90 protein-coding genes, 1 tRNA gene and 1 pseudogene (1 of these 92 cut by a window edge) are annotated in these 108,267 nt (G+C 52.7%); 71 read left to right on the top strand and 21 right to left on the bottom strand.

Annotation, left to right across the window (positions count from 1 at the left end):
- From rsmH to nrdR, 21 genes and pseudogenes are all read left to right on the top strand, one after another.
- Window positions 1–367, top strand: the final stretch of a protein-coding gene (gene rsmH, locus HMPREF3164_RS05610) for a 16S rRNA (cytosine(1402)-N(4))-methyltransferase RsmH (RefSeq protein ID WP_256387502.1). Its footprint begins 713 nt before the window's first position; the window shows 367 of its 1,080 coding nt (coding positions 714–1,080); the start codon falls outside the window, past its left edge; the stop codon is at window positions 365–367.
- A gap of 83 nt (window positions 368–450) precedes the next feature.
- Entirely contained in the window at window positions 451–1,428 is a 978-nt protein-coding gene (locus HMPREF3164_RS05615; RefSeq protein WP_135007633.1) for a cell division protein FtsL, read from the top strand.
- Between the two features lie 50 nt (window positions 1,429–1,478).
- Entirely contained in the window at window positions 1,479–3,326 is a 1,848-nt protein-coding gene (locus tag HMPREF3164_RS05620; protein WP_070449479.1) for a peptidoglycan D,D-transpeptidase FtsI family protein, read from the top strand.
- 127 nt (window positions 3,327–3,453) lie between these two features.
- A complete protein-coding gene (locus HMPREF3164_RS05625) occupies window positions 3,454–5,172 on the top strand; it encodes a Mur ligase family protein (protein WP_070449481.1) in 1,719 nt (572 codons plus the stop codon).
- 9 nt (window positions 5,173–5,181) lie between these two features.
- Window positions 5,182–6,789: a UDP-N-acetylmuramoyl-tripeptide--D-alanyl-D-alanine ligase gene (gene murF, locus HMPREF3164_RS05630; protein WP_048751967.1), complete on the top strand. Its 1,608-nt coding sequence runs from the start codon at window positions 5,182–5,184 to the stop codon at window positions 6,787–6,789.
- Window positions 6,790–6,791: 2 nt separating this feature from the next.
- A complete protein-coding gene (mraY, locus tag HMPREF3164_RS05635) occupies window positions 6,792–7,997 on the top strand; it encodes a phospho-N-acetylmuramoyl-pentapeptide-transferase (RefSeq protein WP_048751965.1) in 1,206 nt (401 codons plus the stop codon).
- Window positions 7,997–9,598, top strand: a complete 1,602-nt coding sequence (murD, locus tag HMPREF3164_RS05640) for a UDP-N-acetylmuramoyl-L-alanine--D-glutamate ligase (protein WP_070449483.1) — start codon at window positions 7,997–7,999, stop codon at window positions 9,596–9,598. Before mraY ends, murD begins: the two co-directional genes overlap by 1 nt.
- 102 nt (window positions 9,599–9,700) lie before the next feature.
- Window positions 9,701–11,677, top strand: a complete 1,977-nt coding sequence (locus HMPREF3164_RS05645) for an FtsW/RodA/SpoVE family cell cycle protein (protein ID WP_070449486.1) — start codon at window positions 9,701–9,703, stop codon at window positions 11,675–11,677.
- A gap of 135 nt (window positions 11,678–11,812) precedes the next feature.
- Window positions 11,813–12,907, top strand: a complete 1,095-nt coding sequence (murG, locus tag HMPREF3164_RS05650; RefSeq protein ID WP_048751959.1) for an undecaprenyldiphospho-muramoylpentapeptide beta-N-acetylglucosaminyltransferase — start codon at window positions 11,813–11,815, stop codon at window positions 12,905–12,907.
- Complete coding sequence (murC, locus tag HMPREF3164_RS05655) at window positions 12,908–14,392, top strand: UDP-N-acetylmuramate--L-alanine ligase (RefSeq protein WP_070449488.1); 1,485 nt, start codon at window positions 12,908–12,910, stop codon at window positions 14,390–14,392.
- Window positions 14,393–14,394: 2 nt separating this feature from the next.
- On the top strand, window positions 14,395–15,615 hold the full coding sequence (locus HMPREF3164_RS05660; RefSeq protein ID WP_239664738.1) for a cell division protein FtsQ/DivIB: 1,221 nt from the start codon (window positions 14,395–14,397) through the stop codon (window positions 15,613–15,615).
- Window positions 15,616–15,824: 209 nt separating this feature from the next.
- On the top strand, window positions 15,825–17,036 hold the full coding sequence (ftsZ, locus tag HMPREF3164_RS05665) for a cell division protein FtsZ (protein WP_004004394.1): 1,212 nt from the start codon (window positions 15,825–15,827) through the stop codon (window positions 17,034–17,036).
- A 76-nt stretch (window positions 17,037–17,112) separates the two neighbouring features.
- Window positions 17,113–17,946, top strand: coding sequence for a purine nucleoside phosphorylase YfiH/LACC1 family protein (locus tag HMPREF3164_RS05670; protein ID WP_141744108.1), 834 nt, complete (start codon window positions 17,113–17,115; stop codon window positions 17,944–17,946).
- A 54-nt stretch (window positions 17,947–18,000) separates the two neighbouring features.
- Complete coding sequence (locus HMPREF3164_RS05675; protein ID WP_070449491.1) at window positions 18,001–18,822, top strand: YggS family pyridoxal phosphate-dependent enzyme; 822 nt, start codon at window positions 18,001–18,003, stop codon at window positions 18,820–18,822.
- An 812-nt stretch (window positions 18,823–19,634) separates the two neighbouring features.
- Window positions 19,635–19,946: pseudogene (locus HMPREF3164_RS11340) on the top strand (cell division protein SepF); the annotation flags it as partial.
- A 3-nt stretch (window positions 19,947–19,949) separates the two neighbouring features.
- Window positions 19,950–20,252 (top strand): YggT family protein, encoded by a 303-nt coding sequence (locus HMPREF3164_RS05685; protein WP_004004398.1) that lies wholly within the window; start codon window positions 19,950–19,952, stop codon window positions 20,250–20,252.
- A 274-nt stretch (window positions 20,253–20,526) separates the two neighbouring features.
- The gene (locus tag HMPREF3164_RS05690) at window positions 20,527–21,111 is read left to right on the top strand and encodes a DivIVA domain-containing protein (protein ID WP_013398846.1); all 585 of its coding nucleotides are present in this window, start codon (window positions 20,527–20,529) and stop codon (window positions 21,109–21,111) included.
- A gap of 170 nt (window positions 21,112–21,281) precedes the next feature.
- Window positions 21,282–21,905 carry a signal peptidase II gene (lspA, locus tag HMPREF3164_RS05695; protein WP_070449493.1) on the top strand — a complete coding sequence of 208 codons (624 nt, stop codon included), beginning with the start codon at window positions 21,282–21,284 and terminating at the stop codon, window positions 21,903–21,905.
- 66 nt (window positions 21,906–21,971) lie between these two features.
- Window positions 21,972–22,880, top strand: coding sequence for an RluA family pseudouridine synthase (locus HMPREF3164_RS05700; protein ID WP_239662029.1), 909 nt, complete (start codon window positions 21,972–21,974; stop codon window positions 22,878–22,880).
- Window positions 22,881–22,936: 56 nt separating this feature from the next.
- Window positions 22,937–26,479: a DNA polymerase III subunit alpha gene (gene dnaE / locus HMPREF3164_RS05705; protein WP_013398849.1), complete on the top strand. Its 3,543-nt coding sequence runs from the start codon at window positions 22,937–22,939 to the stop codon at window positions 26,477–26,479.
- Between the two features lie 250 nt (window positions 26,480–26,729).
- Window positions 26,730–27,341: a transcriptional regulator NrdR gene (nrdR, locus tag HMPREF3164_RS05710; protein WP_013398850.1), complete on the top strand. Its 612-nt coding sequence runs from the start codon at window positions 26,730–26,732 to the stop codon at window positions 27,339–27,341.
- A gap of 111 nt (window positions 27,342–27,452) precedes the next feature.
- Here the strand turns inward: nrdR and ppgK are convergent, their stop codons facing one another.
- Window positions 27,453–28,244, bottom strand: coding sequence for a polyphosphate--glucose phosphotransferase (ppgK, locus tag HMPREF3164_RS05715; protein WP_204371168.1), 792 nt, complete (start codon window positions 28,242–28,244; stop codon window positions 27,453–27,455).
- A gap of 123 nt (window positions 28,245–28,367) precedes the next feature.
- Complete coding sequence (map, locus tag HMPREF3164_RS05720) at window positions 28,368–29,264, bottom strand: type I methionyl aminopeptidase (protein ID WP_070449497.1); 897 nt, start codon at window positions 29,262–29,264, stop codon at window positions 28,368–28,370.
- Window positions 29,265–29,519: 255 nt separating this feature from the next.
- Between map and HMPREF3164_RS05725 the strand changes: the two genes are divergently transcribed.
- Complete coding sequence (locus HMPREF3164_RS05725) at window positions 29,520–29,714, top strand: hypothetical protein (protein WP_004004406.1); 195 nt, start codon at window positions 29,520–29,522, stop codon at window positions 29,712–29,714.
- 107 nt (window positions 29,715–29,821) lie between these two features.
- Here HMPREF3164_RS05725 and panB read toward each other — a convergent pair whose 3' ends face one another.
- Complete coding sequence (gene panB, locus HMPREF3164_RS05730) at window positions 29,822–30,745, bottom strand: 3-methyl-2-oxobutanoate hydroxymethyltransferase (RefSeq protein ID WP_070449499.1); 924 nt, start codon at window positions 30,743–30,745, stop codon at window positions 29,822–29,824.
- A 331-nt stretch (window positions 30,746–31,076) separates the two neighbouring features.
- Between panB and HMPREF3164_RS05735 the strand changes: the two genes are divergently transcribed.
- The 5 genes from HMPREF3164_RS05735 to HMPREF3164_RS05760 all read left to right on the top strand — a co-directional run bounded on the left by HMPREF3164_RS05735 (window position 31,077) and on the right by HMPREF3164_RS05760 (window position 37,765).
- Entirely contained in the window at window positions 31,077–32,417 is a 1,341-nt protein-coding gene (locus tag HMPREF3164_RS05735; RefSeq protein WP_004004410.1) for a glutamine synthetase family protein, read from the top strand.
- Between the two features lie 27 nt (window positions 32,418–32,444).
- Window positions 32,445–35,831: a bifunctional [glutamine synthetase] adenylyltransferase/[glutamine synthetase]-adenylyl-L-tyrosine phosphorylase gene (locus HMPREF3164_RS05740; RefSeq protein ID WP_070449501.1), complete on the top strand. Its 3,387-nt coding sequence runs from the start codon at window positions 32,445–32,447 to the stop codon at window positions 35,829–35,831.
- A 523-nt stretch (window positions 35,832–36,354) separates the two neighbouring features.
- Window positions 36,355–36,819, top strand: coding sequence for a hypothetical protein (locus HMPREF3164_RS11050; RefSeq protein ID WP_141744109.1), 465 nt, complete (start codon window positions 36,355–36,357; stop codon window positions 36,817–36,819).
- Between the two features lie 146 nt (window positions 36,820–36,965).
- Window positions 36,966–37,427 carry a hypothetical protein gene (locus HMPREF3164_RS05755; RefSeq protein WP_168160756.1) on the top strand — a complete coding sequence of 154 codons (462 nt, stop codon included), beginning with the start codon at window positions 36,966–36,968 and terminating at the stop codon, window positions 37,425–37,427.
- Between the two features lie 59 nt (window positions 37,428–37,486).
- On the top strand, window positions 37,487–37,765 hold the full coding sequence (locus tag HMPREF3164_RS05760; protein WP_070449509.1) for a type II toxin-antitoxin system Phd/YefM family antitoxin: 279 nt from the start codon (window positions 37,487–37,489) through the stop codon (window positions 37,763–37,765).
- A 53-nt stretch (window positions 37,766–37,818) separates the two neighbouring features.
- On the opposite strand, the gene HMPREF3164_RS05765 is transcribed toward HMPREF3164_RS05760, so the two are convergent.
- Entirely contained in the window at window positions 37,819–38,457 is a 639-nt protein-coding gene (locus tag HMPREF3164_RS05765) for a hypothetical protein (protein ID WP_070449511.1), read from the bottom strand.
- Between the two features lie 119 nt (window positions 38,458–38,576).
- The gene (locus tag HMPREF3164_RS05770) at window positions 38,577–39,206 is read right to left on the bottom strand and encodes a hypothetical protein (protein WP_070449601.1); all 630 of its coding nucleotides are present in this window, start codon (window positions 39,204–39,206) and stop codon (window positions 38,577–38,579) included.
- A 141-nt stretch (window positions 39,207–39,347) separates the two neighbouring features.
- On the opposite strand from HMPREF3164_RS05770, the gene HMPREF3164_RS05775 reads away from it, so the two are divergent.
- Both HMPREF3164_RS05775 and HMPREF3164_RS05780 read left to right on the top strand, forming a co-directional pair.
- Window positions 39,348–39,602 (top strand): type II toxin-antitoxin system Phd/YefM family antitoxin, encoded by a 255-nt coding sequence (locus HMPREF3164_RS05775; protein WP_013398863.1) that lies wholly within the window; start codon window positions 39,348–39,350, stop codon window positions 39,600–39,602.
- Window positions 39,603–39,604: 2 nt separating this feature from the next.
- On the top strand, window positions 39,605–39,865 hold the full coding sequence (locus HMPREF3164_RS05780; RefSeq protein ID WP_070449513.1) for a Txe/YoeB family addiction module toxin: 261 nt from the start codon (window positions 39,605–39,607) through the stop codon (window positions 39,863–39,865).
- Window positions 39,866–39,954: 89 nt separating this feature from the next.
- On the opposite strand, the gene hrpA is transcribed toward HMPREF3164_RS05780, so the two are convergent.
- Complete coding sequence (hrpA, locus tag HMPREF3164_RS05785) at window positions 39,955–44,394, bottom strand: ATP-dependent RNA helicase HrpA (protein ID WP_070449515.1); 4,440 nt, start codon at window positions 44,392–44,394, stop codon at window positions 39,955–39,957.
- Window positions 44,395–44,505: 111 nt separating this feature from the next.
- On the opposite strand from hrpA, the gene HMPREF3164_RS05790 reads away from it, so the two are divergent.
- A complete protein-coding gene (locus tag HMPREF3164_RS05790) occupies window positions 44,506–45,156 on the top strand; it encodes a GNAT family N-acetyltransferase (RefSeq protein ID WP_070449518.1) in 651 nt (216 codons plus the stop codon).
- A 36-nt stretch (window positions 45,157–45,192) separates the two neighbouring features.
- On the opposite strand, the gene HMPREF3164_RS05795 is transcribed toward HMPREF3164_RS05790, so the two are convergent.
- The 3 genes from HMPREF3164_RS05795 to HMPREF3164_RS05805 all read right to left on the bottom strand — a co-directional run bounded on the left by HMPREF3164_RS05795 (window position 45,193) and on the right by HMPREF3164_RS05805 (window position 47,078).
- The gene (locus HMPREF3164_RS05795; RefSeq protein WP_210398368.1) at window positions 45,193–46,137 is read right to left on the bottom strand and encodes an NADP-dependent oxidoreductase; all 945 of its coding nucleotides are present in this window, start codon (window positions 46,135–46,137) and stop codon (window positions 45,193–45,195) included.
- Window positions 46,138–46,359: 222 nt separating this feature from the next.
- Complete coding sequence (locus tag HMPREF3164_RS05800) at window positions 46,360–46,878, bottom strand: HXXEE domain-containing protein (RefSeq protein WP_070449519.1); 519 nt, start codon at window positions 46,876–46,878, stop codon at window positions 46,360–46,362.
- Window positions 46,879–47,005: 127 nt separating this feature from the next.
- Window positions 47,006–47,078 (bottom strand) — tRNA-Arg (locus tag HMPREF3164_RS05805).
- A 118-nt stretch (window positions 47,079–47,196) separates the two neighbouring features.
- On the opposite strand from HMPREF3164_RS05805, the gene argS reads away from it, so the two are divergent.
- The 9 genes from argS (at window position 47,197) to HMPREF3164_RS05850 (ending at window position 60,233) form a co-directional block, all read left to right on the top strand.
- The gene (gene argS / locus HMPREF3164_RS05810; RefSeq protein WP_210398369.1) at window positions 47,197–48,861 is read left to right on the top strand and encodes an arginine--tRNA ligase; all 1,665 of its coding nucleotides are present in this window, start codon (window positions 47,197–47,199) and stop codon (window positions 48,859–48,861) included.
- Window positions 48,862–49,044: 183 nt separating this feature from the next.
- On the top strand, window positions 49,045–50,559 hold the full coding sequence (lysA, locus tag HMPREF3164_RS05815; protein WP_048754819.1) for a diaminopimelate decarboxylase: 1,515 nt from the start codon (window positions 49,045–49,047) through the stop codon (window positions 50,557–50,559).
- 209 nt (window positions 50,560–50,768) lie between these two features.
- Entirely contained in the window at window positions 50,769–52,052 is a 1,284-nt protein-coding gene (locus HMPREF3164_RS05820) for a homoserine dehydrogenase (protein ID WP_070449523.1), read from the top strand.
- Window positions 52,053–52,131: 79 nt separating this feature from the next.
- On the top strand, window positions 52,132–53,232 hold the full coding sequence (gene thrC, locus HMPREF3164_RS05825; protein WP_013398873.1) for a threonine synthase: 1,101 nt from the start codon (window positions 52,132–52,134) through the stop codon (window positions 53,230–53,232).
- 195 nt (window positions 53,233–53,427) lie between these two features.
- On the top strand, window positions 53,428–54,408 hold the full coding sequence (gene thrB / locus HMPREF3164_RS05830; RefSeq protein ID WP_070449525.1) for a homoserine kinase: 981 nt from the start codon (window positions 53,428–53,430) through the stop codon (window positions 54,406–54,408).
- A 315-nt stretch (window positions 54,409–54,723) separates the two neighbouring features.
- The gene (gene rho / locus HMPREF3164_RS05835) at window positions 54,724–56,886 is read left to right on the top strand and encodes a transcription termination factor Rho (RefSeq protein WP_083297354.1); all 2,163 of its coding nucleotides are present in this window, start codon (window positions 54,724–54,726) and stop codon (window positions 56,884–56,886) included.
- A 163-nt stretch (window positions 56,887–57,049) separates the two neighbouring features.
- Window positions 57,050–58,132 carry a peptide chain release factor 1 gene (gene prfA / locus HMPREF3164_RS05840; RefSeq protein ID WP_048754816.1) on the top strand — a complete coding sequence of 361 codons (1,083 nt, stop codon included), beginning with the start codon at window positions 57,050–57,052 and terminating at the stop codon, window positions 58,130–58,132.
- Window positions 58,133–58,149: 17 nt separating this feature from the next.
- Entirely contained in the window at window positions 58,150–59,091 is a 942-nt protein-coding gene (gene prmC, locus HMPREF3164_RS05845; protein WP_070449530.1) for a peptide chain release factor N(5)-glutamine methyltransferase, read from the top strand.
- Window positions 59,092–59,183: 92 nt separating this feature from the next.
- The gene (locus HMPREF3164_RS05850) at window positions 59,184–60,233 is read left to right on the top strand and encodes an L-threonylcarbamoyladenylate synthase (protein WP_070449534.1); all 1,050 of its coding nucleotides are present in this window, start codon (window positions 59,184–59,186) and stop codon (window positions 60,231–60,233) included.
- Between the two features lie 122 nt (window positions 60,234–60,355).
- Here HMPREF3164_RS05850 and HMPREF3164_RS05855 read toward each other — a convergent pair whose 3' ends face one another.
- Window positions 60,356–61,366 carry an NAD-dependent epimerase/dehydratase family protein gene (locus HMPREF3164_RS05855; RefSeq protein WP_070449536.1) on the bottom strand — a complete coding sequence of 337 codons (1,011 nt, stop codon included), beginning with the start codon at window positions 61,364–61,366 and terminating at the stop codon, window positions 60,356–60,358.
- Between the two features lie 307 nt (window positions 61,367–61,673).
- Here HMPREF3164_RS05855 and HMPREF3164_RS05860 point away from each other — a divergent pair, with 307 nt between their 5' ends.
- The 13 genes from HMPREF3164_RS05860 to HMPREF3164_RS05920 all read left to right on the top strand — a co-directional run bounded on the left by HMPREF3164_RS05860 (window position 61,674) and on the right by HMPREF3164_RS05920 (window position 74,757).
- Entirely contained in the window at window positions 61,674–63,593 is a 1,920-nt protein-coding gene (locus HMPREF3164_RS05860) for a glycosyltransferase (RefSeq protein ID WP_246822619.1), read from the top strand.
- Window positions 63,594–65,504 carry a polysaccharide biosynthesis protein gene (locus tag HMPREF3164_RS05865; RefSeq protein WP_048754813.1) on the top strand — a complete coding sequence of 637 codons (1,911 nt, stop codon included), beginning with the start codon at window positions 63,594–63,596 and terminating at the stop codon, window positions 65,502–65,504.
- Between the two features lie 141 nt (window positions 65,505–65,645).
- On the top strand, window positions 65,646–66,752 hold the full coding sequence (locus tag HMPREF3164_RS05870) for an MraY family glycosyltransferase (RefSeq protein WP_048754812.1): 1,107 nt from the start codon (window positions 65,646–65,648) through the stop codon (window positions 66,750–66,752).
- A 134-nt stretch (window positions 66,753–66,886) separates the two neighbouring features.
- Window positions 66,887–67,240 carry a hypothetical protein gene (locus HMPREF3164_RS05875; RefSeq protein ID WP_239664734.1) on the top strand — a complete coding sequence of 118 codons (354 nt, stop codon included), beginning with the start codon at window positions 66,887–66,889 and terminating at the stop codon, window positions 67,238–67,240.
- A 39-nt stretch (window positions 67,241–67,279) separates the two neighbouring features.
- Complete coding sequence (locus HMPREF3164_RS05880) at window positions 67,280–67,534, top strand: DUF2339 domain-containing protein (RefSeq protein ID WP_048751857.1); 255 nt, start codon at window positions 67,280–67,282, stop codon at window positions 67,532–67,534.
- Between the two features lie 99 nt (window positions 67,535–67,633).
- Window positions 67,634–68,431, top strand: a complete 798-nt coding sequence (gene atpB / locus HMPREF3164_RS05885; protein ID WP_004004435.1) for a F0F1 ATP synthase subunit A — start codon at window positions 67,634–67,636, stop codon at window positions 68,429–68,431.
- 127 nt (window positions 68,432–68,558) lie between these two features.
- Window positions 68,559–68,750, top strand: coding sequence for an ATP synthase F0 subunit C (gene atpE, locus HMPREF3164_RS05890; RefSeq protein WP_004004436.1), 192 nt, complete (start codon window positions 68,559–68,561; stop codon window positions 68,748–68,750).
- A 50-nt stretch (window positions 68,751–68,800) separates the two neighbouring features.
- Complete coding sequence (locus tag HMPREF3164_RS05895; RefSeq protein WP_048754810.1) at window positions 68,801–69,358, top strand: F0F1 ATP synthase subunit B; 558 nt, start codon at window positions 68,801–68,803, stop codon at window positions 69,356–69,358.
- On the top strand, window positions 69,358–70,173 hold the full coding sequence (locus HMPREF3164_RS05900; protein WP_013398886.1) for a F0F1 ATP synthase subunit delta: 816 nt from the start codon (window positions 69,358–69,360) through the stop codon (window positions 70,171–70,173). The genes HMPREF3164_RS05895 and HMPREF3164_RS05900 overlap by 1 nt, the downstream gene beginning before the upstream one ends.
- Window positions 70,174–70,325: 152 nt before the next feature.
- Window positions 70,326–71,951, top strand: coding sequence for a F0F1 ATP synthase subunit alpha (gene atpA, locus HMPREF3164_RS05905; RefSeq protein WP_037230835.1), 1,626 nt, complete (start codon window positions 70,326–70,328; stop codon window positions 71,949–71,951).
- Between the two features lie 79 nt (window positions 71,952–72,030).
- Window positions 72,031–72,975: a F0F1 ATP synthase subunit gamma gene (locus HMPREF3164_RS05910; RefSeq protein WP_037230839.1), complete on the top strand. Its 945-nt coding sequence runs from the start codon at window positions 72,031–72,033 to the stop codon at window positions 72,973–72,975.
- Window positions 72,976–73,030: 55 nt separating this feature from the next.
- Window positions 73,031–74,473: a F0F1 ATP synthase subunit beta gene (gene atpD / locus HMPREF3164_RS05915; RefSeq protein ID WP_013398888.1), complete on the top strand. Its 1,443-nt coding sequence runs from the start codon at window positions 73,031–73,033 to the stop codon at window positions 74,471–74,473.
- A 2-nt stretch (window positions 74,474–74,475) separates the two neighbouring features.
- On the top strand, window positions 74,476–74,757 hold the full coding sequence (locus tag HMPREF3164_RS05920; protein WP_004004442.1) for a hypothetical protein: 282 nt from the start codon (window positions 74,476–74,478) through the stop codon (window positions 74,755–74,757).
- A gap of 113 nt (window positions 74,758–74,870) precedes the next feature.
- Here HMPREF3164_RS05920 and nucS read toward each other — a convergent pair whose 3' ends face one another.
- Window positions 74,871–75,584: an endonuclease NucS gene (nucS, locus tag HMPREF3164_RS05925; protein WP_037231476.1), complete on the bottom strand. Its 714-nt coding sequence runs from the start codon at window positions 75,582–75,584 to the stop codon at window positions 74,871–74,873.
- Window positions 75,585–75,696: 112 nt separating this feature from the next.
- On the opposite strand from nucS, the gene HMPREF3164_RS05930 reads away from it, so the two are divergent.
- A complete protein-coding gene (locus tag HMPREF3164_RS05930; protein ID WP_004004444.1) occupies window positions 75,697–76,023 on the top strand; it encodes a hypothetical protein in 327 nt (108 codons plus the stop codon).
- A 66-nt stretch (window positions 76,024–76,089) separates the two neighbouring features.
- The gene (locus HMPREF3164_RS05935) at window positions 76,090–76,908 is read left to right on the top strand and encodes an alpha/beta hydrolase (RefSeq protein WP_070449539.1); all 819 of its coding nucleotides are present in this window, start codon (window positions 76,090–76,092) and stop codon (window positions 76,906–76,908) included.
- A gap of 84 nt (window positions 76,909–76,992) precedes the next feature.
- Here HMPREF3164_RS05935 and HMPREF3164_RS05940 read toward each other — a convergent pair whose 3' ends face one another.
- Window positions 76,993–78,315, bottom strand: coding sequence for an AI-2E family transporter (locus HMPREF3164_RS05940; protein WP_210398370.1), 1,323 nt, complete (start codon window positions 78,313–78,315; stop codon window positions 76,993–76,995).
- 213 nt (window positions 78,316–78,528) lie between these two features.
- Here HMPREF3164_RS05940 and HMPREF3164_RS05945 point away from each other — a divergent pair, with 213 nt between their 5' ends.
- The 5 genes from HMPREF3164_RS05945 (at window position 78,529) to HMPREF3164_RS05965 (ending at window position 84,763) form a co-directional block, all read left to right on the top strand.
- Window positions 78,529–79,485, top strand: coding sequence for a co-chaperone YbbN (locus HMPREF3164_RS05945; RefSeq protein WP_070449545.1), 957 nt, complete (start codon window positions 78,529–78,531; stop codon window positions 79,483–79,485).
- A 299-nt stretch (window positions 79,486–79,784) separates the two neighbouring features.
- Window positions 79,785–80,633, top strand: a complete 849-nt coding sequence (locus tag HMPREF3164_RS05950) for an ABC transporter ATP-binding protein (protein ID WP_070449610.1) — start codon at window positions 79,785–79,787, stop codon at window positions 80,631–80,633.
- Complete coding sequence (locus HMPREF3164_RS05955; protein ID WP_070449549.1) at window positions 80,609–82,264, top strand: transporter; 1,656 nt, start codon at window positions 80,609–80,611, stop codon at window positions 82,262–82,264. The genes HMPREF3164_RS05950 and HMPREF3164_RS05955 overlap by 25 nt, the downstream gene beginning before the upstream one ends.
- Window positions 82,265–82,433: 169 nt before the next feature.
- A complete protein-coding gene (locus tag HMPREF3164_RS05960; RefSeq protein ID WP_004004450.1) occupies window positions 82,434–82,733 on the top strand; it encodes a DUF3039 domain-containing protein in 300 nt (99 codons plus the stop codon).
- Between the two features lie 239 nt (window positions 82,734–82,972).
- Window positions 82,973–84,763: a DEAD/DEAH box helicase gene (locus HMPREF3164_RS05965; RefSeq protein WP_070449552.1), complete on the top strand. Its 1,791-nt coding sequence runs from the start codon at window positions 82,973–82,975 to the stop codon at window positions 84,761–84,763.
- A gap of 17 nt (window positions 84,764–84,780) precedes the next feature.
- Here HMPREF3164_RS05965 and HMPREF3164_RS05970 read toward each other — a convergent pair whose 3' ends face one another.
- Together HMPREF3164_RS05970 and HMPREF3164_RS05975 are read right to left on the bottom strand one after the other, a co-directional pair.
- Window positions 84,781–85,407: an isochorismatase family protein gene (locus HMPREF3164_RS05970; RefSeq protein WP_070449555.1), complete on the bottom strand. Its 627-nt coding sequence runs from the start codon at window positions 85,405–85,407 to the stop codon at window positions 84,781–84,783.
- A gap of 41 nt (window positions 85,408–85,448) precedes the next feature.
- Window positions 85,449–86,756, bottom strand: a complete 1,308-nt coding sequence (locus HMPREF3164_RS05975; RefSeq protein ID WP_305793913.1) for a nicotinate phosphoribosyltransferase — start codon at window positions 86,754–86,756, stop codon at window positions 85,449–85,451.
- Between the two features lie 142 nt (window positions 86,757–86,898).
- On the opposite strand from HMPREF3164_RS05975, the gene clpS reads away from it, so the two are divergent.
- The 7 genes from clpS (at window position 86,899) to HMPREF3164_RS06010 (ending at window position 92,829) form a co-directional block, all read left to right on the top strand.
- Complete coding sequence (clpS, locus tag HMPREF3164_RS05980; RefSeq protein WP_048751847.1) at window positions 86,899–87,246, top strand: ATP-dependent Clp protease adapter ClpS; 348 nt, start codon at window positions 86,899–86,901, stop codon at window positions 87,244–87,246.
- Window positions 87,247–87,249: 3 nt separating this feature from the next.
- The gene (locus HMPREF3164_RS05985) at window positions 87,250–87,816 is read left to right on the top strand and encodes a DUF2017 domain-containing protein (protein ID WP_013398900.1); all 567 of its coding nucleotides are present in this window, start codon (window positions 87,250–87,252) and stop codon (window positions 87,814–87,816) included.
- 223 nt (window positions 87,817–88,039) lie between these two features.
- A complete protein-coding gene (gene murI / locus HMPREF3164_RS05990; protein ID WP_070449561.1) occupies window positions 88,040–89,080 on the top strand; it encodes a glutamate racemase in 1,041 nt (346 codons plus the stop codon).
- A gap of 12 nt (window positions 89,081–89,092) precedes the next feature.
- Window positions 89,093–89,980, top strand: coding sequence for an MBL fold metallo-hydrolase (locus HMPREF3164_RS05995; protein WP_070449564.1), 888 nt, complete (start codon window positions 89,093–89,095; stop codon window positions 89,978–89,980).
- 7 nt (window positions 89,981–89,987) lie between these two features.
- Entirely contained in the window at window positions 89,988–90,725 is a 738-nt protein-coding gene (rph, locus tag HMPREF3164_RS06000; protein ID WP_070449567.1) for a ribonuclease PH, read from the top strand.
- Between the two features lie 7 nt (window positions 90,726–90,732).
- The gene (locus HMPREF3164_RS06005; RefSeq protein WP_070449570.1) at window positions 90,733–91,395 is read left to right on the top strand and encodes a non-canonical purine NTP pyrophosphatase; all 663 of its coding nucleotides are present in this window, start codon (window positions 90,733–90,735) and stop codon (window positions 91,393–91,395) included.
- 204 nt (window positions 91,396–91,599) lie between these two features.
- Window positions 91,600–92,829: a peptidase E gene (locus tag HMPREF3164_RS06010; RefSeq protein WP_048754804.1), complete on the top strand. Its 1,230-nt coding sequence runs from the start codon at window positions 91,600–91,602 to the stop codon at window positions 92,827–92,829.
- Between the two features lie 88 nt (window positions 92,830–92,917).
- Here HMPREF3164_RS06010 and HMPREF3164_RS06015 read toward each other — a convergent pair whose 3' ends face one another.
- Window positions 92,918–93,130, bottom strand: coding sequence for a DUF7455 domain-containing protein (locus tag HMPREF3164_RS06015; RefSeq protein ID WP_048754803.1), 213 nt, complete (start codon window positions 93,128–93,130; stop codon window positions 92,918–92,920).
- Window positions 93,131–93,357: 227 nt separating this feature from the next.
- Here HMPREF3164_RS06015 and HMPREF3164_RS06020 point away from each other — a divergent pair, with 227 nt between their 5' ends.
- The 4 genes from HMPREF3164_RS06020 (at window position 93,358) to cydC (ending at window position 102,595) form a co-directional block, all read left to right on the top strand.
- On the top strand, window positions 93,358–95,460 hold the full coding sequence (locus tag HMPREF3164_RS06020; RefSeq protein WP_070449573.1) for a DNA gyrase/topoisomerase IV subunit B: 2,103 nt from the start codon (window positions 93,358–93,360) through the stop codon (window positions 95,458–95,460).
- A gap of 487 nt (window positions 95,461–95,947) precedes the next feature.
- Complete coding sequence (locus HMPREF3164_RS06025) at window positions 95,948–97,525, top strand: cytochrome ubiquinol oxidase subunit I (RefSeq protein ID WP_004004464.1); 1,578 nt, start codon at window positions 95,948–95,950, stop codon at window positions 97,523–97,525.
- 20 nt (window positions 97,526–97,545) lie between these two features.
- Complete coding sequence (gene cydB / locus HMPREF3164_RS06030) at window positions 97,546–98,619, top strand: cytochrome d ubiquinol oxidase subunit II (RefSeq protein ID WP_070449576.1); 1,074 nt, start codon at window positions 97,546–97,548, stop codon at window positions 98,617–98,619.
- A gap of 181 nt (window positions 98,620–98,800) precedes the next feature.
- Window positions 98,801–102,595 (top strand): thiol reductant ABC exporter subunit CydC, encoded by a 3,795-nt coding sequence (cydC, locus tag HMPREF3164_RS06035; protein WP_246822620.1) that lies wholly within the window; start codon window positions 98,801–98,803, stop codon window positions 102,593–102,595.
- A 113-nt stretch (window positions 102,596–102,708) separates the two neighbouring features.
- Here the strand turns inward: cydC and HMPREF3164_RS06040 are convergent, their stop codons facing one another.
- Window positions 102,709–103,179 carry a GNAT family N-acetyltransferase gene (locus HMPREF3164_RS06040; RefSeq protein WP_070449578.1) on the bottom strand — a complete coding sequence of 157 codons (471 nt, stop codon included), beginning with the start codon at window positions 103,177–103,179 and terminating at the stop codon, window positions 102,709–102,711.
- Window positions 103,180–103,239: 60 nt separating this feature from the next.
- On the opposite strand from HMPREF3164_RS06040, the gene HMPREF3164_RS06045 reads away from it, so the two are divergent.
- A complete protein-coding gene (locus HMPREF3164_RS06045) occupies window positions 103,240–103,617 on the top strand; it encodes a nuclear transport factor 2 family protein (protein WP_070449582.1) in 378 nt (125 codons plus the stop codon).
- A 62-nt stretch (window positions 103,618–103,679) separates the two neighbouring features.
- Here HMPREF3164_RS06045 and HMPREF3164_RS06050 read toward each other — a convergent pair whose 3' ends face one another.
- The 5 genes from HMPREF3164_RS06050 to HMPREF3164_RS11350 form a co-directional block, all read right to left on the bottom strand.
- On the bottom strand, window positions 103,680–104,279 hold the full coding sequence (locus HMPREF3164_RS06050) for a tetratricopeptide repeat protein (protein ID WP_070449586.1): 600 nt from the start codon (window positions 104,277–104,279) through the stop codon (window positions 103,680–103,682).
- Window positions 104,280–104,441: 162 nt separating this feature from the next.
- On the bottom strand, window positions 104,442–104,957 hold the full coding sequence (locus HMPREF3164_RS06055) for a GNAT family N-acetyltransferase (RefSeq protein ID WP_070449589.1): 516 nt from the start codon (window positions 104,955–104,957) through the stop codon (window positions 104,442–104,444).
- 6 nt (window positions 104,958–104,963) lie between these two features.
- Entirely contained in the window at window positions 104,964–106,322 is a 1,359-nt protein-coding gene (locus HMPREF3164_RS06060; protein WP_070449593.1) for a tetratricopeptide repeat protein, read from the bottom strand.
- 191 nt (window positions 106,323–106,513) lie between these two features.
- Window positions 106,514–107,326, bottom strand: coding sequence for a DUF2971 domain-containing protein (locus HMPREF3164_RS11345; protein WP_246822621.1), 813 nt, complete (start codon window positions 107,324–107,326; stop codon window positions 106,514–106,516).
- Window positions 107,304–108,267: tetratricopeptide repeat protein (locus HMPREF3164_RS11350; RefSeq protein WP_246822622.1), on the bottom strand; the 964-nt coding region annotated here is incomplete at its 5' end. The genes HMPREF3164_RS11350 and HMPREF3164_RS11345, both read right to left, overlap by 23 nt.

Genomic DNA, 108,267 nt, shown 5'->3' on the forward strand with positions numbered 1-108,267 from the left:
TGCAGCACAGCGCAAGGGCAGTCATCCGGCTAAGAGAACTTTCCAGGCTCTGCGCATCGAGGTTAATCATGAGCTAGAAGCTCTTGAACGGGCGGTTCCAGCGGCTTTGGATGCTCTGAGACTCGGCGGTCGTTTTGTCGCTATGAGCTATCACAGCCTTGAAGACAAAATCGTCAAACGTGCTTTGACCGAGGCTGCTACGTCGAAGGCCCCTAAAGGCTTTCCTGTGGAGCTCGACGAACATCAGCCGACGATAAGAGTTATCACCCGCGGTGCAGAGCCGCCTACAGAGGCTGAAATCGCCGAAAACCCGCGTGCAGCAAGCGCTAAACTGCGTGCCGGAGAAAAAATCAAAGTATCCAGCTGAATCTCTAAGACAGCTTAATTTAACTCTCCCGGCACATCTACCTAATTGGCATAACAACAGATACAGACTTGAAAGAGCAGGATATGACCCCTCCGCAACACTCTCCGAGCGTTACCACTCCCGAAGCGCCGACTGTAACCGGCGTAGAGGAGACGCCCCGCACTGCCAATCGGCGCAGGGGAACTCGGAACGCTAATTTGCGTATTATCCCTGAGCATAAACCTGCTCAAAAACACCCAACGCGCCGGGGTGTACCGGGGCGGAATAAACCTGCGTCAAATGTGAAAAGCCGTGTTTCTCAAATCCAGGTTCCACGTACTTCTGTAACTTCTGATACGCACGCTCGAATTGCTCATCGTGCGCAGAACCGGTTGTCGGAACATGTAACCGCATACGCTGGTCCGCGCACTGGCGGTGCTCAGCATCCGCGTACTATCGGATACCCGGCGAAATCTGCATACCCAGCTCGTTCGATTGCGGCTAAGAGCTCACGAGTAAAAGCTCAGGCTCGGGAGACTCGTCGTGTACCGCTTGCCCTGTCACTGGTACGTCCGCGAAGCTGGAGTCCTGTGGCGTTGGTGGGTGTATTTGTTGCTATCCCGTTGACCTTGGTCTTTATCTTGATGCTCAATATCTTGATCGCAACCCGTCAATACGACCTTGTGGACTTGCGTACCCAAGAGCAAACACTGACCCAAGAGAACCAAGCCCTGCAACAAGAAATTGGGTACCAACAGGCCCCGCAAAACTTGGCGAACCGTGCAAGCTCACTGGGTATGCATGCGACGGATATTCCGGCAACTTTGGATATCAACAGCGGGCAGATTAACGGCACGGCTACTCCTGTAGCGAAGCCTAAAGATGATGCCCCGGGCGCTCGCAACCTCGTGGATGCCCCCGCCGTTCCCAGTCAGGGGAGCCGCGCTTCGACATCTGCAACACCGAGTGCAGCACCGTCTGCATCGGCAGATAAACAGCAGCCGGCTTCGAGTGCGTCTGCTTCATCGTCAGCGTCTGCAAAACCCTCGGCATCCACTAACCCTTCAGCATCTCAACGATAGTATATTGGTGGAGACTGGAACGAACTGTTTAAGAGTTTGAAAGGACACCTTTGAGCTTTCATGAGAATGCGCCCGTGCCGCCCGAGCCTCAACAGCTTGGGCGTCGCGGGTTTGTAGTGGGTGCTTTGGCCACTGGCGGCTTGGCAGCCGTGGGTGCACGGCTTCTCTATCTACAGGGGTTTGATCCACAGCATACTGCCGAGAAATCGCGTGAGAAACGCATGCGCTCTCAGACTGTTCCAGCGGTTCGAGGTCAGATTCTCGATATTAACGGAGTGGTGCTTGCTCGAAGCGTGCAGCGGTACAACATCATTGCGGATCAGACTATTGTTGCTTCGTATAAGCGCTACGATAATGACCGCGATACTAAGAGTGAAATTACTCCAGAACAGTTGGTGTATGAGCTAACCGACATTCTGCATACCGTTGACCCTACGATTACAGACGAGTTTATCAAGTCTAAGCTTGACGGAGACTCAAAATATGCCGTCGTGAAATCAAATGTCACCCCTGAGATATTTCGCCGTATTGATGCTCTAGGAGCCCCGTTCCTTTATGGGGAAGCCATCTCTGAGCGCCTGTACCCAAACGGACCCGTGGGCGGCTCTGTTGTGGGCCGTTACCGCATTGTTGATGAGGCAACCGGTAACGAGAACGAGACGATCAAGAAGAATTTATCTGTAGGTATTGAGCGCGTCTTTGAAAAAGATCTTGCGGGCGTGGACGGTCAGCGTACCTACGAAATTAGTGCCGATGGTGTGCGTATTCCTGTTACTAAAGAAGAGGCGACCGATGTAGAAAATGGGAAGAACGTACGTTTGACCATTAACCAGGACATCCAGTATTTCGCGCAGCAGATTGTCAAAGCGCGTGTGGACGAGCTCAAAGTGGAATGGGGCACCGTTATCGTTATGGATGTGCGGGATGCCTCGATTTTGGCAATGGCCGATTCTACGATGATGGATCCCGGCGCTGAGAAAGTTAAGAACGAGCAGGATACAAGCCCACGCGCTATTTCCCAGGTTGTTGAGCCTGGCTCGACTGAGAAGATTCTGACTGCATCAGCTTTGATCGAAAGCGGCATTACGACCCCTACCTCGGCGTATGACGTTCCGGAACGTTTGGTGATCAACGGGCAAACATTCACGGACGCTTTTGACCACCCCGCACAGCGCCGAACTTTTTCCGGTATTATTACCGACTCGATGAATACCGGAACGGTACTTGTCGGGCAGAAACTCCCTAAGGAAGACCGCTATAACTGGCTCAAAAAATACGGTATGGGGGATTATACGGGTATTGAGCTGACTGGCGAACAGCAGGGGTTAGTAACTGATTGGCATGAGTGGGACGGTCGTCAGGAATACACAGTTTTCTTCGGGCAGGGTATTGCCCAGACCCCTCTACAAACCGCCATGATTTTTCAGGCACTCGGTAATAACGGTGTGAAACTTAAACCGCGCATCGTTGACGCTTTGATTGATGCCGATGGTACGGTGCATAAACGCGATGTGGAACCCGGCACCAGGATGGTGAGCGAAAAAACTGCTGAACAATGTCGAGAACTAATGGAGAATGTTGTACTTCAAAGCCATGCGAAAACGGCCACGGTCGAAGGGTACCGAGTCGGCGGTAAGACGGGTACAGCTGAAGCTCCCAGCGATAAAGGCGGATATGACGGATACACCACATCCTTTATAGGGCTTGCGCCTATAGACAACCCGCAGTTTCTCGTAAGCGTTACTCTGCAGCGCCCTCAGGGCGATGTGCGTAGTGTGGGAGCAACAAGCCAGTTCTCACAGATTATGGAGAAAGTACTGCACACGTATAATGTGCCTAAATCCACCACAGATCCAGTAAAAATTCCTATTTTTGCGGATGGAAAATCTAACGGGTAAGTCACATGCAGTCACCCGACTGTGCAGAACTTATTACAATAGGAACGTACCTTGGCGTTGATCGAGGACGATAACAATAAAAATCTCGGCGGCAAGAAATGCGTATGACCGTCAGGAAAGAAGGATAATGGACAGCGAAACGCGCTTGGCTCAAGACGCTCGTCGCACCCCGCACTTGGGCGGCGATGCGCAGAGTCTGCGACCTCAGAATTCACGAGGGAGCACGGTTACTGAGCTCGTGGAGCATCTAGAGGCCTTAGGCGCGCATCCTGTTCTAGAACATCAAGGCTCTGAAGAAGATGTGCGAGGGATCAGCATGGATTCTCGCGCGGTTCGTCCTGCAGACCTATATGTTGCTCTTCCAGGCGCGAAAGCTCATGGTGCACAATTCGCGCAAAAAGTGCTGGAGGCCCAGGCTCACGCTATCCTCACGGATACTGCAGGCGTTCGGATGATTCGGGAGGCAAATCTTTCTTTAGATAGGTGCTCCCTGCTGGTCTGTGACTCTTTACGTCCTGTTATAGGATCACTCGCCGCTTTGATCTATGGGTCACAAGATCACAAGGATCTGAATCGCTACGCTGTCACAGGAACCAATGGAAAAACGACGACTACCTACATGCTGGAGTCGGTATTCCGAACTGCTCTCAAGGCTAAGACCGGTCTTATCGGTACTATCCAAATTCTTGTTGATGGTGTGAGCGTTCCTTCAGCTCTAACCACCCCAGAGTCTGTTCACGTTCATTCGCTCCTTGCGATTATGGGGGAGTGCGGTGTGTCTCATGCAGCAATGGAAGTTTCCTCGCATGCTATCGACTATCACCGTGTGGATGGTGTAGTTTATAAGGTCTCTGGGTTTACAAACCTCACCCAGGATCATTTAGATTTGCACGGCACCATGCAGAATTATTTTGATTCTAAAGCACAGCTTTTTACGCCCGAGCGGACTGAGCGCGCTGTCATCACTGCCGATGACGAGTGGGGCGAGAAGATGCTTCGCCACGCCCAGATTCAGCTGGGGACCGGTAATGCTGTTCGGCTTGTTACTGAGCACGGCGTGGGTCTAGCCGAGGTCCCGGCTGAGTTCGGTCCGCTCGATTGGGCGGTAACCAACGTTGAACGTGATGGTTTAGGGCATCGTTTTACGTTGGCTAACGGCGCGGGAGACACTATTCCCTGTTGTACCCATCTTCCGGCAGATTTCAATGTCTCAAACGCCGCGCTCGCCGCGCTGATGGTATATATTGGTGCTTCTGAGGAAGAACGCATTATCCTACGACCTGCCCTAGCTGATGGCACGGCACTAACCCCTATAGTGCCCGGGCGTATGCAGCTGATTTCTCTGGCACCGCATACTATTGTCGATTTTGCCCACAACCCTGACGGGCTCACTCGGGCGCTTGAAGCCATGGACCGACCAGGTGGTGGGCGAGTCATTATTGTTTTCGGGGCAACAGGCGAACGCGATCATCTCAAACGTCCCCTAATGGGAGAAATTGCTGCACAGCACGCCGATATTGTGATTGTGACCGATGACGATCCGCACGGTGAAGATCCCGCCCCAATTCGTGAGGCTGTTGTTGCCGGGGCTGAACGAGCTAATGCCGAAGGTGCGCGAGCATCCCAAATCCTTAATCTTGCTCCGCGAGAAGTGGCGATTGCTCGGGCAATTGAACTCGCAGATGCGAGAGATGCTATTCTTATCGCCGGTCGTGGACATGAAACGGCACAGGATGTTGCCGGTACCGATGTGCAACTTGACGACCGCGTGGAGACCGCGAAAGCGCTTGTCTCCAACGACTTCGAAATTCTTCCGGATTATCGACGCATGCTTGAAGAAGCATAAGGAGCATAGATGATTAAGCTTTCCGCCGCCGAAATTATTACGGCAACAGGCGGCTCACCGCTCGGCTTAGCCGGGCGTGAGAGCGAGCTAGGTGCTACCTTCACGACCACCGATTCGCGTGAGGTTATACCAGGCACCCTATTTGTTGCTAAGCCAGGTGAGGTGACCGACGGACACAACTTCGTGTCGGGAGCCTTCGACAAAGGTGCTGTCTTAGCGCTTGTCGAACGCCCTGTTAAAGATGAGCGGGGTATTCTGTACCCCAGCATCCAGGTTGATGATGTGGTTCTCGCCATGGGTAAGATCGCACAGTACGCTGTTGAAAAGATGCGGTCTCTAGGCGATCTTACGGTTATTGGTATTACCGGTTCTGCGGGGAAGACCACCACAAAAGATTTATTAGCAGCGATCCTAAGTTCTCAGGGCGAAACTATAGCCCCTGTAGGTTCGTTCAACGGCGAAGTTGGCGTACCTTTGACTGTATTCCGTGCTGACGAAAGTACTCGCTACCTTGTGATTGAGATGGGTGCCGATCATGTGGGGAATATCGAATACCTGGCAAATATTGTGCACCCTGACCATGGTGTGATTCTTAAAGTTGGCACCGCACATGCTGGCGAGTTTGGCGGGGTCGACAACATCGAACGTACTAAAGGGGAGCTTGCCGAAGGTATTCGTACTGGCGGAACCTTGGTCCTCAATGCCGATGATGAGCGTGTTGCACGCATGTCAGCTCGTGCAAGTGGGCCGGTAACCTACTTTGGGGTGGGGGAGAAACCGCAGTACGAACGCTATACTGCCGCTTTGGGGCTGCATACTAATGATGCTGGTTGTCCGGAATTTACTCTTCGCCTTCCCGACGCCAGCGAATATGATATTTCCTCCAAACTCATTGGTGAGCATCATGTATGCAATATTCTGGCGGCTGCTACAGTAGCCTATAACGCTGGTGTTCCTGGAGACGCTATTGCGCATGCCCTCAATAACACCGGGGCGCTGTCTAAATGGAGGATGGCTCGCACAGACCGCGCAGACGGCGTGACTGTCATCAACGATGCGTATAATGCTAATCCCGAGTCAATGACAGCCGCTTTACGCACTTTGGCCCAACTGGGACGAGGCGCGAAGCCACGACGGACATGGGCAGTTTTGGGGGCCATGCTCGAACTGGGCGAGGCCTCTTTGGAGGAGCACGATCGACTCGGTCGTCTGGTGGTACGCATGAATATATCAAAGCTTATTGCGGTTGGGAATGAGGCGAAACCAGCCTACAACGCCGCGCATCTTGAAGGTTCATGGGGTAACGAAGCTACCTGGGTAGAGACACCGCAAGAAGCACTAAATATTTTGCGTGCAGAATTACGTTCTGGCGATATTGTGCTGTTTAAATCTTCAAATGGCGCTAAACTAGGTTCTTTGGGCGATGAGGTTGCCTTCTGCACCGAAACCTTTGGCGAGGCTCAAGAACAGGCTCCAGCTTGGCTGAGTGCTGGCGATTTTGTTGAGGTGACGGATTTAACGGGCGCCGCTCTGAGCACGGTATCAACTGGTAGTTCTGCAGCGCAAACCTCGACAACCGCCCTAGACCGTAGCCATCTTCACGAAGGAACACATTAACCATGATTACTGTGCTTATTGCTGGAATCCTAGGGTTTATTATCTCCTTCTCAGCAATACCGCTCTTCATCAAGCAGATGCAGAAGCTCAAGTTGGGGCAGCTGATTCGTGAAGAAGGCCCCGCCGCGCATCAGCATAAGGCGGGGACGCCCACGATGGCAGGTCTTATTTTTATCCCAGCCGCCGTTGTTGCCTACTTGCTTGCGTTGCTGATTAACGCTGCGGTTTTTGGAACCTCGCCGGTTCCTAGTGCGACGGCTTTATTGACCCTCGGGTTTACACTAGGAATGCTCGGAGTCGGTGCCGCCGACGATATTATGAAGTTCCGCAACCAGGGGAACGAAGGACTTACCGAGAACCAGAAGACTATTGGTCTGCTGGCGGTGACTCTTCCTTTTGCGTATTTGGTGTTTCAATTTCCTAATGCGGCGGGAGTGACCCCCGCCTCAACGGCGATTTCGTTTGTGCGTGATCTTCCGTTCGACTTCATGGCTGCAGGGGCTATAGGCGGTACTATCCTCATGATTTTGTGGATCACCCTGATTTCCCTTTCGGGCACTAACGCCGTGAATTTCACTGATGGTCTCGATGGTCTTGCGGGTGGTGCAACAATGACTATCTTTACCGGGTACCTTGCTATGACGGTCTGGCAATATGTTCATGCCTGCACTGGTGGGGCAGGCAACGCGTGCTACGATGTGCGAGATCCAGGCTCACTAGCGCTTATTGCTGCCGCAGTTGTTGGTTCCCTCGCTGGGTTCCTCTGGTGGAACGTATCTAAGGCGCAGATCTTTATGGGTGATTCTGGCTCTCTTGCCTTGGGGGGCGCGCTGGTTTCCTTCGCTATCTTCACCCGTACCGAGCTCCTGCTTCCCATTATCGCGCTTGTGCCGGTTCTGGAAGTGTTTTCGGTGATTGTGCAGAAAGTTGTCTTCAAAGTTAGCCGTAAACGTTCTGTATCTGTTGGCGATAAAATTCCTCATGCCTACCGTTTCTTCCGCATGACTCCTTTCCACCATCATCTTGAGAAAACCGGTGCAAACGGAAGATACTCCATAGATAAGAAGGGTCTTGTCCCCGGCTCTGTCAGCAGTGGTGAAGTGAACTCGGTATTCCGTCTGTGGATTGCAAATGCGCTTTGTGTGCTGGTTGCTCTTGCAATTTTCTTTGGAGATTGGTTCTCACAGACGTCTGGAGTGATTCACTAATGCCTGACGCTAAGAACTCGCAGCGGGCCTCCAAGTATCAGGCACAGCGTGCCCAATATGCAGATGCTATCGCCGTCAATCCAGTCGTCAATAATCCTCGGCTTGCTGAGCTCACTACCTGGGACGGGCCTTGGGCGGGGCTGAAGGTTGTCGTGATAGGCCTCGGTACCAGCGGCGATGCTGCAGTGGATGTGCTGGCCCAGAAGGGGGCCCACATTACCGCTATTGATGCGCAAGATACGCAGGAAAAGCGAGAGCGCATCCGAATTTACCAAGAAGCCTATGGAAACGTGGCGGGTTTATTTGGTGAGGAATACATGGAATGTGTGCCTCGTGTCGATGATCAAGACCCGGATGTTATCGTGACTTCGCCAGGAATCCGTCCAGATAGCCTGGTTATGCTTGATGCTTATGAACGGGGTATCCAAATTTGGAGTGAAATCGAACTGGCATGGCGTCTGAATCAACGTCAAGGTCGGGTTACTCCAAAGTGGCTGTGCCTGACGGGAACCAATGGGAAAACTACGACCGTGGGCATGGTCGATTCGATTCTTAAAGCAGCCGGTAAAAAATCTCTGCAGGTTGGGAACGTGGGCATGCCAGCAGTCTACGCTGTTGCCGACGATGAACCCTATGAATTTTTTGCGGTAGAGCTTTCGAGCTTTCAGCTGCATTGGACTTCTTCACTGTCGCCATACGCTTCCGTGGTGCTTAACGTAGCGGAAGATCACGTTGATTGGCACGGTTCCTTTGAGGCTTACAAGGCCGATAAAGCACGTGTGTACGAAAATACTCAGGCAGCGTGTATCTTCAATACCGATCATGCTGATACTTTGCGTATGGTTGAAGAAGCAGATGTTATAGAAGGTGCCCGTGCCATCGGTATTAGCTCAACCGATATCCCCTCAGTCTCCATGTTGGGCTTGGCGGAAAACATTATTGTTGACCGTGCGTTTTTGAAGAATCGATACAGCGAGGCACTTGAGCTTGGTGTTCTTGAAGATTTAGCGCCCGTTCCCGGTCAAGCTCCCGCACAGCACACCGTGGAGAATGCGCTAGCCGCTGCCGCATTATGTCGTGCTGCAAATATTGCTCCTGAGGCTGTGCGGGATGGACTGCGTTCTTATAAGCCTGGTGCGCATCGTAATCAGACGGTGCTGTACCGCGATGGAATCCAGTGGGTCAACGATTCTAAGGCTACTAACCCACACGCCGCTAACGCTTCAATGAGCGCTTATCCTTCGCTGATTTGGATTGCTGGAGGTCTTTCTAAAGGGGTGGAGTATGATGATCTTATAGCTCAGCATGCTTCACGTTTGAAAGCAGTATTAATCATTGGCACTGATACGGCGGGACTTAAAACATCTTTGGCGAAGTATGCAAGCCATGTTCCTACCTATAATATGACGGCTTCGGCGGATGATCCCTCTGACGGGGTTAATGTTATGGAAGCTGCCGTAGTCAAAGCAGAAGAGCTAGCCGCTGAGGGTGATACAGTACTCATGGCGCCTGCCGCTGCTTCGATGGACCAATTTAACAATTATGCCGTTCGTGGCAACGTTTTTGTGGATGCGGTCAAATCTCATATTGTCGGTAACTGAAGGCATATTGATTGCTCTGAAACGATAAACGCCGTGTAGACTTTTCTGCTGTAGGAAAAATCTATTGAGTTTGTCGTGTTAAGACACAGAAGAGGAGAGCGCATGAGTAATGCACCCGGTCAGACTCACTCGTCGGCCCGTGGAGGCGTAAGTCATGCACAGCGCCAGGGGAGGAACGGCTCAACGAGGCTCGGTTCTTTTCTGCATAACGCTATCTCGTCTCTTTATAAGCGTTCCGCATCGCGTGATTTAGCGGATGTGCCGCGACTGATTCTTTTAGTATGCGCTGGTCTCACAGTTTTTGGCGTGATCATGGTACTGTCTGCATCATCTGTGAGCATGATTTCACAGGGAATGTCCCCTTTCTCACAGGTAACCCGTCAGGTAATGTTTGCCGCTCTAGGCGCCGCTGCATTAGGGGCTATAGCAGTATTGAAAGTACAGCGGTACCGCAAAATGTGGGTCGTTAATATCCTCTTAACCCTGGCGATTCTTGCCCAGATTGCCGTTCTTGCTATTGGTACCGATATTAATGGCAACCGTAACTGGATTAGGTTCAGCGGCATTCAGATTCAGCCTTCGGAGTTTTCTAAACTTGCTATTGTGCTGTGGATGGCGATGGTCATGACTCGGCAGGGCAGTAAACTCAAAGAGAAGACATCTCGTGCAATTTTTCCCGCACTTTTTGGACTCTTGCCCTTGATGCTGCTTATTCTGGCCGGTAAAGATCTCGGTACCGTGATTGTCTATGCCTTTATCTTCTTGGGCATGGTATATATTGCGGGCGCAAACCGTAAGACTATGGTGTGGCTTTCGATTATTCTGATCGTGGGTGCCGTAGCGGGGTCAATTTCGAGTTCAAACCGTCGTGAACGACTGATGAGTGTTTTCGGCGTGTGCACCGGTTCTGTCTGTGATCAATCTCAGGCTGGCGGGGTCGCCTTGGCAACCGGTGGGTTCTGGGGCGTTGGGCTAGGACAATCCCGTCAGAAGTATAACTATTTACCCGAAGCACATAACGATTACATTTTCGCCATTATCGGCGAGGAACTGGGGCTTCTGGGTACGCTTACCGTGGTGCTTTTGTACCTGGGCCTGATCTATTGCGCATTACGCATTATCGCCCGAACAGCAGACCCGTTTATTCGTATTGCAACGGGCGGTATTATTGCATGGATTTCCACCCAAGCTATCGTGAATATGGCGATGGTCTCCGGTATTTTGCCTGTGATCGGTGTGCCGCTTCCCTTTATCTCATACGGCGGTTCATCGTTGATTTCATCGATGCTGGCTGCGGGGATGCTTTATGCTTTTGCACGTCAAACTCCACTTGTAGGCGGGCCTATACCGGCCGCCGATTTAACGAAGCAGACACCTCGCGAAGTGCGACGCGCTAATGAAGACTGGAAGCGACGACTGCCTCTTCAAGCTATCGTTGAAGATGAGCGGCTTCAACTGCAAGAAGCTGGTGGAGCCCTCGGTAAAGATTACTGGGGCGCTGGCTTACTGCGTAGAGTTAAGGAGCTGCCATCGTGGTTAGGCGTAACCCAGCGACAGCGTGAGCATACTCGCAAGACGTATGAGCAGCGCGCTCAAGCACGTGCCGATCGTGCTGCTGAGCGTCGCCGTAAGGCGGAGCATCAGGAAGCTCTCGCTCATGAAGAGCAGCGTATTCAGCGTGAACGGCAGCGACTTCGTGAGCAGCGGTTCCAAGAGGAACATCCAAATGGATTGCATACCCATGAACGGGTTCCCCAATTGCGCCGTAAGGGAGATGTGCAGCCTGCATCTCGTCCCTCGCAGGGCAGGCAACGGTCAACCCCTGCAGACCACGAAGATACAATTCCCCTGCAGAACCTGCAAAAGCGCACAAACGCCAATCGAGCGCGTCACCGCTCTTCGTCATCGGGACGTTTGCCAGCCGGGTTGCGACCTTTGCACCCTCAATCGGGCTCCCAAACATCTTCTTCAGGGCAGCCTTCTGCGGGAACCTCACGTCAGATACGTCGGCAGCAGCCTTCACAGAGTCAGCAGAACCCGCGAGGCCGTAAACCTGGCCAGGGTGGTTCACACTCATAGCCCCTGGAATAGGGAAAGGAGGAATACTAGACTCGGGACGTGGGTATATATCCGACTTATAATATTCTTTCAGTACGGGGTTGGCTCTGCTATGTCGTAAAATGAGGTGAATGTATTTGTTGGGAGTTATTATCTATGTCTAAGGCACCCTCTGTGGTCCTCGCTGGCGGCGGCACCGCTGGTCATATTAACCCGATGCTTGCTATAGCACGCGAAATCCGCCGGATCGAGCCGGAAGCTAATATTCTGACTCTTGGCACCGAGGATAAGATGGAAGCTCAATTAGTTCCTGAAGCTGGATTTGATATTGAGTTTATTCCGCGTGTAGCTTTCCCCCGAAGCCTATCGCTTAACGCATTAACCTTTTTACCAAGATTCGCAAAAGCGATTTCGCAAACCCGTAAAATTCTCAAAGATGCGAATGCAGATGTTGTAGTAGGCGTAGGCGGTTATGTGTGTCCGCCAGCATATCTTGCCGCTTTTTTCTCCCGCATTCCTGTTGTTATTCACGAGGCTAATGCAAAACCAGGTTTAGCAAATAAACTGGGTGGTCCTCTAGCGAAGTTTGTGGGTGTGGCTTTCTCCAACACCCCTTTCCCTCGCGCCAAACTTGTGGGTATGCCCATGAAAGATGAGATCGCGCATCTGAACCGTCGAGCGGCACGAGCACAGGCGAGGCATACTCTAGGTCTTGACCCCGATAAGCCCGTTCTGATCGTGACGGGCGGTTCCTTAGGCGCACAAAGCCTTAATAACGCCGTCGCTGAGAACATTACAAATTTTGAGGACTGGGGTTTTCAGGTTTTGCATATTACTGGTAAAGGCAAAGCTATTGTGGATGATTCAGGCGAGCCCGTTACAGCCCCAAATTATCGTCAGATTGAGTTTAGCCACGGCATGCAGGATGTTTATGCCGCCGCCGATCTTTTGATAGTCCGTGCTGGAGCCGCAACCGTAAGCGAAGTTGCTGCGGTGGGTGTACCCGCAATTTTTGTTCCGCTCCCGTTTGGTAATGGTGAACAAAGTCTCAATGCTCGTTCTCTGGTTATGGCAGAAGCTGCGCTTCTCATCGAAGATAAGAAAATGACCGGGGCGTGGTTTGCCCGTGAAATTCCATCGTTGATGGCTGATGCTCAGAAGTTAAAAGAAATGGGTCGTCGAGCATATAAATTGGGCATTCGTGATGCCGCACATGTTATGGCTGAGGCAACCCTGAAGGTGGTTAAATAAATGTCCGAACTGATGAACCTTAACATGGTGCTTCCTGAGCCCCTGAACCCGCCGTTTCCCGCGCGCGCATCCCTGCAGGAGTTGGGACGTGTGCATTTTGTAGGGATCGGCGGTGCCGGTATGAGTGCTATTGCAACGTTGATGCTGAAAGCTGGTATTCCCGTAAGCGGCTCTGACCGAGCAGAAACGGCGACTATTCAGGCTTTACGCGAAGCGGGTGCTCGTGTTTATACTCCCCAAGATGCTGCGAATATTCACGATATTGATACCGTTGTTATCTCAACGGCCATTCACGAAGATAACCCCGAACTGATTGCGGCTCGTGCTCAGAACCTTCGGGTATTGCACCGCTCTGAGGCTTTGGCTGCTGCTATGGGAGCATCACAGGTTGTAGCGGTTGCTGGCACGCATGGTAAGAGCACAACCAGTTCCATGATTGCCGTCATGCTGGATAAGTTAGGGTTTCACCCGTCTTTCGCGGTAGGAACAGTTATTGCGGGATACGGCAGCAACGCGCGATTGGGGGGCACTGGTGAAGGCTCTTGGTTTGTAGCAGAGGCAGACGAATCCGATGGCTCTTTTGTCCGCTATCGACCCGCAATCGCAGTGGTCACCAACGTCGAACCTGACCACTTGGATTTCTACGAAACTCCCGAACGCGTGTATGAGGCGTTTAACCGTTTTGTTGCCTCTATGACCCCCGGGGGCGTCTTGGTGACATGTTGGGATGATGAAGGCGCTCGTGCGCTTGCGGAACGTGCGCGCGATGCTGGGATTGAAGTGGTAACTTACGGTCAGTCTACTGAGGCTGATCTACGGGTTTCACGCATTACGAGCCACGGCTCGGAGTCTTCGGCAACACTGCGCTGGTCTTTCGAATGCGCGAGTAAGCATTACGAAGGCGAGCAGGATGCTCAGCTGCGTGTACCCGGTATTCACAATCAGTTGAACGCAGCGGCAGCTTTTATTACCGCTCTTCTCGCTGGAGCACAACCTGAGGACGCGGCCGCCGCGTTATACGGCTTCGTAGGAGCAGATCGACGTTTTACTCTGCGTGGTGACGTAGCGGGTATTAAAGTCTTTGACGATTATGCTCATCACCCAACAGAGGTATTCCGTGCGCTTGAGACCGGCCGCACGGTTGCCGATGGGCATAACCTCTATGTGGTTTTCCAGCCGCATCTGTTCTCACGTACCCAAGAATTTGCCGCCGATTTCGCGCAGGCTCTTTCGAAGGCTGATCGTTCGTATGTACTGGATATTTATCCTGCCCGGGAACTTCCGATTGAGGGAGTCACGAGTGAACTTATCACCGGTGCTGGATTCTCTGAGGTACATTATGCGTCGGATGCAGCTGCAGCCATTGAAGATATTGCTATGTGTGCTGTTCCAGGCGATATTATTATGACCGTTGGTGCAGGTGATGTTACCGCATTAGGAGAGCGTATTCTGCATGAGCTACATGCCCGTTACCCTAAGGAGTAATAGTGGCTAAAGGACGTCAAGAGCGAAAACCGGGCACGGAAGCGTTCGCGACTTCACCGGTACGTACTCCGAAGTTACCGGTTGTTCGCGGCAAAAAGAAAGCTAAACCTGCTGAAGATACGTCAAAATCTTCTGACGGTGCGAGCCCTCAGAATCAGACGAATCCTGTTGAGCAAGAAACTCATACCGAAAATAAGAGCCAGACGGGTTCTTCCCGTGCAACGTATTCTGAGTCTTCAGAGCCCAAGGACCGTGATATACGTCTGGATGCAGGGGAATCTGAATCGGATGAGCTGGATTCACAATCGGCGAAATCTACGTCTAGTACCTTTGGCCGATGGCGTCGTGAACGTGAGAAGGAACGCCAAACCGAGATAGCGCGGGAACAGGAGATCCGCGAAGAGCAGGGGCGTATCGCCCAATTACGCGATGACCCCGGGCTCGACGGGCTTTTGGCAGAAGACCAAAGTAAGAGTCAGACTTCGAAGCGCCGACGTCCGCTCACTCGATTGCGGAAACTCCTTTACGGCTTTGGTGCGTTCATGCTTGCTGTGCTTCTATATATCGGTTTGGTCTTTTATTCTCCGCTGCTCTCTGTTCAGACTATTCGAGTTGAAGGCGCTTCGCTATTGGATAGCGTGCAGGTTGAGCAGAAACTGGAACCACTCAAGGGCACGCCGCTGACTCGTATTAATGATCAGAAGGTGCGTGAACTTATCGACCAGGAGCATGTACTGCGCGGCGTGCAGATTGAGGCGCATCCTCCGCATGAACTAGTTGTAACCCTCAAAGAGCGTACCCCTGTTGCCGTCATTCATCAGGACGGGAAATATGTGGTTGTTGATAGTGAGGGAATCAAACTTCGTGAAGTTGAGAATGCTGATGGAATCAATGTTCCGCTTGTCGATGTTGGACAGGAAGTTCCCCAGGATTCTGCGGCCTTCCGCACGGTTGCAAATGTGCTCTCTGCTTTGCCCTCATCAATCCTGACGCAGGTGAAGGAGGCACGGGCAAGCTCAACCTCAAATATTAACTTAACCTTGAAGGATGGGGTTGTCGTGCAGTGGGGTACAGCTGAAGAGAGTGACCTTAAAGCTAAGGTTTTAACTAAGCTGATGGAGGCGGTACGTGAGGACCAGTCAAAAACCGCACAACAAGGACGAGCCGCTAATAAAGTAAACACTTATGATGTTTCTTCGCCGCGTGTTCCGGTTACTCGTTAGCCTTTAACCTTATGGTTAAGCATCGGGTAAAAAGATAGATTTTTTATAAAAATCTATAAATAATGCACGTCAAATACCTCAGGCAACTAGGAACCTGGTGAAACTGTTGGTATCCTTGCAGATAAAGTCACTATGAGGTTAGGAAGACTAAGGTTCTACTTGAACCCTTGGGTTTTTCTAGAGATTTACACGAAATAATCGAGGGATAAATGGACGCTGGAACTCCCCAGAACTACTTGGCAGTCATCAAAGTCGTCGGTATCGGTGGCGGTGGCGTCAATGCAGTCAACCGCATGATCGAGGTTGGCCTGCGAGGCGTAGAATTCATCGCTATTAACACAGATGCTCAGGCACTTTTGATGTCTGACGCTGACGTCAAACTTGATGTTGGTCGTGAACTAACTCGCGGTCTCGGAGCGGGCGCAAACCCCGAGGTCGGTCGTCAGGCTGCTGAAGACCACGCCCAGGAAATCGAAGAGGTTATCAAGGGCGCAGACATGGTCTTCGTGACTGCAGGTGAAGGCGGCGGCACCGGTACCGGCGGTGCTCCCGTTGTAGCACGTATTGCACGCTCTTTAGGTGCCCTCACGATCGGCGTGGTAACTCGTCCCTTTACCTTTGAAGGTCGTCGCCGTTCGAACCAGGCGGAAACCGGCATTGCTGCACTTCGTGATGAAGTAGATACCCTCATTGTGATTCCGAACGATCGTTTGCTCTCTATCTCTGATCGCAACGTTTCGATGCTTGACGCCTTCAAATCGGCAGATCAGGTTCTTCTCTCCGGTGTGCAGGGTATTACCGACCTGATTACTACTCCGGGTCTGATCAACCTTGACTTTGCAGACGTTAAGTCTGTTATGCAGGGGGCTGGTTCGGCTCTGATGGGCATTGGCTCTGCCGCTGGTGAAGACCGCGCTGTTAAAGCCGCCGAGCTTGCTATCGCATCCCCACTTTTGGAAGCATCCATTGATGGGGCACACGGTGTACTCCTCTCCATTCAGGGCGGTTCCGATCTCGGTCTATTTGAGATCAATGAGGCTGCCCGCCTGGTCCAGGAAGTCGCACATCCTGACGCAAATATTATCTTCGGTGCTGTGATTGATGACGCCTTGGGTGATGAAGCACGTGTGACCGTTATTGCCGCTGGATTTGACGCCGTCAACCCTGAGACTAACACCAACGCTAACAGTTCAGCTTCGGCAAATGCTCAGGCGCAGCGTACCCAGCAGGCATTCGGCGGCTCTGCGCAGGCCGCTCCTGCAGCTCCCGCATCAACCGGATATGGTTTCGGCGGTGCGCAGAATGGTACTCAGCAGAATGATGTTCCTGCCGCAGCTGGCTTTGATGTTGATCTACCGCCCGTCGTGGAAGAATCCCCGGCACGGCGCGATACCCTCGATGTGCCCGACTTCTTGAAGTAAGTCGCACACATCCTTTTTAGACATAAGGGAGCCAAGGACATATACGTCCTGGCTCCTTTGTGTATGCTTTGACCTTATGACAGCAGAAAGAACCATGAGTACCCTCAACCCGTTTTACTCCACAGGAACTTATACCAGCGGCCCATATACCGTGCATATCGGATTTACTTCACGGTCGGCCGGTAATTTGGGGCTTCATGTTAATGCGGGCGAGCCCCATACCGCAACGCTGAAAAACCGTGCTGATGTACAAAGTCTCTGTGGTTCAGCTCCTTTCCTCTACCTCAATCAAGTACATGGTGCAGATATTGTATGCGCCGATCATATTCTGACTACTCAGATTTCTCCGAATGACGAGTGTGGGGCATATACGTTGAAACGTGCCGATCAATTACGCGAGCAGGCTCCGCAAGCAGATGCTGCCTACAGTACAACGGGTCAGCCTCTAGCTATTATGGTTGCTGACTGCATTCCACTCGTGTTCGTGGGAGAGAAATCTACCCCACATGACGTGCCCATTATTGCTGTGGCGCATGCAGGGCGTCCTGGGCTACTTGCAGGAGTTATTCAACGCACAGTTGCGACGATGCGAGAGCAGGGCGCAACACAGATTCACGCGTGGTTAGGGCCTAGTATATGCGGAAGCTGCTATGAGGTACCCGAAGATATGCGCGAACATGCGACACAGCAGATTCCCGAAACATACGCTCAGACAAGCCAAGGAACACCAGCTTTAGATTTGCCAGCGGGAGCGATTGCTCTCTTGAATAAGCTGAAGATAGAGGTTTCTACCGACTTGGCAGCCTGCACTTATGAAAGCACCAGCCTCTTTTCGCATCGAGGATTTATGAATCGAGGTGAAGCACCCGGACGTATCGCTGGGCTCGTATGGGTGACGAAACCTTCCTAAGATCTTAAAATCGAAGAAAAGCTGAGTATGAGGGTATATCGGTAAAGGGGACTGATGATGAGCGAAGAACAGACATTGACGTACACCTCGGAACGTGCGCAGCAGCTTGCGGATAACTACGCACGGGTTATGGCGCGCGTCCGTGATGCTGAAGCCGATACCAGTGGTGTGCGCACCGAGCATAGCCCTACAGTTCACCTTGTCACCGTGACCAAGTTTTTCCCTGCCTCTGATGTAGCAGCGCTTTACACCCAGGGGGTACGTATTTTTGGTGAGAACCGTGATCAAGAGGCGGCTCCTAAAGCTCGTGCTCTTCGAGCCATCGAAAAACCTGACGACCCCGCTTACTGGGCGTTTATTGGGCAGTTGCAAACAAATAAGGCAAAGTCCGTCGTAAAATATGCCCATCAGGTACAGTCCGTAGATCGTGCGTCTCTGATTGATTCTTTAGCAAAAGCCTATCGCAACCAAGTAGCTCGCTATGAGGCGGGGGAGCAGGACGCCCCAGGGGCTCTATCCCAAGGAGCTCTAGAATGTCTGATTCAGGTTTCGCTTGAAGCGCAGGCAACGGCCGGGCATGCATCGGAAGGGGCGCGTGGTGGAACGGACCAAGACGAGATTTTAGAGCTTGCTGAGCGTATCGAAGCTCAAGAAGAATTACGCTGTGGGGGTATTATGGCGGTGGCGCCACTGGGTGCGAACCCTGACGAATCCTTTGAAAAACTCTGGGAATTGGCGCAGGGTCTGCGCGCCGAGTTCCCGCATGCAGATCAGATTTCGGCGGGCATGAGTGCAGATTTAGAAGCCGCTATTCGCTGGGGGTCTACGTGTGTGCGGGTAGGAAGCGACATCATGGGGAAGCGAGATTACGCCTAGATTTTTACCAGGTTTTGTTGTGCAAGGTATGCAGCAGATGAGAAATACGCTGATAGGATTTTCAAGCGCTGGTAGAATATACACCTGTGAGGGCTGGTTGACGTCGTCTTTAAGAATATGCATCATCGTCAATAAAGCCCGTGGGAATACCCCCAAAATTCTCTGTGAACATATATAATCGGTGTCGAACCGACAGCATGTGCGGTGCTATTTCCCACGTTAGAATCTCAGGTATCGGTGGAGCGAATCTCCCGCATATATGTGAATGTACGACTGCGAAACGAGAGTAAAGAATGGCGAAACAAGGCGGTGGCAAACTTGCCAATAGCCTCGGTTCTTTCTTCGGCGTGACTCGTTATGGGTCGGAAACTGAAGAATTATCGGAAGGTATGCAGGATGTCCATAGTCATGATTCGACGGATGAGGCATCTATTCCTTCCACTGAAACTCCCGCTCCATCACCTGGAATCCGGCTGAATGCATTACCCACACCAGCATCTGCTAACCCTGATACCGCAGCTATGCCACAGGCAACGGGCGCTGCGGAGCCACTATCTGTAGAATCAGAAGCGATTACGGCATCGTCTGCTTATCAAACTTCAGCTCAGCGGCAAGAAACCAACCAGTTTGCCGCGACTTACACGCCAATCCCACACCGGGAACAGAAAACTAACCGAGAGGAATACCAGGTGCAAAATCACTACGAGACCGACGAGTACCCCTACCCTTCCTCCGGCTACGATCAAGTTCATGAGCTTGATGTGAACTCTTACGGCATTGACGAGGGTCTTGGTGCCGGATACCCCTACGAGGAAGATGAGGACGAATTGCGCCGCATTACAACAATCCACCCCCGCTCATACAACGACGCCAAAATTATTGGTGAAGCGTTTCGTGAGAATATTCCCGTGATTATGAATGTCGCTGAAATGAGCGATTCGGATGCTAAACGTCTTGTGGACTTTGCCTCCGGACTCGCATTCGGGCTCTCAGGTCGCATTGAACGTGTGACCGGGCAGGTATTCTTGCTAACCCCCGAAAACCTAGAGGTACTGGGGGCTGACACGACTCCGGCACCGGGCGCTTTTGAGGCTGAGGGCCCGTTTCCTTTTGACCAGGGGTAATGCATGGGGTACATCTTCGCCATCATTACCATAGCCCTGCACATTCTGTACATTGGGTTGCTCTTGCGGATGCTTCTGGACTGGGTGCGTGTCTTTGTGCCGGGGTGGCGTCCGCGAGGGATTGCCCTGCTGTGCGCCTCTGGAGTATATGCTCTGACGGACTGGCCTATGAACCAGCTTCGCAAGGTTGTACCGCCACTGCGTATTGGTAATTTCGCCCTTGATACTGGGTTTCTGATTCTGATTTTAGGCGTGGGACTTTTATTGTCAGTGATGACCTCTTTGACACTAACTTTTTCACGCTAAATAACAGTTATATTTCCTGGTCAAAGCATAAATTTTTCTGATATGCATAAAGATGTATGAAGCAATAACGGCGAGGCAGACTTTCCGTCAGGAAATACATTTACTATGATGGTAAGAGGTTCTCTGCGCCGAATTCCTGGAAAATCGGGTCTTGAAGTGTAGAGAAGAGTAGAATAATGGGCGGTACCCTAGCCAGCACCGTAAGTTTATTTAATAAATTTATGGGCATCCCAAAACCTATTCACAGATAACTTTATTCCAAAGGAGATAAGCTGTGGCTATCACCCCCGAAGATCTGATTAACAAGAGCTTCAAAATTGTGAGAAACGAATCCGGGTACGACCGCGATGAGGTTGATAATTACCTTGATGAGCTTGTTGTTGAGCTCCGCGCGCTGTACACCGAAAACGAATCCCTCAAGCGTAAGCTTGCAGCCGCCCAGTCTGGTTCGGCAACTCCGGCGACCAACAATACGTCTTCTTCGTCCGCAACGGCTAAGTCCGCTGCACAGGATAAGACCAGCACCCCAGCACCCGTTGCTGCTGGCGGCGCTCAGGATGCAGCAGGTCTGCTTGCCATGGCCCAGAAACTCCATGACGAATACGTCTCTCAGGGTGAAAAAACCCGTGCAGAACTCGTTGCTAAGGGTGAGAAAGAAGCTAAAGATCTGGTGGCAGCTGCACGTTCTCAGCGTGATGAGGTTCTTTCCAAGCTCACCGATGAGCGTGACAGTTTGGAAATCACCGTGGAATCCCTGCGTGGTTTTGAGTCGCGTTACCGTTCGAAGTTGCAGGAACACCTCACCTCTCAGCTTGAAGAGCTGAAGACTCTTAAGTCTTTTGAAGCAGATGCTCGCTAAGCTCTAAGCTTCGATACTTTTTTATAAACACCGTCCGCATCCGTGGCAAGAAGAACTTTGCTACTGGCTTTGCGGGCGGTTGTTTATACCTGGCTTAAGATAAGCTAGAGGAGGGCGAATTCAGGTGCAACATCCGCCGCCCCGCTTATTGCCCTTCACTGAGGAGATACATGGAATCTGAAGAGACCACTGCGTCTGCCGCTGGTTCAACAGCATCGCATAAATCTGTTACGCGCATACTCTCATCACGCGGCGCATGGGTAGTCGGGATTCTAACAGCTCTTACTATTTTTTTCATTGACCAGGGCACAAAACTTCTGGTGGTTACCAAGATGCAGATTGGGGAGCGCATCCCCGTGATCGATGGTCTTCTGTGGTGGTATTCCATCAGGAATTCTGGCGCTGCCTTTTCTCTCGGCGAGAATGCAACCTGGATATTTACGGTTATTATGGCGTTTGCCGCGGCAACCGTCCTTTACCTCTTCCGAAGGACGCGGGCTCTGAACTGGACCCTTGCCCTTGGAGGGCTGCTGGGCGGTGTTCTCGGAAACCTTTTTGATCGTCTTTTCCGTGAGCCAGGATTCGGTATGGGACACGTGGTGGACTTTATTTCGGTGCCTAACTTTGCCATCTTTAATATTGCCGATTCGGCGATCTGCGTTTGTATGGCTTTAATCGTACTGCTTAACTTCCGTGGCATAACGCTGCTTGGTACACGTGCTAAATCCTCTGCGAAGAAGGCTTCCGCACTATCTACCCACGTGAAAACTCAGAAGATCTCCGAAGGGGAATAATTGACCGATAATGTTGCGCCAGCAGGCATAACCGCCGAGTTCGATGTTTCTGAGGCTTTAGTAGGTATGCGATTGGACGCTGCTCTCGCCGGTGCCCTTGAGATACCGCGTACCCGCGCATCCAGCTGGATTCGCGACGGGCATGTGCGTGTGGTTCAGCGTGGAAATGAGCTGAAAATCGGTAAGTCGCATAAACTGTCCGCGGGCGAGACTGTGTTTGTGAATGCGCCTGCTCCGCGTGACCTTGCCGATATTCAGCCCGAAAAGGTAGATGGCTTCGGCATAGTCTATTGCGATGACGATATTGTGGTGGTCGATAAACCTGCTGGTGTTGCCGCGCATCCTTCTCACGGGTGGCATGGGCCTACTGTTCTTTCGGCTCTTCTGGGAGAAGGCGTTACCGTGGCTACCTCCGGGGCGGCGGAGCGTCAGGGGATTGTGCACCGGCTGGACGTCGGCACTAGCGGGCTTATGGTGGTGGCGCGCAGCGAGCGGGCATATACCGAGCTTAAACGTGCCTTTAAGGATCGTACCGTTGAGAAGGTATATCATACCCTGGTACAAGGACTGCCGGATCCTCTCATGGGGACTATTGATGCTCCTATCGGCAGGCACCCCGGACATGAATGGAAATTCGCCGTTATTGAGGATGGACGTTCTTCTATTACCTACTATGAAACTTTGGAATCTTTCGGGTCTGCCTCTCTTGTTGAGGTGCATTTAGAAACGGGACGGACTCACCAGATCCGTGTGCATTTCTCTTCATTACGGCACCCCTGTTGCGGCGACCTCACTTATGGAGCCGACCCCCGGTTTAGCGCCGAACTTGGTCTGACCCGGCAGTGGTTGCATGCACATCGCCTAGGCTTTACCCACCCGGGAACTGGAGAGCACATTAAGTTTGAGAGTCCCTACCCGCAGGATTTAGACTATGCACTTGAGGCGCTTCGCACCGGGAACATTACTAGAGCATAACTAAAACTCAGTCAGCACACTAAGAGACCAACAACCACAGCTAACGAGGAGAAAACGTGGCTAAGAAGGGCTTCGCGCATCTGCACGTGCATACCGAATATTCCATGCTGGACGGCGCTGCCCGCCTAGGCGACCTCTTTCAATACGCACGGGAACTCGGAATGGACTCTATGGCCACCAGCGATCACGGGTTCCTTTTCGGCGCGTTCGACTTTTGGCGTCAAGCGAAGGCCAATGACATTAAACCCATTATCGGTGTGGAAGCGTACCTGACTCCCGGAACCCACCGTACCGACCGTTCACGTGTGCGCTGGGGCGATGGCTCTCGCGACGATGTTTCCGGTGGTGGTGCATACACCCATATGACTATGTGGGCGGAAACCACCGAGGGCATGCACAATCTTTTCCGCGCATCATCTGTCGCCTCACTGGAAGGTCAGCTGTACAAGCCGCGTATGGACCGCGAAGTACTGCAAACCTACTCTAAAGGGCTCATCGCCACGACCGGATGTCCTTCCGGAGAAATTCAGACTCGTCTGCGCTTGGGTCAGTACCAAGAGGCAGTCGCAGCGGCAGCAGAATTCCGTGACATCTTTGGCAAAGATAACTTCTATTGCGAGGTCATGGATCACGGGCTTGATATCGAGCGTAATGTGCAAGCAGATCTGCACCGTCTGGCCAAAGAGCTTAACCTGCCGTTTGTCGCGACGAACGATCTGCACTACACTCGCCAAGAAGATCACACCGCGCACGCTGCACTTCTGTGCGTGCAGTCCGGTTCGACCCTGACCGACCCTAAACGCTTTAAATTCGATGCTGACAACTTCTACCTGCGCTCGCCGGAAGAGATGTATCAGATATTCGGCGATGTTCCGGGTGCCTGCGAAAACACTCTTGAAATCGCCGAACGATGCAACGTCGAGTTCAATACCAAAGCGAACTATATGCCAAACTTCCCTGTACCCGAGGGAGAGAACGAAGAATCCTGGTTCGTGAAGGAAGTTGAACGAGGACTGCACTACCGATTCCCCAATGGCGTGCCCGATAAGGTACGTGAACAAGCGGAATATGAGGTAGGCGTTATTACCTCCATGGGATTCCCCGGATACTTCCTGGTGGTGGCTGACTTTATCAACTGGGCAAAGAACAACGGTATCCGTGTGGGCCCAGGGCGTGGCTCCGGTGCAGGCTCGATGGTCGCCTACGCCATGCGTATTACCGATCTGAACCCGCTCAATCACGATCTGATTTTTGAGCGCTTCCTCAATCCCGACCGCGTGTCAATGCCCGACTTCGACGTGGACTTTGACGATCGCCGCCGTGCCGAAGTGATCGACTATGTGACCGAGAAATATGGCGAAGACAAAGTCGCACAGATCGTCACCTTCGGAACCATTAAAGCGAAGCAGGCGCTCAAAGATGCTTCTCGCGTGATGGATCAGCCCTACTCGGTAGGTGAGCGCCTCACGAAGGCGATGCCGCCGGACGTTATGGGTAAGAACATTGCACTTGCCAATGTGTATAACCCCGAAGATAAGCGCTACTCCGAAGCGGGCGATCTGCGTGCACTTATCGAGGACCCGGTCGATAAGATTTACGGCGAAGTCTTCGAGACCGCAAAAGGTCTGGAAGGTCTGAAACGTCAGTGGGGCGTGCACGCCGCGGGCGTTATCATGTCGAGCAAAAACCTGACTGACGTGATTCCCGTGATGCGCCGCGAGGCTGATGGGCAGGTTATTACCCAGTTTGATTACCCCACCTGTGAAGGTCTGGGTCTTATCAAAATGGACTTCTTGGGTCTTCGCAATTTGACGATTATTTCTGACGCACTAGATAACGTCAAGATGAACCGCGGCATAGAGATAGACCTCGAAAACCTAGAGGTTGATGACAAAGAGTCCTACCGCCTACTGGCGCGTGGTGACACCTTAGGCGTATTCCAGCTTGATGGCGGTCCGATGCGCAGCCTACTCAAACTCATGGAGCCTGAAGAGTTCGAGCATATTTCCGCTGTGCTTGCCCTGTACCGTCCTGGACCTATGGGTGCGAACTCACACACGAACTATGCCCTTCGTAAGAACGGTAAGCAAGAGATTCAGCCGATTCACCCCGAGCTTGAAGAGCCTCTTGCCGAGATTCTTGATACTACCTATGGCCTGATTGTGTATCAGGAGCAGGTGATGGCGATCGCCCAGAAGGTTGCAAATTATACGCTGGGTGAAGCGGATCTGCTGCGTCGCGCGATGGGTAAGAAGAAGAAAGCTGAGCTGGATAAACAATATGAGGCTTTCCACGATGGCATGATTTCTAACGGGTACTCGGAGGGCGCAGTTAAGGCCCTGTGGGATATTCTGCTTCCGTTTTCCGATTACGCATTCAACAAAGCCCATACTGCGGCATACGGTTTGGTATCGTACTGGACCGCCTATTTGAAGGCGCATTATCCGCAGGAATATATGGCGGCTCTGCTAACGAGTGTGGGCGATAACAAGGATAAGCTGGCTCTATACCTCAACGAATGCCGTGCCATGGGTATTACCGTGCTGCCCCCGGATGTGAACGAATCCACCCTGACTTTTGCGCCTGTGGGGAAGGATATCCGTTTCGGCATGGGCGCTATTCGTAACGTGGGCGCAAACGTGGTCGACGGCATGATTGCAGCCCGCGAAGAGAAGGGACACTTTGAGTCTTTCAACGACTTCCTGAAGAAAGTTCCGCTGGTTGTGTGTAATAAACGCACCATAGAATCGCTGATTAAGGCGGGTGCTTTCGACGAGCTGAAACATACTCGCCGTTCGCTTTCGCTGGTACACGAGTCGGCAGTGGACGCGGCGGTCTCCGTAAAGCGCAAAGAAGCAGCAGGCCAGTTTGACCTCTTCGGTTCCCTGGGCATGGATGATGCGCTCGGTGACGATCTTTCGGTGACAGTTCCAGATATTCCCGACTGGGAACGCCGCGAGAAATTGAATTTCGAACGTGAAATGCTGGGCCTGTACGTTTCCGATCATCCGCTGCGCGGTCTGGAACGTGCGCTTTCGGACGCGGCAACCGCATCTGTGCACGATATTATCGACGAGGACTCGCATATTCGCGACGGCGAAGTGGTAACGATCGCGGGCATGCTCACGAGCGTTTCGCGGCGTATTGCCAAGTCGAGCGGTAATCAGTATGCGTCGGTAGAGCTTGAGGACTCATCGGGTGCTACCCTGACCGTCATGTTCTTCTCCCGTGCATATGAGACGATGGGCAATGCCCTGGCGGATGACCTGATTTGTTCTATTAAGGGCCGTATTCAGCGGCGTGATGACGGTAGCGTGAATATGAGCGCTCAGGAAATGCAGATTCTTGAGCTGAGCGATGATGGTCGCGGCGCCCCGATTACGATTTCGGTGCCCGAGTACCATGTGACGGAGGACCGTCTCAAGGAACTGAAGGACGTTCTGCGTGATCATCGCGGGAATGTGGATGTCCGGATGCTCCTGCGCACTCGTGATAAAGAGCAGCTGGTCCTTCTGGATTCGAGTGTGCGAGTTGATCCCAATCCCAGCCTCTTTGGTGAGATTAAGACGATTTTCGGTCCCAGCTGCATTCGCAGGTAGGGGAGAAGCCCTCAATATCTAGCGGTATAGGTAAGGCTTATTCAGGAGGGATAATTCCCCTGGATAATCCTTACCGAACCGTTAGGTCAGCTCTTCAGAGATCTACACAGCGGGCTAATGCTGGGTGTTAAACCATCGTGGGCGTGGCTGGATGAACACAAGCCTCTGACGGTTCTCTTGACGGCATCTGTAAAATAAGAATGATGATGCTCGACGCGGGTGCTGCACAGTGCCCACCTGAGGAGACACCATGTATTGCCCGTACTGCAAACACACAGACTCTCGCGTAGTAGATTCGCGAACTACCGACGACGGTGCGGCCATCCGCCGCCGTCGTCAATGTACCGCGTGCAGTCGGCGTTTTACAACCGTTGAAACAACCACTATTTCCGTTATTAAACGCTCCGGCGTGACCGAGCCATTCGACCGTTCTAAGATTGCTGCCGGTGTGCGTAAAGCCTGCCAGGGGCGTCCGGTGGGCGAAGACGATTTGGCAAAACTCGCCCAAGAAGTCGAAGAACTTATTCGGGCCCGCGGACTCGCCGAAATTAACGCGCACGAAGTGGGACTCACCATCCTTGAACCGCTCTCCAAACTGGATGCTGTAGCCTATCTGCGCTTTGCCAGCGTTTACCAAGCGTTCGAGAACCTTGAAGACTTTGAATCTGCGATCGCTCTTCTGCGTGAGGACCGCGTGGGAGATGCCGAGCCTCCCGAGGACGCGGTAGCCTCTTCGGATAAAACTTCCCAAGACAAACGAAATAAAGACGCGAAGCCCGCGAAGAAAAATACCGCCAAAACTACCAAGGCTCGCTCCGGGAAATCAAACGAGAGCAACCCGCTTCAGGGTACATTCCTCTAAAACTTCAACAGCTACTCCTCGCGAGCAGATAGTATTTTGACGAGCAGATAGCAATCGGCTATCTGCTCGTCAAAATACTATCTGCTCGCGCTTTATGAAGTTTTACAGGCTTTAGAGTTCGCCGCGCCGCTGACGTTCGGAAGGCATTCCGCCAGCCCAAAGCGCAGCGCCCACGATGCCTGCATTATTGCGCAGAGTCGCCATCACCATAGGGGTGCGAATCTCGTCCTCGAAGTAGGGCATAAATTTTTCGGGGTTCTTTGAGATGCCTCCACCAATAATGAAAAGGTCGGGGGAGAACAACGCTTCAACATGCTGGAAATACCGGCGCAGACGCTTTTTAGCGTACTTCTTCCACGAAAGATCATGAACTTCGCGTGCTCGCGCGGATGCGCGGGATTCCGCATCATACCCGTCAATTTCAAGGTGTCCGAGTTCGGTGTTCGGCACCAAAACCCCGTTGTTAATCAGGGCGGAACCAATACCGGTTCCTAAAGTGATAACGGCGATGAGCCCCGTCTTGTCTCGTCCTTGCCCGTAGGTGGCTTCGGCAAGACCTGCGGCATCAGCATCATTAATGCCGTAAACAGTCCTTGAATCCAGAGCGTCGCTGATGAGCTGCTCAAGGTCGGTGTTAATCCAGGCGGGATCAACATTTGCAGCTGAGAAAACCACACCATTCTTCACGACGGCGGGGAAATCGACGCCGATAGCAGAATAAGGCTCTGGCGCTATCTCACGTGATTGAAGCTCATCAACAATCTGGCGTGCCACCTGTGCGATAGCCTGTGGGGTTGCTGGCTGCGGGGTGGGAATGCGAAAACGCTCGGACACCAGATTGCCGGTTCGCAGATCGACGATACCGCCTTTCATACCGGTACCGCCAATATCAATACCGATCATCAGGTCTTTGGGGGTGGGCGCCGGAACATCGACGTATTCTACCGAGTTTTCGACCGGAGGAATTGCAGCAGTAGTCTCGTTCATAGGTCTCTCTTTCGTCGTGTCTGTGTTACTGGGAGGAAACTAAGGCAGGGTGAGAACATCCACGCCGTCTGCTGTGACAACCATGGTGTGCTCAAATTGGGCGGTACGTTTGCGATCGCGGGTGACCACAGTCCAATCATCATCCCACAGATCCCATTCGATCGTGCCGAGGGTCAGCATGGGCTCGATGGTGAAGATCATGCCCTCTTTGATCTCCATATCATAGGCGGGAGCTGCATCGTAGTGAGGAATAATAAGGCCCGAGTGGAATTCGCGCCCCACACCGTGCCCGGTATAGTCACGCACTACACCGTATCCAAAACGCGCCGCGTATTTTTCAATCACGCGACCGATAACGTTGATTTGACGCCCCGGTTTAACCGCCTTCATCGCGCGGTTGAGGGCTTCTTCAGTACGTTCTACCAGCAGACGGGATTCTTCATCGACATTGCCCACCAACAAGGTTTTATTGGTGTCGCCGTGCATTCCATCAAGGTATGCGGTGACGTCAAGGTTCAGAATGTCGCCGTCCTCAAGTACCGTGGAGTCTGGAATGCCGTGGCAAATAACCTCATTCAGTGATGTGCATACCGATTTCGGGTAGCCGCGGTAATCCAGGGTGGAGGGGTAGGCACCGTGATCGCAAATATATTCGTGGATCAGCACATCGATCTGATCGGTTGTCGTGCCCGGGACGGCAATCTTTGCCGCCTCCATAATAGCGCCTGCAGCAACCTTACCCGCTGCACGTACTCTCTCAACCTCTTCAGGGGTGTACATATTTGAATCGTTGCCTTCATTGGGGGTTTTCTTCCCCACGTATTCGGGGCGAACAATATCTGCCGGTACAGTGCGTATGGGTGTAACAACTCCGGGGGTCAGGCACCCTGTGGGCGCGGTACCCGGTTCTGCGGGAAGATTATGAGAAGTATCCATAAAATTATCTTACCGGCAGAACACAGGTGTATCGCTAGGTACCCCATACAAAACCCGAACCTTTTTCCATATACGCAGAATATTTTTCATCATGCGCGCACAAGCTCTAAAACGGCTATAGAGTAGTCCACGAAAAATAGTGAAACGGTACACGAGGATGTAAAAGATGTGTAAATACGTTACTGTAAAGGACATAGAAAACCCGCATAGTTTTCTGCCACCAAAGCGCAAGCGTGGGCATGCTGAAGGAGAATAATGAGCATTACCGAAGACATCACCCCCGGTCCGCACCCTGTGCAATACTGGTACAACACCTTTACTGGGCAGGTAGAAGAAGGGCAGCAGAGTAAGATTACCCACCTGTGGGGTCCTTATGCGACACGCGAAGAGGCCGAAAAGGCCATGGAAACAGCGCAGAAGCGTAATGAAGAATGGGACAATCAGGACTAGCCGATTTCCGCGCAAATCTTAAGAGCCAGACTCACCGTGTGTGAGGCTGGCTCTTGTGCTTTGTAGATTTTCCGCTGCTCCCTAAGACGGCTTTTCTGAGAGGATTTCTACTCAAAAGTGTGTTCTTGGGCGGGGAACTCACCCGAGCGCACCTCGGCGCGGTAGGCACGTGCCGCATCCTCAAGAAGCGAACCGATCTGCGCAAATTGTTTGACGAACTTGGGGAGTTTACCCTCGCGCATTCCCATAGCGTCTTGCCAGACGAGAACCTGACCGGTAGTGACGTTACTTGCGCCGATACCGATAGTAGGGACTGCGCCCACCGCCTGATCAACGCGGCGCGCGGTCTCTGTAGTCACCATTTCGAGAAGCACGCAGAATGCGCCAGCTTCGGCGAGAGCGCGTGCATCCGCAACAACGGCATCGCTTTTTTCGCCGCGGCCCTGCACCCGGAAACCGCCGAGAGCATGCTCCGACTGCGGGGTGAAGCCGATGTGTGCGACAACTGGAATACCTGCACGAACTATGGCACGAACCCACTCGGTCATAGCGGCGTTGGCCTCGATTTTGATAGCGTGTGCCCCGCCTTCTTTCATGAGGCGCGCCGCCGATGCGACCGCTTGTGCGGGAGACTGCTCGTAACTGCCGAAGGGGAGATCGGCGACCACCATAGCACGGGATGCGCCGCGTGCTACCGAGGCTACGAGCGGAATCATCTCGTCAAGAGTAACGGTGAGGGTGGACTCATATCCGTAGACGACATTAGCGGCGGAGTCACCGATAAGAAGCATGTCGATTCCCGCGCGGTCAAAAATCTGGGCTGTTAAGAAGTCATAGCAGGTGAGCATTGAGAACTTTTCGCCCGCAGCTTTAGCTTGCGCGAGGTGGAGGGTACGCACTTTTTTCACCGCTTCAAGGCTGAAAGGCTTATCCCCGGTTCCTGTGGGGGTGGCACTCGTCGCGTTGTGCGGGTGCTGCGTAGATGTGGCAGACGCGGATGGTGCGTAAGGGGCGTTTTCATTCTCGCTCATGGGGTCTATTTTATCGTGGTTGCTCCGGTATTGCTGGGGAACGGTTCGCTGATAGATAACGCCTGACCCTGTGGCTGCGCCAATTCATCGAGAAGTCTAATGTCCTTTAGCGTGAACGAAACATACAACAGCTGAGCTAAGATGCTTACCTGACCCACAGAATTTACATAAACGAAACCTGAACATCGGGCGTTTGCGGGAAGAAACCGATAGTCTAGAAAGAGACATAAAACCGTGCCAGCGCACTCGCGTCTTGCGGCACCAACATATGCGTGAGCACGGCATCACTCACCGCCGAGTCAGCTACCGCCCGGAACACAGGGAGATATCTATGGACCGTCAACAGGAATTTGTACTGCGCACCATCGAAGAGCGCGACATTCGCTTTATTCGGCTGTGGTTTACCGACGTGGTGGGAACCCTCAAATCCGTGGCATTAGCCCCAGCTGAGGTTGAAAGTGCCTTCGAGGAAGGACTCGGCTTTGACGGTTCCTCTATTGAGGGTCTTTCGCGCGTGTACGAATCCGACATGCTGCTTCAGCCCGATCCCTCCACATTCCAGATATTGCCTTGGCGCGGGATTGAAGACCATACCTCCCGCATGTTCTGCGATATTCTTACACCTGATGGTGAGGCGAGCGCATCCGACACTCGCGGCGTACTCAAGCGAACCCTCAACAAAGCTGCTGAAATGGGATTCACTTGCTATACCTCGCCCGAAATTGAGTTTTATCTGCTCAAATCTGCTCAGCTGGGTGATGACGGTTTTCCGGTACCGGTAGACTATGAATCCTATTTTGATCACACTCCCGGCGGGATTGTACAGGATTTCCGTCGCAAGGCGGTGACCATGCTTGAAGAGGTTGGTATCTCGGTGGAGTTCAGCCACCATGAAACTGGTCCCGGGCAGAACGAGATCGACCTGCGCCATGCTGATGCCTTGCAGACCGCCGATAATGTGATGACGTTTCGTACCGTCATCAAAGAGGTTGCGTACACGCGGGATCTTTACGCAACGTTTATGCCTAAGCCTTTCACCAAATATGCTGGCAGCGGTATGCACACCCATTTCTCGCTTTTCGAGGGCGATACTAACGCGTTCTTTGAGGCCGGGGCTGAGTATCGTCTCTCAAAGACGGCACGGCACTTTATTGCCGGTGTGCTCAAGCATGCCCCGGAGTTTACCTCGGTCACCAATCAGTTCATCAACTCATACAAGCGGCTGTGGGGCGGTGGGGAAGCACCCAGCTACGTTTCATGGGGGCACAATAACAGGTCGGCGCTGGTGCGTGTACCGCTCTATAAGCCAAATAAGATGCAGGCGGCACGCATCGAATACCGCGGGCTTGATTCGGCCTCGAACCCTTACCTGGCATATGCGGTCATTCTCGCCGCAGGGCTCAAAGGTATTGAGCACGAGTATGAGCTCATGCCTGCCGTGACTGAAGACCTCGCCGCTATGACAACCGCAGAACGCCGCGCTATGGGCTACAACCCGCTGCCTGCTTCTCTGCGTGAGGCTATTAACCGTACCGAGGACTCCGAGTTTATGGCAGAGGCTCTAGGGGAGCAAGTTTTCGAACAATTCTTACGCAATAAACGCGCCGATTGGGAACAATACCAGGCGCAGGTCACTCCGTACGAGCTCAAGCATAATCTGGGTATTCTCTAGCGGATAGGCGAGTTTCGGGAGGGGACCATGCCAGAGCAGCAACCTACTGAAGGCACAGCGGCGGCACCGGCGGATGCGGAACGTCAAGAACGCGCACGCAGGCGCACGCGCATGGTCGCCGCCGGGTTCTACGATGCCGCAAAGAGCGAGCGCTGGCTTGATTCCCCCGAACTCGCCCAGGTTAATACGGATGCTCTCTTCGCCGGGCTCCGCTGGGCACCCTCGCCGGATATCGCGTTACCTTCGCTGGTGAGGCTTATCGAAAAGCACCCCGCAACGGCGGAGCGCGCGAACCGCGGGGATGCCGAATTTAGCATGTTCCGGCTTTTGGGTTCTTCGCAGGCATTGGGCGATTTTCTGTACCGCAACCCGCATTTAATCGACCATGTTCTCGACAGTCACGGGCTAGACTCTGAACCTGAGCTCATCGCCACTCAAGAGCCCAGCACCGTTCAGGCGGAGGATATTGAGCCGCAGATAGACCCGCACGATGTTGAAGAAACCCCGCATATTCGCGGGTACAGCGGCGCTGCCGGGGGTAAAAAGCTCGACGATATTGATGAGCCTACGGCCCCGCTGGCAACCGCATACCGTACGGAGCTGTTGGAAGCGGTGGGTGCAAACCCCGACGATGAGCGGCCGCGCGCATCACGTGAGATGACGGGTAAAGACGGGTATACAGCGCTGCGCGTGGCGTACCGTGCCGCACTCACGAAAATTGCGCTTGTGGATGTGTGTTCGCCAGACCCTGTGGAACTTATGCCCACGGTTGGGCGGCATCTTGCCGATCTTGCCGCCGCCGCTCTGGAAGGAGCGCTCGCGATAGCCCGCACTGAGGTTGCTGAGGGTTTGGGCGGTGGACTGTGCTCGGCACCTGCTCGGGGTGCATCCGTAGATGCCCTGGATTTGGCGATTATCGGTATGGGTAAATGCGGGGCACGTGAACTGAACTATATTTCTGATGTAGATGTGGTGTATGTGATAGCACCCGTTCCCGCCAGTGAACTGCCCGAGGGAGTAGAACCCCTCACCGAGCAGGACTGTGCCCAGATCGGTACTGAGCTGGTGCACGCGCTAACGAAGGCGATCATGGCGCCCGCCGCTGAGCCTCCACTGTGGGAGGTAGACGCGAACCTGCGCCCCGAAGGCAAGGACGGGCCGCTGGTGCGCACCGTCGAATCCTATGTACGGTACTACAAGCGTTGGGCTGAGAACTGGGAGTTTCAGGCGCTTTTGAAAGCCCGACCGATCGCTGGGTCTGCGCATTTGGGTGAAAAATACGCGCGCGCCATTGAGCCGTTCGTGTGGGAATCAGCCGCTCGGGATTCCTTCGTGGAATCTGTGCAGGCTATGCGTGCCCGCGTGACCGATAATATTCCTGCCGCCCAGCTGGAACGTCAAATAAAGCTCGGCCCCGGTGGTCTGCGCGATGTCGAGTTCACAGTTCAGCTTTTGCAGCTGGTGCACGGGCGCACCGACCCCGCCGTGCGCACCAAATCTACTCTGGATTCGCTCGCTGCACTCACCCGTGCCAGTTACATTAGCCGTTCCGACACCGAAGCTTTCTCACGCGACTACAAGAAGCTGCGTCTGCTGGAGCACCGCATTCAGCTTATGCACCTGCGACGTACCCACCTGATGCCCGACCGCGCCGGGGAACAGCGCGCCCTTGCCCGCTCCCTGGTGCCCGCCGAACGTATGGGGACGCTCTCGGCCGAGCAGATGCTCAAAGCATGGCAGAAACTCAAACGCAATGTGCGTTCCCTGCATGAACGTATTTTCTTCCGTCCGCTGCTGGCCGCGGTCTCAACCCTGAGCCGTGACGAAGTGGCGCTTTCTGACCAGGCGGCGCAGGACCGTCTGGCTGCGCTCGGTTACCGCGATCCGCGCGGAGCCATGCGGCATATTGAAGCACTTACCAACGGGGTCAGCCGTCGCGCCGAGATTCAACGGCATCTGATGCCTGTGCTCTTGGGCTGGTTTGCTGAGGGCGTGGATGCAGACGCCGGGCTGCTGGGGTTCCGCCTAGTTTCGGAGTCTTTGGGTACCACGAGCTGGTACCTGCGTATGCTTCGCGATTCGCCCGCCGCAGCGGAGCGTCTATGCCAGATACTCTCAAGCTCGCGGTATATTACCGACCTGCTGGAAGACGCGCCCACCTCCATCACCTGGCTTGATAAGGTTGCCGACCTGCAGCCGCTGAGCGCGGGCGCTCTCAAGGCCGAAATTACCTCGCTCCTATCACGACACGAAGACTCTGCGGACGCTATGCGCGCGGTACGGTACCTGCGCCGCCGCGAGATTCTTCGTATTGCGATGGGGGACGCCCTGAACCTGCTGAGCGTGCAGCAGGTATGCACCGGGTTGGCGACCGTGGATGAATGTACCATTGGCGCGGCACTCGCCCTGGCGGAACGTGAAGAGGTCAAGGCAGGGGAGCGTGACGAGGAAACTGCGCCCCAAAAGAGCGACGCACCGCAGCGTGATTCTCTAGAGGCGGCGGGGGAGAACTCCGAAGAAGAACAGCGGAACCCACTGCTGACCGAGATAACGGTAATTGCGATGGGTCGCCTGGGTGGTGCCGAGAACGGTTTCGGCTCCGACGCGGACGTGATGTTTGTGCATCGCCCCGTGGAGGGAGCCGATGAGAAAGAAGCCCAGGCGCAGGCAAACCGTATTGTGAACCGGCTGATGCAGCTGATTAAACAGCCGGTACGCCCAGCAATTCGTGCCGAACGCCCGCTTGAAGTAGACGCAGATTTGCGCCCCGAAGGTAAGCAGGGGGCGCTGGTGCGCTCGCTGGATTCATACCGCGCCTACTATGAGCGCTGGGCAGAGACGTGGGAGTTTCAGGCGCTCTTGCGGGCTCGCCCGATCGCCGGTTCTGAAGACTTGGGGAGCGCGTTTGTTGAGCTGATTGACCCGCACCGGTACCCGCGTGAATTCACGGTGGAGCAGGCGCAGCAGGTGCGGCGCATGAAGGCGCGCGTGGAGCATGAGCGGATGCCCCACGGCGCGGATCGTACCCGGCAGTTGAAGTTGGGGCGTGGCGGCCTTTCGGACGTGGAGTGGCTGGTTCAGCTGATTCAGCTTCAACATGCTCATAAGGTGGAGGAGCTTCGCACGACTTCAACCCTGGACGCGTTGGATGCAGCCATTCAGGCTAATCTGGTGGCTGCCGAAGACGCCGAAGTTTTGCGGGATGCGTGGCTGCTGGCGACCAAGATTCGCGGCGGCAACGTGCTGCGCGGTGTGCGCCAGTCCGATCTGCTGCCGACCCTGCGCGATGCCCTGGAAGCGGTAGCCCGCTGGAGCGGCTACACTCCAGGCAGCGCCCGCCAGTTAGAAGAGGATTATTTACGAGTTACCCGAAATGCCAGGAAAGTTTATGAAAGGCTTTTCTTTGAGGTGTGAAATTATATAGTCTTTATATAATCTAGTAGAAAGACTGGAAGGTGTATCTTAGTTATGGATCGTATTTTTCGTACTTTGAAAGAATATTGGATAATTATTTCATTTATATGCCTATCTATACCATACATACTGCTAGTTTCGGCTTATACTAATATATTTTCAGGGAATTTTTCTCTTGCGGTAGATTATGTTAATTCGAATATAACTCAAGGAAAATTTAATATTATTATGATGTTTCTTATTTTGTGTTTTCAAGTTGGCTCAATATTGGTTATTCCTGTATATTTAACGGAAAAATTATATTTTAAAAGTATTTATAACGTAAGGAATAACATGGAATATTCTAAAAAAGAATTAGAGACAATAAATGGAAAATGGGTTATAAAATACCCAAAGATTCAGAAGGGCTTAGAGCCGAAGTGGTACAAGAAGATCGGGTTTTTCTATTCGCTTATATTTTATCTGTACTGGTTAGCCTGGTTCCTATTTCTTTTTTCTATCTCGTGCTGGGGGGCACTATAGGATGTTAATTTTTATTCTAGGAATTTTTGATGTATTTTGTGTTTTTATTATATGTTTTTTAACGATCCACAGCAGTTCTGGTGTTATGTTGCTGGCTGGTCTAACTCTTGTGATTACTGTAAATCTAGGGTATCCTCAAACGTCTGCATATATCCTCAATTATTCCGGGTATCCGCCTAGCTATATATATTGCTTAAGTGGTTATGTGAAAGATTATGATAATGCTAATGAAGTCTTGAAGGTCAAAAATATTGATGCGTTGCCAATAAGTTACGATTCTAGGGGGGTTCAGGTGCTTACCGGTGAGTACGATAATAGTACTAAAACTTGGAAAAATGAGGGAGAAAATGGAATCCATCGGGAGTATTTGCAATTTGAGAAGGGTTATAAAGTTACCTCTGGTGCCTGCAAGTCTGGCTCTGGCATGTCTTCTGTACCTCCCCCGCAGGGGCAACAACTTCCGTAGTATCCTAAATGAAACCTGAATTATACGTTGTTCTTATTGTTGGCATCTTCCTCTCGGTTATACAACGTTCCTACTATTTGTATAATCCAAACACTAAGCAATATGTTCCGCTTATATTCTCTGTTCTGATAGGGTATCTGGGATATATGGGTCTTGTAGGAGTTATTAAAGAGATTGGTAGAAACAATTTAGAAGGATTTATTTTACTTTCAGTTTTTTCTGGCATACCAATTACCTTTACAGTTCTTTTTCTTCGAACCTTTGTGCAATTCCATGATGATGGTATAACTTACCGTAAGTTTGGGAGACGTAAAAAGTTTATGCCTTGGAAAGATATCGTCGAACTTGAGTGGAGAAAAGATGACTGGCGTGATATCTTCCTGTATGTCGAAGACGAATCAGGCAATAGCGCAAAATTTATCAAGACTGTTTTTGTAGACCCCGGAATAGACCTCTACATGAAGTTTTATACTCGAACAGGGCGTTTTCCCGCATCTTATGAGGAATTAGCTAAAAAACTCAAGGTCAAGAAGAAAAAAAGATCGTTTTGGAAACACTTCTTTTTCCTCTTGCTAGAATCTATTTTCATGTTTGCGCCCAGACGATAACAGATCGTTAGATATTCATCTTTAAGAACTATTCTTACCCCAACCGCGAAGATCACCCGATGAAAACTTTTTCCTATAACGGTTCTGCCGAGCAGTTTATCGAAGTTCTCGACTACGTCGAAGCGCATCGTGAGGAAGCCATAATTACCCATGCTGGGCACAAACCCACTGTGGTTTTGCCTCTCTCCGAGCATGAATCACTCCGAGAAACTATGTACCTGGTGAGTTCTCCAGTAAACACTCGTCACCTTATGGATTCTATAGCCCATCTTAAGCAGCATATTCATAAAACGGGAGCGGTTTCTTTATCCAAAAGCGGTTCAAATGCTTTCGGATAAAGAAACCGCTCCCGGAATGGGCGACGACTCTATGTATATGTCCCTGCTGAACGTTATGCCTGTTGACCGCTTAGATTTTGACCAACTGGGTTCTCCATAAGATATTGCGGAGCGGCTGCCAATGAGGCTTCCTGCACTAAAACCTGTTGATCCTCGGGGCTCGTTGGGGAAGGCCAGCGACCATTAATCTGACGAAATACCAGCGCACACATAACCCGTTCACCTCGCAGATACCGGGACGTAAATGCAATCTTACGCTTATCTGCTGTTTTGAGAACCAGCCATCCACCAGGGTGCCCTGAGCTATACGCATACGAATCAATCTCGTGAAAGGGGATGCGGGTAACTTTGCCATACCATATGCACTGCTCTATGTAATCTACGCCGGTTTCAACATACTGACGTTGGCCCATGAGAATTGCCCAGACGCCAAACACTAAGCAGATTCCAATAACCCCAAACGCCATATATGGAGGCATTGGATTACTGCCCGAGATCAATGCTGGGGTGATAAGGGTAAAGAGCACTCCCACAGCAACAAGGAAGTAACCACAAAATCTATACCAACCGGGCAGCTTTGCCCTGATCGTCCCATCGGGTTGAGGCTTTACCTGTGCGGCATGTTTTCTATAGAAGTAGCCGCTAACCGCACCGATACACACCAGAAGAATCGCAGTAATAATAAAAGTCATATATCCATAATACGTGTTCAAAAACTGAGGAAGGGGAGACCAGATACGTGCGGGACCGATCTTAGAGCAAGGTTTTCTTGCCCACCTCCGAGTCTCTTGACGTTGTAGGCACTAATCCGTCACCTCCGCAAGCCCCGAGCTTTTGGAGTCTTCGCAAGGTACTGCTGAGCAGCTCTCATGGATGATTCCTCTTCTAAAACCCGTTGTTCCTCCTGGTTGTATGGGGAGGGCCAGCGGCCATTAATCTGGCGAAACGCCAACGCAGCAATCACCCGTTCACCCCGTAGAAAACGAGAGTTAAACGCTATCCTGCGTCTATCCGCCGTCTTAAGAACCAGCCAACCGCCAAGGCCCGCTGGACTATACGAGTACGAGTCAATCTCATGGAAGGGAATTCGGGTCACTTTGCCGTACCAAGCGCGGCGTTCGATATAGTCCACGCCGGTTTCAATGTATTGGCGCTGACCCATAAGAATCGTCACGATACCAAGACCGAAGGTCATAGCAGGAAAGCCAATCGCCATGTTTAGGGGCATAGGATTGCTGCCTGAACTTAAAATAAGTGAAGCAAAGGCTAAGAAGACTCCTGCTGCAATAAGAAAATAACCAAACGCGGTGTACCAGCCGGGCAGCTTCGCTCGGACGGTTCCATCAGGCTGAGGTTTTATCCGCGCGGCATGTTGTCTGTAAAAATAGCTGCTTCCCGCACTAATACCTATCAGAAGAACCAACGTAGCGATAAAACTCATATCATCATCATACGTGTTCAAAACCTGCGGATTGGTGCAGAAATAACTGGAGAAACCGACCCAAGTGCATGGATACCTGAGCTTTATTGCTTTCCTATCAAGCTTTCTGTACATTATACTGTACAGGGAGGGAAGGTGTTTATGAAAACCATGTCTTACACCGAGTCTCGGGCTCGGTATGCTGAAGTACTTGACCACGTTGAAGATCACCGTGAAGAGGTTATTATTACACGTGCCGGGCATGAACCGGCAGTCATCCTCTCGTTGTCTGAGTACGAATCTCTTCAAGAGACTGCCTACCTCATGCGTTCCCCGGCTAATGCACGTCGTCTTATGGAATCCATCTCCCGTCTTGAAGCTGGTCTTGGGTCTGAACATCAGCTGGTTGAGGAATAGTTGTGAGAATTATTTTTGACGATTCAACTTGGAGCGACTATCTCTGGTGGCAGATGCAAGATCGGAAGGTTCTCAAGCGCATTAATCTACTGATCAAAGATGTTGAGCGAAATGGTAATGAAGGTATAGGGAAGCCTGAAGCTCTCAGACATCAATTTTCAGGCTGGTGGTCACGCAGAATTACTGATGAACATCGTCTCGTATACAAGCTTACTGATGACTCTATTGCCATAGCTTCATGCCGATATCAATATGGAACCTAAGAGGGTTGTGTGTTGCACACAAGACTCAGAGTCTTGTGGCAACACACAACCCTTCGAGGAACGAAAACCTAGACAGAGTCCGCCGAAACCTACCTTTTCACTTGCTCCAGCGCCTCGCGCTGAGCCTTGGCGATGCGCTTCTCAGAGACCGTGTACGCCGTGCCGAGTTCCTGGGCGAAGAAGCTCACACGCAGCTCCTCAAGCATCCAGTTCACGCGGGCGAGCGCATCGGGAATAAGAGTTCCCTCGGGCAGAGACTTGACGGCGGAATCGTAGGAATCCTCCAAATCCTGCACCGTGAGCATGAGCTGATTATCTCGGTTCAGGTTCGGCCCCAGCTTTGTCAAGCGTATCTGCGCGGCCTTAAGATAGCGAGGCAAGTGAACCAGCTGATCGTACCCGGTATTCGCCACGAATCCGGGGTACACCAGGTTATCGAGCTGCCCCTTCACATCTGAGACGGCGTGCATGGTGCTCAGCGAGGTCGCCTTCTTAATGGCTTTGCGTAGCGCCGCCGCTTCTGAGAGGATTTCGGCGACCAGCTTGGTGACCTCAAAGACGGTATCGATTAGTTCGGCGCGCACCTGCTCGAACAGCTCCCGGTATTTGGCGCGTGTGAACACGGGCGTGTGCGGAACTAGCTTGTCGAGCGCGGCAACCGTGCAGTCCCGAATCAGTTCGTCAATCGAGCCGTGCGGGTTCTGTGTGAACACAATCTTCTCTTTATTTGACAGGTGATCGCTCACATACCGCTCAGGTGAGGGCACCTGCAGCTGCAGAAGACGAATAATACCGCGCCGCTGCGAATGTACCTGCTCGGCCTCGGTGGGGAAAATGCGGATGCCCACGCTCGTTTTTTCGTCCACCAGCGCCGGGTATCCGCTGACCGCCTGGGTTGCAATAATGCGCTGCACCTTGCGCGGAATCTCCTCGCCGGGAAAGTCAGTCAAGCCCGTGGTCTCACGGATAGAATCTTGAGAATCTGCACCCTGAGCGGCGGTTTTTCCGGGTTTTGCGCCCGATCCTGCGCTGTTTTCCTTTACGCCCTGCTGCGCCGAACCGGTTCGCGATGAGGCCCCCTGCGCGGAGTTCCCGCCCGCGAGCGCCGCCATCTTCGCCACCGTATCTTCAGAAGCGCCTAGCGAATCTGCCAAGGCGGAGTGGATCTGCGCGTGGAGTTTTTGCTGCAGCTCACGGATATCTTTGCTTTCGCCCAGAATCTTATTGCGGGCATCGCGCACCTGGAACGTGAACTTCAGATGATCCGGCACGGAGTCCCAGTCGAAGGCATCCGACTCAACCACCACGCCGCGCAGACGGCGCAGCACCAGCGCGAACGAGGGCAAAAGCTCGTCAGTCGCGGGGGAGTAGTCCGCCTCCAGAGACTCCAACGCCATGCGTGCAACATCCGGGGCGGGCACAAAATTACGGCGAATCGCCTTCGGAAGCGACTTAATGAGCGCCGTTAAAAGTTCGTGGCGCATCCCCGGAATCTGCCAGCGGAACGGCTCGGGGGTCAGCTGGTTCAAGAACAGAATCGGTACCTGAACCGCCACGCCGTCGCGTTTTGCCGCATCCGTGCGGGCACCGCCCAACCCTGCCCCCGGGGCGTATTCGTACCGCAAATCCAGGGTGAGTTCGCCGCCGTCGGTACGCTGCACCCACTGGCGCGGGAACTGCGAGTCGTCATAATCAGCAGCGTCCTCATTAATAAGGTTTTCCGGGTTGAAATCGAGCAGGTTATCGTTCTCTAAACGCGCGTGCTTCCACCATTTATCGAAGGACCGAACGTCCGTTACATGCTCGGGGATGCGCGCATTATAGAACTCGAAAAGCACGGCGTCATCCACTCGCAGATCGCGGCGGCGCAGGCGGGCCTCAAGCTCCTCAACCTCAGCCAAGGCACGCAGGTTGCGCTTGTAGAACTTGTGCTGGGTGCGCCAGTCGCCCTCCACCAGGGCGGAACGAATAAAAATCTCACGTGCAGCGGCGGCATCTACCCGGGAATACTGCACTGGACGGTCGGCATAAATCGTCAGTCCGTACAGTGTGCCCTTCGTATACGCCACGGCAGCACCTCGGCTTGCCGACCAGTGCGGCTCGGAATACTGCTTTTTCAGCAGGTGCCCGCCCACTTCTTCAACCCACTGTGGCTCAATCGCGGCGTTTGTGCGCGCCCACAGCCGGGAAGTCTCCACAAGCTCGGCAGAAAGCACCCAATCGGGGTTCTGCTTGAAAAGCCCGGAACCTGGGAAGATAGCGAATTTTGTGCCGCGCGCCCCCAAATATTCGCGCGGACCACGCGGGGCTTTGCCGTAGGTTTTCTCACGCTCCTCTTTAGCACCCACATGCGAGAGCAGGCCCGAAAGCAGGCTCTTATGAATCTCAACCTCACGCCCCGAAGCATCAATATCGCGCCCGTTCGATATGCGGATATTCGCAGTGCGCCCCATCTCACGCAGCTGGGCGAAAAGATCTTGCCACTCCCGAATACGCAAAAAGTTAATAAACTCGCGATGACACATTTTTCGCAGCTGCGAAGAGGAAAGCTCAGCCTGGCGCTCATTAATGTACTGCCACAGCAGCAGGAACGACGAAAAATCAGATTTATCGTCCGTGAAACGGGCATGCATCTCATCGGCAGTTCCACGCACCTCAACCGGGCGTTCACGCGGATCCTGAATCGTCAAAGCGGCGGCAAGAACCATCATCTCTTTAACACAGTCACGACGCGAACCCTCAATAATCATGCGCGCCAAGCGCGGATCGACCGGGAACGCACTCATAGCACGCCCCGTAGCAGTCAGCGTCGAGGTAGCACGATGATGCTTCCCCCTCTTATCCGTGCGCGCCGGTTTTTCAGAAAGCGCCCCAAGCTCACGCAGCAGATTCACGCCGTCATTAATCGCGCGCGATGCGGGCGGCTGCACAAACGGGAAACGCGCAATATCACCGGGCTCACGCACCACGCCGATCGCAATCATCTGCAAAATAACAGCTGCCAGGTTCGTGCGCAGAATCTCCGGGTCGGTAAACTCGCTGCGCGACGCGAAATCCTCCTCAGAATACAGCCGAATTGCAATACCATCGCTCACACGGCCGCACCGCCCCGAGCGCTGGTTCGCGCTTGCCTGCGAAATCCGTTCGATCGGCAGGCGCTGCACCTTCGTGCGCGCCGAATACCGCGAAATGCGGGCGGTACCGGTATCGATCACATACTTGATACCCGGCACCGTCAGCGAAGTTTCCGCAACGTTCGTCGCCAGCACGATGCGCGGCCGACTCCCCGGCGTAAACACACGATGCTGCTCCGCGAGAGACAGACGCGCATACAACGGCAAAACCTCATAGTTCATACGTGGGGACTTGGCAACCAAAGACTCCAAAGCATCGTGAGCATCACGAATCTCGCGCTCGCCCGAGAAGAAAATCAGGATATCGCCGGGCGCCTCCTTCGACAGCTCCTCGACGGCGGCAAGGATTCCATCGGTTGGGTCGCGGTCTTCGTCGCCTTCATCTTCATCAGCGTAGTCGTCCCCATCAAGCGGGCGGTAGCGAATCTCCACCGGGTAGGTACGCCCCGAAACCTCAATAATCGGGGGAGCATCATCGGGAAGAATCTGCTCGGCAAGCTCACGTTCCTCATCGCTGAGAGAGTCGTCTACCACACCCTTACCTGGTACGAAACTCGGTGCGAAATGCCTCGCGAATCGTTCAGGATCAATGGTTGCGGAGGTAATAATGACCTTCAAATCGGGGCGCTTCGGCAGAATCCGCTTTAGATACCCCAAAATAAAATCAATATTTAGGCTACGTTCATGTGCCTCGTCAATAATGAGCGTGGAATACTTGCGCAGCAGCTTATCGTGCTGAATTTCGGCGAGCAGAATACCGTCCGTCATGAGTTTGATGGCGCTGTTCTCGCCTACTTCAGAGGTGAAACGCACCTGGTAACCCACGGTCTCACCAATTTTCTGCCCCAGTTCTTCGGCGATGCGCTCCGCCACCGAACGCGCGGCAAGGCGGCGCGGCTGGGTGTGCCCAATCATGCCTTTCTCGGCAAGACCGAGTTCCAGGCACATCTTAGGCAACTGTGTGGTCTTACCCGAGCCGGTCTCGCCAGCAACAATGATGACCTGATGATCGCGAATAGCCGCCTTGATGTCTTCGCGGCGCTCACTGACGGGCAGTTCTTCGGGATAGATAATCTCAGCGGGAATCAGTGGGTTGTAGGGACGCTGTTCGGGCCGGTCCCGGTGGTTCTTGCGGTGCGCGCGTTTTTGCGGGTTTTTGGAGCGTGAAGCGTTATTTTTACGCGAGGAATTCTTGTGGGCATTACGCCGTTTCGAGCCTGACTCTGCTGTGGAAGCATCGCCGGGATTCTCACCGGATATTTGGGATGTGCGCGCGGGCTTTTGAGGTACGCGCACCGGCGCCGCATGAATGGCAGCCGCCATGCTCGCCATACTGGGCGCGGTTCGAGTGGTCTTAGGAGTATCTGTGTGTTCGGTGGGTTTCTGCTCAGACATATTGTTACTAGTTTACTCTTCTGTATTTGGTGCCCAAGAAAGCCGTGCTTTCGGCGAAGTCTTGTGTAATCTTGGAGCAGATACTAATAACCTCAAACGCAAAGGCAGGTCATGAAAATAAAACTGCGGGCTTGGCGGGAAGATGATGCCTCAAGACTCTATGACATATACCGTGCAACGCCCGATCTCATACATCAGATGCCAGCTCTCAACTGTGTAGAAGATGCACGCACTCTTATCTGCAAAGAGTTCCTTCCGTCTTCTGAACACACAGCATGGTGTCTGGAAGCTGATAACCAAGCTGCCGGGTGCGTAGGTTTCAGATGTATGGGGCGCCAGCCTTCTGGAACCTGGGATAGAGCTTGGGTTTACTACTGGATCTCGGCAGAAACCCGAGGGCTCGGTATAACAAGTAGATGCGTGCGTGCGGCGTGCGACTGGGCACAGAATATAGACGCGTCGAATGATAGCGCTGTATCACCTGGAAAACCCGCAGAACAAGCCAAGATCAGCTACGATTTCTCAGCTCTTACATCCGCAAGGTCCCCACGTGTTCGCCGTTTAGAGCTTGGGTACCGCACCAATAACCCTGCATCAGCGGCAGTGGCACGCCATACAGGGTTCGTGGTTGAGGGCGTAGAACGTGAAAAGTTCTGCTACAACGGCGTGCTCTATGATGCCGCCATAGCCGCGCGCCTTCACAGAGACGTGGACCATATGCTGGCAGCCACCTCATCGTCTGGAGTGTCGGCAGCCCTATAAAGATTCAGGTTCTTCTTCCAGAGAACACGTAGAATCCTAAGGAACAAGCACCACTTTGCCGCGCACATGCCGGGAGCCCACAAGCTCATGAGCTTTCGCTGCCTGCTCTAGCGGGAAAGTCTGATCTACGTGAATTTTCACGATCCCCAGCGACATGAGTCGAGCAATCTCACCCAGCTGATAACGGTCGGGATGCACCGTCAGCCACTCTGCCGTAAACCCGCGCTCGCGTGCAGTCTCTAAAGGATCGGGGCTTGTGAGGGTCACGATTCGACCGCCCGGAACCAGTACATCCAAAGAATCTACGAAGGTTTGTGCACCCGTAGAATTCAGTACCACATCAAGGGTAGGACCTAGAACCTGCCGGAAATCTTGGGTTGTGTAGTCGATAAATTCTGCGCCCAAAGACTGTATAAACTCACGGTTTTTCTCAGAAGCCGTAGCGTAAACTGTAGCGCCAGCGTCGAGGGCAAGCTGAATCGCGAGATGACCAACACCGCCTGCGCCCGCATGGATCAGCACGCGCTCCCCGGAAGAAAGTTTCGCAACCTCAAAAAGTGCCTGGTATGCCGTCAATGCTGCCAGGGGAGCGGCACCCAGCTGCTCATCGGGAATATCTGCAGGGGCGTGCACAAGCTGATGGGCAGGAGCCAAAACGTATTCGGCATATGTCTTACCCGGATGCGGAAACTGCACCAGCCCGAAAACCTTCTCTCCTGGCTGGAATCCCGTGTAATCGCCCGCCGTTTCACAAACCAAACCGGCAACATCCCATCCTAAAACGGCGGGTTCTTGGTCAAGATTAATCAATGATGCCGCAGGGCCCAATCCCTTGCGCGTTGTAAGGTCTATAGGATTAACACTAGCGGCGGTAACTTTGAGAAGAACATGCCCGCGAAGGGGCGAAGGCATAGGAGTCTCTGTAAAATGCAGATTCTCGGGCTCACCCCATACGGTGAGCTGTACCTGGTGCATGGTCATGATGAGCCCCTTCTGCCGTGACGATAACGATTGGAAACATTCTCTCAAGCGCAGGTCACGGGGCAAAATAGCATGTCATAAAAGGCAACTCTCACACATGCCGTTTTCGTGGCGAGTATGTGCATATCTAGCTAAATTGAAGCCCTATCAGTTCCTGTAGTAGAGAGCTATCAGCACCGCGAGGGCTTATTGTCTAACTATAGAAACCCGGGAACCCTAGTATTACGCGATCTTCTGAATGAACGTTTCAATCTTTCCCGATAGCCGGTAAAGCATCTGTAGGTTAATAAGAACTACAGCACTCAAGACCACGGTCAAAATAATTAATTTGAGGTAATCGATATGCTGGGTAGCAAAGATAGCGTATAAGGTAATAGCGTTAAGCGGCATCGTAAATACTGCGGTCCTGCTGCCCGGTGCCCATCCCGGAAAGATAAATGCCTCACGGATATGAAGGATAAGATGCAGAATATAAGCGATAAAGATAGCTGTGACGGTCTCAATGGAATCAAATATGACCCCGCTAAAAAGGATCAGACAAGCAACAATAAATTCTTCACCTATCATGGCAGCAATAGCTGCGGTTGAGGGGTAATGGTCTTGCCCCGCTATAAAGATTTCGTCGTGGTACCGGTTATCGCTGGAGTACTTCTCGATGTAGCGGCGCACCAAGATGATCTCCTCGAATTCGTGCACCATGAAGAGAGCGATCGTAATAAATGCAAAAGTGCCTATAGACATCCTAGCCTCCCAGGTTTCTGCATAGTTTCGTTTCTCCACGTCATTTCATGGTACGGCTCAGCGGGCTAATTGTCAGTGGTTCAATAAAAATGGTCTACCCGCTAAAGCAGATAGGCCAATAAAAAAGTGCCCTTGAAAGGATTCGAACCTTCGACTTCTTGCTCCGGAGGCAAGCGCTCTATCCACTGAGCTACAAGGGCTGACATATGAAATTTTGGTGACCGCCTTGGCACCTCAACCGGAAACTAGGCGTTTCAGCCGCATACGGCGCACAAGCGAACCTCTATATCCTATCAGATGTTGCTAGAATATGTAGCTATGACTCCCGAAGAATTATCAGCAGCAATTGCTCAAGAACTCGATAAAGCTATCGCATCCGGTCAGCTTACCCTCGCAGATAATGCAGAGCTTCCCCTTGCGCGCGTGGAACGCCCGAAATCTCGCGAACACGGTGACTGGGCGACTAATATTGCGCTGCAGCTCGCCAAGAAAGTTGGCAAGAATCCTCGCGAAGTAGCAGCCGTTCTTGCCGATAAAATTGCCTCAATTCCGGGAGTTTCAACGGTAGATATTGCCGGTCCAGGCTTCCTCAATATAACCCTGGATGCGGCTGCGGCAGGCACCCTCGCCGCCACCATCGTCAAAGCTGGAAAAACATACGGAACCAGCGATAAATTCGCGGGAAAAACCATTAACCTTGAATTCGTCTCGGCTAACCCCACCGGCCCCATCCACTTGGGTGGAACCCGCTGGGCGGCCGTAGGTGATGCGCTCGCCAATATCCTCGAAGCCGAGGGCGCAAATGTGGTGCGCGAATACTACTTCAACGATCACGGCACTCAAATTGATCGGTTCGTAAACTCGCTTCTTGCTGCAGCCAAGGGAGAGCCTACCCCTGAAGACGGCTATGCGGGCGCCTATATTACCGATATCAAAGATCAGATTCTCGCCCAACGCCCAGACGCGCTCGACGCCGAAAACCCCGCAGAAGTTTTCCGTGAAATCGGAACCGAGCTTATGTTCGCACAGATTAAAAAGTCTCTGCACCGTTTCGGTACCGACTTTGATGTCTTCTTCCACGAAAATTCGGTATTTGAATCTGGCGAGGCCGACCGCATCATTGAGCAGATGAAACAGGATGGTCAGCTTTTTGAATCCGAGGGCGCGTGGTGGATGCGCACCACCGATTACGGCGATGATAAAGACCGGGTGGTCATTAAATCGGATGGTAATCACGCCTATGTTGCTGGAGATATTGCGTATTTCCGCAATAAAATGACTCGTCCTGAGAACCCTGCGGACATAGCCATCTATATGCTTGGTGCAGACCATAGCGGCTACGTGGGACGGCTCAAGGCTATCGCTCAAATCTTGGGGTACCGGACCGAGCAGATTGAGGTCATGATTGGGCAGCTGGTGAACCTTGTCAAGGACGGCAAACACGTGCGTATGTCGAAGCGCGCCGGTAACGTCGTCACCCTTGAAGACCTTGTAGAGGCTGTGGGTGTGGATGCGGCACGCTACGAACTTATCCGCTACTCGGTAGACAGCACAATTGATATCGACCTTGATCTGCTGGTGCAGAAGAGCAGCGATAACCCTGTCTACTATGTGCAGTATGCGCACGCCCGCACTGCGGCTGTAGAACGTAATGCCATTGATGCTGGCGTGCATCTTGCCGATGGCGTGGACACAGGGCTTCTGAATACGCCCGCAGATACTGAGCTTCTTGCAGTGCTGGGGCAATACCCGGCAACCGTGCGTACCGCAGCGGAATTCTACGAACCGCACCGTGTGAGCCGTTATCTGGAAAACCTTGCGGCGGCCTACCACAGCTGGTATGGCCTCTCGCGCGTGGCTCCGAAGGGCGATGAGCCAGTGACTGATCTGCACCGTACCCGTTTGCTTCTCAACAATGCAACACGTCAGGTACTCGCCAACGGATTGGGTCTGCTGGGGGTCACCGCCCCCGAGCGTATGTAACGCCGAACCGACCGGAAGCTGCGTACCCCGCCAACACGATGACGGGGCACGCGGCTTTTGTATATTGGTTTATCCGCTATCTGAACACCACCTATGAGCAGCATCGTGGCAGCAAGGCGTTCCGATATAGTGGTGATGGGATCACGAATCTGTGACCGTGACACAAGACCCGAGGACTTCTGCATGAGCGACGCACAATCCCTGTACGCCCCCGAATGGCTTACCTGCCCCGAACATCCGGCTGAGCTGAACCGTACCATCTGGACGGACTCATTTCAGCGTAATCATGGGGGAGAGCTAACTATTGACGGCATTGCAGCGAGTGAGCTTGTCAAAGAGTTTGATACTCCGCAGTACGTATTTTCGGAAGATACATTCCGAGCTAGGGCACGCGGGTACCGCCAGGCATTCGAGGATGCCTTCGCCCGGTATGGCGCGCAGGTGAGTGTCTACTACGCGGGAAAGTCATTCCTGTGCACGTCCGTGGCCCGGTGGGCGCATGAAGAAGGTTTGTGTCTTGATACGGCGTCGGGAGGGGAACTGGCGATTGCCCTGCGGGCTCAGGTTCCCGGGCAAAATATTGCGCTGCACGGTAATAACAAGTCGCGCGGCGAGATTGCGCGCGCCATCAAACACGGGGTAGGGCGTGTGGTGGCAGATTCCGTTGACGAGCTTAAACTCATCGCGGATGTGCATGCCGAGCTGAACACAGAACGCACCGCAGCGGGGCAGGAGCCGTATCCGGCGGTACCCGTGCTCATTCGGATTACGCCCGGGGTACATGCCTCCACCCACGAATCTATTGCTACGGCGCATGAAGATCAAAAATTTGGGATGTCGCTTCAGCCTGGAACCGCGCGTCTTGCCGGGTTAGATGCCGATGAACTTGAGTATTGGACGAGTACCGAGAATGAATCCTACGCGATGCTTGCCGCCGGTATTCTCACCGCTATGGATTCCCTGGAATTCCGGGGGATTCACTGCCATATAGGTTCGCAGATTTTTGAGGCTCAGGGTTTCGAGCAAGCGGCAGATACTGCCCTCACCTTTATGCATGCCGTGAACCAGAAATACGGTATCAGTCTGCCTGAGCTTGACCTGGGCGGCGGCTACGGTATCGGTTATACCGAGGCCGATACCCCGCGCAGTATTGAGCAGATTACCGTCTCTATTGCGGATGCAGTCGCGTCAACCTGCGGGCGTCTTGGCCTGGCGATTCCGCATATGTCTTTTGAGCCTGGCCGCTCGATTTCAGGCCCCTCAGGGGTGACGCTCTACACTGTCGGCACCATTAAAAACGTGAGTATTGAGGATGAGCACGGTCAGATTCGAGTGCGCCGGTATGTCTCGGTGGACGGGGGTATGAGCGATAACGCGCGCCCGGTGCTCTACGACGCCGACTACACGGTTACCCTGGCAAACCGCGCCCCGGCGGGGGATCAGGTGCTTTCTCGTGTGGTGGGTAAACACTGCGAATCGGGTGATATTGTGGTGCGGTATTGCTATCTTCCTGATGACCTGCGTGCGGGGGATATTCTCGCGGTGCCAGCTACCGGTGCGTACTGTTATGTGCTGGGGTCGAATTATAACTATCTGAGCCGTCCGCCGGTTATTGCTACGTCGGCGGGGGAGGCAGCGCATCCTATTATTCGTCGACAAAGCGAAGATGAGATGTTTGCTCTAGACACGGGTTTCTAGTACGGGCACTGAATCTTTTCCGCATGATGACACCGCATGGCGCATGTTTGGGTAAGAAGCTGCACGTAATATAACGACACCCCCCCCGTAAATGGCGGTAATGTTGGCGTCTTGACCGCGTCCAGGCGCCGCTCTCTTGATACAGTTGATGATGACGTCGCCCGTTCGTACAGGCGCGTTCACCACTCGGTCAAAATGTAGGAGATAACGTGACTGACACTATTAAGGTTGCTCTGCTCGGCGCTGGGAACGTTGGTTCTCAGGTAGCGCGTATTTTTAGTGAGGATAGCGCGGTTCTCAAAGAACGTATAGGGGCACCTGTTGAGCTGATCGGTATAGCCGTGCGTGATACTGCGGCTAAACGCCACTGGGATGCCGACCCAGGGCTGTATACCACCGACGCAGACGCCCTGATTGACGCTGCCGACGTGGTGATCGAGCTGACCGGCGGTATTGAACCTGCACGAACCCGCATTCTGCGCGCCCTAGAGGCCGGTAAATCGGTGGTTTCAGGGAATAAAGCGCTCCTGGCAAAGCACGGTGTTGAGCTTCAGGCTGCTGCCGATAAGTCCGGTGCACAGCTTTCCTATGAGGCGGCGGTCGCCGGTGCAATTCCGATTTTGCGCCCCCTGCGCGATTCTTTGGCAGGCGATACCGTCACACGTGTGCTGGGCATTATGAACGGCACCACCAACTACATTCTGGATCAGATGGATACCACCGGTGCAACTTTTGCCGATGCACTCAAAGACGCCCAGGAACTCGGCTATGCCGAAGCAGACCCCACCGCTGACGTTGAAGGTCATGATGCCGCATCAAAGGCTGCTATTGTAGCCTCATTGGCGTTCCACTCTGATTTCACCATTGATGACGTTCACATAGAGGGTATTACCGCCGTAAGCGCCGATGACGTTGCCGCCGCAGATGCCGACGGCTACGTGATTAAACTCCTGGCCATTTGTGAGCGAGATGGTGACGGAGTCAATATCCGTGTGGCTCCTACGCTTATTCCGCGGCAGCATCCACTGGCAGGTGTTCATGGCGCATTTAATGCCGTGTTTGTACAGGCGCAGAACGCAGGCGAGCTGATGTTCTACGGTCCCGGTGCCGGTGGGGCACCGACCGCTTCTGCCGTTCTGGGTGATTTTGTGTCGTTGGCGCGCCGTCTGGTATTGGGTGGTCCGGGTGTGCCCGAGTCCTCTTACGCGCAGCTGCCTGCTACCGGATTGGGCGACATTATCTCCCGCTATTCGGTAGGCATGCTGGTTGATGACAAATTGGGCGTGCTCGCAAACATTGCCCGTATTTTCGCCGAACACGGTATTTCGGTGGATTCTTTGCGTCAATCTACTCCGCGGGATGGCGCCGCACAGATTCGCCTGGTGACGCACTCTGCCAAAGACTCTGACCTGCGCCGCGCGATCGCGGTGATCGACGGTTTAGATACTGTGCGCGAGATTATTTCCGTGATTCGCGTCGAGTCCGGTAAATAGATCAGGAAGACTAGAATTTCAGCGCGGAAATTCTCAAGTCCGCGCGAGTAAAACCATCAGCAGAAAGTAGGAGAATCCCATGGCACATGTGTGGCAGGGCGTCATTAACGAATACCGCGACCGTCTTCCGTTCGGGGACGAGGTAAAACCGGTAACTCTAGGCGAAGGCGGAACACCGCTGATTCACGCACCGGCGCTGTCAGCGCAGACTGGCAATACGGTATACCTCAAATTCGAGGGGATGAACCCCACCGGATCTTTCAAAGACCGCGGCATGACGAGCGCTATTACCGCCGCTAAACGCGAAGGTGCGAAGGCTGTTGTGTGCGCTTCGACCGGTAATACTTCAGCGTCGGCAGCGGCATATGCGCTTCAAGCGGGGATGCGCTGCGCGGTACTCGTGCCGGACGGCAAGATTTCGATGGGTAAACTCTCGCAGGCCATCGCCCACGGTGCCGATATTATTCAGATTGACGGAAACTTCGATAACTGCCTCGAAATTGCCCGTAAACTCAGCGAGAATTACCCAGTATTCTTGGTGAACTCGGTGAACCCCTACCGCATTGAGGGGCAGAAGACCGGTTCTTTTGAGGTCGTCGACACCCTGGGAGACGCCCCCGATTACCACTTGCTCCCGGTAGGTAACGCGGGTAATATCACCGCTTATTGGAAGGGATACAAGGAGTATTCCGAGCCTTATACGAACCGTGACGGCAAGGTTCTAGAGCCGGTCGCCACCAAGCGACCCATCATGTGGGGTTTCCAAGCAGCTGGCGCGGCTCCGATTGTTGCAGGGCACCCGATTGACACTCCCGAAACGATTGCGACCGCAATTCGCATCGGCAACCCTGCCTCGTGGGAGAAAGCTGAGGCGGCACGTGACGAATCCGGCGGCGTGATTGAAGCTGTCACCGATGAGGAGATTCTTGAGGCGCACCGCTGGCTCTCTTCCCGCGAGGGCGTTTTCGTTGAGCCCGCTTCAGCCGCTGGTGTTGCGGGTCTGCTCAAGAAACATCGCGCGGGTGAGGCTCCTGAAGGCAAGACCATTGTCATTACGGTGACAGGTCATGGTTTGAAGGATCCGCAGTGGGCGCTGGAACCGGTCAACGGTGCGAAGGTTGAACCGACTAAGGCAGCCTTCGATGTTGTGGCTGTGGCAGATATTCTTGACCTGAACTAACCACCCTATAGCCTGTTAACCGATAGGTCGATACGCCCTTGTCCGAGAAAATTTTCTTGGGCAAGGGCGTCTTATTCTGTCCGTAACCCGCTCAATGCTAGGATAAATTCTCGTAAAGTAAGTGACATTAGTGTTGTTCCACCGCTTGAACAGCACGGTATGCGCTCCTAACATCCACATGCACCCGAGGTTTCCATGTCGAATTCCGATACCCCTATCACATGCGCAGATATTCCTGTCGGTAAAACCGTCACCGTCAAGGTTCCGGCATCAAGTGCTAACCTCGGGCCCGGCTACGATACCTTAGGGGTGGCTTTAGGGTTTTATGATGAACTTAGGGTTGAGCGTATTTCTGAAGGTTTAGAATTTGAGCTTTCCGGCGAGGGCAGTGAGGCCGTACCGCGCGATGAAACCCATCTAGTGATTCAGGCGATGCATGCCGCCTTCGAGAGGGTCGGGCTTCATGAGTTCCCCGCCCTCAGGCTGACGGCGCACAACCGTATTCCGCATTCACGTGGCATGGGCTCATCTGCCTCCGCTATTGTTGCGGGCGTTGCGGCGGCTTCCGGGTTGCTTCCCGAGCACGCTCAATTGAGTCGTGACCAGATTCTTCAAGTAGCTTCAGACCTTGAAGGGCACCCCGATAATGTGGCGCCTTCGGTGTATGGTTCGCTGTCAATATCCTGGGGCGAACTGGGGGACTGGCGTTCGTTGGTCGTACCGGTTCATTCTGCCGTTGTACCTATCGTAGCGGTGCCCGATTATGAAGTTTCTACAAAACTTGCGCGTTCGCTGATTCCCGCCGAGATTCCGCATGAGCAGGCTGCGGCAAACTCAGGTCGTGCTGCTTTATTGATTCAAGCCCTTTCGCAGGCACCGGAGTATCTTATGGATGCGACCGTGGACTATCTGCATCAGGGCTACCGTATTCCTGCGATGCGACCGAGTGCGGCGCTGGTCGCCTATCTGCGTGATCGGCAGCTTCCCGCCGTAATTTCGGGGGCCGGACCTACCGTATTAACCTTCTCCCGTAGCTGTGAAGAAGTCGCTGCAGCACAGCGAGCGATCGCTGAGTTTGAGGCTACTCATGAGGGGAGCGAATATGAGGGGCGTCGCCTGTCATGGCGCGTCATGCCCCTTGAAATCGATGCAGAAGGTGTTATAGTTACACAGTAAGGTGTTTTTCACCTGACATGGTTTATCGTGTTTGTTTTATCTCCCGGTCGCACGAAGAACCGCCACAACCGGGAATGGAAAGTATTTTCTTTGAACCACGTCTTTTTGTGTGTTCGCGTATGCTTCTTCTTCCGTGGGGAGCTCGCGAGGAAATATTTTTCTGTGGTTATGTATTTTTTTGCCTCACTTCACAAGGACTTTGCCGTTTCTTGACCTCACGTAACGACGGTTCGAAAGTGAGTGCCTCGGATATATATGAGGCAATACAGCGTAGCGCGATACCGCACAGTATGCGGTATGTAGTTTCTACACTGTATGCATGATGAGAAAAACCCGATCCTCAATTCTGAGAGGATTTTCTGGGTGTCCCTGACTAAAAGGATAAATCGTTTGGCAAAGAACATTGTCGTGATCGAGGATAATGGCACCGGTTCCGGTGACGCTTTCTCCGAATTCAGCGGCTTGAAGGTCGCACAGCTTCGTACTCTCGCTCAGCAGCTCGGTATTCGTGGATACCTGAAAATGAAGAAGGCTGAGCTTGTGGAAGCGTTAACCCTGCATCAGCGCGGCGGCACCACCGAAGGTGCCGAGGCTGCCTCGACTCAAGAAAGCACGAAAACTTCTAAAAACACCCGCTCAAAGTCGCAAGATTCTCAAGCGCAGGATGAGACTCCGGCACAGAAGCGCGCGCGTAGTCGCAAGGCCGCTAAGGCAGCTTCTGAAGAAGTCGCTAAACCTGATGAGGCTTCCTTAACAAAGAAATCTTCCGAAGAAGCATCTGGCGAGAGTACCGAGACCCCCGAGCACGATGAACGTACCACTCGCCGCACTCGAAATTCACGATCTCGGAAAGACCGTGAAGCTAAGAACGGTCGCGGTCCCCAAGAGGGTAAGAATGCGGATTTGCCTCCCTTAGATGTGAAAGCAGAACTGGCTTCTGAAAGCATCGGTTCGCGTTCTGCACAACGTGATCTTCCCGAGAATTCCGCCGATTTGAAAGCCACAACTTCGGACGGCTCTACTACCCTGGACTCCATTACGGCGGCTCTGGATATGACTTTCGGCTCTGAACCTGAGAAGCCGACTAAACGTACCCGCACACGCGATCGGAATAACCGTCGTAAGGGCGAAGAAGAGGCCGAAGAGCGCACTAGCCGCCGTAACAAGCGTGACCGTTCTGAGAAGAATGAGCGTTCCGAGAAAAACGATCAACGATTCGAAAAACAGAATCAGAATCGTGAGGAGCGCACTAGCCGCCGCAATAAGCGTGACCGCTATGAAAAGAACGATCGTCGTAACCGTCGTGGGGACTCCGATGAGCCTCAGGTGAATGAGGACGACGTACTGGCACCTATTTCCGGTGTCCTCGATATCCTCGATAATTATGCTTTTGTGCGTACCTCCGGCTATCTGCCCGGTCCGAACGATGTCTATGTATCCCTGGCTCAGGTTAAGCGTTACCACATGCGTAAGGGTGACCATATTCTGGGCGCTATTCGCGTGCCGCGCGAGGGAGAACAAAACTCGCGCCAGCGTTTCAACGCGCTTGTGAAGGTAGAGGCTATTAACGGGCAGCCTGTGGAAGAAGCTTCCAGCCGTCGTGAGTTCTCGAAACTTACCCCACTGTATCCCAAGGAACGACTGCGCCTAGAAACCACCCCGAAGAAACTGGGTACCCGTGTTGTTGATCTGGTATCTCCGATCGGTAAAGGTCAACGCGGTCTGATCGTCTCGCCGCCAAAGGCCGGTAAAACCCTTATGTTGCAGTCGATCGCGAACGCTATTACTGCCAACAACCCTGAGGTTTACCTCATGATGGTTTTGGTGGATGAACGCCCTGAAGAAGTAACCGACATGCAGCGCACGGTCTCCGGCGAGGTTATAGCTTCAACCTTCGACCGTCCTGCTGAGGATCACACCACCGTTGCTGAGCTGGCTATCGAACGAGCTAAGCGCATGGTTGAGCTGGGTTACGATGTGGTCGTGCTGCTGGATTCCATGACTCGTCTGGGGCGTGCCTACAACCTGGCGGCTCCTGCCTCCGGTCGTATTCTCTCCGGCGGTGTTGATTCTGCCGCTCTGTACCCGCCGAAGAAATTCTTCGGTGCCGCTCGTAACATCGAAGAAGGTGGCTCGCTTACTATTCTGGCGACGGCTCTGGTAGAGACCGGCTCGAAGATGGATGAAGTTATCTTCGAAGAGTTCAAGGGCACCGGTAATATGGAACTGCGTCTGTCACGTCAGCTCGCGGATAAGCGTATTTTCCCGGCGGTGGATATTAACGCCTCCGGCACACGCCGCGAAGAGAATCTGCTCTCTCCGGACGAAGTTAAGATTATGTGGGGTCTGCGCCGTGCTCTGGCCGGTATGGAACCCGAGCAGGCTCTAAATATTCTTACGAACCAGCTTCGGAAGACTGAGAGCAACGTTGAATTCTTGCTGACCGTTCAGAAGAATGGGCTGCGCCTTGTGGATTAGCAAGGTAACCGTCTCGTAGCGGTTATCGCACAGCATTGTTCGCCCCGTACCGCCCAAAAGATTGTGCGGTACGGGGTGTGCGGTGCCTAGACCCTGTAATAATGAAGTGAAGATATACGCGAGTCCCGAAAATCGGCGCGTATACAAAGGTAAGAGAGCAAAAATGTTTGAGTCTATCCAGGTGCTCCTTGACGAGCACACTGAGCTTCAGGAGCAGCTGGCTGACCCCGCCGTTCAGGCAAATCAGGGGAAGGCTCGCCGCGTGGGGCGGCGTTATGCGGAACTCACCGGTATCGTGACCGCATATAACAAATACAAGTCCTTGGCGGATGACTTAGAAGCGGCGCGTGAAATGGCCTCAGAAGACCCTGAGTTTGCGGCTGAGATTCCTACTCTTGAGGCCGAGCTTGAAGAAGCCCAAGAGAGGCTACGCCGTCTTTTGATCCCTCGTGATCCTGATGATGGTCGCAACGTTATTCTTGAGGTCAAAGCGGGCGCGGGCGGCGATGAGGCGGCTCTCTTCGCGGGTGACCTTTTGCGCATGTATCTGCGTTATGCCGAGCATAAGGGCTGGAAGACTGAGGTTATTTCCTCCACCAGTACCGATGTGGGTGGGTACAAGGATGCCCAGATAGCAATCAAGGGAACCTCCAACGAACCTGCCGAAGGCGTATGGGCACACATGAAATATGAAGGCGGCGTGCACCGAGTTCAGCGTGTTCCCGCGACTGAATCACAGGGGCGCATTCACACGTCGGCTGCGGGCGTGCTCGTATTTCCTGAGGTTGATGAACCCGAAGAGATCGAGATCAGTCAGAACGACCTGAAGATTGATGTTTACCGTTCTTCCGGTCCCGGTGGACAGTCTGTGAATACAACCGACTCTGCCGTGCGTATTACTCACCTTCCTACGGGCATTGTTGTGGCTATGCAGAATGAGAAATCACAGCTGCAGAACCGCGAAGCTGCAATGCGCGTGCTGCGTGCCCGTTTGCTGGCGCATCAGCAGGAGCAGATCGACGCTGAGAACGCCGCGCATCGTGCCTCTCAGGTGCGCACGATGGACCGTTCGGAACGCATACGTACCTACAACTTCCCCGAGAACCGTATTGCCGACCATCGTACCGGATACAAAGCATATAACTTAGACGCGGTTTTGGACGGCGACCTTGATCCAGTCGTGCAGTCTGCCATCGAAATGGATGAGGCTCACCGACTGGAACAGGTTGGCCAAGAGCAGGAATAATCCGAGGCAACGCAGAAGTGACAGGATTACGGGTCACCCCAACAGCACACCGCGGCGAAGGGCTTGATGAAGCCTTGCGCCGCGGTGCTGATGTACTGCGTCACGCCGGGATAGAACAATACCGAGCAGATGCCGAACTTCTTGCCGCATATCTGTTAGGTACTGGCTCTCAAGGCATTAAGCGCGGTAGCTATGGGGAATCCTCAGTAACTCGTGCGGACGTGCAGCGGTTCGCCCTGATGGGGCGTAGGATTACCCCACAAGATTCAGTACGCTATACGGAACTGCTAGAGTGTAGAGCTCAGCGCGTTCCGTTGCAGCATATTACGGGGGTCGCACCTTTTTATCACCTGGAGATAAAGGTAGGTCCGGGTGTTTTTATTCCCCGTCCTGAAACTGAGCTTCTAGTGGAGGAAGCTCTGCGGGTCTTGGCGTCATACGAGTCTAACGCTCGCCCTCGCGTCGTGGATTTATGCACGGGATCCGGGGCAATCGCCGCAGCGATTAAAGAAGAGAATCCTCAAGCAGAAGTTTTTGCGGTTGAACTTTCCGAGCAGGCTCTCCTCTGGGCACGCAAGAATCTTGATCCTCAGAACGTACACCTTATTCCGGGCGATATTCGTACCTCGCTTGAAGATCTGCCCGGATACTTTGACTTGGTGCTTTCAAACCCTCCATATATTCCTCCTCACCGCAAACCCCAGGCTCCTGAAGTCGCCGAGTATGACCCGCAAATGGCGCTTTATGGCGGGGGAGAAGACGGCATGGAAATTCCTCGGGAGGTAATCGCTCGGGCTCACTATCTTTTGCGTCCCGGCGGTTTCTTTATGATGGAGCACGATGATTCACAAGAGACCCGAGTGGCTGAGACATTGGCGGCACAGGGGTTTGTGAGCATATACTCAATCCGAGATTTGAACGGCAAACCCAGACATACCGCAGGATATAAACCCCGGTAGAGAGCGGTATATTCGGGTGTGGCTACTCGCTTATTGCGTAACCTTGTCACGCCATCCACCGCCTCGTACCAAAACATGAGAGAATAAGGCACGTGAACGCAAAGCTGTACCCAGTAACGACTGATACCGAGACCACGGAGGCCGTCGAAGCCGCTCGTGAGGCATTGAATGCCCACGAAACTATCGTGATTCCTACCGATACCGTCTACGGCATCGCCTGTGATGCTTTCTCGCATCAGGGCGTTTCGAAGCTTCTGGCTGATAAAGGCCGTTCCCGTACCATGCCTCCGCCTGTGCTGATATTCGACCTTGCAGCTCTTGCGGGCGTTGCTGACGAAATCCCAAACGATGTATATGATTTGGGCAATAAGTTTTGGCCCGGAGCCCTAACGATTATTCTGTATTCCTATCCATCGCTGACGTGGGATTTGGGCGAAACCCAAGGGACGGTTGCTGTACGTGTTCCTGACGATAAGTTTGCGCTCAAGCTTCTTACCGAGCACGGCCCATTGGCAGTGTCTTCGGCTAACAAGACAGGACAGCCTGCGGCAGCTAATGCCGAAGAAGCGCTTACTCAGCTGGGTAAGGACGTCACGCTTGTTGTGGACGATGGTCCTCGTCCTGCACCACAGGAAGACGGAAGCGTTGGCGAAAGCAAACCGTCCACAATCCTGGACTGTACTTCGACCCCTTATGTTGTGGTTCGTGAAGGTGCTATTACCGTTGAAGAGCTTCGTGAGGTTGTGCCTTCAATCGTGACCCGTAGCGAGCTCAATGCTCGTAACGATGAGAAAGATAAGCAAGAAACCTCCACTCAAGAAGATACTGAGCAGAAACCTACCGGTCAGGAAGACCTTGATGAAGCATATGACCAGTGGGACGCAGAGCATTCCGGCAGCGGCAAAGAACCGGAACGGGCAGCATCACCAGTAGCCGGTTCCATCGCAGACATGCTGTTGGGCGCCGTTAATACCGCAACCTCGCTTGCTGCCGATAAAAAGCCTGAGTTTGATCAAAAACGTTTGCGCGGATACCGCAACAACACACCTCAGCCGGTCAAGACAGCGCAGGCTCCAGTTAAGCCGGTATCGACGGATGCTGCTCGCGCCCTTGTGCACGGCGAGGCGAAATCAGAATCTTAGAGGGCAGATAATTCTCACAAGAAAATACGGCTATTCAAAAACGGTGAGGGAATCGAGATACTAACTCTCGAATCCCTCACCGTCGTTGCTTATGCTGTGTAGAAAAGTGTAAGGGCCTGTAGCTAGGCGTTCTTAAATCGCTTATCTTTCTTTTTACCGAGTGCAGTATGGGCATTGCGCAGCACTTCACGCACTCGCGGCTCGGGTAGAAGACCGTTTTCACGAGCCCAGGAATCGTCGAGTTCTTGTCCAAACCACATGAGCTCAACTTTGCGAACGGAACCTTGGAACCTATCGTTCATCATTTCGGAGACTGTATACCCGGTCTTAACCGCCAGATTGCACAGCCATTCAGGCAGGTGCACGGGCTTGCGGCGACCGGCATCCGCCATGGTAGAGGCTACCGTCTCGCCTTCCCACGGCTGCAGCACAATAGAGGGCAGTTCACCCTTAAAGGAGCCGACTTTAACCACAAATTCAGCCAGTGCATATGAGCTCGATACGGGGGATTTGCGGGTTCCTGCACCTGCTACAGAAGCTAACGGGGAAGAGGCTATTTTGGCGAAGACCTCGGTAGTGCGGCGCCCGCGCCCCTGCACGCTGGTGGCTCGCAGGATGCACAGCTCAACAGGTTCAGAGGTTTCGCCATGCGAGGCCTCGTGGAACGTATCCTGCAAGTCTAAAAGAGTTTCTTCACCCAAGGCTTTTGAAAAGGAGTATGCGCTAAAGGGAGCTGTGTATTCGCTCGCATCAAGAACAGATTTTGCGCCCTGAACTGCTGCCGAACTGAGGTGAATAACTCGGCGTACTCCGGTACGGTGTGCTGCTATAGCGATAACCGCCGGTAACAGAGCATTAGCACCCACTAGCGCAGGTACGTCTTGCATATTGGGGGCAGCAAGACCTGCTGCGTTAACAACAACCTGAGCCCCGGCAAACGCATCCGCTAGGGAGTCGATGATGCCTTCAAGGAGCTGAGCTTCTTCGATAATAGTTCTTGAGTCGAGTGCTCGGGTTGCTAAACGGGGTGCCTCAATGGGATCTACGCTGATTCCTTCGGCATTTAGTCGTGCCACGATGGACGACCCCACGAAGCCACTTGCACCGATAACTTTCCATTTAGACTCGGACACGTCTTTTCACCTTTCTCACCCCAAACTGTTACGGAGTGTGTATTTCAACTTTCGCATATTCGGTGGTGTTTAAGAAACAGAAATAACGTTTTAGAGTAGTACTTCAGGGCAGAAGAGAGCTAAAGCATAGTCGTGGCACAGGAGCACGTGGCGGAACTAACTTTTTGGTCTCTAGTCGAAACTGAAGCTGGAACGTAATGTTTAGCTATAGAGCTTTCGACGGGTAGAATAGCTATCTTGGGATGTCTCATATATCCGTGTGTTTATAGGTCCGCCTGAAAAGTGCGTGCTGGGGGAGGAAGCGTCGATGCCTGATGAGAGCGAAAACTCGGTGAGTGCGCCTGTCTGCGGTGTGGCACAACTCGGTAGGCCGCGTGTTGTAGCGGTTGTTGTGACCTATAATCGTCAAGATTTATTACCCATTACCCTTGCAGGTATCGCCGCAGGGCAGGTTGTGCCGGATGCCGTTGTCGTGGTTGATAACGCCTCTACCGACGGCACGGTCGAGTATCTAAAAAATCTAAGCTATTCGCTTCCGCTCGATATCATCACATTGTCTCAGAATATGGGAGGTGCGGGTGGATTCGCCGTTGGAATCGATCGAGCGTTAGCGCGCCACAATCCAGATCTTGTGTGGGTTATGGATGATGACACTGAACCAACCGAAAACACCCTGCATGAGTCTGTTCAAGCATGGGAATCATATTCGCCGGACCGCAGCCGTCGTCCCGCCTTGATAGCTTCACGGGTTGTGTGGACCAATGGGGAAGACCATCCCATGAATACGATGCGCACTATGTTCGGTGCTGGCTCTGGGCGGCATCGTCGTGCACAAGCGGTGGGGGGTCGGCCTATACGCAGCGCCTCCTTTGTATCTTTGGTGATGGACGCTCAAGTTATTCGTCAGAATGGCGGCCTACCGATTGCGGATTTTTTTATCTGGAATGATGACTTTGAATTTTCGACCCGTCTTGCGCATCACCGAGATGCCATTGCTGTACCCGCCTCGGTGGCTCGTCACCACACGAAAACTTTTGGGACGACGAATGCGAAGCCGGGTCCACGATTTTATAACGATGTTCGCAATAAATTGTGGGTTTTCACGCGAGCCCGTACTCTGAGCCCGCTTGAGAAGTTTTTATATGGCGGGTCGGTAGCAAGACTTTGGGCTTCGACGGTTCTGCGTACGGACGAAAAATCTATCTACTTGGGGTATTTCCTGAGGGGCATCAAGGATGCGCTGCATGCCCCTCGCCTTAATCGTGATGTGCTTCGCGAAGTGTACGACCTTGAATTTCCGGGGCATTATGGCGCTCAAAAAAATTGTGGTTCCTTCGGCGCACCACATTCTCAGGCAGAGTTCTCTGTTCTGATGAGTGTTTACGCTCGGGAATCTGCTGATCATGTGGAGGCGGCTATTGCCTCGAACGCTCAGCATCAGACCCTTCGGCCTGCTGAACTGGTTTTGGTTCAGGATGGTCCGTTGCCTTCTGAAGTGCGTGCGGTCATTGACCGTTGGGTCGAACGTAGCAGGGCGGGGGAATGCGCTCCTATCGTCACAGTCAAGCTGCCTCAGAACGTGGGTCTTGCCGCTGCACTCAACGAGGGGCTGAATGCTTGTTCTTACGGCATCGTTGCCCGTGCGGACTCTGACGATATTTCGGAGTCAGACCGATTTGCAACCCTAATTCCGGCGCTTATCGAGAGCGACTGTGCGGTGATGGGCTCTGCCATGTACGAAGTTGATGCACAGAATACCACATTAGAGGCTACCCGCCAGACGGTAACTGATGCATCTCGGTTGGCTGACATGATGCCTTCGCGCAATCCCCTGTACCACCCAACGGTGGCTTTCTACAAAGACGTTGTTCAGCGTTTAGGAGGGTATGAATATGTACCCGGGGCCGAAGACTGGTGGCTGTGGTCGCGGGTTATCTCAGCCGGTTATAAGATTGGTAATGTGCCTGAGCCATTAGTCCGTTATCGTGCGGGTGCAGGTGCCTACACACGGCGGGGCGGACTTAACGCCTGGAAACAGGATTGGGCGATTCAACGTCGACTATATACCGGGCACGCGATCTCAAAGCTCGGGTGGATTAAGAATATGAGCGTTCGAACGGCGTACCGGTTTATTCCGGAGAGTACGCGCCGTAAGGCATTTCGAGCGCTCACCGATATACGGCCTAGTAGGAACGTAGAGAATAGTTTGCAGGGGAAGGACGCATAAGTGGAGAACTATCCCACGACTCAACCGATTGCGGTGGTGGATCGCCAACGCCCCTACACCCCTAAAAGCTGGTGGCTTCTCGTTCAGATTGCACTAGATTCCGTAGCCTGGATTATAGGGCTCGTCATCGCGTTTATGCTGCGGTACAGCCTGCTTCTGAACCAGAACTCTGTCTTTGATGTGATTGATCTTCAAAGCGTGGCGCTCAGTATGGGGTTTGCGATTATTCTGCAAATTCTTGTGGGCTACGGTATGAAGGTGTACCGCGGCCTGTATTCTTACGGTTCTTTCGAGGAAGTCTGGCGTGCGGGCGCAACCGTAGGTATCGTCTCGGTGGCGCTTTTCCTCTTCAGCTACGTAGACGAAGCTCTCGGACTAGTACATGTGCCTCATGGTGTGCCGCCTATTTCGGTGGGTATTACATTGCTATTCATGGCGGCGATGCGCATGGTTAAGCGTATTTATGTTGAGCATAAGACTTTGCGTAATCTTGATGGTGAGCCTGTTATCGTCTATGGCGCCGGGTTTACAGGTCGCACAGTTATCGAAGCTCTTATGCATGATGACTCTGCATATATGCGACCTGTTGCGGTAGTGGACGATAACCCTCAGCTACGCGGTATTAACATTCATAATGTGCCGGTTTATAACACCGGTAAAGAACTGGATGCGGTCATCAGGCGCTATGCCCCTAAAAAAATGATCGTCGCTATCACCAACATGCCGCATGATCGTTTCGACAGGGTCTGGGCACGCATGCAAAAACACGGAGTCGAAGTAACTCGTGTAGCGAGCGCCAGCGAAAAGCTCTTCGGCAACAATGTGGTAGAAACCGACGATAACGAGCTCATGAAGCTTATCCGCGGTGAAATCAACTACGATGTCGATACTGAAGTTTTGCGCAGCTACCTTCAAGGTAAGCGGGTCTTGGTGACCGGTGCAGGAGGATCTATTGGTTCTGAGCTATGCCGTCAGATCCACGAATACGACCCTGAGCTGCTCATGATGCTCGATCGTGACGAAACCCTGCTGATGGAAACAAAGCTCTCGATCACTGGCGAGTCCAGCCTGGATGATGAGCGTATTATTCTCGCGGATATTCGTGAGGGAGAAAACCTGCGTAATATCTTCCTTGAACGAAAACCGCAGGTGGTTTTCCACGCCGCAGCTTTGAAGCATGTTTCTGCACTGGAGGCATACCCTGAGGAAGCATGGAAAACAAATTCGCTGGGCACCCTTAACGTTCTATATGCTGCGCAAGCGGCGGATGTTGAAACGTTTGTGAATGTTTCAACTGATAAAGCGGCAGACCCTAAGACCGCTTTGGGGCAGTCAAAACGAACCGCTGAATGCTTAACCTCGTGGTTTGGACAGCAGACGGGGAAGACTTATGTATCGGTTCGATTCGGTAACGTTTTTGGCTCGCGCGGCTCTATCAAACCTCTGTTTACGCAGCAGATTCTCAACGGCGGTCCCATTACACTTACTGATGAGAACGCTACCCGATACTTTATGCTCATCACGGATGCTTGCCTGCTGGTGATGCTGGCAGGGGCTATTGGTCATCCGGGTGAAGTTATGGTGCTTGATATGGGTGAGCCTGTATTTATCTACGATGTTGCACATGAGATGCGTAAAGCCTATGAACGTTACGATGTTGATATTGTAGTGACCGGTCTGCGTCCTGGCGAAAAATTGGATGAAACCCTCTTTGGTGCTAATGAGCAACACACTCGAAGCACTCAAAACAAGTTTATTTCTCACTCGACGGCACCAGCTCTCAATCCTGAGGATTTGGATTATGAGCAGTGGATTCAGAATTATGAAGCGCATCGTTCTTATGAGCGTCATGGATTTACCCGCGTAGTAGATCCGCGTCAGGGTCGTCTTCTGGAAGAACACAGGGACTGAATATTGAACGATGAAATTTTGCCCCGTTAACGTCTACATAGGCGTGTACTACGTGATGAATTCGTCTTGTAGAACCAGCAGCGGGGAAGTAGAATCCCAAATTACACCCTGTTACGAGGTTTTACCGTCTAGAGGAGAGACATGAACCAGGCATCTCTGGTGCTTATACTAGCGTTTGTGTTAGGAGCGCTTCTGCCTTTTGCGGTACGCCCCCTGTTGCACGCGCTAAATATGGTTGATATACCCAATGAGCGTTCCTCGCATACGATTCCGACGTACCGGGGCATGGGGCTGGCAACCGCTAGCGCTACCTGTTTGAGCTTCGCGGTCGCTACCCTCATGGGGTGGACTGTAAATCTCCCCATCTCGTTAACTTTTTTGGCAGGCGGCGGTCTTGCTTTGCTTTTGGGATGGACCGAAGATGTCTATGGGGTCAGCGTTGCCAAGCGTGCCGGGATGCAGCTTGTTATAGGACTCGGTATTGCACTTTCTCTCGCTATTATTCAAGAGGCATCATTGCTGTGGGTTCCTGTAGCGGGGCTCTTTATTGCGGGGTATATAAACGTTACAAACTTTATGGACGGCATCAACGGTATCTCCGGATGCCATGGGCTGGTGGCTGGGCTTGCCTACGCCTATATGGGTGGCGTAAGTAGTTTGCCGTGGATGACGATAGGTGGTCTGGCAGTTGCAGGTGCCTATACGGCTTTCCTACCTTGGAATTTACGCATGGGTCACAATGTTTTCTTAGGTGATGCTGGTTCTTACTTTCTAGGTGCCTCTCTTGGAACAATTGCCGTTGGTGCTTTCTATGCTGGAATTCCGTTCCTTGCGTCGATAGCCCCGCTTCTGGTTTATCTTGCAGATTCTGCGATGACTCTTATACGTCGTATGGCTGCTGGGGAGCAGTGGTACAAACCGCATCGAACCCATGTGTATCAGCGTCTGACTGACGTCGGATTGGGACATATCAGCGCAACAATTATGGTGAGTTCTGCGACTGCGATTGTATGGGCTTTTGTACTCTTTGCCTCAGATCTTTTCCTAACAGGTGCCTTTTTTGCTGGTGTTGGCGTTCTTGCCCTTGCTGTAGCCGTCATTGTTTTATACCTGCGACTTCCCGAACTACTGGATACGCGTCTGCAGCCTGCCGAGCAAGGGCACTCTAATTCCAAGCAGAATATTGCAGATCTGAACACAGAGACGCATCCTATGAGCGAGCGGAAGTCTGAAGGTTCACAGGAGTGAAACAACGGCGGCTAAATTCGATTCGGAGGGCTCTGTGGAACCCAAAATTTATCTATGGTATAGGTAAGAAAGACAATAAGCAAAATAGGGTGCAAGGCTTTTCCTGGGGGCTTTTAGCCTATCGCGAGACCGTAATGTCTGCACTGGTTTTAGTTCTTTGTTTACCGATTCTGGGAATCATATTGGGCATTCGCGGGTCGGCGGGATTTATGGTTGGGTTTCTGGTAGTCTATATATGTTTCACCATGGGCGTAGCAACTGCTTTGGGGGCACACCGTATAAAGATTGGGATTCCTCAGGCTTTGCTTGTAAGTTATGTGGTGAAGGTGTTACTCATGGCGATGGTGCTTTTACTAGTACCTATGCCAGAGGCACTTAAACACGGTTGGACGCTTGGTGGTGCCGTCATAGGAGCGGTACTGTGGTTAAGTGTCGAGGCTGTAACCATTATGAATTCAAGGATTTTGTACTTCGATCCTGAGTCTTAGCACACACAAAGGCTTACTCAGAAGTAGATAGGGAAATTTTTGACCGATTCTGAGAAGAAATGGTGGGACGGAGATAAGAAACTCCGTACCACAGGAGAACTGGTATCCGGCGGTGGATTATCCGGCGGCGTGATGTCTGTTTTGTATCTTATTATCGGCATGGCTTTTTGGGGATTGGTCGGCTTTGGAGCTGACTGGCTCCTCAATACCCGGTGGTTTGTATGGGTTGGTGTTCTGATAGGTGCTTGCGGAGGCATCTACCTGGTATATCTGCATACGAGTCGCTCTAAATAAATAGCCTAAAAATTTTAGGTTTTGCACACATTCCATCCAGTTAGTTGAGCATAGTTTTGCACCAGCAAGTAGCCAGCTAACGGCAAGAAAGGACTTGCTTTGAACGAGAACGGGTCTGTACTCGCAGAAGGCTATACGCCGCCGACACCGGCCGATATGCATCTGCCTGACTTCTTCCAGGTTGATTCTCTTGGGTTCGGCTTTGGTAAACAGATGCTGCTCGTCATCCTGTCTGTCGTAGTCGTTTCCCTATTCTTTATGATGGCTGCACGCAAGCGTGCAATGGTTCCGGGTAAAGCCCAGTTCATTGCAGAATCAGGCTATCTCTTCACCCGTAATTCACTTGGCAAAGACCTGATTGGCGCACAGCATTTCAAGCCTTTCGTGCCCCTGCTCTTTACTTCTTTCTTCTTTATTCTGATTAATAACCTTTACGGTTCAATTCCCCTTATTCAACTTCCTTCTTTTTCTCACCCAGGCAGTGCATATGCATTGGCTATCGTCGGCTACCTTACCTGGGTCGGTGTAGGTATCAAGCGCAAGGGACTGGTTGGATTTTTTAAAGATCTGACGATGCCCTCCGGAGTTCCGGGGTGGGTGTACGTTATTTTGGTGCCGATTGAGTTCCTCTCGAACCTTATTATTCGTCCCGTGACCCACGCGCTTCGTCTTTTCGCTACGATGTTCGGCGGTCACATGGCAATGATGGTGGCAGCATCCCTAACTCAGTTCCTAGTGATGAGCGTCGGCGGGGCTGCAGCTTTGGGCGGTATCGCCTCTGGGGCGTTGGGTCTATTCCTCTACTTCCTGGAACTGATGATTCAGGTAATCCAGGCTTATGTCTTCACACTGCTCCTCGCGGTATACCTGCAAGGGTCGGTTTCCGAAGGACACTAAAATATAGGTTTTCGTAACTGGCTATCTAGTTGCGAAGAAAGCAACCCGTTTTACGGGTCGAATACACATAAGTAGCTCTGTAACTTCGGTATTTTCACTGAAGCACACACTGTTGAAAGGAATCAACATGAACGTTATTGGTTACGGCCTCGCAGCTATTGGTGGCGGCATCGGCGTGGGTCTAATCTTCGCTGCCTACATGACGAGCGTTGCGCGTCAGCCCGAGTCCCAGCGTACCCTGCAGCCGATGCTGTTCATGGGTTTCGCGGTGGTTGAGGCTCTGGCGATTCTGGGTCTCGTTCTGGCCTTCATCATCTAAGCTCAGATATAGCTGTTAACGAACCAACCTAAAGAACAGGAAATCCCTCAATGACTTATCTGGCAGAAGGAGGGGGCGCAGAGCACAGCTCTAACCCTCTAATTCCCAATCTCTGGGAATTGGGCATCACCGTCGTTGGGTTCGTGATTCTCTATTTCATCGTTCATAAATACGTTGTCCCGGCGTTCGAGAAGATCTACCAGGACCGTAAAGAAGCAATCGAGGGTGGTCTTGCCAAAGCTGAGAAAGCTCAGGCGGAGGCCGCAGCGGCTCGCGAAGAGTACAACCAGCAGCTTGAAAGCGCTCGTCTGGAAGCTCAGAAGATTCGCGAGGAAGCGCGTACCGAAGGCGAATCAATTATCGCAGCGGCTCGTGAGCGCGCAACCGTTGAGGCTCAGCGTATTACTGATAATGCGCAGAAGACTATCGAGGCTGAGCGCCTAGCTGCTTCAGTATCTCTTCGTCATGAAGTTGGTACTTTGGCGACTACTCTTGCAGGAAAGATTGTGGGCGAAGCCCTTGACGATGATGAGCGATCGGCCCGCGTGGTAGATCGTTTTCTTGCTGACCTTGAAACCGAGCAACAGAATGCAGGTGCAACTCGGTAATGGCAGGAGTATCTACTGAATCACTGAGCAAGGTGGAAGCGGTTCTTGAAGCCAACGCTTCGTTGAACCCACTCAACCTAGCTAGCGAGCTTTTCGCCGTGGTCGATGTACTTGACCACGATGGCGGTTTGCGTCGTGGTTTGACCGACTCTTCGCGTGAAGGGAAGGATCGAGAAAATATTGCACAGGCTATTTTTAGCGGCAAAATTTCTTCTCAAGCACTCAAAGTGCTGACTACGGCGGTAGCACTGCGTTGGTCTCAAGAGCGTGATCTTGCAGACGCGCTTGAGAAGGCTGCGGTACTCGCATCCATCGCATCCGCTCAGTCTCGTGGTGGTGCTGATGCCCTTGAAGAGGTTACCAACGAGTTGTTGACGTTTGTGCGCAACGTTGATGGTACCCCCGAAGCGCAAGCGGCGCTGTCCGACAACTTGGCAAGCAAAGAAGCAAAGAAGAAGCTCGCTGTAGCATTAGGCGGTCCAGCCGTCACCGCGGAAGGCGTACTTCTCTTGGAACGAATTGGTAGCGAATCCCGTGGTCACCATGCCGCTCGCCTCGCTGACGAATTCGTGGAAATCATCGTCACGCGACAGAACCGTTACATCGCAAAGGTAACTTCTGCAGTAGCACTGTCGCAGGCACAGCTTGAACGCCTGAGCCGGACCTTGAACAAGATCTATAATCGTCAGCTTAAACTCGACGTATCTATAGATACAGCTGTTCTAGGCGGTATGCGCGTACAGATTGGAGATGAGGTTATCGACGGAACCGTTGGTACCCGTCTTGATGATCTTGAACGTGACCTTCAAGCATAGAGATTAGCTGAACATTTCTGCGATACGTCGCAACGGTGATTTAGAAGATACCTTGGGAAGCAGACAAATTTTTAGAATATTGTTCCTTCCCACGAAGCAAGTTTCGGTTGTTCCGAGAGGTGCAACCACAATTAGGAGAGCAGGGACATAAGATGGCCGATTTGACCATCAACGCCGATGATGTCCGTAACGCGCTGAACGAATTTGCAGCGTCTTACGAACCCGGCAACGTGGAACGTGTTGAAGTGGGGCGCGTTGTAGCAGCCTCCGATGGTATTGCGCGCGTCGAGGGTCTGCCCTCGGTGATGGCGAACGAACTACTTCGTTTTGAGGATGGCACCCTTGGCCTCGCGCAAAACCTTGATACCCGCGATATTGGCGTCATTATTCTGGGCGACTTTACCGGTATCGAAGAAGGACAGCCAGTTCACCGTACCGGTGAGGTGCTTTCGGTCCCGGTAGGCGATGCTTACCTCGGTCGTGTAGTCGATCCGTTAGGTAACCCTATTGATGACCTGGGTCCTATTAAGGATGAAGGGCGTCGTGCTCTTGAGCTGCAGGCACCTGGTGTAACGCAGCGTAAGTCTGTGCATGAGCCCCTACAGACCGGTCTGAAAGCTATTGACGCTATGATCCCGATCGGTCGAGGGCAGCGTCAGCTTATTATTGGTGACCGTCAGACCGGTAAAACTGCGATTGCAGTCGATACGATCCTGAACCAGAAGGCTAACTGGGAAACCGGTGACCCCAGCAAACAGGTTCGTTGTGTTTACGTGGCAGTTGGACAGAAGGCCTCCACCATTGCCGCTGTTCGACATACCCTTGAAACCAGGGGAGCGTTGGAATACACCACGATCGTTGCTGCCCCCGCATCTGACGCAGCAGGCTTTAAATACTTGGCTCCCTACACCGGTTCTGCCATTGGTCAGCACTGGATGTATGGCGGAAAGCACGTCCTGATTATCTTTGATGATCTTTCAAAACAGGCAGAAGCATACCGCGCCGTGTCGCTATTGCTTCGTCGTCCGCCGGGACGTGAAGCATACCCTGGTGACGTTTTCTACCTGCACTCTCGTCTATTGGAGCGTTGCGCTAAGCTCTCTGATGAGTTGGGCGCAGGGTCGATGACCGGTTTCCCCATTATCGAAACCAAGGCAAATGACGTTTCTGCCTTCATCCCGACCAACGTCATTTCTATCACTGACGGTCAGATCTTCCTACAGTCTGATCTGTTCAACGCTAACCAGCGCCCAGCCGTTGATGTTGGTATTTCCGTCTCTCGTGTGGGTGGTGCAGCGCAGACCAAGGCTATGAAGAAGGTCTCCGGTACTTTGAAACTGGACCTTGCTCAGTACCGTGCTATGGAAGCGTTCGCAATGTTCGCCTCCGATCTCGACGATGCTTCCAAGGCACAGCTGACTCGCGGTGCCCGTCTTACCGAGCTGCTTCGCCAGCCGCAGTACACTCCGTATGCGGTAGAAGAGCAGGTTGTCTCCATCTGGGCAGGTACCAACGGTTACCTTGATGATCTTGAGGTTTCTGACGTTCTTCGCTTCGAGGCAGAGTTCATTGACTATCTGCGTCACCGGACCTCGGTGTTGAGCGATATTGCCGCATCCGGCAAGCTTGAGGATGAAACCCTAGATGCCTTGAAAGCTGCCGTTGCAGATTTCAAGAAGGGATTCCGCTCGGAGGGTACAAGTCACCTTGTTGATGCAGGTCATGAGGAGCATAAAGCGGCTCAGGATCGTGACATCACTCAGGAAACCATCGGTTAGCGATTAGTCCTAGGTGTTAGCCCCGCTCTGAACTTTCAGAGTTATGGGCGGGGCAGATGTCCAGGAGAAAGGAAGCTCTATGGGAGCCCAGATTAGGGTTTACCGACAGAAAATTGCTTCGACATCGTCTATGCAGAAGATCTTCAAGGCGATGGAGATGATCGCGACCTCCCGTATTAACAAGGCGCGTCGGAGCGCTCAAACCACGGGTCCTTACGCAAACGCATTGACCCGCGTTGTGACTGCTTTGGCAACGCAACAGTCCGTGCAGCATCCTCTGATCCATCGTCCTGATACCTTTGGCAAGCATGAGCATAAGCGCTCTGCAGTCTTGGTGATGACGAGTGATCGCGGTCTTGCAGGTTCGTATTCGTCGTCTGTGCTGAAGAAAACAGAGGAGCTTATCGAGAGGCTACGCGGCGAGGGGCGCGAAATACAGCTGTACTTGGTGGGGCGTAAAGCGAAGTCTTATTTTGAATTCCGGGAACGTCCCTATGAACGTGCTTGGGAAGGACACACCGATAATCCGCATATTGATACCGCAGTTGAGATTCGCGATGTGTTCTTGGAGGAGTACGAAAAGGGACATGAAAACGGCGGGGTAGACGATCTACACATCGTATACACCGAATTCAAGTCCATGGTGACTCAAGAGACTAAGATTCTTCGTTTGCTTCCCATTCACGTGGCAGAAGCAACTAAATTGGGGGAGGAAATCGTACCTGACGAAGAACTGTCTTCGGCCGATTATCAGCAACCCGCATCCTTTGAATTTGAGCCTTCTCCCCAGGAAGTATTGGATGCGCTGCTACCGCGTTATATCGCTTCTCGTATCTTCGCGTGCCTGCTCCAAGCCGCTGCAAGTGAACTTGCGTCGCGTCAGCGTGCGATGAAGACTGCGGGCGATAACGCTGAGACTCTAATCAAGAAGTACACTCGACTGATGAACAACGCTCGTCAGGCCGAGATTACTCAGGAGCTCTCTGAGATTGTGGGCGGCGCAGACGCTCTCGCCTCCTCTTAAGAACATTGCTAACTCGAAGCTATCTACTTTCAACTTTTCAAGGTAAGTGAGAAACATGACTACTACCACCACCCAGGGCGCAACGGGTCGTATTGCCCGCGTGATTGGCCCCGTGGTTGACGTTGAGTTCCCCGCTGGTCAGGTGCCGGATATTTACAATGCACTGACCACTGAACTCACCCTCGACGGGAAAACCTACACCATCACCTTTGAGACTGCTCAGCATTTGGGTGATTCGATTGTTCGTGCCATCTCTATGCAACAGACTGACGGTCTTGTGCGTGGGCAGGCTGTTCTAGATACCGGGGCTCCTATCGCTGTACCCGTGGGCGATGGCGTGAAGGGGCACCTCTTCAACGTTCTTGGTAACGCACTAGATGTGCCGAACTCCGATATCGATGCTGACGCATACTGGCCTATTCACCGCGCCGCTCCCGGCTTCGCAGAGCTAGAGGGATCGACCGAGATGCTAGAGACCGGTATTAAATCTATCGACCTGCTCACCCCTTACATTAAGGGTGGTAAGATCGGTCTGTTCGGTGGTGCTGGTGTTGGTAAGACAGTGCTGATTCAGGAAATGATTACCCGTGTGGCGCGCAATTTCGGTGGTACCTCGGTGTTCACCGGCGTTGGTGAGCGTACCCGTGAAGGTAACGACCTGTGGGTTGAGATGGAAGAAGCAGGGGTTTTGAAAGATACTGCCCTTGTCTTCGGACAGATGGATGAACCCCCGGGAACTCGTCTGCGTGTGGCACTCACCGGCTTGACTATGGCGGAATACTTCCGCGATGTGAAGAACCAGGATGTGCTGCTCTTTATCGATAACATCTTCCGCTTTACTCAGGCAGGTTCTGAAGTTTCGACTTTGCTCGGTCGTATGCCCTCTGCTGTTGGCTACCAGCCTAACCTGGCGGATGAAATGGGTCTGCTTCAGGAACGCATTACCTCGACTCGCGGTCACTCCATTACTTCGATGCAGGCAATCTACGTTCCTGCAGACGATTACACCGACCCTGCACCGGCGACAACCTTCGCACACTTGGACGCGACTACCGAGCTTTCGCGTGAGATTGCATCGCGCGGTCTGTACCCGGCAATTGACCCGTTGACCTCGACCTCTCGTATTCTTGATCCGCAGTACATTGGGCAGGAACACTACGACACGGCTATTCGCGTGAAGGCTATCCTGCAGGAAAACAAGGACCTTCAGGATATTATCGCGATTCTGGGCGTTGATGAGCTTTCTGAGGAGCAGAAGGTCGTTGTTTCACGTGCACGCCGCATTGAGCAGTTCCTCTCACAGAACACCTATACTGCAAAGCAGTTCACTGGCGTTGAAGGATCCACTGTTCCGTTGAAGGACACCATCGAATCATTCCAGATGATCTGCAATGGCGATGTAGACCATATTCCTGAGCAGGCGTTCTACAACATCGGTGGCATGGATGACGTGATGCGTCAGTACGAGGAAATCAAGGCACAGACCGGAGCCAAGTAATTATGGCACTAACAGTTGAAGTTGTTTCTCGCGAAAACGTCGTGTGGACTGGTGAAGCTTCCTATGTACGGGTGCGTACTACGAACGGCGATTTGGGCATTTATCCCGGACTCATTCCCACCTGTGCGCTTCTTGCGGAGGACGGAGAACTTCTGATTCGACCCGTCGATGGTGGCGAACTCACCACGCGTTTGCATGATGGGTTCTTGACCGTCTCAAACGATAAGGTAACGATCGCGGCAAAGCATGCCGAGATCGCTACCCCTACGACGGGTAAGAAGTAAACCGTTAATAAGGTAAAAGCCGGTACAACCAATTGTTGGTTGTACCGGCTTTTACCTTCCCGAATACTTGAGTTTTAGAGTCGCGAAGATCTCTACAGCGCATAAATATTGGCTTAGAAAAGCCGATCTGCAGCGTCGTCGATACCGCGCATCGCATCGTAATCGAGAGAGATGCAGCGGATACCGCGATCTTCGGCAAGAGTCCGTGCCTGGGGCTTGATCTTTTGTGCAGCAAAAACCCCCTTGACGGGTGCCAGCCGTGGGTCGCGGTTGAGCAGATCGAGGTACCGGGTAAGCTGTTCCACCCCGTCAATATCGCCCACGCGCTTGAGCTCTACCGCAATGCTGATACCGTTGGAGTCTCTCGCCATAATATCCACAGGACCAATAGCCGTAGGGTATTCACGGCGTACCAAGGAGTAACCCTTACCGAGTGTTTCGATCTGCTCAGCAAGAAGACGCTGCAGGTCGGCCTCTACGCCGTCTTTGATAAGTCCAGGATCGACTCCTAAATCATGGGTGTGCTCATGAATAACTTCGTACACGCGGATGAGAAGGCGGTCATCACTTTTAGCGGCTTGTACCGTCCACAGCTGCTGCACATCCGTATCAAGATCTTCCCGGGTGCTATCTGGAATCTCGTCATAGTCTGCGACAAGGAGAGAACATGGTGGGCTCATCCAGTTCAGCGGCTTATAGGAACCGCCATCGGAATGGATAAGCACAGAACCGTCATTCTTCACCATAAGTAAGCGGGTAGCACGGGGGAGATGGGCACGCAAACGCCCTTCGTAATCAACAGAACATTCAGCTATAACGATACGCACCCCATCTACTCTACCGAGGAAGACTATGACATGCCAGCTGTAGAAACCGCTGCCTGGCGGCATCAAAGCAGCTAAAAGATGGCAAGCCGTACTGAACGCTAGAATAGAAAGCATGGCACGCAAGAATCACCCCGGTAAACGTTCCTCGGGCACAACCTCCAACAAATGGACGCGGTCTGCACCCGGTGGACGTGATATATCTCGTATTCTTGACCCTGCGCCGCGCATTGAACGTGACCGTTTTGGTGATTGGCTGGTGCAGTACATTCCCGCCGTAAATGCTCTGAAAACCTATACGTGCCCGGAATGTAACCGTCCAATTCCGCCAAGAACAGCGCATCTTGTTGTATGGCAAGAAAGCCATACACTGGGGCGTTCTCGCGCCATTGATGAGCGCCGCCACTGGCACCAACATTGTTGGCGTACCAGACGCGCTTAGAACTATTACGAGATCGGAATACCTATCGTGGGCGCGAAGACCTGTTAGAACGAAGAAAGTGACACTATGGCGACTGAAGAGTCCTCTGGAAAACTCCGAGAGTTTGATCCCTCACGGTATGTTTTCACCCAATCTGATCAGCCTGTTCTCATTAAATCTCGCACGGTACTTCCCGCGCGCCGAGAGAACTTTGATGTTACAACCGCTGACGGGAAGCGCCTTGTGGGTGAACTGGCACTTCCCGAAGGGGACATTAAAGCTACTCTCGTGACTTTTCACCCGCTTCCAACACACGGTGGGTATATGGATTCGCATGTGTACAAGAAGGCTTCATTCCGTCTGCCAGCGCTTGCAAATATTGCGGTTCTGCGGTTCAACACCCGTGGTACTTCTTCGATCCGCGGTACAAGCGAGGGCGTGTTTGACGGAGGATTTGCCGAGAAAAAAGATTTTGACGCGATCTTACAATATGCCGTAGAACGCCAGCTGCCGAATATCTGGTTAATCGGGTGGTCTTTCGGTACGGAACTTGTGCTCAAGTATGCCCCAGAACATGCATCAGAATTTGTGGGGGCTATTCTGCTTTCTCCGCCTCTGCACCGAGTGCATCCCGCCGAACTGGACGAATGGAATAAAATCTCAAATCCGCTCTATGCCTTTATCCCGGAGTTTGACGACTATCTACGCCCCACCGAAGCGCGCGAGCGTTTTAAATCAATAGCCCGCACTCAGGTCGTGCCTTTTGAGAACTGTAAACACCTTTGGGTGGGTGAAAAGTCGGTAAACAGCGTGATCAACGCCCTTGTCTCAGTGGTGACGGGTCAGCAGACTACACTTCCTACCGAATACAACGGCCCGGTCGCAGAAGAGATTACTGAACCATAATCTGTCTACTCCGTCTATACGAAGGATGCGCCTGCCGCTTTTCTCAACGGCGGGCGCATCCTTATATTTCTAAGAAAAGGTTTTTTACCGATGGTCTTGGCGGGGAATAAAGACTTCCTTCACCAGAATCAGTAACGATGCGGCGACAGGAATCGCGATAAGCGCGCCCAAGACGCCCCACAGCGCACCGCCTGCAGCGACGGCGATAATAGCGACACCGCCGGGAACCGAAACAGCCTTTGACATAATACGCGGCGAAATTATGTATGCCTCAATCTGTAGGTAGATAAAATAGGCGATCGCAAATGTGACAGACATTTGCCAGCCCTGCGTCAAAAGAATGAGAGACACCAGAACAAGCGCCGCTACGCCGCCAACCAATGGGATGAAGGCCAAAATCAAGACGAACACAGCCACAAGTTGAGGGAATGAGAACCCCAAGATAATCATGGTGATAAGCGCGAAGGTTGCGTTGAGAACAGCGACAACTCCCTGCCCCATCACATAGTTACCAACAGCACCCGTGATACGTTCGGTAAGTTCCTCAACACGTTCCCGCTTGGAAGCCGGAGCCAAACGCGACCCCCACGCCTTAATAGTGCGCATTGATGAGAGGAAATAGAGCGAGAGGAACAGCACAATAATAGTGCCGGTCAAAATCTGCGCAATTGTGGAACCCGCAGTAATTAGGTTACTCATGAATCCGCCGACCGCAGAGCTTGATGTAAGAGACTCTAGGAACTTTGGAACGTTGTTATTAACCCAGTCGTTAACATGCAGAACGTCATCAATGCGTTTGAAAGTATCAGAATCGATGAAATCCTGATAAATAGCGGGTGCCCGATAGACAAAGCTGCTGGCCTGTGCGCTGATAATAGGCACAATCCACACCACAAGTCCGCTAATGATGGCTGCGAAGGAAAGAACCACAATCACCACACCGGCACTGCGTTTAACGCCGAAACTCTCAAGTTTACGAACAATGGGGTCAAGCCCAAGCGCGATGAAGATAGCGCCAGTGACCCAGCCGACAAGCGCGCCGACATTGGTAAAAGCGTAGTAAGCCAGCAGGGCCAGACCAACACCAACCGTCGTCAGGAAACCGAAAGATACAGGATTATGCAGCGGTGAGCTTTTCTCATAAATATGAAGTTCAGAAGCCTCATCGACTTTTGGAGAGATGCGGGGAGGAAGAGAAGCTTTGCGGCGTTGTGAGCGTGCCTGACTGATGCTATCGGTCAAATCGCTGATGGTACCCGTAATATGTGAAGTCAGGGATTCGCGCTTTGTAGACGATGCGGAACCGTCCTGTTCAAACATGTGTTCTTCCTGCTCCGGCTTTTTCCGCGGAACCCGGGGAACTGGGGGAGGAGTCTGCTGGGCTTGCGGATTCGAGCTATCGGACATAGTCTGCCTTTCATAAAGCTTACCTGGCTATTCTACCGGGCATCTCTGAAAACTGTATGCGCTCGCAACATTCTTGAGGCAGAAAGCTACCGAGTAAGCCTATCTGAAATTTCGCGCACCTCGAACGATTGCCGAGAATCCTGTAAAACAGCGGGTCGCGCGGGATAATTAGGGAGTACGTTAAATTTCTCTGAGGCTCGCAAAGGATTCTCGATGACAATTCCTCCAACCCCGAACCAACTGCCAACAAACCCCCAAAGCTCAGCAGAACAAATTCCCGCGTCGGTACGTAGCGCTCCAGTGCTTGGCGGTCACGATATCAGTACTTCTACACCCACTGCAGCACAAAGCAATTCGGCGAAAAGCTGGCGTTTCGATGTTGCAACACCTGAAGATTTTCAGAAGTACGTACAACTGTCTACCCAAGGCGCCGTGATCTTTGGGCTATATGCCCCGCATTCTCCAGCGTCGCTTGAAATGCTAGACGCCGTCGAAAACCTAGTCAATGCGGCGGAAGGTGCGATGCTGCTTGCCGCCGTCGATATTACGAATCTTCCGGAGGCTGCCCAAGCGTTTGGCATGGACGGCGTACCGGCAGGCGTGGCCGTTATCGCCGGTCGCCCGGCCCCTCTTTATAACGGTCAGATCAGTCCGCAGGATCTGTCAGAAATGCTGAAGCAGGTCTTGCAGGTTGCTGCGCAGTATCAGCTTCCCGGTGGATTTGAGCCTGCTCCTTCGGATGAGGAAGAGAAAACCCTGCCGCCGCTGCACGCTAAAGCACTGGAGGCGCTTGATGAACGCGACTATGAAGGAGCACGAGCCGCCTACCGCAAGGCTTTGACAGAGAACCCGGGCGATCATGATGCTAAAGTCGGGCTTGCTCAGGTTGATTTATTAGCTCGCGTGGCAGATTTGGATCTTGCCCAAGAGCGTGAAGCAGCTGCATCCGACGCTCTCAACATTGAGGCTGCCTTTAACGTTGCCGATCTTGACGTTATAGGCGGGCATGTTGAAGATGCTTACGCACGCCTTCTACGACTTTTTAAAGCGGTTCCGCCGGAAGATAAGACCCGAGTACGTGAGCGTCTTGTGCAGCTCTTCGACGTTGTGGGTGCTACAGACCCACGAACAGTCAAAGCACGAGCTGAGTTGACAACGGCAATTTTCTAGACCCCACAGAAGAGAGAATAAGGCGGGATGTTTGTATCTTATGGTGCATCCCGCCTTATTCACACCTTCAACGGGAAGTTCATGGAAAATACTCTAGTCATCCTTATAGTTCATGCTTTAAAAAGTTTAGAGAATTATTGATGATATAAGCCCAAGATATGGTTCTGAAGTATTCCCAAACTGGTACCGTTGTATGTATGAAAGAACACAATTCTGTGCCTGGGACGGCACCTGAAGACTACGGCTATTCACCAGAGAATACACAAGCTGGTACACCGGCGTATGATGCTGGCCAGTCAATGACCAAACAGAGTTATGCAAACGCGCAGCCGGGGAGCTTGCCTCAAGTCACCCGTGAGGCTCTTAGTCACCAACCTGGTGCGCACCTTGTTAATGCCATCGAAATTCATGGTTTGACGAAGGCGTTCGGCATGACTGTTGCCGTTAATCGCATTAATCTTTCCATTCCTACCGGCTCTTTTTACGGTTTGGTAGGGCGCAACGGTGCTGGTAAGACGACGACTATCTCAATGGTTTCGGGTATGCTGCAGCCCACCGAAGGCGTGGCGTTGATTAAGGGAACCGATATGTGGCAGAACCCTTTGGAAGCCAAAAAGCACTTGGGCGTTCTGCCGGATGGCGTGCACCTTTTCGATAAACTCACAGGTGAACAGCTTATTACCTATTCGGGGTACCTGCACGGTCTCGAACGTGACACTGTTGCCGAACGTACCAAGGACCTTCTGCAAGCTATGGATTTAACCGATGCAGCAGGCCGCGCGGTAGCCGACTATTCAGCAGGTATGACCAAGAAGATCGCCCTCGCAGCAGCGCTGATTCACGCCCCTTCAGTCTTGATCTTGGATGAGCCCTTTGAAGCGGTTGATCCGGTTTCAGCGGCTAATATTCAGGATATCCTCAAAGGATTCGTCGCCTCAGGCGGAACAGTTATTCTCTCATCGCATGTCATGGACTTGGTGCAGCGTTTATGCGATCACGTCGCCATTATTGATGAGGGACGGATTCTCGCTGCGGGTACGGTTGATGAGGTGCGTGGGGAATCTACTTTGGAAGAACGTTTCATACAGCTCGTGGGCGGACGCACCACCTCGGAAGGACTATCATGGTTGCGCACCTCGTCTCACTAAAATGGCGGTATGTGCTTGCCTCGCTCAAACGTAGTGTGTGGGCGATTATTGGTATTGCTTTTGGCGCCCTGTACCTGCTTGGCGCACTGACTGGTTTGGGATTCACTTACGTTGGTTTAGGGATTGATGGTAGTTTAGATGGTCCTGCACTCGCCCTATTCCTCGGGTTTCTTGTATCTCTTGGCTGGGCTCTTATCCCCATTGTCTGGACTGGCCTAGACGGAACCCTTGATGAAAGCCGCTTCGTGTTATTCCCGCTAGAGGCTAAGACGCTGCAGAAGGGGCAATTTTTCGGTGGGTTTATAGGTCTTCCAGGTATAGCGACGATTATCCTAATCCTTCTGGGAACCCTTGGATTTATTGGTAATCCTGTGGGACTAGCAGCCTATCTGCTGAGCATAGTGTTGGGGCTGGCTTTGCTGATGACAGTGGCGCGCCTTGCCAATCAGCTTGGCGTTTATTTGAATGCTAACCCCCGTATTGATCTTATCTTCAAGATTATTCTGGGCGTGCTGTTGGTAAGCTCGGGCTTCATATTCAGTGGAGCTATGTTCTATGTGATAGATCATTTCCAGGAGATCGCTCAGAAAGTTCAATGGTTGGGGTATACGCCTTTCGGGTCCGCTTTTGCGATTGCATACCATGTGGCGGCGGGTAACTGGGCTCTAGCAGGTCTAAGTCTGGTACTTTCCCTCATATACCTGGGTGGTGCTTGGGTATTGTGGGGTCGTAGCCTCGAACGCTCAATGCGTAATGTCAGCGGTGAACAAAAACGGGGCAAGGCTAAGAACCTGACGGCAGGAGATATTGGTATTTTTGCGAGGTTCCCAAACACTGGTTGGGGTGCTGTGGCTGCACGTACCATTCATAGCTACTTCAAAGATACGCGCATGACTTTGCTGATCGTCATGACTGCCATGCTCTATGTACTCTTTGCTCTCGTGATGCCGCTCTTCACGAGCAGCATGGGGTCTCGTGTTGCGACGACGGGAATCCAGCTCGCTAATTCCGGGGCTGGACCTGAAACGCTCTTTGGCTTCTGGGTTTATTTCTGCAATGTCTTCACAGGATTCTACATAGCGTATATGGTCTCGTACGATAACACGGCTTTTAGTCTGCACGTGCTCTCGCCTCTGTGTGGGCGTGATGATAGGCTCGGGCGTGCACTCGGACATTCCATCGTAATGCTGCCAATCGTCGTGGTGATGTCCTTTATTATGTGCGCTGTCCACGGGCTTATAGCCTATTACCCGGTCGTGCTTTTGCATCAGCTGGGAGTCTACGCAGGAACCGTAGGGTTCGGATTGATGCTTGATACAGTGCTTTCACCACCGGTCGCGCCTCCTGGAGCCAACCCCTTCAAAACGCCTAAGCAGCCAGACGGCTTTGCGAAGCAGCTTTTACTGATGGGTAGCATGATTATCTGCATGCTGATCGCTCTTCCCGGTGGGATTGGCTCGTTCATCTACATGGTCGGCGGCAAGGATGACATGGTGCTGATTATCTCCGGCGTTATCCAGCTGGTTATCGGCGCTGCACTATTCATTATTGGAATTTCTGCAGGTGGTAAACTCTACGATCGCCATAGCTCGATGATGCTTCAGCAGGTTGCAAAGTTCAATACGAACTAGAGCCTATATAGAGAATATGGGGTGGTGTTATGGGGCAGCTACACGTATGTTTCCAATCGTCGCCTTTGTTCTCTATGGAATAACTATGAATCCCTTCCCGTTGTTACACTAGTCTCTACAATAGAACTAATAGCACTAAGACGGCGAGAACATACTTGGAGGATAGAACATGAGTTCCATTGAAGGCGTTGAAGATCCCTTTGGTCCTGAGACGGCGGGCGGTACTGCATTACTTGAGCGGGAAGAAGCCCAGCTTTCTGAGCCGGGTGACCATGAACGCTTCTCGCATTATGTGCGTAAGGAAAAAATCATGGAATCCGCCCTTACCGGTGAACCCGTTCGCGCGCTATGCGGTAAGGTGTGGACTCCTGGACGCGATCCGCAGAAATTCCCAGTCTGCCCAACCTGCAAAGAAATCTACGAGGGTCTTAAGCCTGGTAAAGATAATTCGGATAACGGCGACAAATAACGGAAGTTTCGCTCCGGAACCTGCAGAGTATGTGCCTGCACCCCCATAATGGGGGTGCAGGCACATACTCTATTTTTGGGCTCAAACAGACTTCGCGTCGGGCAAAATAATTGCGCGAATCTTCGCGGACGTATCACGACACGGTGGTAGAATTTATAATCTGTGTTTCTGTAGGAGCCTTTGTACACAGGAAATACTGAATCAAAGGTAAACCAGAGAAAATATGGGGGGAGAAGAGCATGAGCGAGTACGAAGAACCTACATTATTTGACAGTATGGTTAAGCCAAAGCTCTCCCCGGCATACCCTGACCGTGCACCCTGGGGTACTTCCGTCAGTCTGCGCGCCTGGCAGGCCGAGGCGATGAAAAAATATTTTGAGACGAACCCTCGGGACTTTATGGCTGTAGCAACCCCTGGCGCGGGCAAGACAACCTTTGCTCTCACCTTGGCACGCGAACTCTTCGATCGCGGGGTTGTGCGAAAACTTACCGTGGTAGCACCCACCGACCACCTCAAGAAACAGTGGGCGGATGCCGCCGCTAAGGTCGGTATTCCGATCGATCCTAATTTCAAAAACGCCGATGTTCACGTTGGACGCCAATACAAGGGTGTAGCGCTCACATATTCGCAGGTTGCTAATAAGCCGCAGCTACACGCCCGAAATACCGAAAATGACAAGACTCTTGTTATTTTCGACGAAATCCACCATGCAGGTGATGCTTTATCTTGGGGCGATGGTCTGCGTGAAGCTTTCGATGAGGCCACACGTCGCCTTGCGCTGACCGGTACACCATTCCGATCTGATGCCTCACCTATCCCATTTGTTACCTATGAGCAAGACCATGAAGGTATTCGTCGGTCGCGAGCCGATTACTCCTATGGTTATGGCCCTGCGCTGAAAGACCACGTGGTGCGGCCAGTTATTTTCATGGCATATTCCGGACAAATGCGCTGGCGGACCTCCGCCGGCGAAGAAATGGCGGCGAATCTAGGGGAAGGATTCACTAAAGATATTACCGCCCAGGCATGGCGCACCGCACTTGATCCTCAGGGTGAGTGGATTCCCACTGTGCTCTCTGCGGCCGATAAACGACTCACCGAAGTGCGCCGCGCTGTTCCCGACGCGGGAGCGCTCGTCATCGCAACTGACCATGCCGACGCCAAAGCCTATGCCGAAAAACTGCACAAGATTACGGGGGAGAAGCCGACCGTAGTACTTTCTGACGATCGTGAAGCATCCGCTAAAATCGACGATTTTCGTGAAAGCAACAAGCGGTGGATGGTCGCGGTACGCATGGTGTCCGAAGGGGTGGACGTACCCCGCTTGGCGGTGGGTGTGTATGCTACCAGCACCAGCACACCTCTCTTCTTCGCACAGGCGATTGGCCGTTTTGTACGCGCCCGTAAACGTGGGGAAACCGCATCTGTCTTTCTGCCGTCTGTGCCGCAGCTGATGATGCTTGCCAACGATATGGAAGTTGAGCGTGACCACGCCCTCGACCGCCATACCACCGACGACGATATCGATCCAATGGCTGAAGGGCTGGACGATGAAGCGCTCGAAGAAGCAAACCGCGAGGAACGCGCTTCCGAACAACTAACGCGCGGTAAATTCGAGGCGATTGGTTCGCAAGCTTCCTTCCACGGCGTGCTCTTCGATGGCTCCGAATTTTCGTCAGGTGGTCTGGAGATCGGTTCGGAAGAAGAACAAGACTTCCTCGGTATTCCCGGTTTGCTGGACGCCGACCAGGTGGGTACTCTGCTTCGTGCACGCCAGCGTGAACACGCATCCCGCCGCCCAGCGACAGCAGCTCCCGCGATTGTGGACCACCGCCAGCTCAAAGAGATGCGCAATAAACTGGCGAAAAACGTGGCAGCCTGGTCTATCCGTTCAGGCAAACCACACGGCGTTATCCATAATGAGCTGCGTAAAATTTGCGGTGGTCCCGCAGTTGCACAGGCATCCGCGGAGCAAATTCAGGCTCGCCTGGATAAATTGGCGGATTGGTTCGTGGGCAGGAGCTTGTAGAATAATCTCTCCCCTGGCTAAAGCGCTTCTGTGACGGTAATACCGTCATCCTCCATGTCGGCGATAACATCATCCAGTTTGTCTTCATGAACCGGCGCCGTGAGGTCAATCAGAACGCGAGTTTCGTACCCGGCGTCTACTGCATCCTTTGCCGTCGCTAGTATACAGAAGTCGGTCGCGATCCCGACAATATCAACATCTTTAACATCATGTTCGTCGAGCCAATCGGCGAGCGGGGTGTTAGGTGCCTCATCTTCCAACGATGCTTCGGGATCGTGCTCACCGGTCATCACGGAATCTTCGGCAGCTTGAAGACCCTCGAAGCCCGAATATGCCGCCTCATACTTGCCTTTGCGGAAATATGCTTCGATATAGTCGGTATCAAGATTCGGGTGAATCTCTGCCCCTTCGGTGTTGGCGACGCAGTGTACGGGCCAGGAATTCACATAATCTGGATTTTCTGAGAAATGATCGCCCGGATCAATGTGCCAGTCTTGAGTTGCCACAATGGCATCGTACTGGTGGTGGTGTTCCTCAACGTATTCGCTAATTAGCGATGCCACGTTGGCGCCTTGCTGTGTTGCAAGGGCTCCGCCAGGGCAGAAATCATTTTGAACATCGACAATAATAAGCGCTTTTGCCATGTGTATAGTCCCTTTCTTGGCAATATCTGGATGGGCTGTGGCTAGATAAATTCGGTGGGAATAACGGGTTCGCCTTCTGAAAGGCGACGAGCGGATTCGGGAAGTTCCGCTAGGGATGCGCTATGTCGTTTGGTTGCGTTGCGTACCGCCTCCTCGCCAGTAAAACCGGGCAGGAGTTCGCCAGAAACCACAAAATCGCGAATAAGGTCGCGAGTATTTTCGAGGGCAGCGGGGTTGTTCCCCGTTCCGATAAGCTCAGCAGTAGCGATGCCCAAGGAATTGTGGCGGCGCGCAGCTTGCTTTGCACCACCTAGAGAACGTTTGCCAGCAGAGGTTTTAGCGACGGGTTCCAGCTCGCCAGCAGTATTTTCACGTTCTACCAGCTTGTACACCATTGCGGAGGTAGGCGCACCGGAACCGGTCACTAGCCTGGTGCCCACACCGTAGGAATCTACCGGCGCGGCGGCTAAGGAAGCGATAGCGTATTCGTCAAGATCACTCGTTACTGTAATCTTGGTGTTGTGGTTGCCCAGAGAATCGAGAAGTTCACGCACGCGCTGCGCCGATGCTACCAGATCACCTGAGTCTAGGCGGACTCCGCCGAGTTCTTCGCCCGCGAGTTCCACACCAAGGCGTACCGCATTCTCGACATCATAGGTATCAGCAAGAAGGGTCGTGCGTGCCCCTAACGATTGCAGTTGCGCTTCAAAGGCTTCACGCTCAGAGTCGTAAAGAAGGGTAAAGGCGTGGGCACTGGTACCGAGAGTGTGAAGCCCATAGCGCCTGCCCGCTTCCAGGTTAGATGTTGCAGTGAAGCCTGCAATAGCAGCGGCACGTGCCGCCGATACAGCGGCACGTTCGTGCGCACGGCGTGAGCCCATCTCAATACAGGGACGGTGACCCGCCGCCGCAGTCATACGTGATGCGGCAGATGCAACAGCTGAATCATAGTTCAAGATAGACAGCAGGTAGGTTTCTAAGACGCAGGCTTCTGCGAAAGTTGCTTCGACCTGTACAACGGGGGAGTGCGGAAAGAAAATCTCTCCCTCGACATAGCCTCGAATATTGCCAGTAAACCTAAAGTTCTCAAGGTATTTTAGGGTTTGCGCATTCACAACATTGCGAGAGGCTAGAAAAGATAGATCTTCGTCATCGAAGCGGAAAGACTGAAGCCCTTCGAGAAAGCGTCCTGTACCTGCGAGCACGCCGTAGCGGCGGCCCGCGGGCAAGCGACGTGTAAAGACTTCAAAGGTGCAGCGGCGATGCGCAGTTCCAGAGGCGAGCGCTGCCTGGAGCATCGTAAGTTCGTAATGGTCGGTTAGAAGCGAGGTAGTTGCCATATGTCTCATTTTAGTTGTCTGTTAGGCAGGTTACTACCTTTACGGGATGTGTTGTCCGCGACATAATGTAAATTTGACTTTAAGATATTTATGATTATTTGAACGGAATCAATCCCGCGGGAACAAAGCCCCCACGAGTATAATCTTATGCATGACCAACAAGCTCACCCATCTTTCCAACCACACTGTGACGGCTGTTCTTGCGACCGATACTCTAGATGCCACTGAGCTTGATGCGACGTTTGACGAAAACCTTGAAACGCAGACGCCGTGGCAGGTAATCGTCTGGAACGATCCCGTTAATCTTATGACCTATGTTTCTTATGTTTTTCGCGCTCATTTCGGGTTTAGCCGTCGTCGTGCCGAGAAACTGATGCTCCAGGTGCACAATAATGGCAAGGCTGTTGTGTTCACCGGTAGTCGTGAGGATGCGGAAAAGCATACCCAGGCCATGCACGCGTGGGGTTTGATGGCGAGCTTTGAAAAGGCGGAGAACTAATTTATGGCGCAGGGTTTTCGACATACACCGCATGGCTATGCCGCTCGATTTGAGAAGGCTGAATTTGATCTTATTCGAGATCTAGCCGAAGACGTGATTGCTCTTCTGGAATCTCCGGATTCGGAAAATCATGATCCTCTTGAAGCTCTCATCGGTATTGTCGAGAATCCCAGCATTCCAGACGATCCAGCGGTGGCACGAGTACTGCCTGCAGGAAGTAGCGATCCTGAGGCAGCGCTGGAATATCGCCGGTACACCGAACAGGATTTACGCGCCACGAAGGTGGCAAACCTGAGTCTCCTTGCTTTCGACATTGAAGCGGGAGACATTGTACTTAGCGATGAGCACGCGCATGCGTGGGCATCTGCACTTAACGACATCCGTTTAGTCCTGGGAAGCCGTTTAGACATTATCGATGAAGAACGCGCAGACCAGGTGCACCATCTCACAGACTGGTCAAAGGTTGAGAACGATGACGATTATTTGGCGGTCGTGTACAATTTCGTGACCTGGGTACAGGACTCGCTTATGGTTGCGATGCTTGATTCGATGGAAACCCCGCAGTCTTAGAAACGTGCTGGTCAGAGACAAAATAAGCGCATCGCACGATGCCTTCCAGATTAACGAGCTCAGTACCGCATGCGATAGAAACATCACTGCCCGAACCTTGATGTGGCTCATCCTATAGGGTGGTTTAGGACTCAGAGACGGCTATCTAGAACAGGACAGTATCTGTGACACCTTAGAATGAAAATAAAGTACATCATATGCTGAAGGAAAACAGGTAAAGTTCGTGAGCGATAACTTAGATACCTCAAATCCATATCGTACCCGCACCCCGTGGGGAACTCCCGCGCCACCTGCTGGTCCGACATCAAGCGCACCCATCGGAGTTTTTGACTCCGGGGTAGGTGGTCTGACTGTTGCGCGCGCTATTATGGATCAGTTGCCGCATGAGCGCATTATTTATGTAGGCGACACCGCTCATGGACCCTACGGCCCGCTCAAAATTGCTGAGGTTCGTGCCAATGCTCTGCGCATTATGGACGAGCTTGTTGATTCCGGCGTAAAAATGCTGGTTATTGCGTGCAATACTGCCTCTGCCGCCGTGCTTCGGGATGCGCGCGAACGCTACACCCGCCACTACGGTATTCCCGTGATTGAGGTAATTCAGCCCGCCGCGCGTCGAGCACTAGCCGCGACCCGCAACCGTAAGATCGGGGTTATCGCCACAGAGGCAACGGTAACCTCACGCGCTTACGAAGATACATTTGCGATTGCCCCGAACCTTATGGTGCAGTCTGTCGCATGTCCTCGATTCGTCGAGTTCGTGGAGAAGGGCGTGACATCCGGACCCGAACTTTTGCGTACTGCCGAAGAATATCTGCAGCCCCTTAAAGATTCGGGAGTAGACACGCTGGTACTTGGCTGCACTCACTACCCTTTGCTGACGGGCATTATTTCCTACATCATGGGGGAGGACGTAACTCTTGTTTCTTCGGCAGATGAGACTGCCAAAGACGTTTATCGGGCACTTCTTACCGAGAATATTGAGAACCCTGACCTTGAAACGAATCCGCATCATGAATTCTTAGCGACCGGCGAATCTGAGACTTTCGAGAACCTAGCGCGCAGGTTCTTGGGTCCAGAAGTTCACAATGTGCGGCACACGGCATCTGTGGCAGAACGATTCCCCACGGGCTCTTTGGCGGCTCTTCCCGCACCAGCAGGCAGCGAAAAGGCCACTACGAAAGACTCCAACTCCAAAGAAGCCTCAGGACTGCCTTCCGTCACGATCGACTCAAGTCTTGCTGCTTTCACACACACCGAATAGGAAACACCCCGTATGCGCTTGACGATTATCGGCTGTACCGGCTCGTTTCCCGGACCAAATTCTCCGGCGAGCTGTTATCTGCTCTCAGCAACCGACTATGCTGGGCGCACGTGGCGTGTGCTCATGGATATGGGCAACGGCTCCCTAGGCGTACTTCAACGGTATATTGACCTAGCTGAGATTGACGCTATCCTGATATCGCATCTTCACCCTGACCACTGCATTGACCTCTCCGGTTTGCATGTCGCCGTGAAATGGGATCCCCGAGGCTGGCCCAAAGGTAGGATTCCTCTCTACGGACCTGCCGCCATTAACGAATATCTTTCGGCAACGCACGGGCTTGACCCAGACCCGGGCATGAGTACCGAGTTTGAATATCATACTTGGGACGAAGGGCATAAAGTCGAAATTGGACCTTTCACGGTCGAGCCATTCAGGGTGCTCCACCCCGCTAAAGATCCTTACGCCCTGCGTATTACCTGCAATAGCCGGGACGGCAGAACACTTTTTGCTTACTCCGGTGATACCGATACATGCGATGGACTCATCAAGGCTGCCCGCGGCGCTGATCTTTTCCTATGCGAAGCGGCATACCAAGAAGGGCGTGACGACGCGCTGCGTGGTATTCACCTGACCGGTAAGCGCGCCGGTGAAGCGGCTCAAGAAGCCGGGGTACGCAACCTCTTGTTAACGCACCTGCCCGTGTGGAATGACCCCGATATCGCCCGTGCCGAGGCACAAAGCGCATTTGACGGGCCGGTAGGCGTCGCCGAGGTTGCAGCAAGCTATCGCGTGCATCCTAGGCCAGCACCCACGCATCCGCCAACCTCAACCCTGAACGTTATCGAACTGCTCGATCCACCTATGTCAAACATATCTCTTCCACCGGAAGAAGAGTAGGAGAACTATGACTTCTGTAGCCCGTGCCGACGGTCGTGCCCTCAACGAACTGCGCCCCATCACCATCACTCGTGGGTGGTCAAACCAAGCCGAAGGGTCTGCGCTGGTAGAGTTTGGCGATACCCGGGTGCTGTGCACCGCATCCTTCACGGAAGGGGTACCACGCTGGCTCAAAGGTGAAGGAAAGGGCTGGGTAACCGCAGAGTACGCCATGCTTCCGCGCGCTACAGGAACCCGGTCTTCGCGTGAATCCGTCAAGGGGAAAATTGGCGGTCGTACACACGAAATTTCCCGTCTTATTGGGCGATCCCTGCGTGCCATTATCGATATGAACGCGTTGGGAGAAAATACCATTGTTCTGGATTGCGATGTTCTTCAGGCAGATGGCGGAACACGTACCGCTTCGATCACGGGTGCCTATGTAGCGCTCGCCGATTCTATCGCGTGGGCACGGCGTAATGGTCTGCTTTCACCCAGTGCTAAGCCTTTGAAAGACTCTGTGTCAGCTGTTTCCGTGGGTATTATCGACGGTACTCCCATGCTTGATTTACCCTATACCGAGGATGTGCGCGCTGAAACTGATATGAACGTGGTCGTGACCGGATCCGGGAAATTTGTGGAGGTTCAGGGTACGGCAGAAGGCGCACCGTTTGACCGTGATGAGCTGAATGCTTTGCTCGACCTTGCTTTAGAAGGCACCGCCGAACTTGCTCGCGTACAGCGTGAATCTCTTGAAGAGGGGTAATACTTTTATGGTTAAGGTTGTCTTAGCGAGTCGCAATCAAGGTAAGCTGCGCGAACTTCGCGAAATTTTGCGTAACCGTATTGTTGGGCTGAACGTGGATACCGATGTGGTCGATGCCGCCAGCATCACTGCCCCCGATGTTCCAGAGACCGGGGTAACATTTGCCGAGAATTCATTGCTCAAGGCGCGTGCCGTGGCAGAATCTACAGGGTTTATCGCTATTGCCGATGATTCGGGTCTTTCCGTTGAGGTTCTTCACGGCGCTCCCGGCATTTTTTCGGCGCGCTGGGCGGGGGAGCATGGGGACGATACCGCGAACCTCACCCTGCTTTTGGAGCAACTTCGTGATATCAGCGATGAACACCGTGCCGCTAAATTCTGCTGTGCCGCCTCCCTCGCTGTTCCTTCAGCGCTCGGTGGGTATGAAGCAGTCGAGTACGGCGAGCTTCCTGGAACGCTTTTGCACGCACCGCAGGGGAACGGCGGGTTTGGGTATGATCCTATTATGATGCCGGTGGAGCTTAATGGTGACAACGCGCTTTATGATGGAGCCTATGCGGACCAGTCGTGTGCCCAGATCCCGGCGGAGATCAAAAATTCAATAAGTCACCGAGCGCGTGCCTTTGAAGCATTAGTTCCGCATCTGCAGCAAGCTCTTGAGCATAAATAATCATGCGTCCTATGAGGTTCTTCCATAAAGACACATGATCGGAGTGTTTTAGCACATCAATCGGGTATGTACGACATCTTCTGAAGAAAGAACGTTGCGGTCATCTCTTTCTCAGCTTCGACCGTGAAGATCGTATAAAACGATTCTGGTACAAGGCACAATGGTAAGTAATATATACGGCAACAGATATGCTTTGAGGCCCTGATGATTGTTCTCTTTGCTGTAATGATTATTCTGCTGATTCCCGCGCTGTGGGCATACTCTTATATCTGGCGCGGGCTCAACCGGCGTGTTATCGCCGCTGTTAAAGTAGTTGATCCAGTGATAACTCTCGGGCCCTATGCCATGGGATGCTGGGGGTTCTTAACAGCATGGGTGGGCATCAATATCTGGGCGACAGGTACCGCAGCACTGGTTGGAAGTATCTTAACTCTGAGCGGCGCAGCTTTATGCTTTCTCTGGGCAGGGTTTTGGGTCTTGATGCACTGTTTGGGCGGGCAAACCCCCGGTAAACGGCCCCTTTGGTGGCGCGAAGCAGTTGCCGCAAAATACGCATGGCGCAATCTGGAGAGGATGCCCGCCTACTTCGGTACACGCACCAGCATTCTTCCGGTGCAGAACCCGCGCATCGTCAAACCCTATTCAGGATCATGGACTCGACCGGTGGGAGCAACTCTGGAAGGTTATCTGCCGGATGGAAAATCCCGTGAGGGTTTTGACGAATATGGGCGGCCTATGCCCCGTATGTACCCTGTAGGACCGGAACCAACTATTTTTGAAGCTGCACGCTGGGGCAAATCGGTAAGCGCCGATAGGTTGCTTTACACTTTTCTGCCTACAGCACCCTTTGAACGGTTACGTTTGGCCGGTACTATTCGCGGTCCGTTCACCTTTGCGGGAGAAGTTCCTCATGGAGCCGTCACCAAATGGCCGCGTCGTTCCGGCGCAAACCGTGCTTTTGGGAACTACGCCAAGCTGGGGGACATCACGGAACGTCGGGTAGAGCTCTTGATTGACCACCGCCTTATCGCGGCTTTGCAGACAACCCGTGAATGCTATGAGCGCCGACATAGCTGGATGCTCGCGTTCACCGATATTATGCCCAATGATCTTCTTTATTCCACGACCGACGATGGGTTCTTGCAGATTACCTTCGGTACCGTCGCTGAAGGATACGAGAAACCGTGGATTTTTACCTCGACGCAGAAAGATACCCCACGACTTCGCCGTCAAGTAGCGCGCGCCATGCGTGTGCGTAAGATCCTGAAACAGACAAGCGCCGAACTGATGGACTGGTATTTTGTGCCTAAGATTAGCGAATTTCCGCACGGTCCTGTGACTAACGAACTGCCGGAAGAGTTCTATTTCTCGTCCAATATTATGGTGACTAATAGGCATGAAAGCTCGGCGCGGGCGACCGGCGAAACGCATTAGAAACTTCAAGGGTACGACTTTCTTCGTGAAGAGGAAACCGTACCCTTGGTAATTTACTGGCGGATGTCACGCCCTCGGGAATCTCGCCCTAAAGTCGTGACGTCTGATCGTCCCACAACAAGATGCCTTCAAGCCCTTTGAGCTTTTCTTCGTGGGCACGTCCGTGGTGACCGCAGAAGAACAGTTCACTCCCGGAAGGCAAGACCGCACGAATATATGCCTGAGAACCACACACATCGCAACGATCGTGGGAATTCAACGTACGCGAATCAACAGATTCGAGAGTTGCATGAGCATTCACTGAAAATCTCCCTTACTGAAGTTCTCATAGGTTCCTAGAATTGTCGTAACTCTATCCAACCACATATACCCTCGGTGCCATACCTTCGCCCCGAGCCTTTCGCTCTCAGCGTCCAGGATGGGCTACACATGAAATCGCTACATCGTTCGTAACGAGGGTAAACACAAGTTACCTGCGGTGCACGATAGAATAGACTTACGAAGAAAACCATTTCGAAAGGGAACATCTTGGCTGCATCGAACTATACTGCCCGACACCTCTCGGTTCTCGAAGGTCTTGAAGCGGTGCGTAAGCGCCCGGGCATGTACATTGGTTCGACCGATTCCCGCGGTCTTATGCACTGCCTCTGGGAGATTATTGATAACTCTGTTGATGAGGCTCTTGCCGGTTACGGACAGTCAATTCAGATCATTCTCTACCGAGACGGTTCTGTTGAAGTACAGGACGACGGTCGTGGTATCCCTACCGATGTTGAGCCTCGAACCGGGCTTTCCGGGCTAGAGGTGGTTTTCACGAAGCTCCATGCTGGCGGCAAATTTGGCGGCGGATCGTACACGGCATCGGGCGGTCTGCACGGTGTGGGCGCCTCAGTGGTGAACGCGCTTTCATCGCGTCTTGACGTTCAGGTAGATCGCGGGTCAAAAACCTATCAAATGTCCTTTCGACATGGGCTACCGGGCGTGTTCGATTCCGGGCGCACTCCTAAGCCTGAAGACTCTTTTACTCCTGCAGATGAGAAACATCCTGCGCTTCAGATCGTAGGGCGCGCCAAGCGTGGTGTCACTGGAACCAGAGTACGGTATTGGGCTGATCCGCAGATTTTTACCCCGGATGCGCGTTTTAGCTACGAGGATTTGGTGGCACGTGCCCGCCAAACTTCATTCCTTATTCCCGGGCTGCGCATTGCTATTCGAGACGAGCGGCGCATCCCTGGAACTCCGGGTGAGTTTGGCCCTTACGAAGAGGTATTTCAGCATGACGGCGGTATTAGCGAATTTGTTGAATTCCTGGCCCATGATTCTGCCGTGACCGATATTTGGCGTTTTAGCGGCAGAGGCTCTTTTACGGAAACCGTACCCGTTCTAGGCTCGGATGGGCGCTCTAAACTCACCGAAGTTGACCGTGAGTGTGAGGTTGATATTGCTCTGCGCTGGGGCATTGGCTACGAGACGACAATCCGCAGCTTCGTCAATATTATTGCCACACCCAAAGGCGGAACCCACGCCACGGGGTTTGAACAAGGACTTCTCAAAACATTCCGCAAGCATCTTGCCGACAACGCTCGAAAGTTTAAGGTTGGCAATGATAAGGTCGAGAAAGACGATGCCCTCGCAGGTCTTACCGCCGTGCTGACGGTGCGCCTTGCGGAACCTCAATTCGAGGGTCAGACAAAGGAAATTCTGGGAACGCCGGCTGTGCGGCAGATCGTCTCTAAAGTAGTTGGTGATCAGCTCAAGGCTCGGCTGAACTCTACGGCACGCGCCGAAAAAGCACAGGCTGCAGCTCTGTGTGAAAAAATTGTGTCTGAGATGAAAACCCGCATCTCAGCACGTATTCACAAGGAAACTCAGAGGCGCAAAACTGCCTTGGAATCTTCCTCAATGCCAACAAAACTTGTGGACTGCCGCTCAACAAACGTAGAGCATTCTGAGCTGTTTATTGTGGAAGGCGATTCCGCACTGGGTACCGCCCGCTTGGCGCGATCTTCGGCCTATCAAGCGCTTCTACCGATTCGCGGCAAGATTCTGAACACTCAGCGTGCCTCAGTAACAGATATGCTGGCGAACACCGAATGCGCGGCCCTAATCCAGGTAATTGGTGCCGGTTCTGGGCGTACATTCGAGCTGGAGGCGGCACGCTACAGCAAAGTCATCATGATGACCGATGCCGATGTTGATGGCGCTCATATTCGTACCCTGCTTCTTACTCTCATGTACCGGTACATGCGCCCGCTCATCGAAGACGGTCGTGTATATGCGGCGGTACCGCCGCTGCATCGTGTAGAGGTTATTAACCGAGGTAAACCGAACGAGATGGTGTATACCTATTCAGAACGTCAGCTGCATGAACTGCTGGGCCAGCTGCAGGCTGAGGGTAAGGGCTATAAAGAGCCTATTCAGCGCTATAAAGGTTTGGGTGAGATGGATGCCGACCAACTTGCCGAAACTACGATGGATCCCCGGCATCGTATGCTACGCCGCATCCGAATTGAAGACGCGGAGGCAGCTGAGCAGGCTTTCTCGCTCCTGATGGGGGCGGAGGTTGCTCCGCGTAAGGAATTTATTATTGCTGGTGCGCATCAGCTCGATCAGGACAATATTGATATTTAGCTTGCACCTGTGAACAATCTGACGCAGGAGAGTTGAAACCTCTTTTTGACAGATATTTGACGCTGCAAATATTGGTGATTATACTCACTGTGTCCTTCTTCATAAATTATGTATGACTATAAGAAAAAGGTGTCTCTCCTCATAATTTGGGGGAGTCACCTTAGTACGTGTAAATTGCTGACCTTCGATTTCTTGGAAAGTTTTAGGAAAGGCATCACCAAGGCGTGATGCTTATCTTGAAATTTCTCCCAATATCTACGGGTCAAAGCGCATAAAAATCAATAATTGTGTTAACTACCTTTATAGGTTCGTCAAGCCATGCACACCTGAGTGTAAAACTTGCCTGGTTCATGCCGTTTTTAAAACGCGTTACCTTACCTATGTAAGACATCCTGAGATATGTGCACCTGACTTCCGGAGGTGTGCTACGCTCCCGGGCGTGTCTGCCAACAGTAGACTTTACACATTCTAGAAAAGGATCATGTACATGGATCCCCTTGACATTGGGCGGTGGCAGTTCGGTATCACGACCGTCTACCACTTCTTTATGGTACCCCTAACCCTCGGCTTGGGTATGGTCGTCACCTTCCTGTACCTGCGCTATATCTTCACGAAAAAAGACGAATACAAACGTATGACGAAGTTCTGGGGAAAGCTCTACCTCATCAACTTCGCAATGGGTGTGGCAACCGGTTTAGTGCAGGAATTCCAGTTTGGTATGGCTTGGAGTGAATACTCGCGTTTTGTGGGTGACGTCTTTGGTGCGCCGCTAGCTATGGAAGGTCTTTTTGCCTTTTTTATCGAATCAACCTTCCTGGGGCTTTGGATCTTTGGATGGGACAAGCTCAAGCCCAAAGTTCACGCCCTATGCCTCTTCATGGCGGTTCTCGGTTCTTGGGTATCCGCATACTTTATTCTGGTGGCAAACTCCTGGATGCAGCATCCGGTAGGCGTTGAAATGGTCGATGGCCGTCCCCGCATGACTGATATTTGGGCTGTTCTCACAAATAACACCGCGCTTCTTACCTTCCCCCACGTGATCTTTGGCGCCATTCAGGTCGCCGGTGGATTCCTGGTCGGTATTTCTTGGTATAAGCTCTGGCGCCGACGCCGTGACGGCATTGACATCGTAGAGGATGGCAAGGTTGTAGTTGGAGATGCCGAAGTTGGCGGTCGTGATAAGACCGACTACAAGGTTTGGTTCCGTTCCCTGCGCATCGGCGCGATTGTGGGTCTCATCGGGTTCTCGGGTGTGGCTCTTAGCGGTCACGCTCAAGCTCAGCTCATGATTCATCAGCAGCCCCTTAAGATGGCGGCTGCCGAGGCGGCATGCCATGACGGTACCGGTTTCTCGGTTCTTTCTATATCTTCTCTGGGGTCTCAAGACTGCGATAAGGTGCAGGCAGTGCTTGAGGTTCCCGGTGCACTCTCATTCCTGGCCCACGAAGATTTCACCACCGAGGTCAAGGGCGTGAAAACCCTTATGCCTGAATACGAAGCTAAATACGGTACGCATCTGGCGGATAACCCCCTCTACGGTGAGCGTGCCGGGCAGAAGATCAACTATTTGCCCCTTATGGAAGTCACCTACTACGGATTCCGCGGCATGATCACGCTTGGTGGTATTGGTGCACTTTCGTACGTCTACGTACTGTGGGTTACCCGTAAAAAAGGAACCGGTACTGTTCCCGAAGCCAAGTGGCTGAAAACCCTGGCTTTGTGGGGAATTTGGGCTCCCTTCTTCGGCAACGCCCTCGGATGGATCTTCACCGAAATGGGACGCCAGCCCTTCGTGGTGGCGCCCAACCCTGAGGGTGACCCATCCATCCTCATGTTCACGGCGGCAGCGGTTTCTCCGGGCGTAAGCGGTGAAGAGATACTATTCTCACTCATCGCCCTAGGAACGGTATACGGCATCCTGATGGTGGTCGAAATTTACCTGCTGACTAAATACATTAAGGCCGGCGTGGTAGCCGCTATGCCCGAGCTCGTGCGTTCTGAACACGAGCAGGACGGCGAAAAGAGCGGTCACGATAAACGCGATGTCTTGGAGTTCGCCTACTAGGCGGGTAAGGATTCTCAACGATGACCTTCGACTTTAATATCTTTGCCGGGCAGCCACTGCTACCAACCATCTGGTTCGTCGCTATCGGTATTTTCTGGATTGGCTACCTTATCCTCGACAGTTTCGATTTGGGCGTAGGTATGCTCATGAGCATCTTCGCCAAAAACGAGAAAGAGCGACGCCTGCTTCTGAACACGATCGGTCCCGTATGGGATGGTAATGAAGTTTGGCTCGTTACCGGTGGTGCTGCCACTTTCGCGGCGTTCCCGTTATGGTACGCGTCCCTATTCTCAGCCCTATATATTCCACTAACTTTAGCGCTGCTTGCCCTGATCTTCCGCGTGGTTGCTATTGAGTATCGCGGTAAGAAAAACGATGAACGATGGATTCGCGGTTGGACTATCGCTCTCTCGCTATCATCATTCTTCATCGCTTTACTGGTAGGTGCGCTTCTTGCGCTGACCTCCATTGGCTTACCAATTAATGCCAACGGTGACCGCGTAGGCGGTGCCTTCGCCTGGGCCTCCTGGCCTGTGCTTCTAGGCGGCCTCTCTCTTGTAGGGTTTGCCCTCGTGCAGGGACTTGCTTTTGTTGCATTGAAAACCGATGGAGATATACGCCACCGCGCGCGCACCATCCTGGTGCGTTGGCTTCCGCTTCTGCTTTTGCCTATCGTGCTCTGGGTACTGTACATGCAGGTTACAACCGGTAACGGTATTTCCTGGCTATGCACTATTCTTGCCGTATTTGCAGTGCTCTTTGCATGGATAAGCGCCCGAAGCTCACGCGAAGGCCGTGCCTTCGCAGGTCTGAGCTTCTTCATGGCTTTTGGCGCGCTGGCGATTTTCACCGCTCTTTTCCCCAACGTACTACCTTCAACCTTGGACGCGGCTCATTCGCTCACCATTGCAAACGCCTCAAGCTCGGAGTACACACTCGGAGTTATGAGCGTTGTGAGTGGATTGGGACTGCCCGTTATTATCGTGTACCAAATCTGGACATACTGGGTGTTCCGCAAGCGTTTGCGCGTTGAAAATATCCCTGATGCCCACGATGCTGGCGAGCTGGTGACGCACCCTAACAGGGCGTCATAGCCGAGAACATACCCGGTAATTGGGAGGGGACAGAAGTATTTCCGGTGCTTTCAGCAACACGTGAAGGCACCGGAAACACTTTAAAACCAAAGACAGACAAGCCCGCCACCAGTGTCTAAACTAGGAAACACACCGGAGAAAATATCCACTACTCACTTTAGCGGTAGGGAAGGAACGAGACGTGAGCCGACGCGCCAATAAAACACAGCGCAACAACGATAAACGTCCTCCGCTAGGACCAGACGCCCGTAAAAACCTAGGGGTTTTTGGGCTTATCACCGGGGTACACACACTGGCAACCGTGATCTTTAGCGCGGCGCTCGCATCCCTCATTGCCCGGGCAGCCCACGCCGGATTTACTGCGCTCGCCGCCGAGCACGAGCATCTAAAGGCCGCCAGCGACCCAGAAACCTATCGCGCTCTCATCGAATTCTCGGGTAACTCACAAGCGAAACTCGACAGTACCAATGGATGGCTTCTAGGACTAGGCAATCTTCTTGGCACTGGAAACGCCATAACATGGGGGCTAATCGTTACGGCGCTGATAGCGTTTGCTGTACGTGCAGGCGCCGATTACGCGCTGTCCGTAAGTGCTCAGCGTGCAGCCGTAGGAGCCAAAGCAAGTATCCGCCAAAAACTTGTGCATCGTGTCTTAGCCACAGGAGGGGCAGACACCCCTGAAGGTACAGGCGCAACTGCCGTTCTGCTGGCGCGGGGACTGAACGCTCTTGATGATTATTACACTAAAACCCTGACTGCCTTTGTCTCGGTCGCCGTAGTGCCCGTTCTGCTGTGGCTTATTGTGCTCTCATTGGATATCACAAGTGCCCTCGTCCTAGCGTGCACCCTGCCGCTTATTCCCATCTTCATGATACTTATCGGTAAAACCACACGTGAAGATACAGCCGCCGCTCAAGCCGAGCTGCACCGTCTATCAGACCATATTCTTGAACTCATCCGTGGGCTGCCCGTATTGATCGGGCTGGGGCGTGAACGTGCACAAACTCGTGCCCTTAGGAAGCTGGGTGAACAATACCGCGAACGTACCATACAGACGCTTCGCAGCGCATTTATGTCTTCGCTCGCTTTAGAACTTATCACGACCATCTCGGTGGCGCTGATCGCCGTGCTTATTGGCGTGCGTTTGGTACAGGGTACACTCGGACTCGATACCGCAATCCTTGTACTCCTGCTGGCTCCTGAATGCTATCAGCCTTTGCGTGATGTAGGTGCAGCCTACCACCAATCTGAAGACGGCATAGCCGCACTTCGATCTGTACGTACAGTCCTTGATACTCCCGTACCAAAAGCCTCTGCGGATGCTTCCTGCGAAAAGGTATCGACGATTCCCGAAACACCCGAGCACCTTGTGATTGAGAACCTCTCGGTTACATACCCCGGACGTACACAGATCGTAGACTCAGTAAACCTGAATATTCCACGTACTTCGAAACGCCCAAATACGGTAGGAAAACAGCGCGGAGCGTTAGTAGGCATTCTGGGACCATCAGGATGCGGTAAATCAACGCTCCTCGGAGTACTTTCCGGGAACGTTCGCGACGGACTGGTACCAACCGGCGCATCCGCACCGATTAAGGTAACCGGACGCATTATAGGTGCCGGAAACATCCTGAGTATTCCGCAGAATCCTATTTTTGCCGCCCCCACGGTCCTGCGCGAGATGGCGCTCTACGCCTTCAGCGCTGATCTCAGCGAAGAGGACTATGCGGCTAAACTTCTCACGGGGGAAACACAGATACGCCCCTCAGATCGTGAACGCCTAGAGAACTATTTGTGGAAGCTCGGGCTCGAAAACCTGAGCGAGCTTAGCCCCGAATCGCTCAGCGCGGGTCAAGCGCGCAGGTTGGCGTGCGCCCGCATCTTAGCTCGCATTGATGCCCTCCACCGTGCAGCCGATCACCATCAAAATCTCCAGATTACCGTTCTAGTAGATGAACCTACCGCCCACTTGGATGCACACGCCGCCCTCCTTGTAACTCAGGCTCTGGACGCACTCGCAGAACGCGGAGTAACCGTTCTAATCGTGACCCATGAAACGGAACTTACCGAGTACTGCGATAGCGTGGTGCGGGCATCAGCAGTAGTCGAGGGAGCGCATGCGAAACCATCGCATGAACAGGTGTATCGGTGGAGCATCGTCCAGAATGAGGCGCCCAAGATTATCCCCGCTGCAGCCCCGCATAAGCAGGACTCAGCCGATACCTCTGCTGAGCATGGCCCAACGTTACACAACGCTCCTGAAAAGATGGTTCGAGAAAACACAGAACATACTGTTGGAGTCATGAAAACCCTCAAAACACTGCGGAATCTTACGGGGCTGGGCATATTGCAGGGGCTACCGCCGGTAATTCTTGCCGCCCTCACCTCCCTTGCCGCAATTTCTCTGACCGCGCTCTCAGGATGGCTTATCGTGCGTGCAGCCGAAGGTCCAGCCATGATGTTCCTTATGGTAGCTATCGTTGGTGTGCGCTTCTTTGGGCTAGGGCGTGCCTGTGCTCGATATGCCGAGCGTTTACTTACCCACGCTAAAGTCTTGACCGCAGCGAATACTCTGCGTGTGCGCGCCTGGACCGGGGCCTATCTTAATGTTGGCAGCGTGCGGGCCCTGCTTCGCGGCGATGCCCTGCTGGAAAGGCTTATTGGCGGCATAGATGAGCTGCGCGACAGTATTCCGCGTGTTCTTATTCCACCCGCTGCACATGTGCTTGTGATGTTAACAGCGCTAATAACCACCATTGTTGTGCTACCTCAGGCTATTGTGCCCGTAGCGCTCGCAGCTTTGATAACAACAATTTTTGTGCCATGGGCTGTTACGCGCGCGGACGCTCACGCTGAGGAAACCACACGAGAAAGTACAGCTGAGCTTCTGCGTTTAGGCACCGGTGCGCTGAGCGCTGCAGAAGATATTCGCGCTAACGGGGTTGCGCCGAGCATTGAGATTGCTACAACACGTTTGAATGACCGCAATGTTGCCGCATTGACTCGCACCTCGTATGCCCAAGGTCTTGGTAGGGCGCTTGTGACCCTGAGCTGGTTCGGAGCGGCACTGTGGTGCGCAATTATTGCGCATCCGTTAGCGGTATCGGGAACGGTAGGTGCTCCGGAATCTGCCGCCGTAGTTCTCATGTGTACGGCAATGATAGAAAGTTCCGTGCAGCATATAGAAGCGGTGCGTTCGTGGCCTTCTTTCGCCGCGTTGTTGGCGCAGATCGCTCCCGGTATTGCGGATGAAAATAGTATTTCAGACCTTGAGGACGATACATCGGGTGCCTCTCATGCTAAGTCTGTTCGCGAGTCTCAGGGGCAGGAACCTGCTCTTGAACTTGTCGATGCTGCCGCTCGGTGGCCGAGCATGGACAAGCCCGTTTTTGAACATCTTAACGCTACGGCGCATACCGGAAAGTGGACGGGAATTACCGGTCCCTCAGGTTCGGGCAAGAGCACCGTGTTGGCGACTCTTTTGGGGTTCCTGCCGTTGGAAGCTGGCGAAATTCGCTCCTACGGAAAAGCGCTGGGGAACGATCAGCTTCGAGGGTATGCGGCATGGTGCCCACAGGCTGCGCATATTTTTGAGTCTACTCTTGAAGGTAATTTACTCTTGGCGCGCGATCGTGCTGATCGCCCGAGTGAAGAACAAATGATAAAAGCTCTGCAGCGTGTAGGTTTGGGGGAGTGGTACAGTACCTTGCCGGAAGGTCTGCACACCCGTGTTGGTGCTGGTGGCGGGTTCCTGTCGGGAGGCCAGCGGCAGCGTCTTGCGGTGGCTCGTGCCCTGCTCGTGGAATCTCCGGTGCTTCTGCTGGATGAGCCTACCGCGCATTTGGATTCTGAATCAGCTGCGGCGCTTATGGCTGATCTGGACACGGCAACTCGCACCAGCGGAATGGCAACTGTTTTGGTCTCGCACCGCCCTGAAGACATTGCCCGCTGCGATGCGGTTGTTACATTGGAATAGGTCTATACATGACGTTGTGAGGGGTTCAAGAAATGTTAGAACCCGTTTTAGATATCTTGAGAAGCGTAAGCTTTTGGAAGGATGAAGCCTACGCTCTATGTACGTCAAGCCAGTTAGATTGCTTTTACCATAATCAGACAGGGAGTATCTTCGCCCCACAGGTTCGTCTCTTCAAGGGGCAAAAACCCTACAGATTTATAGAAATTGCGGGTGCGTTGGTACGGTTCGTTGAGAAAAGATTCTCCAAGCGTCTTTACCTGTATCAGCCTGATACCGCGGTTACGTGCCTCCTTTTCAAATGCATTTATTAGGGAAGTGCCAATTCCGCATCTGTGAAAGGCAGCATCTACTGCCAACAAATGAATTTCTGCCTCAACCGGGTAGTGCTGGACGATCAGCATGATACCCACAATTTCGTGGGTTTCCGGATGAGTTACCGTCCACGTTTCCAATCGTTCAGCATCATGTATGTATTCTGCATTGGATTCTTCACGTCCAAACCATTCAGGCAGGGTCTTGAGGATACGTGCCACTGCTTGAGGGTTATGAGCGGTTTGAGTTGCAGGGAGCCAAGGGATATTCATGACTGTTTCCTTTGCTAGGCTGAGCTTGTACGTATTTCCACGTCAGAGAGCGAGGGCATCATGATTGACGAAACGATGAAAACACTTACCGAAGAATTGATTTCGCGCGGTACCAGCTACGATATTGATTTTCTGAAACGGGTGTATGCCGATGACCTAAAATTTGTGCGGATTCTACCGGATAATACCGTGCAGATTCTCTCGAAACAGGACAACATCGATTTCTTTCAAACCCTCAAAGACAGCGGCGCCGCTCCCCTGAACACAGCGCACACCATACTTTTTGCAGATTCTGACGGTGAAACTGGAACTATTGTGCTCAAACGCAGGATGAGCCAGGGTGCGCAGGAGCAGGAATTTCTGTTCACCATCACCTGGAAGAAACGCAGCGAAAACTGGCAGATTGTTCAAGAAATCGTGGCGGTACTGAGCGAGTAAACAGCGTGCGCCTTAAAAGCAGGTTGCGGTGATAATACCTCACCGCAACCGTTGTTGAACTATTAGGAATCTTCGTCGTTCAGATACGACTGAGCAACCTCATAGAGCTCAGGAAAATCTGGGGAAACACGTTTCCAAGCCTCAAAAGCCTGATCATTGTGCCCCATCTGCTGGTACAAAACGCCTAAATTCAGCTGTGCTCGTGCATACTGATCGGGAACACTGGCAGGTATTTTCTGATAGGTACTCAGAGCCGTGGTCAAGTTACTATGCAGGTGCAGGAGCACAGCGCTATTGAACTGTGCCATGGAATAGTGCAGAACATCTATTTTAGGAACTTTGCTGTATGCCGCTAAAGCAGACTCATCCTGCTCTAAAGCCTCGTGCACAGATCCGATATTGTACTGTGCTACGGCATAGGGCTGAGTCTCACTTTCGGGAACCTTCTGCCATGCCTTAATGGCCTGCTCATGCTGGCCTTGACCGTCGTAGACAATGCCTATATTTACATGCGCGATGGCGTATTGATCGGGAACGCTTTCAGGTACTTTCTCCCACGCTTCACATGCCTGATCGAGCAGACCCTGTTCGTAGTATTGTGCGCCAAGATCTACCTGTTCCTGGGCGTAGCGTTGCATCTCTGCATGAGGCTGATCGACCATGATTTCCTTTCCTGCACCAGGTGTTGATGAGCACCTATTTTGCCGGGGCTTACCCTCAAGCAAAAACTGTTTTCTCTAACTATACGGGAAGGAGCCTCAGCGCGAAGATAAGCGCATCCTTCATATCCTAACCACCGAAGGGATTCAGGCTAGGCGCAGCGTTTAGGCGGCAACAGATTTCTTCATCAGGATATCCGTCTGCTGGTCGTTACCTAGCTGAAAAATATGCGTACCAAAGGCGATAAACCCGTTTTTCTCATAGAAGCGCAGGGCTCGATGATTATGCTCCCACACCCCTAGCCACACGTAGCTTGCCTTTCGGTCTTCTGCCACACTCATGGCGTGATGGTAGAGGGCTTGCCCCACGCCGTGGCCGTGGTGGGTGCCCAGCACGTAGATACGCTCAATTTCGAGCGCGTTCGCCGCCTGTGGTTCGGTTTGCGCATGTGCAGTATTGAGCTTGAGGTAACCCACGACGTGCCCGTTTACCTCGGCAACGTAGAAGAACGAATCAGGGTTGCTGAGCTCCCGAGCGAGCTGATCTTCTGAGAACCGTTCCGCAAGGTAGCGATCCATATCTTCGGCTTTGTTAGCCTCTGAAAATGTTTCGGTAAACGTATCACGGGCAATGCCGCGCAAAATCGAAACGTCGCTGACAGTGAGGGAGGTAATCCTCACGTTATCTTAGCCTTCCTGCTTTTGCACGCTGTCCTGCTTCTTCTGTTCGGAAGGTTTTTCTTGGTTCTTGGCGCTCCCGTCCTGCTGCTCGGTTTCGCCGCTACCCTTGGATTTTTCTTGGTTTTCGGCGATGATGCTCAGGTTGGTTTGTGCCATCTCGTACTGCTCCGAAGCAGACTCGGGAATATTCTTCCAGACGGCAACTGCCTCGTCCGTTTCACCCAGTTTGTAGTAGGCCCCGCCAATATTGAATTGGGCTTTGTAGAAGTGCTCAGAAGCATCTTTGGGAACACGTTCCCACGCCACTAGGGCATCGTCGATATTGCCCTGTTCTTCGTAGATAAGTCCGGTGTTGTATTGGGCTACCGCGTAGGGCTCAGAGGCGCTCGCAGGAATACGTTCCCAAGCCTCGACTGCTTTCGTCGGTTTGCCCTGCTCCACATAGGAAGTACCGATATTGTACTGTGCCGAAGCGTAGCGTTCCGGTAAGCTCTCGGGTACACGCTCCCACGCGGCAATAGCCTGTTCTAGCTTTCCTTGGCTGTCGTACACCATGCCCAGATTCATCTGCGCGGTCGCGTATTGTTCGGGAATATCGGCAGAAACGGTCTCCCAAAGTTCGAGAGCCTGCTCTGTCTTACCTTGGTTGTAATAGGTTACGCCCAAGTTGTTGAGAGCCATCGCGTACTGGTCAGGAACGGTGCTGGGTACCTGCTGGTAGGCTTCAGAAGCCTGTTCGGCTTTACCCTGCCCTTCGTAGAGCACGCCCAAGTTGTTGAGAGCTTTTGCGTATTTTGCGGGGGCAGCATCGGGGACGTTCTTGTAGGCTTCTGCGGCCTCGTCCATTTTGCCCTGCTGTGTGTAGGTGGCACCCAGGTTATATTGCGCGTGCGCATAAAGATTAGTGACATCCTTGGGAACACGCTGGTAGGCTTCAATAGCTTCATCAATGTTGTTTTGTTGCGCGTAGGTCACGCCCAGGTTGAACTGCGCCATCGCGTACTGCTTTGGGGCAGCAGAGGGAATATTCTTCCACGCTTCAAGAGCCTTATCAGTTTCGCCCTGTTTAATATAGGTAGAGGCAAGGTTATTGTGCGCTTTGGCGTACAGTTCGGGAACATCTTTGGGAATGCGGTTCCAGGCTTCGACCGCCTGCTCTACCTTGCCCTGGTCTCGGTAAACGATACCGAGATTGTTTTGAGCTGTTGCGTAGGCTTGCGGGTTCTCGTCGGCAGAAATTGTGCCCAGCACGTCGATAGCTTTATCGAAAGCACCAGCTTTATAGTGCTCCTTGCTCAGGTTAAGACGCTCCTGCACGGTCATCTGCTCTAACGGGTTCTCTGCTTCGGTCACGGTGATCTCCATAGGCGGTGTCTGTAGAATTTCGGGCAGGGCATAAGATCCTGCCTGAAACGCATATATATAAGAGTAACGGTGTGCAACCTCTGTGTGAAGTTTGACGCCCCCGTAGAAAGATGAAGATTAGAATAAGTTTTTGCGGGTAGACATCATGTTTTCACGCGGAGGAAGAACTCTCGTGCAGGCTCCGTGCTCCTTTACTCCTTGTTTCTAAATGGGTTTTGAGAGATACGAACCTTGCTCTCCTCGCCGTTTCGATCAAGCAGGATGCGGAAGTGGTCTTGGTACTTCGCCGCGCCGGGGGAGAGATAGACTTCATCAATATGTGGCAGTACAGGCTCCTCATACTCGACGTACATCCACTGTTTTTCCCAGTCGTGACGGATTTTTTCATCATGAAGATGAGTAATGTACATGATCCGACATTCCTGTTCCTCCTGGAAAGCAATATGTTTGACGAGGTATTGCAGGGGGAGAAGGATAAACCGAACAGCTTCAAGAATTTTCTGTTTTTCTTTTACGCCGTATGTATTATACTCTTTGAAGATGTCTTTAAGTTTCTCTATGATAGAATCATTGTTATCAAATAAATGATCCTTAAAAGACTCTTCTATTTTTGAAATTTTTTTAGAATATTCTATCCAATTATTTCCTGCCGTCTCTTTTTCCTTATCTTCGCGATAGAAAGTGGATTTGTCCCGTTGAGCCAGAGTCCAATACCCAGTCTCAGGATCCAGGTAAATGCAGCGGTAGAGTGTAGACTTTCCTATTAATTTATTGCTTTCTGGTTTTTCTGTTTCCTTGGAGCTATCTTGTTCCAACTTACTAGGTGGATCTATTGAGGGGGCAGCTATAAACTCCAGGGTATCTGACTGATCGCTAAAAAACTCTTTCTTGAACGCTAAGCTAACACCTGTTGCCTCCTGCCCATTCTCTTTTCCGTAGAGGCGAAACTGGTTAAGGCTGTCGTGATTAAAGGTAAAACAGCTAATGAAGGGTTGCGGTGTCATTCGTATGTATAGTTTCTGAGATACCTTGTTGCGCCCAATATTTTCCTAGAACCAGCCCTTCCGTCGGGTCATTAACACCACGAATAGTACTGAGCCGGAAATGTGACGGCTTCTGATCTTTTCTCTTTTTTTCAAGTAGGGTAAAAGCTGTTGATGCTCGACTATAATGTGCAACCTGTGACTCAAAATCTGGGATTATCTGAAGAGACTTTAGGACTTCATCAGTATTTTCAGCTATGCCACGCAGTTTTTTAATGACTTTTGGGGGACATTCAAGAATCCTTTTGACACGTTCATAGTTATAGTAGAAGAAATCTTGCGCATTGCAGTATGCTTCTTTAGCCCGCTCAAGACCTCCTTTGTCTTCATAAATTTTGCCGATGTTGAACTGTGCCCGTGCGTAGGTTTCGGGGTCGGCTTCTTCGCGGCGGATGTTTGACCAGGCTTCGATGGCCTGATCCAGCTCGCCTGATTCGGCATAGACGAGTCCGAGGTTGAGCTGTGCCTGTGCGTAGGTTTTGGGGTCGGCTTCTTCGCGGCGGATGTTTGACCAGGCTTCGATGGCCTGATCCAGCTTGCGCTGGGCGTAGTAGGCAGCACCGAGGCCAAGCTGTGCCTGTGCGTAGGTTTTGGGGTCGGCTTCTTCGCGGCGGATGTTTGACCATATTTTAATGGCCTGTTCCCGCTTGCCTGATTCGGCATAGGCGACTCCGAGGCTGAGCTGTGCCTGTGCGTAGGTTTTGGGGTTGACTTCTTCGCGGCGGATGTTTGACCATATTTTAATGGCCTGTTCCCGCTTGCCTGATTCGGCATAGGCGACTCCGAGGCTGAGCTGTGCCTGTGCGTAGGTTTTGGGGTTGACTTCTTCGCGGCGGATGTTTGACCAGGTTTTGATGGCCTGTTCCCACTTGCCTGATTCGGCATAGGCGACTCCGAGGTTG

Origin of the sequence: Rothia sp. HMSC08A08, from assembly GCF_001808385.1 — a bacterium.
Classification (GTDB): domain Bacteria; phylum Actinomycetota; class Actinomycetes; order Actinomycetales; family Micrococcaceae; genus Rothia; species Rothia dentocariosa.

Bases quoted from the DNA above. Each gene is read 5' to 3' on its own strand.
- HMPREF3164_RS05615 (WP_135007633.1), top strand. From the start codon at position 451: ATGACCCCTCCGCAACACTCTCCGAGCGTTACCACTCCCGAAGCGCCG.
- HMPREF3164_RS05625 (WP_070449481.1), top strand. From the start codon at position 3,454: ATGGACAGCGAAACGCGCTTGGCTCAAGACGCTCGTCGCACCCCGCAC.
- murF (WP_048751967.1), top strand. From the start codon at position 5,182: ATGATTAAGCTTTCCGCCGCCGAAATTATTACGGCAACAGGCGGCTCA.
- mraY (WP_048751965.1), top strand. From the start codon at position 6,792: ATGATTACTGTGCTTATTGCTGGAATCCTAGGGTTTATTATCTCCTTC.
- murD (WP_070449483.1), top strand. From the start codon at position 7,997: ATGCCTGACGCTAAGAACTCGCAGCGGGCCTCCAAGTATCAGGCACAG.
- HMPREF3164_RS05645 (WP_070449486.1), top strand. From the start codon at position 9,701: ATGAGTAATGCACCCGGTCAGACTCACTCGTCGGCCCGTGGAGGCGTA.
- murG (WP_048751959.1), top strand. From the start codon at position 11,813: ATGTCTAAGGCACCCTCTGTGGTCCTCGCTGGCGGCGGCACCGCTGGT.
- murC (WP_070449488.1), top strand. From the start codon at position 12,908: ATGTCCGAACTGATGAACCTTAACATGGTGCTTCCTGAGCCCCTGAAC.
- ftsZ (WP_004004394.1), top strand. From the start codon at position 15,825: ATGGACGCTGGAACTCCCCAGAACTACTTGGCAGTCATCAAAGTCGTC.
- HMPREF3164_RS05670 (WP_141744108.1), top strand. From the start codon at position 17,113: ATGACAGCAGAAAGAACCATGAGTACCCTCAACCCGTTTTACTCCACA.
- HMPREF3164_RS05675 (WP_070449491.1), top strand. From the start codon at position 18,001: ATGATGAGCGAAGAACAGACATTGACGTACACCTCGGAACGTGCGCAG.
- HMPREF3164_RS05685 (WP_004004398.1), top strand. From the start codon at position 19,950: ATGGGGTACATCTTCGCCATCATTACCATAGCCCTGCACATTCTGTAC.
- lspA (WP_070449493.1), top strand. From the start codon at position 21,282: ATGGAATCTGAAGAGACCACTGCGTCTGCCGCTGGTTCAACAGCATCG.
- HMPREF3164_RS05700 (WP_239662029.1), top strand. From the start codon at position 21,972: ATGCGATTGGACGCTGCTCTCGCCGGTGCCCTTGAGATACCGCGTACC.
- nrdR (WP_013398850.1), top strand. From the start codon at position 26,730: ATGTATTGCCCGTACTGCAAACACACAGACTCTCGCGTAGTAGATTCG.
- ppgK (WP_204371168.1), bottom strand. From the start codon at position 28,244: ATGATCGGTATTGATATTGGCGGTACCGGTATGAAAGGCGGTATCGTC.
- map (WP_070449497.1), bottom strand. From the start codon at position 29,264: ATGGATACTTCTCATAATCTTCCCGCAGAACCGGGTACCGCGCCCACA.
- HMPREF3164_RS05725 (WP_004004406.1), top strand. From the start codon at position 29,520: ATGAGCATTACCGAAGACATCACCCCCGGTCCGCACCCTGTGCAATAC.
- panB (WP_070449499.1), bottom strand. From the start codon at position 30,745: ATGAGCGAGAATGAAAACGCCCCTTACGCACCATCCGCGTCTGCCACA.
- HMPREF3164_RS05735 (WP_004004410.1), top strand. From the start codon at position 31,077: ATGGACCGTCAACAGGAATTTGTACTGCGCACCATCGAAGAGCGCGAC.
- HMPREF3164_RS05740 (WP_070449501.1), top strand. From the start codon at position 32,445: ATGCCAGAGCAGCAACCTACTGAAGGCACAGCGGCGGCACCGGCGGAT.
- HMPREF3164_RS11050 (WP_141744109.1), top strand. From the start codon at position 36,355: ATGTTAATTTTTATTCTAGGAATTTTTGATGTATTTTGTGTTTTTATT.
- HMPREF3164_RS05755 (WP_168160756.1), top strand. From the start codon at position 36,966: ATGGGTCTTGTAGGAGTTATTAAAGAGATTGGTAGAAACAATTTAGAA.
- HMPREF3164_RS05760 (WP_070449509.1), top strand. From the start codon at position 37,487: ATGAAAACTTTTTCCTATAACGGTTCTGCCGAGCAGTTTATCGAAGTT.
- HMPREF3164_RS05765 (WP_070449511.1), bottom strand. From the start codon at position 38,457: ATGACTTTTATTATTACTGCGATTCTTCTGGTGTGTATCGGTGCGGTT.
- HMPREF3164_RS05770 (WP_070449601.1), bottom strand. From the start codon at position 39,206: ATGAGTTTTATCGCTACGTTGGTTCTTCTGATAGGTATTAGTGCGGGA.
- HMPREF3164_RS05775 (WP_013398863.1), top strand. From the start codon at position 39,348: ATGAAAACCATGTCTTACACCGAGTCTCGGGCTCGGTATGCTGAAGTA.
- hrpA (WP_070449515.1), bottom strand. From the start codon at position 44,394: ATGTCTGAGCAGAAACCCACCGAACACACAGATACTCCTAAGACCACT.
- HMPREF3164_RS05790 (WP_070449518.1), top strand. From the start codon at position 44,506: ATGAAAATAAAACTGCGGGCTTGGCGGGAAGATGATGCCTCAAGACTC.
- HMPREF3164_RS05795 (WP_210398368.1), bottom strand. From the start codon at position 46,137: ATGACCATGCACCAGGTACAGCTCACCGTATGGGGTGAGCCCGAGAAT.
- HMPREF3164_RS05800 (WP_070449519.1), bottom strand. From the start codon at position 46,878: ATGTCTATAGGCACTTTTGCATTTATTACGATCGCTCTCTTCATGGTG.
- argS (WP_210398369.1), top strand. From the start codon at position 47,197: ATGACTCCCGAAGAATTATCAGCAGCAATTGCTCAAGAACTCGATAAA.
- lysA (WP_048754819.1), top strand. From the start codon at position 49,045: ATGAGCGACGCACAATCCCTGTACGCCCCCGAATGGCTTACCTGCCCC.
- thrC (WP_013398873.1), top strand. From the start codon at position 52,132: ATGGCACATGTGTGGCAGGGCGTCATTAACGAATACCGCGACCGTCTT.
- thrB (WP_070449525.1), top strand. From the start codon at position 53,428: ATGTCGAATTCCGATACCCCTATCACATGCGCAGATATTCCTGTCGGT.
- rho (WP_083297354.1), top strand. From the start codon at position 54,724: ATGCATGATGAGAAAAACCCGATCCTCAATTCTGAGAGGATTTTCTGG.
- prfA (WP_048754816.1), top strand. From the start codon at position 57,050: ATGTTTGAGTCTATCCAGGTGCTCCTTGACGAGCACACTGAGCTTCAG.
- HMPREF3164_RS05860 (WP_246822619.1), top strand. From the start codon at position 61,674: ATGCCTGATGAGAGCGAAAACTCGGTGAGTGCGCCTGTCTGCGGTGTG.
- HMPREF3164_RS05870 (WP_048754812.1), top strand. From the start codon at position 65,646: ATGAACCAGGCATCTCTGGTGCTTATACTAGCGTTTGTGTTAGGAGCG.
- HMPREF3164_RS05875 (WP_239664734.1), top strand. From the start codon at position 66,887: ATGTCTGCACTGGTTTTAGTTCTTTGTTTACCGATTCTGGGAATCATA.
- atpE (WP_004004436.1), top strand. From the start codon at position 68,559: ATGAACGTTATTGGTTACGGCCTCGCAGCTATTGGTGGCGGCATCGGC.
- HMPREF3164_RS05895 (WP_048754810.1), top strand. From the start codon at position 68,801: ATGACTTATCTGGCAGAAGGAGGGGGCGCAGAGCACAGCTCTAACCCT.
- HMPREF3164_RS05900 (WP_013398886.1), top strand. From the start codon at position 69,358: ATGGCAGGAGTATCTACTGAATCACTGAGCAAGGTGGAAGCGGTTCTT.
- atpA (WP_037230835.1), top strand. From the start codon at position 70,326: ATGGCCGATTTGACCATCAACGCCGATGATGTCCGTAACGCGCTGAAC.
- HMPREF3164_RS05910 (WP_037230839.1), top strand. From the start codon at position 72,031: ATGGGAGCCCAGATTAGGGTTTACCGACAGAAAATTGCTTCGACATCG.
- atpD (WP_013398888.1), top strand. From the start codon at position 73,031: ATGACTACTACCACCACCCAGGGCGCAACGGGTCGTATTGCCCGCGTG.
- HMPREF3164_RS05920 (WP_004004442.1), top strand. From the start codon at position 74,476: ATGGCACTAACAGTTGAAGTTGTTTCTCGCGAAAACGTCGTGTGGACT.
- HMPREF3164_RS05930 (WP_004004444.1), top strand. From the start codon at position 75,697: ATGGCACGCAAGAATCACCCCGGTAAACGTTCCTCGGGCACAACCTCC.
- HMPREF3164_RS05935 (WP_070449539.1), top strand. From the start codon at position 76,090: ATGGCGACTGAAGAGTCCTCTGGAAAACTCCGAGAGTTTGATCCCTCA.
- HMPREF3164_RS05940 (WP_210398370.1), bottom strand. From the start codon at position 78,315: ATGTCCGATAGCTCGAATCCGCAAGCCCAGCAGACTCCTCCCCCAGTT.
- HMPREF3164_RS05945 (WP_070449545.1), top strand. From the start codon at position 78,529: ATGACAATTCCTCCAACCCCGAACCAACTGCCAACAAACCCCCAAAGC.
- HMPREF3164_RS05950 (WP_070449610.1), top strand. From the start codon at position 79,785: ATGACCAAACAGAGTTATGCAAACGCGCAGCCGGGGAGCTTGCCTCAA.
- HMPREF3164_RS05955 (WP_070449549.1), top strand. From the start codon at position 80,609: ATGGTTGCGCACCTCGTCTCACTAAAATGGCGGTATGTGCTTGCCTCG.
- HMPREF3164_RS05960 (WP_004004450.1), top strand. From the start codon at position 82,434: ATGAGTTCCATTGAAGGCGTTGAAGATCCCTTTGGTCCTGAGACGGCG.
- HMPREF3164_RS05965 (WP_070449552.1), top strand. From the start codon at position 82,973: ATGAGCGAGTACGAAGAACCTACATTATTTGACAGTATGGTTAAGCCA.
- HMPREF3164_RS05970 (WP_070449555.1), bottom strand. From the start codon at position 85,407: ATGGCAAAAGCGCTTATTATTGTCGATGTTCAAAATGATTTCTGCCCT.
- HMPREF3164_RS05975 (WP_305793913.1), bottom strand. From the start codon at position 86,756: ATGAGACATATGGCAACTACCTCGCTTCTAACCGACCATTACGAACTT.
- clpS (WP_048751847.1), top strand. From the start codon at position 86,899: ATGACCAACAAGCTCACCCATCTTTCCAACCACACTGTGACGGCTGTT.
- HMPREF3164_RS05985 (WP_013398900.1), top strand. From the start codon at position 87,250: ATGGCGCAGGGTTTTCGACATACACCGCATGGCTATGCCGCTCGATTT.
- HMPREF3164_RS05995 (WP_070449564.1), top strand. From the start codon at position 89,093: ATGCGCTTGACGATTATCGGCTGTACCGGCTCGTTTCCCGGACCAAAT.
- rph (WP_070449567.1), top strand. From the start codon at position 89,988: ATGACTTCTGTAGCCCGTGCCGACGGTCGTGCCCTCAACGAACTGCGC.
- HMPREF3164_RS06005 (WP_070449570.1), top strand. From the start codon at position 90,733: ATGGTTAAGGTTGTCTTAGCGAGTCGCAATCAAGGTAAGCTGCGCGAA.
- HMPREF3164_RS06010 (WP_048754804.1), top strand. From the start codon at position 91,600: ATGATTGTTCTCTTTGCTGTAATGATTATTCTGCTGATTCCCGCGCTG.
- HMPREF3164_RS06025 (WP_004004464.1), top strand. From the start codon at position 95,948: ATGGATCCCCTTGACATTGGGCGGTGGCAGTTCGGTATCACGACCGTC.
- cydB (WP_070449576.1), top strand. From the start codon at position 97,546: ATGACCTTCGACTTTAATATCTTTGCCGGGCAGCCACTGCTACCAACC.
- HMPREF3164_RS06040 (WP_070449578.1), bottom strand. From the start codon at position 103,179: ATGAATATCCCTTGGCTCCCTGCAACTCAAACCGCTCATAACCCTCAA.
- HMPREF3164_RS06045 (WP_070449582.1), top strand. From the start codon at position 103,240: ATGATTGACGAAACGATGAAAACACTTACCGAAGAATTGATTTCGCGC.
- HMPREF3164_RS06050 (WP_070449586.1), bottom strand. From the start codon at position 104,279: ATGGTCGATCAGCCTCATGCAGAGATGCAACGCTACGCCCAGGAACAG.
- HMPREF3164_RS06060 (WP_070449593.1), bottom strand. From the start codon at position 106,322: ATGGAGATCACCGTGACCGAAGCAGAGAACCCGTTAGAGCAGATGACC.
- HMPREF3164_RS11345 (WP_246822621.1), bottom strand. From the start codon at position 107,326: ATGACACCGCAACCCTTCATTAGCTGTTTTACCTTTAATCACGACAGC.